Annotated in this window: 89 protein-coding genes, 5 tRNA genes, 1 pseudogene and 1 riboswitch (1 of these 96 only partly in view); of the genes and pseudogenes, 66 read left to right on the top strand and 29 right to left on the bottom strand. The window is 58.3% G+C overall.

Features of this window, described 5'->3' with window-relative positions:
- Positions 1–161: 161 nt before the first annotated feature.
- Both ACFO3S_RS04095 and ACFO3S_RS04090 read right to left on the bottom strand, forming a co-directional pair.
- Complete coding sequence (locus tag ACFO3S_RS04095) at positions 162–6299, bottom strand: VWA domain-containing protein (RefSeq protein ID WP_378092560.1); 6138 nt, start codon at positions 6297–6299, stop codon at positions 162–164.
- 23 nt (positions 6300–6322) lie between these two features.
- Positions 6323–6682, bottom strand: a complete 360-nt coding sequence (locus ACFO3S_RS04090) for a zinc ribbon domain-containing protein (RefSeq protein ID WP_378092558.1) — start codon at positions 6680–6682, stop codon at positions 6323–6325.
- A 332-nt stretch (positions 6683–7014) separates the two neighbouring features.
- On the opposite strand from ACFO3S_RS04090, the gene ACFO3S_RS04085 reads away from it, so the two are divergent.
- The 4 genes from ACFO3S_RS04085 to ACFO3S_RS04070 all read left to right on the top strand — a co-directional run bounded on the left by ACFO3S_RS04085 (position 7015) and on the right by ACFO3S_RS04070 (position 10556).
- Positions 7015–8280 carry a stalk domain-containing protein gene (locus tag ACFO3S_RS04085; protein ID WP_378092555.1) on the top strand — a complete coding sequence of 422 codons (1266 nt, stop codon included), beginning with the start codon at positions 7015–7017 and terminating at the stop codon, positions 8278–8280.
- 34 nt (positions 8281–8314) lie between these two features.
- Complete coding sequence (locus ACFO3S_RS04080; protein WP_378092553.1) at positions 8315–8803, top strand: hypothetical protein; 489 nt, start codon at positions 8315–8317, stop codon at positions 8801–8803.
- 43 nt (positions 8804–8846) lie between these two features.
- On the top strand, positions 8847–9188 hold the full coding sequence (locus tag ACFO3S_RS04075) for a DUF4870 domain-containing protein (RefSeq protein WP_378092551.1): 342 nt from the start codon (positions 8847–8849) through the stop codon (positions 9186–9188).
- A gap of 174 nt (positions 9189–9362) precedes the next feature.
- On the top strand, positions 9363–10556 hold the full coding sequence (locus ACFO3S_RS04070; RefSeq protein WP_378092549.1) for a sensor histidine kinase: 1194 nt from the start codon (positions 9363–9365) through the stop codon (positions 10554–10556).
- A gap of 16 nt (positions 10557–10572) precedes the next feature.
- Here the strand turns inward: ACFO3S_RS04070 and ACFO3S_RS04065 are convergent, their stop codons facing one another.
- The 9 genes and pseudogenes from ACFO3S_RS04065 to ACFO3S_RS04025 form a co-directional block, all read right to left on the bottom strand.
- The gene (locus tag ACFO3S_RS04065) at positions 10573–11244 is read right to left on the bottom strand and encodes a response regulator transcription factor (RefSeq protein ID WP_378092546.1); all 672 of its coding nucleotides are present in this window, start codon (positions 11242–11244) and stop codon (positions 10573–10575) included.
- The gene (locus ACFO3S_RS04060; RefSeq protein WP_378092544.1) at positions 11198–13321 is read right to left on the bottom strand and encodes a sensor histidine kinase; all 2124 of its coding nucleotides are present in this window, start codon (positions 13319–13321) and stop codon (positions 11198–11200) included. Before ACFO3S_RS04060 ends, ACFO3S_RS04065 begins: the two co-directional genes overlap by 47 nt.
- A gap of 157 nt (positions 13322–13478) precedes the next feature.
- On the bottom strand, positions 13479–14126 hold the full coding sequence (locus ACFO3S_RS04055; protein ID WP_378092542.1) for a response regulator: 648 nt from the start codon (positions 14124–14126) through the stop codon (positions 13479–13481).
- Positions 14092–16242 (bottom strand): sensor histidine kinase, encoded by a 2151-nt coding sequence (locus tag ACFO3S_RS04050; protein WP_378092540.1) that lies wholly within the window; start codon positions 16240–16242, stop codon positions 14092–14094. The genes ACFO3S_RS04055 and ACFO3S_RS04050 overlap by 35 nt, the downstream gene beginning before the upstream one ends.
- 190 nt (positions 16243–16432) lie before the next feature.
- Positions 16433–17266 (bottom strand): hypothetical protein, encoded by an 834-nt coding sequence (locus ACFO3S_RS04045; RefSeq protein ID WP_378092538.1) that lies wholly within the window; start codon positions 17264–17266, stop codon positions 16433–16435.
- Positions 17267–17596: 330 nt separating this feature from the next.
- Positions 17597–17779: an excalibur calcium-binding domain-containing protein gene (locus tag ACFO3S_RS04040; protein WP_378093158.1), complete on the bottom strand. Its 183-nt coding sequence runs from the start codon at positions 17777–17779 to the stop codon at positions 17597–17599.
- Positions 17774–18232 (bottom strand): annotated as a pseudogene (locus ACFO3S_RS04035) (NucA/NucB deoxyribonuclease domain-containing protein); the annotation flags it as partial. The pseudogene ACFO3S_RS04035 and the gene ACFO3S_RS04040, both read right to left, overlap by 6 nt.
- A gap of 25 nt (positions 18233–18257) precedes the next feature.
- The gene (locus ACFO3S_RS04030) at positions 18258–19991 is read right to left on the bottom strand and encodes a methyl-accepting chemotaxis protein (protein WP_378092536.1); all 1734 of its coding nucleotides are present in this window, start codon (positions 19989–19991) and stop codon (positions 18258–18260) included.
- Between the two features lie 147 nt (positions 19992–20138).
- Positions 20139–21305, bottom strand: coding sequence for a M20 family metallopeptidase (locus tag ACFO3S_RS04025; RefSeq protein ID WP_378092534.1), 1167 nt, complete (start codon positions 21303–21305; stop codon positions 20139–20141).
- Between the two features lie 206 nt (positions 21306–21511).
- Here ACFO3S_RS04025 and ACFO3S_RS04020 point away from each other — a divergent pair, with 206 nt between their 5' ends.
- From ACFO3S_RS04020 to ACFO3S_RS03990, 7 genes are all read left to right on the top strand, one after another.
- Positions 21512–22501 (top strand): Gfo/Idh/MocA family protein, encoded by a 990-nt coding sequence (locus ACFO3S_RS04020; RefSeq protein WP_378092532.1) that lies wholly within the window; start codon positions 21512–21514, stop codon positions 22499–22501.
- A gap of 30 nt (positions 22502–22531) precedes the next feature.
- Entirely contained in the window at positions 22532–23578 is a 1047-nt protein-coding gene (locus ACFO3S_RS04015) for an AraC family transcriptional regulator (protein WP_378092529.1), read from the top strand.
- Positions 23575–24660, top strand: a complete 1086-nt coding sequence (locus ACFO3S_RS04010) for a Gfo/Idh/MocA family protein (protein ID WP_378092527.1) — start codon at positions 23575–23577, stop codon at positions 24658–24660. Before ACFO3S_RS04015 ends, ACFO3S_RS04010 begins: the two co-directional genes overlap by 4 nt.
- Positions 24661–24938: 278 nt before the next feature.
- Positions 24939–25391 carry a MarR family winged helix-turn-helix transcriptional regulator gene (locus ACFO3S_RS04005; protein ID WP_378092523.1) on the top strand — a complete coding sequence of 151 codons (453 nt, stop codon included), beginning with the start codon at positions 24939–24941 and terminating at the stop codon, positions 25389–25391.
- Positions 25392–25400: 9 nt separating this feature from the next.
- Positions 25401–26684, top strand: coding sequence for an MFS transporter (locus ACFO3S_RS04000; RefSeq protein ID WP_378092521.1), 1284 nt, complete (start codon positions 25401–25403; stop codon positions 26682–26684).
- Positions 26618–27313: a M50 family metallopeptidase gene (locus ACFO3S_RS03995; protein ID WP_378093156.1), complete on the top strand. Its 696-nt coding sequence runs from the start codon at positions 26618–26620 to the stop codon at positions 27311–27313. The genes ACFO3S_RS04000 and ACFO3S_RS03995 overlap by 67 nt, the downstream gene beginning before the upstream one ends.
- Before the next feature lie 98 nt (positions 27314–27411).
- Positions 27412–29244, top strand: coding sequence for a UbiD family decarboxylase (locus tag ACFO3S_RS03990; RefSeq protein ID WP_378093154.1), 1833 nt, complete (start codon positions 27412–27414; stop codon positions 29242–29244).
- 28 nt (positions 29245–29272) lie between these two features.
- Here ACFO3S_RS03990 and ACFO3S_RS03985 read toward each other — a convergent pair whose 3' ends face one another.
- Positions 29273–31045 carry a sensor histidine kinase gene (locus tag ACFO3S_RS03985; protein ID WP_378092519.1) on the bottom strand — a complete coding sequence of 591 codons (1773 nt, stop codon included), beginning with the start codon at positions 31043–31045 and terminating at the stop codon, positions 29273–29275.
- On the bottom strand, positions 31035–31757 hold the full coding sequence (locus tag ACFO3S_RS03980) for a response regulator transcription factor (protein ID WP_378092517.1): 723 nt from the start codon (positions 31755–31757) through the stop codon (positions 31035–31037). Before ACFO3S_RS03980 ends, ACFO3S_RS03985 begins: the two co-directional genes overlap by 11 nt.
- Before the next feature lie 200 nt (positions 31758–31957).
- Here ACFO3S_RS03980 and ACFO3S_RS03975 point away from each other — a divergent pair, with 200 nt between their 5' ends.
- Positions 31958–32968 carry a M23 family metallopeptidase gene (locus tag ACFO3S_RS03975; RefSeq protein WP_378092515.1) on the top strand — a complete coding sequence of 337 codons (1011 nt, stop codon included), beginning with the start codon at positions 31958–31960 and terminating at the stop codon, positions 32966–32968.
- A gap of 770 nt (positions 32969–33738) precedes the next feature.
- On the opposite strand, the gene ACFO3S_RS03970 is transcribed toward ACFO3S_RS03975, so the two are convergent.
- Together ACFO3S_RS03970 and ACFO3S_RS03965 are read right to left on the bottom strand one after the other, a co-directional pair.
- Positions 33739–34278: a DUF1697 domain-containing protein gene (locus ACFO3S_RS03970; protein ID WP_378092513.1), complete on the bottom strand. Its 540-nt coding sequence runs from the start codon at positions 34276–34278 to the stop codon at positions 33739–33741.
- Positions 34279–34291: 13 nt separating this feature from the next.
- Entirely contained in the window at positions 34292–34840 is a 549-nt protein-coding gene (locus ACFO3S_RS03965) for a guanylate kinase (RefSeq protein WP_378092511.1), read from the bottom strand.
- Positions 34841–35206: 366 nt separating this feature from the next.
- Between ACFO3S_RS03965 and ACFO3S_RS03960 the strand changes: the two genes are divergently transcribed.
- From ACFO3S_RS03960 to ACFO3S_RS03890, 15 genes are all read left to right on the top strand, one after another.
- Positions 35207–36376 carry a LolA family protein gene (locus ACFO3S_RS03960; RefSeq protein ID WP_378092509.1) on the top strand — a complete coding sequence of 390 codons (1170 nt, stop codon included), beginning with the start codon at positions 35207–35209 and terminating at the stop codon, positions 36374–36376.
- Positions 36377–36573: 197 nt separating this feature from the next.
- A complete protein-coding gene (gene alr, locus ACFO3S_RS03955; protein ID WP_378092506.1) occupies positions 36574–37755 on the top strand; it encodes an alanine racemase in 1182 nt (393 codons plus the stop codon).
- Between the two features lie 126 nt (positions 37756–37881).
- The gene (locus tag ACFO3S_RS03950; protein WP_378092504.1) at positions 37882–38163 is read left to right on the top strand and encodes a CopG family ribbon-helix-helix protein; all 282 of its coding nucleotides are present in this window, start codon (positions 37882–37884) and stop codon (positions 38161–38163) included.
- A 3-nt stretch (positions 38164–38166) separates the two neighbouring features.
- Positions 38167–38517, top strand: coding sequence for a type II toxin-antitoxin system PemK/MazF family toxin (locus ACFO3S_RS03945; protein ID WP_378092502.1), 351 nt, complete (start codon positions 38167–38169; stop codon positions 38515–38517).
- Between the two features lie 91 nt (positions 38518–38608).
- Entirely contained in the window at positions 38609–39844 is a 1236-nt protein-coding gene (locus tag ACFO3S_RS03940; protein WP_378092500.1) for an aminopeptidase, read from the top strand.
- Positions 39845–40145: 301 nt separating this feature from the next.
- On the top strand, positions 40146–41762 hold the full coding sequence (locus tag ACFO3S_RS03935; RefSeq protein ID WP_378092497.1) for a response regulator: 1617 nt from the start codon (positions 40146–40148) through the stop codon (positions 41760–41762).
- A complete protein-coding gene (locus ACFO3S_RS03930; RefSeq protein ID WP_378092495.1) occupies positions 41759–43528 on the top strand; it encodes a sensor histidine kinase in 1770 nt (589 codons plus the stop codon). Before ACFO3S_RS03935 ends, ACFO3S_RS03930 begins: the two co-directional genes overlap by 4 nt.
- Positions 43528–44520: a substrate-binding domain-containing protein gene (locus ACFO3S_RS03925; protein ID WP_378092493.1), complete on the top strand. Its 993-nt coding sequence runs from the start codon at positions 43528–43530 to the stop codon at positions 44518–44520. Before ACFO3S_RS03930 ends, ACFO3S_RS03925 begins: the two co-directional genes overlap by 1 nt.
- Positions 44521–44766: 246 nt before the next feature.
- Entirely contained in the window at positions 44767–46269 is a 1503-nt protein-coding gene (locus ACFO3S_RS03920) for a sugar ABC transporter ATP-binding protein (RefSeq protein ID WP_378092491.1), read from the top strand.
- Between the two features lie 29 nt (positions 46270–46298).
- Positions 46299–47288 (top strand): ABC transporter permease, encoded by a 990-nt coding sequence (locus ACFO3S_RS03915; protein ID WP_378092487.1) that lies wholly within the window; start codon positions 46299–46301, stop codon positions 47286–47288.
- Between the two features lie 96 nt (positions 47289–47384).
- The gene (locus tag ACFO3S_RS03910; RefSeq protein WP_378092485.1) at positions 47385–48392 is read left to right on the top strand and encodes an ABC transporter substrate-binding protein; all 1008 of its coding nucleotides are present in this window, start codon (positions 47385–47387) and stop codon (positions 48390–48392) included.
- A 140-nt stretch (positions 48393–48532) separates the two neighbouring features.
- Positions 48533–49540 carry an alcohol dehydrogenase catalytic domain-containing protein gene (locus tag ACFO3S_RS03905; protein WP_378092483.1) on the top strand — a complete coding sequence of 336 codons (1008 nt, stop codon included), beginning with the start codon at positions 48533–48535 and terminating at the stop codon, positions 49538–49540.
- A complete protein-coding gene (locus tag ACFO3S_RS03900; RefSeq protein ID WP_378092481.1) occupies positions 49537–50547 on the top strand; it encodes a zinc-dependent alcohol dehydrogenase family protein in 1011 nt (336 codons plus the stop codon). Before ACFO3S_RS03905 ends, ACFO3S_RS03900 begins: the two co-directional genes overlap by 4 nt.
- Before the next feature lie 278 nt (positions 50548–50825).
- Entirely contained in the window at positions 50826–53006 is a 2181-nt protein-coding gene (locus ACFO3S_RS03895) for a Tex family protein (protein ID WP_378092479.1), read from the top strand.
- Between the two features lie 205 nt (positions 53007–53211).
- Positions 53212–53673, top strand: coding sequence for an RrF2 family transcriptional regulator (locus tag ACFO3S_RS03890; RefSeq protein ID WP_378092477.1), 462 nt, complete (start codon positions 53212–53214; stop codon positions 53671–53673).
- 413 nt (positions 53674–54086) lie between these two features.
- Here the strand turns inward: ACFO3S_RS03890 and ACFO3S_RS03885 are convergent, their stop codons facing one another.
- The gene (locus tag ACFO3S_RS03885; RefSeq protein WP_378092475.1) at positions 54087–56999 is read right to left on the bottom strand and encodes a glycoside hydrolase family 3 C-terminal domain-containing protein; all 2913 of its coding nucleotides are present in this window, start codon (positions 56997–56999) and stop codon (positions 54087–54089) included.
- 172 nt (positions 57000–57171) lie between these two features.
- Between ACFO3S_RS03885 and ACFO3S_RS03880 the strand changes: the two genes are divergently transcribed.
- From ACFO3S_RS03880 to ACFO3S_RS03855, 6 genes are all read left to right on the top strand, one after another.
- Positions 57172–58974, top strand: a complete 1803-nt coding sequence (locus ACFO3S_RS03880) for a sensor histidine kinase (RefSeq protein WP_378092472.1) — start codon at positions 57172–57174, stop codon at positions 58972–58974.
- Positions 58949–60496, top strand: a complete 1548-nt coding sequence (locus ACFO3S_RS03875; protein WP_378092470.1) for a response regulator — start codon at positions 58949–58951, stop codon at positions 60494–60496. Before ACFO3S_RS03880 ends, ACFO3S_RS03875 begins: the two co-directional genes overlap by 26 nt.
- A gap of 275 nt (positions 60497–60771) precedes the next feature.
- On the top strand, positions 60772–61737 hold the full coding sequence (locus tag ACFO3S_RS03870; RefSeq protein ID WP_378092467.1) for an ABC transporter permease: 966 nt from the start codon (positions 60772–60774) through the stop codon (positions 61735–61737).
- A gap of 12 nt (positions 61738–61749) precedes the next feature.
- On the top strand, positions 61750–62655 hold the full coding sequence (locus ACFO3S_RS03865) for a carbohydrate ABC transporter permease (protein WP_378092464.1): 906 nt from the start codon (positions 61750–61752) through the stop codon (positions 62653–62655).
- A gap of 104 nt (positions 62656–62759) precedes the next feature.
- Complete coding sequence (locus tag ACFO3S_RS03860; RefSeq protein WP_378092462.1) at positions 62760–64487, top strand: ABC transporter substrate-binding protein; 1728 nt, start codon at positions 62760–62762, stop codon at positions 64485–64487.
- A 370-nt stretch (positions 64488–64857) separates the two neighbouring features.
- Positions 64858–65514, top strand: a complete 657-nt coding sequence (locus ACFO3S_RS03855; protein ID WP_378092460.1) for a nitroreductase family protein — start codon at positions 64858–64860, stop codon at positions 65512–65514.
- Positions 65515–65584: 70 nt separating this feature from the next.
- Here the strand turns inward: ACFO3S_RS03855 and cmpA are convergent, their stop codons facing one another.
- Together cmpA and ACFO3S_RS03845 are read right to left on the bottom strand one after the other, a co-directional pair.
- A complete protein-coding gene (cmpA, locus tag ACFO3S_RS03850; protein WP_378092457.1) occupies positions 65585–65734 on the bottom strand; it encodes a cortex morphogenetic protein CmpA in 150 nt (49 codons plus the stop codon).
- A gap of 87 nt (positions 65735–65821) precedes the next feature.
- Entirely contained in the window at positions 65822–66178 is a 357-nt protein-coding gene (locus ACFO3S_RS03845; RefSeq protein ID WP_378092455.1) for a hydrolase/acyltransferase, read from the bottom strand.
- A gap of 122 nt (positions 66179–66300) precedes the next feature.
- On the opposite strand from ACFO3S_RS03845, the gene ACFO3S_RS03840 reads away from it, so the two are divergent.
- Entirely contained in the window at positions 66301–66792 is a 492-nt protein-coding gene (locus ACFO3S_RS03840; protein ID WP_378092453.1) for a SprT family protein, read from the top strand.
- A gap of 111 nt (positions 66793–66903) precedes the next feature.
- On the opposite strand, the gene ACFO3S_RS03835 is transcribed toward ACFO3S_RS03840, so the two are convergent.
- On the bottom strand, positions 66904–68310 hold the full coding sequence (locus ACFO3S_RS03835; RefSeq protein WP_378092450.1) for an MFS transporter: 1407 nt from the start codon (positions 68308–68310) through the stop codon (positions 66904–66906).
- A gap of 63 nt (positions 68311–68373) precedes the next feature.
- Complete coding sequence (locus ACFO3S_RS03830) at positions 68374–68901, bottom strand: TetR/AcrR family transcriptional regulator (RefSeq protein ID WP_378092447.1); 528 nt, start codon at positions 68899–68901, stop codon at positions 68374–68376.
- A 199-nt stretch (positions 68902–69100) separates the two neighbouring features.
- On the opposite strand from ACFO3S_RS03830, the gene ACFO3S_RS03825 reads away from it, so the two are divergent.
- From ACFO3S_RS03825 to ACFO3S_RS03800, 6 genes are all read left to right on the top strand, one after another.
- Positions 69101–69176 (top strand) — tRNA-Asn (locus ACFO3S_RS03825).
- Between the two features lies 1 nt (position 69177).
- Positions 69178–69268, top strand: a tRNA-Ser gene (locus tag ACFO3S_RS03820).
- Between the two features lie 1086 nt (positions 69269–70354).
- Positions 70355–70429, top strand: a tRNA-Glu gene (locus ACFO3S_RS03815).
- Positions 70430–70432: 3 nt separating this feature from the next.
- A tRNA-Lys gene (locus ACFO3S_RS03810) sits at positions 70433–70508 on the top strand.
- A gap of 27 nt (positions 70509–70535) precedes the next feature.
- Positions 70536–70621 (top strand) — tRNA-Leu (locus ACFO3S_RS03805).
- A gap of 270 nt (positions 70622–70891) precedes the next feature.
- Positions 70892–71269 carry a hypothetical protein gene (locus tag ACFO3S_RS03800; protein WP_378093182.1) on the top strand — a complete coding sequence of 126 codons (378 nt, stop codon included), beginning with the start codon at positions 70892–70894 and terminating at the stop codon, positions 71267–71269.
- Here the strand turns inward: ACFO3S_RS03800 and ACFO3S_RS03795 are convergent.
- The 4 genes from ACFO3S_RS03795 to ACFO3S_RS03780 all read right to left on the bottom strand — a co-directional run bounded on the left by ACFO3S_RS03795 (position 71183) and on the right by ACFO3S_RS03780 (position 75693).
- Entirely contained in the window at positions 71183–71542 is a 360-nt protein-coding gene (locus ACFO3S_RS03795) for a YjgN family protein (RefSeq protein ID WP_378092445.1), read from the bottom strand. The genes ACFO3S_RS03800 and ACFO3S_RS03795 overlap by 87 nt on opposite strands.
- A gap of 152 nt (positions 71543–71694) precedes the next feature.
- Entirely contained in the window at positions 71695–72408 is a 714-nt protein-coding gene (locus ACFO3S_RS03790; RefSeq protein ID WP_378092443.1) for an Ltp family lipoprotein, read from the bottom strand.
- 341 nt (positions 72409–72749) lie between these two features.
- Positions 72750–73958, bottom strand: coding sequence for an ROK family transcriptional regulator (locus ACFO3S_RS03785; protein WP_378092440.1), 1209 nt, complete (start codon positions 73956–73958; stop codon positions 72750–72752).
- A gap of 100 nt (positions 73959–74058) precedes the next feature.
- On the bottom strand, positions 74059–75693 hold the full coding sequence (locus ACFO3S_RS03780) for an amidohydrolase (RefSeq protein ID WP_378092437.1): 1635 nt from the start codon (positions 75691–75693) through the stop codon (positions 74059–74061).
- 215 nt (positions 75694–75908) lie between these two features.
- On the opposite strand from ACFO3S_RS03780, the gene ACFO3S_RS03775 reads away from it, so the two are divergent.
- The 7 genes from ACFO3S_RS03775 to ACFO3S_RS03745 are packed head-to-tail and all read left to right on the top strand — an operon-like array spanning position 75909 to position 83591.
- A complete protein-coding gene (locus tag ACFO3S_RS03775; protein WP_378092435.1) occupies positions 75909–76856 on the top strand; it encodes a sugar phosphate isomerase/epimerase family protein in 948 nt (315 codons plus the stop codon).
- Complete coding sequence (locus ACFO3S_RS03770; RefSeq protein ID WP_378092433.1) at positions 76853–77671, top strand: sugar phosphate isomerase/epimerase family protein; 819 nt, start codon at positions 76853–76855, stop codon at positions 77669–77671. Before ACFO3S_RS03775 ends, ACFO3S_RS03770 begins: the two co-directional genes overlap by 4 nt.
- Positions 77668–78699, top strand: coding sequence for a Gfo/Idh/MocA family protein (locus ACFO3S_RS03765; RefSeq protein ID WP_378092431.1), 1032 nt, complete (start codon positions 77668–77670; stop codon positions 78697–78699). Before ACFO3S_RS03770 ends, ACFO3S_RS03765 begins: the two co-directional genes overlap by 4 nt.
- A gap of 42 nt (positions 78700–78741) precedes the next feature.
- The gene (locus ACFO3S_RS03760; RefSeq protein WP_378092428.1) at positions 78742–79734 is read left to right on the top strand and encodes a hydroxyacid dehydrogenase; all 993 of its coding nucleotides are present in this window, start codon (positions 78742–78744) and stop codon (positions 79732–79734) included.
- Between the two features lie 44 nt (positions 79735–79778).
- Positions 79779–80681 carry a carbon-nitrogen hydrolase family protein gene (locus ACFO3S_RS03755; RefSeq protein WP_378092425.1) on the top strand — a complete coding sequence of 301 codons (903 nt, stop codon included), beginning with the start codon at positions 79779–79781 and terminating at the stop codon, positions 80679–80681.
- A gap of 21 nt (positions 80682–80702) precedes the next feature.
- Complete coding sequence (locus ACFO3S_RS03750; RefSeq protein ID WP_378092423.1) at positions 80703–81731, top strand: zinc-dependent alcohol dehydrogenase; 1029 nt, start codon at positions 80703–80705, stop codon at positions 81729–81731.
- Between the two features lie 57 nt (positions 81732–81788).
- The gene (locus ACFO3S_RS03745) at positions 81789–83591 is read left to right on the top strand and encodes a putative glycoside hydrolase (RefSeq protein ID WP_378092420.1); all 1803 of its coding nucleotides are present in this window, start codon (positions 81789–81791) and stop codon (positions 83589–83591) included.
- A gap of 65 nt (positions 83592–83656) precedes the next feature.
- On the opposite strand, the gene ACFO3S_RS03740 is transcribed toward ACFO3S_RS03745, so the two are convergent.
- Both ACFO3S_RS03740 and ACFO3S_RS03735 read right to left on the bottom strand, forming a co-directional pair.
- Positions 83657–85489: a cache domain-containing sensor histidine kinase gene (locus ACFO3S_RS03740; protein WP_378092417.1), complete on the bottom strand. Its 1833-nt coding sequence runs from the start codon at positions 85487–85489 to the stop codon at positions 83657–83659.
- On the bottom strand, positions 85486–87051 hold the full coding sequence (locus ACFO3S_RS03735) for a response regulator (RefSeq protein ID WP_378092415.1): 1566 nt from the start codon (positions 87049–87051) through the stop codon (positions 85486–85488). The genes ACFO3S_RS03740 and ACFO3S_RS03735 overlap by 4 nt, the downstream gene beginning before the upstream one ends.
- 199 nt (positions 87052–87250) lie before the next feature.
- On the opposite strand from ACFO3S_RS03735, the gene ACFO3S_RS03730 reads away from it, so the two are divergent.
- The 10 genes from ACFO3S_RS03730 (at position 87251) to ACFO3S_RS03685 (ending at position 99660) form a co-directional block, all read left to right on the top strand.
- Positions 87251–88165 carry an ABC transporter permease gene (locus tag ACFO3S_RS03730; protein ID WP_378092412.1) on the top strand — a complete coding sequence of 305 codons (915 nt, stop codon included), beginning with the start codon at positions 87251–87253 and terminating at the stop codon, positions 88163–88165.
- A gap of 64 nt (positions 88166–88229) precedes the next feature.
- On the top strand, positions 88230–89087 hold the full coding sequence (locus tag ACFO3S_RS03725) for a carbohydrate ABC transporter permease (RefSeq protein WP_378092409.1): 858 nt from the start codon (positions 88230–88232) through the stop codon (positions 89085–89087).
- Between the two features lie 57 nt (positions 89088–89144).
- Positions 89145–89429, top strand: a complete 285-nt coding sequence (locus ACFO3S_RS03720) for a hypothetical protein (RefSeq protein ID WP_378092407.1) — start codon at positions 89145–89147, stop codon at positions 89427–89429.
- Positions 89426–90742 (top strand): ABC transporter substrate-binding protein, encoded by a 1317-nt coding sequence (locus tag ACFO3S_RS03715; protein WP_378092404.1) that lies wholly within the window; start codon positions 89426–89428, stop codon positions 90740–90742. Before ACFO3S_RS03720 ends, ACFO3S_RS03715 begins: the two co-directional genes overlap by 4 nt.
- Before the next feature lie 108 nt (positions 90743–90850).
- Complete coding sequence (locus ACFO3S_RS03710) at positions 90851–93091, top strand: DUF4832 domain-containing protein (RefSeq protein ID WP_378092401.1); 2241 nt, start codon at positions 90851–90853, stop codon at positions 93089–93091.
- Positions 93092–93213: 122 nt separating this feature from the next.
- Entirely contained in the window at positions 93214–94689 is a 1476-nt protein-coding gene (locus tag ACFO3S_RS03705; protein ID WP_378092399.1) for an aldehyde dehydrogenase family protein, read from the top strand.
- Positions 94690–94704: 15 nt separating this feature from the next.
- On the top strand, positions 94705–96063 hold the full coding sequence (gene gabT, locus ACFO3S_RS03700; RefSeq protein ID WP_378092397.1) for a 4-aminobutyrate--2-oxoglutarate transaminase: 1359 nt from the start codon (positions 94705–94707) through the stop codon (positions 96061–96063).
- A gap of 33 nt (positions 96064–96096) precedes the next feature.
- The gene (locus ACFO3S_RS03695; RefSeq protein WP_378092395.1) at positions 96097–97533 is read left to right on the top strand and encodes an aldehyde dehydrogenase family protein; all 1437 of its coding nucleotides are present in this window, start codon (positions 96097–96099) and stop codon (positions 97531–97533) included.
- A 13-nt stretch (positions 97534–97546) separates the two neighbouring features.
- Positions 97547–98905 (top strand): aspartate aminotransferase family protein, encoded by a 1359-nt coding sequence (locus tag ACFO3S_RS03690; RefSeq protein WP_378092393.1) that lies wholly within the window; start codon positions 97547–97549, stop codon positions 98903–98905.
- 119 nt (positions 98906–99024) lie between these two features.
- Positions 99025–99660 (top strand): hypothetical protein, encoded by a 636-nt coding sequence (locus ACFO3S_RS03685; RefSeq protein WP_378092391.1) that lies wholly within the window; start codon positions 99025–99027, stop codon positions 99658–99660.
- A gap of 84 nt (positions 99661–99744) precedes the next feature.
- Positions 99745–99830, top strand: a riboswitch (cyclic di-GMP riboswitch).
- Positions 99831–100042: 212 nt separating this feature from the next.
- Here ACFO3S_RS03685 and ACFO3S_RS03680 read toward each other — a convergent pair.
- Together ACFO3S_RS03680 and ACFO3S_RS03675 are read right to left on the bottom strand one after the other, a co-directional pair.
- Positions 100043–101158 (bottom strand): HD-GYP domain-containing protein, encoded by a 1116-nt coding sequence (locus ACFO3S_RS03680; protein WP_378092388.1) that lies wholly within the window; start codon positions 101156–101158, stop codon positions 100043–100045.
- Between the two features lie 29 nt (positions 101159–101187).
- Positions 101188–101769, bottom strand: coding sequence for an HD-GYP domain-containing protein (locus ACFO3S_RS03675; protein WP_378092385.1), 582 nt, complete (start codon positions 101767–101769; stop codon positions 101188–101190).
- Positions 101770–101882: 113 nt separating this feature from the next.
- Here ACFO3S_RS03675 and ACFO3S_RS03670 point away from each other — a divergent pair, with 113 nt between their 5' ends.
- The 4 genes from ACFO3S_RS03670 to ACFO3S_RS03655 all read left to right on the top strand — a co-directional run bounded on the left by ACFO3S_RS03670 (position 101883) and on the right by ACFO3S_RS03655 (position 106784).
- Positions 101883–102833: a tyrosine-type recombinase/integrase gene (locus ACFO3S_RS03670; RefSeq protein WP_378092382.1), complete on the top strand. Its 951-nt coding sequence runs from the start codon at positions 101883–101885 to the stop codon at positions 102831–102833.
- A gap of 304 nt (positions 102834–103137) precedes the next feature.
- On the top strand, positions 103138–104628 hold the full coding sequence (locus ACFO3S_RS03665; protein WP_378092378.1) for a M81 family metallopeptidase: 1491 nt from the start codon (positions 103138–103140) through the stop codon (positions 104626–104628).
- Complete coding sequence (locus tag ACFO3S_RS03660) at positions 104618–105931, top strand: aspartate aminotransferase family protein (protein WP_378092376.1); 1314 nt, start codon at positions 104618–104620, stop codon at positions 105929–105931. Before ACFO3S_RS03665 ends, ACFO3S_RS03660 begins: the two co-directional genes overlap by 11 nt.
- 64 nt (positions 105932–105995) lie before the next feature.
- Positions 105996–106784, top strand: a complete 789-nt coding sequence (locus ACFO3S_RS03655; RefSeq protein ID WP_378092373.1) for an IclR family transcriptional regulator — start codon at positions 105996–105998, stop codon at positions 106782–106784.
- A 180-nt stretch (positions 106785–106964) separates the two neighbouring features.
- Here ACFO3S_RS03655 and ACFO3S_RS03650 read toward each other — a convergent pair whose 3' ends face one another.
- A complete protein-coding gene (locus tag ACFO3S_RS03650) occupies positions 106965–107759 on the bottom strand; it encodes a S1C family serine protease (RefSeq protein WP_378092370.1) in 795 nt (264 codons plus the stop codon).
- Positions 107760–107897: 138 nt separating this feature from the next.
- On the opposite strand from ACFO3S_RS03650, the gene ACFO3S_RS03645 reads away from it, so the two are divergent.
- The 5 genes from ACFO3S_RS03645 to ACFO3S_RS03625 form a co-directional block, all read left to right on the top strand.
- The gene (locus ACFO3S_RS03645) at positions 107898–110138 is read left to right on the top strand and encodes a helix-turn-helix domain-containing protein (protein ID WP_378092367.1); all 2241 of its coding nucleotides are present in this window, start codon (positions 107898–107900) and stop codon (positions 110136–110138) included.
- A gap of 293 nt (positions 110139–110431) precedes the next feature.
- Complete coding sequence (locus ACFO3S_RS03640) at positions 110432–111400, top strand: ABC transporter permease (RefSeq protein ID WP_378092363.1); 969 nt, start codon at positions 110432–110434, stop codon at positions 111398–111400.
- Positions 111401–111415: 15 nt separating this feature from the next.
- Entirely contained in the window at positions 111416–112315 is a 900-nt protein-coding gene (locus ACFO3S_RS03635) for a carbohydrate ABC transporter permease (protein WP_378092360.1), read from the top strand.
- Positions 112316–112427: 112 nt separating this feature from the next.
- Positions 112428–114149, top strand: coding sequence for an ABC transporter substrate-binding protein (locus ACFO3S_RS03630; RefSeq protein WP_378092357.1), 1722 nt, complete (start codon positions 112428–112430; stop codon positions 114147–114149).
- A gap of 12 nt (positions 114150–114161) precedes the next feature.
- A protein-coding gene (locus ACFO3S_RS03625) for an alpha-L-fucosidase (RefSeq protein WP_378092354.1) crosses the window boundary here: on the top strand, positions 114162–115343 show its 5' portion. It continues 198 nt past the right edge of the window; 1182 of the gene's 1380 nt are visible here — the first part of the coding sequence; the start codon lies at positions 114162–114164; the stop codon falls past the right edge of the window.

The following is a 115343-nucleotide window of genomic DNA, read 5'->3' as shown; positions in this document are numbered from 1 at the left end:
CGAAATGCGCCTGGACTCCCGCAACCTTTAAGCGAAGAGACCCTCCGGTACAACGATAATGCGGGTATTCAAAGCAAGCTGCCGGAGTTGGCTGGACAGCATGAACAGTAGAAAGGAACCGCCTAGCGGGGCGTAAGCTGCCGCTAGGCGGTTCCTTCGCTTTATTTGGCGCCGCCTCCGCTCGGAGGGCCGTTGTTCACGGCAGTCTTCTGAATGGAAGCCTCGGCTTGCTTGAAGTAGTGCGCGGCGCCGGTCTGGAATCCGTGGATGAAGTTGACGACGTCCTGGGACCAATCGCCTTTCTGTCCCATGTTGACCGGTTCGAAATACTTTTGCAGATAATCGTATTCCTTGTTCACCAATTTCAGCTTGATCGGAGTCCAGTTGTATTCCAGCTTGGCCAGATCCTTTCTGTCCAACATTCCGCTGAGCACCTCGCCCAATCCGTACGTGTAGGCTTTGGCCGCTCGAATGATTTGCTCGTAGTCGTCGAGCTTCAGCGCGAAGGAGCTCACGCTCCAGACGGAAGTGGTCACGCCCAGGAACGCTCCCGTCATGAAGACCTGGTAGTCCTCGCCTGTCGGAGAGACGCGCTCCGCCGACACCAGATACTCCGCGAACCCGCCGTGCTCGCCCGTGTCCGTGACGGAGATCGTCTCGAAGGTGTCCGGATCGATCTCCAGCCAAGCCCAGCGGCTCTCGCCGCGAATGCTCGTCGGTCGACTCGGAATCAGCATGGCGGCGGAAGAGGCTTTGGCCCGTTCGATGATCGAGCTCGGAAGCCCGTATTCCTCCATCACCTTCAGATCTTCGTTCCGACTGTTCTTAAGGCTCAGGAACAGCATCGTATCGTCCGGGCTGTTCATCCAGACGTCCATGAAATCCGTCTTGTCACCCGGCAGCGCGACGCCCTCGAGCCTGGATGCGAACAGGCCGTTCATGATATGAAAGCTCCGGACGGCTTCCTCCGATCCCCGGTGAATCCGATTGGCGATCTGCTGCAGATCGACGCTTGTTCTGAGCGCCGGCTGCGCCTGGTCGTTCCTGACGGTTACGAAGATGACCCGTTCCTTGTCGACGCGTCCCGCAGTGACGTCCAGCTGCTCGGCGAGCTCGTTTTCGTAGGCGGTCTGATTGGCGATAATCCGGTACAAAATGCTCCGGGTATACCAGACGAGCGCAGAATGATCGTCCGGCTTCGCCGCCGCCTTGTGAACCCGGTCGGCCGCCTGCTGCAGCTCTTCCGCCGCTTCGGCGGACAGATCGGGAAGATTGACCGCAACCGTATGGAAGACGTCGGCGATCCCTTCTCCGTCCTTCAGCCGGGTTTCATGCGTCAGCTTCTTGTTCGGCAGTTGAACTTCGATGCGCGCGCCGACGATCTTCTGCTCATTGGCGTCGATCAGACGCTTGCCGACGATCTGCATCGTCTGGCTTTCCAGCACGGCCGTATACTTGCCTTCCGAGCCGCCTGCGCGGATATCCACCGGCTCCCGGCTTAACTGCTCGAGGTCCAGCGCGGCTTCCAGAACGCGAACCTCCTCGATCAACGGCCCCTCGTCGCCTCCGCCTCCGCCGAGAGCGCCTCCGATGTCTCCGGTAATGCCGCCCACTCCCCGGTCCTCTTTGGCTTCGGCTATGAAATAGACGCTGATCGTGCTTTGCGCGGACGTCATCCGTCTGCTCTCCTGACCGCCGGGGAAGAAGACCAGTCCGTCCAGCTCCGACAAATCCTTCATGAACGGAACGACGAATATTTTCGTTTTGCCTTGCTCGTCGAAGTAGGTCCATGCGGGCAGATGCTTCAGAGTGACCGAATCAACGGCTCCGAGCTCCTCGAGCGCTTTCCTGCCGCGATCGGTGACCTGCACCATTCGCAGCGACGGGCTGTAACCGAGTCTGGAAAGCAGACCGCCGGTCAGGTTGGCCAAGTCGCCCTCCGTTCCCCAGCCTTGGGCCAGCACGGCTTCCGGTGAATACCGGTAAGTCGAATACGGGTCCGCAGAGGGCAGCCACCGTAGTTCGTCCACGAGCGCTTGGAAATCGGATTCCGTCTGGACCGAATCCAGCTGCATCATGCCGCGAACAGCGGGCAAGGGAGCCGGGACGCTCTCCTGGCGGCCTTGGCCGGCGTCGAAGTCGGCTGTTCGTGCGGCCCCGGCCGGCGACTTGGCGGCCTCCAGCGTGCGGTGGCGGCTAATCGCCTCCGCCAGCGCCACCTGGAGCTCGAGGTCGAATTTCTCGTCCAGAGGCGGCTCCACCCTCTTGACGAGCAGCCCTTCCTGCTTATAGGCATCGCTGCCGACAGGAAGGTTCAAGCCGGAGAACAAGTCGGATTGCAGCGTCCAGCTCAGATCCGCTTGATTGTGGGGGATCGAGAACACGAGCAAACCTCGTCGCGAAGCGCCGTCGAATACGGCCCAATCCTTACCGACGCCCAGGAGCAGCTCGTCGGTGATCGGGTCCGCCCGCAGGTCCGTTGCCTCTCGTCCTGCCGGCGCCTGAAACGGCGCAAGCTTAAACGTCTCGCGGAAGCCGGACGATCCGAAGCCGTCGCGCTCGTCGTCCACCGTCACGTCGACCACTACGAAGTTGCCGTTGCTGGACTCGATGTCGCGAACGCGGGACAGCGAGTTGACGGTCAGCGACACGCCTTTGCCCGGGATCGCCGCTGCGTCCGTCGCTTTCTTTTCCCCTGTCGTTCCGCCGCTCACCGGCAGCACCGTCGCTCCTCCGAACAGATCGACGTACAGGTCCGTCGGCATGGCCTCCAGCGCATTCGGCGTCTGGAAGGCCAGGCGGACTTTGTTGGAGGAGCCGGGGCCGAACGTCACGGGGCGCAGCAGGCCGTAAGGCAGCAGAGCGGTCGCCGTATGAACGGGAACGAGGAAAGGCCCTTCTGCGGTTTTGAAGTTCAAATAAAACCGTTCCTGCGGATTCAGCTTCAGATCGGCCTGAACGAGCGACTTCAATTCGGCTTCCACGATTTTGAATACGCTCGTTTTGCGGGTGAGCGCGACTTTCTCGATCCGGGTCGCGTCGCCGACCGCCTTCAGGTTCAGCTCGAACGTATCCGAGAGCTTGCCCGTGGCGCTTTTCGGCATGTTGGCCAGAACGGCGGGATCCTCCTTCGGGAGAGGGCCGACGAGGGCGAGCGAGATATGTCCGTGTTCCGCGTCGTAGTAATGGACGGAAGCCCGTTCAAGCTCCTCGTCGGGGACGATAAACACAAGCATGCCTTTGACGGTGTCGCCTCGCTTGACCGTGATATCTCCCTGCCCGGGAGGGGCCAGCGGCTGCTCTGTCAGCCAGGTGGCCGTCGAAGCCGGATAGGTGCCCGCGCCGTTGACGTTCATGAAGAAATGAGAGGCGAAGTCCGGAATCAAATAAGAGGCTCCGCCCGGATGCGCGTTCGTTAGCTCCATTTCAATAGCGGCAAAGCTGCGGTTCGCGGGCGCGTCCACGCCTTTCAGCTTTTTCAGGAAGAGGAGCTCGCGCGCCGTCCATTCGACCGCCTTGTTTTTCCCCTGGCTGTTCAGCGGAACGCGTTTGTAGATTTTGACCTCCTCGCTGGGCAGATCGCGTCCATAGACAAGCGATGCCGTCGCCTGCTCGTATTGCGCGATCCTTTTGCCCGTCTCGACGCCGATCGTCTGAAACTCGACCTTGTCGCCCGCGTCGAACAGGACGGGGAAATCGACCAGGCGGTCGTCCGAATAGATTCGGGCAGAACCGTCGTTCGATTCGCTGCGGACGGCGAGCGTCAGCGGGATTTGCTCGGAAGGGCGCTTCTGAACTTCGGCAAGCGCTTCTTGGAACGCCTGCGCCAACACGGCCGGTTCTTCGGAGATGACGTACTTGCCTCCCGATTTCTCCGCCGCCCACCGGAACGCTTCCTCGCTTTCGTTCGTTCCGAGGCCCACCCACAGCACCTGGATGCCTTCCTCTTTAATGCCGTTCAGCATTTCACCGAAAAAGGCCTTTTTGCTTTCCTCGACATCCAGCGCCGCATCGGTCACATAGACGATGACGCGCTTTTCGGAAGGGATCTGCTTTAACGAATGGTAGGTCTCGTAGACGGAATTCAAAATCTCGGTTCCTCCGACCGCCTTCAGATGGCCCAGCGCCTGCAGCAGCTCGGATTTGCGCGAGGTGAACACCTGGTCGAACTTCAGCTCCGCGGAGAAGCTGAGCAGCTGCATCAGGCTGTTCTCCGGAAGCTGACCGATAAAGTCGTGGAACAGATGCTTCACTTTGTCGATCCGGTAAGCGCCGTTGCCCGAAGCGGGATCGACGTCCATCGAGCCGCTCACGTCCAGCGTCATGGCGACGACCGGAACGTCGGACGGCGACTGCTCCTTCGGCCGCTCGTAGGTGAGCTCGAACCGGTTGCCCAGCCTGTCGTTAATCGCGGCGAACACATGGTTCAGCGCGGCTGCGTCCTGAGCGGAATAGTAGGTGCCCTCCGACATCGCCGCCAGCTCCAGCAGCGTCGAGTTGTCATGATCCGGACCGAAGCCGATCGAGTAGATCGGAATGCCGGACCCGACGACGGCCTGCTCGACTTCGCTCTTGCTCGCCTTGCTGCCGGTTCCGGCCTTCTCGGCGTTGCTGTCCACGCCGTCGGTGAACACGACGAGCGTCGGCCGCTGCTTTCCCTTCAGTAGGCTTAGCCCCTCGACGACCGAGTCGTACAGCTTCGTGTTTCCTTTCGCCTTGATCTGATCGAGATTCGCCAGAACTTCCTTCTTGCTCTCGCCCTTCAGCACCCGGATTTCGGAATCGAAGTCGATCACCTGAATATGGGCGTTGTCCGGAAGTCCCTGAATGAAGGTCCGGGCCGAGTCCAGCACCTGCTTCATCGATTTCGACATGGAGCCGGAGGAATCGAGGGCGAGGACGACGCTCGGCGGCGTCGCAACCCGGTTGAGCCGGACCGGGTTTCCGGTCCGTCCGCCTTCCACAATCTCGATGTCCTTCATCTCGGGCGTGAACTTGGGATTCTGGGAGTCGAGCAGCATAAAGGTGACGCGAGCCTGATCGCCCTGCAGGGAGGCTTCCTCGATCTTCAGCTTGCTCTCTTCGCCGCTGGAGTCGCCAATCCCGTCGTTCCGGTACGCGCCCTGCAGCAGCGGCTTGATCTCGAGCTCCGTCATTTCGCCCGTGCTGACGGGAACCAGTCTCGTATTCAGAGGAGTTCGATTCTCCGGTTGGACGACGACGTTCCAGAAGCCGGAGGGAAGCCAGAACAGCGTATCACCTTCCGGCGTCCTGTCGCCCTTCAGATGGAGCTCCGGATGCGTCAGCGTGACGCCGGGGGGCGCTTCGACCGTGACGAGACCCAGCGCGTCTCCTCGAACCTTGAGCGCGCCCAGCCGTTCTCCGTCCCGGACCGGTCGGATCGCTTCTCCTTCGTCAAGCGTGAGGACGATTTCCTTCGGATCGGTGTCCGGGCTCCAGGTCAGCTTCCACAGCAGAGGCGCGGACGTATCCTGCGGGATATCGTTCAGCGTATAGCGATTCGTCTTGTAGGCGTACAGCTCCTGATTGTAGGACAGATCTCTGCGGTACTGGCCTTGCGAATAGAAGCCTTTGCCCGACAGGCGAATCTGCCCATCTGCCAGATCGACTTGAAGACTCTGGTACCTATGCCGCTCGTTGTCGGTCATAAAGTAGATTTCCCGGTTCGGGTAAGCGGACGTCCGGAACGATACGGATTGGTTCTGCGGCAGTCGAAGCTCCTTGTACACCTTCAACAGATAGCCTTCGCCGCTTTTCGTCGCGACTCCCCACCAGACGTTCCCCTCCGGATCGTCCGCTCGCAGCACCCAGTTGTCTTCGGAGGCGCCCATATAGAACTGTCCGCCGAGCTCGGATACGTACAGGCTCAGATCCTCCCAGGGATCGGCGGCGGAGTCTTTCCACTGCACCTGCAGCTGCCATAGATCGCCTCCGGTAGGCCGGGACGTTTCCATGTTCTCTTCATTGACGTATTTCAATTCCTGAACTTGATTGGGGGTGTACTCGGCGGACTGGTAGTTGCCCTGGGAGCCGAACGGATTCAAGTAAGGGACGGGGATGTCCCACTTGCCGATCGGATAGCTTTTTCTGCGGGGCAGGTTTTTGACGGTCTTGGCGTTCTCGGCGTTCTCGGGTCCACCCGAAGCGATCGAATCGGCGGTTCCGCCGCGCGGGCCGCCGCCGCTGCTCCATACGGCAATAGCGCCGAACGCCAAGAGGCCGCCGACAACAAGGAGCAGGGCGATCTTGGCGTTCTTGTTCTTGAGCCAGCTTTTCATGAAATGGTGTTCCTCCGTTCCTCTCAATCGGTCGCCGCAAACGTATGCCCGCACGACGGGCAGAACCGGGCGTCCAGGGGAGCGGGTTTGCCGCAGACGCAGTCCTTCTCGTTCGAGAGCGTTTTGATTTGCTTTTTATTTTCCTCGATTTCATCTTCCAGCCGCACGATTTCCGTCACGCTCGATTGATAGTCGGACTCCGAAATGTCGGTCTGCCGGCCAACCGCATGGAGAAAAAATAACCGGCCGATGTTCTGATACTGCTTTTCGATCTCCTTCTGCTTGTTGCTGATCTGTAGCTTGAGCTTGTTCACTTCCATGACGATTTTCGCCTTGCTGCCCGCCTCCGAAAATCCGGATTTCACTTTGTCCATGAAACTCATGTCCATTCCTCCTAACAGTTAAAAAAGTTCATGCTTCACATTGTAAAAGAATGGCGGGGTCATCCCTAGTTACATGTTGTCATCTTTTTTGTCATTCATATTGACTTTTCGCAAACGGGCGCTTTCGTACAGGAGAAATGACAAAGACGTGACAATGAAAATGACAGCGTGTAACTAGCGCGTCACAGAGAGTCGGTATACGATGAAAACGAATTTCGTGTTCAGGCGCAGAGATCGTGCACGATGTTAAGACTCGTAAGCAAACGGAGCAAGGCACGGAATTTAAACGGAGACGCAGCGGTTGGAAAGAGGTTGAAAGAGGAGATGGGAGAATGCGAAAGGGTTCGACGAAGGCGTTTATCTGGTTAGCCGGCCTGCTTCTGATCTTCATGGGTACGACTTCGTTCGTGATGGCCAAGGACGACAAGGTGAAGATTTATGTGGAAGGAAAGCTGCTTCAGTTCGAGGGTCAGCAGCCGATCATTCGGAACGGCACGACGCTCGTGCCGTTCCGAACGACATTCGAGGCGTTGGGGTACAAGGTGACCTGGAACGGCGCCGAGCAGAAAGCAAGCGGAAAGAAGGAAGGGACGGAGATTGAGCTGACGATGGGCAGTCTGACCGCCAAAGTGAACGGCAAAGCCGTCAAGCTGTCCGTTCCGGCCCAGACGATCAACCGCAGCACGATGATTCCGCTTCGGTTCGTATCGGAGAATAGCGGATACACGGTCACGCCCTCGAAAGCGTCCGGGACCACGGTCATCCAGATCGGCAAGGGCGCGCCGGCCGGCCTGCCGCAGGGCGGCAGCTCCGAACAGGTCGAGCCGTATGTCGTGAAGGGCAGAGTCGTCAACCCGCAGGGAGAGCCGATTCAAGGCGCATTGATCACGATCGACAACCAGCTGTTGTACAACAGCAATTCGCAAGCCAAGACCGATGCGAACGGAAGATACCGAATTGAGCTGACGAAGCTGGCTGCGACCTATATGGCTTACGCCGAGTATTCGACCGAGTACGATGGCGCCACGCACAGCGTAGATCTGGCCCCCGACGACGACAGTCCGTTCGCGGGAAACCAGGGCGCGATCCGCAACTTTACCGTCAAGCTCGACAGCTCCACCGGTACGGGCGGAAGCGGAGAAGTTCTGTTCTACATGATGGACCTGATCCACCCTTTGAATCCGGTCCTCGAGCCGCCTAACCGGGATCACGTCACGCTGACGCTTCAGCCGGAGGGAAAGATGCTGGACGGAACCTCGGGCAAGCCGATCGTCAGCAAGGGCAGTCCGTCGAACAACGGCTACGGCGTTCATAACGTACCCATCGGCAAATACAAGGTCAGCGCCGTCTACGCCCCTCCGGGGGAGGAGCCCCAGCAGCTGCTGATCCGAGTCGTGAACCCGGGATATGACGATCCCTTCACGGATTCGGTCGTGGCCGGATTTAAGGGCGTTACGAGCAAGATCCATATGATGGAGCTCGAATTAAAGCTTAATGTTGTCAAGCCGCCGGCCGAGGATCCGGCGGAGTGGGACTGGGATGGCGTCTACGATCTCGACGGTAACCGGATAGACCTGGACGACGACTGGGAATGGTAATCCTTCATCATTAGAAGACAAGGGAGAAAGCAAAATGAAAAACAGGAAATGGGGCTTTGCAGTTCTGTCCGCCGTCCTGATGACGGTCTTGGTCTTCGCGACAGGCTGCTCGAAGGCGGAGAAGGCGGTCATCGAGGCAGAGGAACAGGGGACGATGACAATCACGAGAGATGATGGCGAGGAAATCAAGTTTTCCAGCAAATCAAGCATCCCGGACTTGTTCCCGTCCGACGTGCCGCTGCCGGACGAGATTCAAGTCACCTCGTCGATCAGCAGCAAGGACTCCGTCACGGTAACGATCGAGACGGAGATGCCCTACGAAGAGGTGCTCGAGCTGTATTACGACTATTCGCAGCAAGCCGGATACTCGGAGGTTCACAGGCTGGAGGGCGAGAACACGATTCACTATTCTTCGCAGAAAGGCACGGAGCATTTCGTATTCTCGCTGCAGCTCGATGAGGAGGACCATAAAACCGTTACCGGGGCGCTCGTCTATTCGATATCGTCCGAGACCGAACAGTAATTGAAATGGATATTAATTCTGGACACTGGAAAGGAAAATGGACATGAACGGACCCCATACGGAGCTGCAGCAAGCCGAACCGACGGATATCGCCGATAACAAAGGGATGGCCATTCTGGCGTACATTCTCTTCTTCGTCCCGCTGCTCGCTGTCAAACAATCAAAGTATGCGATGTACCACGCCAATCAGGGGCTGACGCTGTTTCTTACCTTGGTCGTCGTCAACATCGTCAGTTCAATCATCCCGATTATCGGCTGGCTGCTGATCGGCCCTCTCGCGAATTTGTGCGTCTTCATCCTCGCGATTCTCGGCATTCTGAATGCGGCCGGAGGAAAATGCAAGCCGCTGCCGCTGATCGGCGGCTTCCGAATTCTGAATAACTAGAGGAAACGCCCAACTGTTGAAAAGCCGCCTCTCCTTCAGGGAGGGGAGCGGCTTTTTCGCATGCGCGCGACTTCCCGGCCGGCTCCCGACAATTTCCCGGCTCAGTCGGGAACGGGACCCTTGTGATCGGGAAAGGACGGTCGGTATGATGGATGGTGTCGAGGTGATGAGTAGATGATTCACTCCGCTTCCGTAATCAAATGGACGGGAAGCTTGAAGCGCAGGCCGTTCATTCGCGTCGCAGGCGACCGGGCGGCTGCGATCGCGCTTGCGGCTCTTGCCGGGGCGATACTGCTGCCGCCGATGCTGCGCATGCCGGCCATGGACAGCCGCACGGCAACGGTCTATGCCGGGTTCGCGATCCTGATTTTCTCGCTGCAGTCGGTTCAAGTCCACGGCGGACTTCAGCCGCCGGATCGCCGCCGCGAGCTTGCCTGGCTGGCGGTTGCGTGCACGGCTTACCCGCTCGGGGCGGCGGGACGCACGGATCTGTACTCGCTGCAGAGTCTCTTGTTCCAAGCGATCGGCCAAGGTCTAGATCGATCCGCGGGGCTTGCCGGCAGCTTGCCTGTGATCGGTTTGTTCTTTCTTTTTCTTTCCTTATGCGGGATTGCCGGCGTCCTGCGCGTCAAAAACCGGGAGCTGGAGCGGCTTCAGCGCCAAGCGGAACGGACCGCGGAACTGGAGGAGGATAACCGTTCTCTGGCGACGACGATCCGCGAGAAGGCGGAGATGCTGGCGCAGATGTCGGTGCTGGAGGAGCGCCAGCGCATCGCTCACGAAATCCATGACGTAGTCGGGCATACGCTGACCGCCGCGATCGTTCAGCTGGAGGCGACGAAAAGAATCGCCAAACAGCAGGATTGCGTTCCGTGGGAGAAGCTGGACTTGTTGAGCGGACTCGTGCGTCAAGGATTGGACGATATTCGCGGCGCCGTCAGGCTGATCCGGTCGGACGAGGCGCATGCGCTGACGCTGGACGCGGCGTTCCGGAGGCTGATTCGGCATACGGAAGAAACGATGGAGATCGCCGTTGATGCGGAGATTTCGCTTCCCCCGGAGCTGCAGCTGGGCCGGGTGGCGGAACAGGTGCTGTATCATGCGCTGCAGGAGGGTCTGACCAACAGCATCCGCCACGGCCGCTGCGCGAAGGCCCGATTCTCACTGCGTCCCTCCGGCGGCAAGCTGCGGTTTCGGCTGATCAGCGACGGCAAGCCGTACGGCTCGGCCGTTCCCGGCTTCGGACTATCGGCCATGATCGAACGGGTAAGGCTGCTGGGCGGAGAAGTGGATATCCGTTCCTCCGCCGATGCCGACGGAGCTCCGATCGGCTGCGAGCTGTCGATCGACCTGCCTCTGATCGATTGAATCTTCCGCCGCATTCTTATTCTTTCTCCCGGCCCAGTCCGGCTTCCCGGGCGATCAGGATCGCTTGCGCTCTGTCCGCGGCTTGCAGCTTGCTCAGAATGTTGGATACGTGATTGCGCACAGTCTTCAGCGACAGTCCCAACCTTCGGGCAATATTCACATTGCTGAGATCGCTTGCGATCCACTGAAGCACCTCTCGTTCCCTTGCGGTGAGCTGAGGGAACTGAACGCTTTCCGTCTTGTTCACGATCGCATCGAAGTAAAACATCATTTTGCGAGCGATCGCCGCGCTGAAGATCGCTTCTCCGCCGCCGACCGCATGAATAGCCCGGACGATTTCCTCTTTTTGCGCGCCTTTGAGCAGGTAGCCTCGAGCTCCCGACCTCATCGCGGAAAAAACGGACGAATCGTCATCGAACATCGTGAGCATCAGGATGCCGATATGCGGAGACGTCCGAATGATCTCTCGGGTCGCCTCGATCCCGTTTTTGCCCGGCATGCTCACATCCATTAAAATCACATCGGGCTGCAGCAGCTCGGCCAGCTTGACGGCCTCGTCCCCGCTAGCGGCCTGTCCCACGACCTCGATCCCGTCTTCATTCTGCAGGTTTGACGCCAGTCCTTCCAAGAACATCGGGTGATCATCCGCCAGCAAAATTCGCAGCCGTTCCGTCTCCGTTCCATTCATCCTTCATTCTCCTCTCTTCGATTGGCAAGCGTACATGGATTCTCGTCCCGTGGCCCGGCGCGGAATCCAGCTCGAAGGTTCCCCCCAGCTCTTCCGCGCGCTCTCTGATCGAGCGCATGCCGATGCCGGGCTTGACGTGAGCAGGCAGTCCTCTTCCATTATCCGCGATCCGGATATGGAGAGTGCCGCTCTCCGTCTCCAGCTGAATATGGCATTTGCTCGCATTCGCGTGGCGCACGACATTCGTGAGCGCTTCCTGCACGATCCGGTAAACGGCCGCTTCGGCCGCAGCGGAAAGCGCAAGCTCCCGGTCGGCTCCTTCCAGGGCCACCTGCAGAGAAGAAGTCTGTACTTGCGCAGACAGCTCCTGCAGAGCGAAGGCCAGCCCGAATTCGTCCAAGGCGGGCGGTCTCAGCGAATAGACGAGTCTGCGGATGTCGGCGATGGACTCCCGCATCTGCTGCTGAACGCTTTCAAGCGCCTTCTTCGACTGTTGGGGATCGTCCTGGTGGTGGCGCAAGGCTTCGTTGAGCTGCAGCGTCATGCTGGCCAGGGAGGAGCCGAGGCCGTCGTGCAGATCCCGGCGAATCCGTCTGCGTTCCTCTTCCCGAGCGGTGACAAGCCGTTCCCGGGATCGATGCAGATCGTCCGCGAGACTGTAGGTTTGCACGGCAATGCTGACCTGGCGAACGAGATCCTCGATCATGTGGCGAGTACCGGGCGGCAGCGCTTCTTCCAGCCGATGAACGCCTAGAATGAGCCGTCCGACGGCTATTCCCTTGACCTCCAGCTCGATCGAGACGGCGTCTTCGCCGGGCGCGCCGTACACCGCAAATTGCTCGACTCCGCCATGCGAATAGGTTTCAATCGCGACGTAAGGAATCTGCAAGGCGTTCGCGACCTTCTCCGCCACCGAGGACAGCAGCGACTGGTGCGTTAACGAAGATTCCAGCTGCTCCGTCAGCTTCGAGAGAATGCGGTACGGATCGTCGCGCTTGCCGTAGACCAGCTGATTGACCGCCCTCTGCACTCCCGACCTTAAAGGCTGGAACATGACCGCAAGCAAACCGGTCGCCAGCATGGTGACGACGGCGTGCGCCTTTCCTTGAATGAGATAGCCGATCGAGCCGACCAGCAAAGCGTAGGCGCTGACGATAAAGACGCTAAGCACCATATAAACCATCGTCCGATTGAAGGCGTGCGGCAAATGCTTCGCGCGACGCTCCAGGACGATGACGCCGACGGAGAAAGGGACGAACATCAAACCGGCATAAACCGCGATCTGAACGAGCATTCTGGCGAAGCCGTGACCGTCCTCTCCGAACATCGGAACGACATTCGCAAGAATCCCGGCGCCCACGTAGGCACATATGCTCGCCATCAACCATCGCAGCTGCCGGCGGGTTCCGGCCGAGGGCTCCCGAGAATAGCGGTAGACGAGCACGATGAAGGTCAAGACGTGGGCGATGGCGATGAAGCCGTACATCCACCCGGAAGGAATCGCAAAGAGCGGCTTGCCGAATACGTAGGGCGGGATCAGGTTGACGGCAAGATGGGCGAGCCACAGAGTCGCGAGCAAGGAGGTCCAGCGCGGCGTAAATCGCCCATCGGGAAATAGCAGCAGGAAGACGAGGTAGGACGTTCCCAGAGTGTTGAGCCCCTCGAACAGGTCGATAAGAAGGGGGAAGTCCTTGAACTGCTCCTCGCTCGCGCTGAAGATCGTTCCGGTTACGATGAGCACGATGGATGCCGTTACGCAATATAAATCCTTCCAGCCGTAGCGGTACAGCAGAAAGCCGACGACCCAGAAGGATAAGTTCTGGAGCGCCAGCAGAGTAAAAGTCAGGCTTCCGTAGAGATCGGGACTGATGCCGACCGCCGCCAGCTGGTCGAGCTGGCTCGCCTTCATCTGCAGATAATAGCAGGGGGCATTTTCGCAAGCGGTACTGTAGATGCTGAATCCGAATCCGTGGCTGGCGACGGAGACGACGAAGGAGGCCGCGAAGAGCGTCCACCAGAGCGCGTGAAGTCCCGTGCGCAGGACGAGGCCTGTTGCCCGAGCCGATTGAGTTCCCATTGACCGATTTCCCCTCATCAAGTTGTCCATCTATCCCTATAGGGCTAGTGTAACACAGGGGAATCGCCCGGTCTCGGGGAAAGCCCGCAATTCCCGGGTCGCTCGGGAATCTTTCTTCGGCGGCTCGATTCTCGTTCCGCGTTCGTCCCCCGGCGCCTTACGGATGGCTCTGACGGGACTGCCGGACGAGGTGAATCGCGCTGGCCCGGTCGGGCGCCTGCAGCTTGTTTAGAATGGCGGAGACGTAGTTGGATACGGTTTTCGAGCTGAGCTTCAGCTTGCCGGATATCTCCGCATTGCTGCAGCCATCGACCATCAGACGCAGCACTTCCTTCTCGCGGTCGGTCAATTCCGGATACTGATCCATTCGGGAGGCCGGATGCACGGCGTAAGCGATCAGCCGGCTCGCAATATCCCCCCCGAAGATCGCTTCTCCGGCTGCGACGACCCGGATTGCCCGGACGATATCCTCCTTGTCCGCGTCCTTGAGAATGTAGCCGCTGGCGCCGGCCTTCATCCCGAAAATGACCGAGTCGTCGTCCTTGAACATCGTCAGCATGAGCACGCGAACGCTGTCGTCAGCCGAACGGATTCGGGCCGTCGCTTCGATTCCGTTCAAGCCGGGCATTCGAATATCCATCAGAATGACGTCGGGGCGCAGTTCAAGCGCCAGCTTGACCGCCTCTTCCCCCGAGGCGGCTTCTCCGACGACCGTCATGCCTTCCGTGCTGTCCACGACGTTCCGGACGCCTTCCCGGAACAGCGGGTGGTCATCCGCCACCAAGATTCGAAGCTGTGTTTCCATTGTGATCTCCCTTCCCGGTCTGGGTTTTGACAGGCAGCGCGGCCGCAATCACCGTCCCGCCCTCCGGGGGCGAATGAAATCGGCAGACGCCTCCCAATTCTTCGGTCCGTTCCCGTATCGACGTCAGTCCCAGGCCGCCGCGATGCCCCGGCTTTGACGGCCGATCCGTCAGGCCGACGCCGTTATCGGCGATCTCAAGCTGCAGCTCGCTCGTCTCGGCGCGGAATTCGATCCGTACCCGGCAGAGATCGGCTTGAGAATGCTTGACGACGTTGACGAGCGCTTCGGTGACGATGCGGTAAGCTCCGACCTCGACCGCAGCAGGCAGCGCCGGCCAAGATCCGGCGGCCTCGATCTCGATCCGAAGCTGCGGATCCTTGGATGCGGCCCGGACGTCCTGCAGCTGCTCGGCCCGCTGTCGGAGCGCTCCGACGAGTCCCAGCTCGTCCAGCGCCGGAGGCCGAAGATCGTAGACGATGCCCCGGATTTCCTCCACCGTCTTGCCGATTTCGTCCCGGAAGCGATTCATGAACAGAATCGCTTTCGGGGGATCGTCGCGGATCCAATCCTCCACCAGCGAGGCGGTCAGTTTCATGGAAGCGAGTCTCGGAGCGATCTCGTCGTGCAAGTTGTTGCGCATCGCTCTGCGCTCTTCCTCGCGGGCCATAATCAGCTGTTCCCTGGACTGCTGAAGCTCGCCGATCAGCAGCCCGATGTCCATCGTCTGTTTGACGCTTTGGAGCACGGTGCCGGCATGCCGGGCCAGAAAGCCGAGCATGCGTTGGTCGGCTTCGTTGAACGTCTCGCCCGGCGAACGGACGGCAACGATCAGGCTGCCGATCTCTTCCCCTCCGCCGACCAGCGGAAGGCTGATCGTATCCGGAGGAAGGTCGCCTACGGATGCGACCAGCAGCGGCCGATCGTTCCGAAGGAGCTTGATCCCCGCATAGGGGAGCCGCAGCGCTTCCTTAACCGTTCTCGCCACGGTCTCCAATGCCGCCTCGGGAGCGAGCGGCTCCTTCAGGCGGTTGCCGAGCTCGAGCAGGACGGTGTAAGGATCGTGCTGTTCCCCGTACATCATCCGGTTGACGGCCTTCTGAAGTCTTTCTTTCAGCGGCGCGAGCAGGAACGCGACAACCCCGGTAGCGATCAGGGAGAAGAGCATGTTCTGACCGACCTTAAACAGAAACGACAGATACGATACCGTAAGCGAGTAGACGGCGATAATGAGCGCGCTCAGCCCGGCGTAGACGAGCGTACGGTTCACGATGGGATCGATGTCCCACAACCGCTTGCGCAGCATCGACATCGTAATCGTGACCGGGATCGGCATCATCAGCAGAATGACCGTCATGTCCAGAACGAGGAGCCAGAGAGGAGAGGGCTGCGAATAGAAGTCCGGCTGCAACAAAACCGGGAGGACGCTGACGGTCAGAATGCCCGTCAGCGACAGCAGCAGCCCGTAGACGAACCATTTTGTTTGCTGCCGTTCGACGGCGTTCGCTTCGTATCGGTATCGCACGTACTGGCTGTACATTATCGAGCCGTACAGCAAAACCATCGACATCAGATTGACGGCGATCGGCCAGTTCTGCAGTCCCCACGGCTCGTTCTCGAAGATCCCCGCGCTCAGGCGAACGAGCGCCACTCCGATGCAGATCCAGAACACCCGCCGCCGAACGATTTTGCCATTGGGAAACAGCAGCAAAAACAGGACGAACAGAACGGAGAACGCGTGGGCGACGATCGACGCCAGCTCGCCAAGCTCCCGCCACATCAACGGCAGATAGCTGGAAGCGGGAAACGAGATAAACGCCGCTCCGGCAATATACGAAATCGGTTCGTTCGGCCGTTTGACGAAGACGAGCAGAGCCCCGACGAAAAAGACGGCGAAGTTGAGCAGCGCCACGCTCGTGTACAGAACGGCGAGATCGCCGTACGACCAAGCGATACGCTCCATTACCGACGGGGGCAAGGGCGTTAATCTGGCGTATTCGCAGGCCGTAGAAGGACAGGTCTCCCGGATGTACAGAAAGTACGAGGGGATCTTGTAAAGAAAGAGGAAGGTGACGATTCCGCTGAGTGCGAGGGCCGCGCTTCTCGCGGCGAGCGCCATCCGGCCGGTCCGGGCTCCGCTCTCCGGTTCTCTCGTCCGTTGCGGTACAGATGCCTTGTCGATCGAAAACAACTCCCTCGCACTAGCTTAAGTTTGTTCGTGATTCGGAAAGTATAAAATTCGTTATCCTTATCTGAATCACCTCCGACATCAACGTGATCTCGCCGGTCCCAAGGACGGCGTAAGCCGTTTATGCTTGCTGGTCAAGCTCTTGAGCAAGCTCCCGAGCGGCTGGAACGGCGCCGGATTTGCGCATCAGTCGCAGAGCGAAGACCGCGTATACGCATCCGTACACGATGGCGGCGCTTCCTCCCCCTATTCCCCAGCTGGCTTCGTGGTCGGGAAGCGCCAGCGCGGCCGCTCCCATGTACATGTAGGTGAACGAGAGCAGCAGTCCGAGCGCTCCGGCTCCCTTCCGGGCGGTCGAAACCATGAAGCTTCCGTAGATCAGCGTTAACGCGAGAGCCGTTCCTTCGCCCCAGCGGAACTGTTCCTCCGTTTCTTGAAACTGCTGGACCGCCCCGTTAATCAAGAAAGGCAGCAGTCCGAGCAAGGCGACAATCGAGAGAACGAGCATCGGCCGATCGAGATTCGCCGGCTCTGTCGGACGGAGAATTTCCCGGCGATTCCCGTAAGCGAAATAAAGCACGGCCAAAAGGATTCCGAAGAGGACGAAAATGGGAAAGCGGGTCAGCGCGAAGGCCGGGCCGGTGGCCGCAAGCGTCCCCAGAAAGATCAGATGGCCGACGAAATAGAAGCGAACGAGCAGAGGCTTCGCGAGCGGTCTCCACAGCAGGATGAACAGACTGCCGCTGAGCAAGACGCCGATCAGCGCGCCGTGCACGGCGCCGTGGAACCGCAGCTCTTCGGGATGCGGATCGAAGGCGAGCGCGGACCGGATCCACGGCTCCAGTCCTTCCGTTAGCCCTTCAAGCATGATCAAGCCCGCGAGCGCGAATAGGACGGCGAAAAATCGAAACCAAATCGACTTTTCAGATTTTGTAGATAATGGCTTTTTATCCATTGTACCTTCCTCCCTCGGATTTGAACAGAACTCCATCTCAGCATACGAGACGCTTCTTCCCATCCGATAGAGGACGATTCCCGAAACGCCGGGAAGTTGATTGGGAGAATCGCGAAGGACAAGGATACGCGAGCGTTCGGGAGGGACCGGGGTCTGCTCCGCGCTCGGCGCGAAGCAAAGAAATGGGAGGCGGTCGAGATCGAGGGGGGGCTATGCGAGCGCCGGCATCCCGAGATCGGGCTTGACCGAACGATTGCCGGACGGGGCCGAAGCCGGCGCACGCCGCTTCGCAGGCGATCGGCCTTTTCGAAGCGGGTGCGCGTTGATCTTTTATTCGCAAGCGATGCCGTCGCCGTCCCGATCCAGACGGGCGGAGTAGCCGGGTTCTCCTTTGCGAATAGGCGCTTTGCCGGCTTCGCGCACGGCGGCGCAGTTCGGGTAAAGAGCATCTCCGGCGTCTTTCGGCGAGGCGGTCGCCGGCTGATTCGGAAACAGCTTCTTGGGCTTCTCCACAATAAATAAAATTCTCGTTCCGTCCTCATAGGCCGACAGCTGGTGTCCGACCCAGCTGCCGGCTCCGCGGTTGTCGCTGGAGTCGATATACGCGACGCTTGCTCCGGCGCCGCCTTCCTCGCACATCGCCATCGGCCACTCGTCGCGGTCGTAGCCTTCGCGCGTCTCGATTCCGGCCAGCGATTGCTTGCGATTGTCGTCCGCTCCGGCGCGGTCGATCGTGCAGACGTCGGAATAACCTTGCTCGATCGCCCCGAGTATATGCAGCGCCGTTTCCGGATAATCGTCGCTCGGGAAGATCAGCTCGTAATCGTAGTCGTCATGCTCCGTCTGCCGCGGCGCGTCGGCAAGCGGCTTCTGAACCGGCGCGCAGCCGGTCAAGGCCAGGAGCAGAACCAGAAGGAATAAGATCGGTTTACGTTTCAATGAAGTCGCTCCTTCTACAGTAGTCATGGGGTCTGGGCAAGCCGATTTTCAATCACAGCCTGAAGTAGCGGACCGACCGGTCCAGCTCGTTCACAATGGACTGCAGCCGCTCGGAAGCCGAGGAGATATTCTCGACGAGCGCAAGCTGCTCCTCCGTAGCGGCCGATACGTTCTGGGCTTTGCCCGCGATCTCCCGGGCGGAGGAAGAGGACTGCTCCATGCTCGCCGACACCTCCTCGGAGCTTGCCGACATCTGCTCGGTCACCGCCGAAGTGTCGTGAAGCTGCTGCCCGACCTGCTTGATCGATTCGACGATTACAGCGTAGCCGTGCGCCATCTCCTCCAACGCCGACGCGCCCTGCTCGCTGCCGGCGACCGTCGCTTGCATATACGCAGAGACGAGCGCGATTTCCCGGCGGGTATCCTCGGTCAGCTCGCCGATGCTTTGCGCCGATTCGAGGGAGACGGCGGCCAGCTTCCGGATTTCCTGGGCGACGACGGCGAAGCCTCGGCCGTGCTCGCCCGCGCGGGACGCTTCGATCGAAGCGTTAAGCGACAGAATGCCGGTCTGGTTGGCGATGGCCGTCATTTTCTCGGTGAACTCGCCGATCCTGTCCGACTTGGCGCTGAGAACGGCGACGCTGCGGCTCAGGTGGCCGATCGTCTCCGCCACCTGTTCCATCTGTCCTTTGAGCGCGGCCAGCAGCTCTGTCCCTTCGTCGGCCCGCTCGTTCGTCTGCCGGGAATGGTCGGAGATGACGTTCGTGCTTTCGGCGATTCGGTGGACGCCGACCGCCATTTCCTCCATCGCCACGTTCGCTTCCCGCGCCATTTCCGACTGGCTCTCGACGAGAGCGGTCACCTCCTGAATGTTCTCCGCCACATGGGCCGAGACGTCGGCCGACTCCCTGGCGCTCCGGGCCAAGTCGTCCGACGCCGCGGCGACTTGGCGGCTGTTGTCGGCAATGGCGCCGATAAGCTCCCGCATTTTGCCGATCATGCCGTCGACCGAGAACAGAATTTGCCCCAGCTCGTCCTTGGCGTATCGGGCTTGCGGGGAATAGCTCAAGTCTCCGTCCGCGACCTGTTTCGTCCTGGTATGGACAAGGGCGACCGTTCGACTGAGCTGGCGAATGACGAACAGTCCGAGAGCGATCAGCACGACCCACTGCACGACTAGAACGATCGAAGTGAACAGAGTGGTCCGGCTGTTCTCCTCGGTGACGGATTCGATGACCTGAAGGGCGTAGGCTTCGAGAATTTCCCCGAAATCGTTGATGTTGGCGCGGGCCTCGTCGAACTCCCGCAGCAGCTCCGTCTCCTTCTCTACCGTATATTCTCCGGTCTGAAACTGGGATTCCGCCAGACCGGCCCATTCGTTAAAAAGCCGATCCATCTCCGCGATCGTCTCGCTGATCGACCTGCCGCTGTCCGGATGGGTCAGATGGGCGACCTCCTGCTCCGTTACGATCTGCAGCGCTTGGGAGATCCGTTCGTTGGTCTGCTCCACGTTTTCTGCGAAGTCGGCCTTCGCCTTTTCCTTGTCGGCGGGGGAGACGAACGGAGAGCTGAGCTGATGGTAGGCCGCCAAAGTCTGGTACATGTCCCTGTCGGCGTTAAGGACGAGCGCGGTCGCCCGATTGGTGACCGAATAGAGCGACTCCTTCAGTTTTTGAGTGTTCGAAGAATTCATCTCCATTAAATAAACCGCGGTGGCCGCGAACAGCACCAATGGCGTAAACAGCAGGACCAGCAGCTTAGTTTTTACCGAGACGCTATTCAGCATATCTTCAGTCTCCTTGTTGTAGCGGATATGTCATATATCGGCGTAACGATAAAAAAATGTAGCTGGAAATGATCGCTTATCCGCACAGTAAAAATGCCTCCCTCGAACGGATCCGAAGAAGGAGGCGATATCGCGGGAGGGGAAGGGTCAGGACCGAAACTCTTCCTTGATCCGCTGCAGCAGCGCAGCGTCCGTCAGCACGTCGCAAGCGGTATAAGCGAGCATCGTCGCTCCGAAGACCATCGCTTGGTACGCCTTGCCGGTCTGGGCGGCGTCTCTGAATTCCGTCGTATGCAGCTCGAAGGGCTCGTCGACGATCTTCACGTAGGGATGGGCGGCGGGACAGCGCAGACTGACGTTGCCGAGATCGAGGGAGCCGTTGTCGTGGCCGCGGCGGATGTCCTCCTCCGGGATTCCGCTCGCGACCAGGTTGGCCGTAAACGCGTCCGACAACGCTTCGTTCGTCCGCAGCTCATCGTAGGAATACTCGTAATTGCGGACCGTTAGCGCGCAGCCCGTCGCCAGGCCGGCCGCCTCGGCGCAAGCTTTGACCTTGCGGGACAACTCGTCGGTATAGCTGCGCGCGGCCGACCGGACGTAGAAGCGGGCCTCGGCGTAATCCGGAATCAGGTTCGGGGCTTGCCCGCCGTGCGAGATAATGCCGTGGATGCGGGCGTCGCTTCGCGTTTGCTGGCGCAGGGCGTTGACCGAATTGAACAGCTGGAGGACAGCGTCGAGCGCGTTGACGCCCTGCTCCGGATGGGCGGCCGCATGGGCGGATTTGCCGCGGTACTCGAACTGCAGCGCGTCCATGGCCAGAGAGGAGCCGGAGCGTTCGTAGCTGTGATACGGATGCGCCATGATCGCGATGTCGCAGTCGTCGAACAGCCCGGCGGCGGCCATATCGACTTTGGCGCCTTTCGTTTCTTCCGCCGGCGTGCCGTAGACGCGAATCGTGCCGCCGGTTCGATCGGCGACGGCTCTAAGCCCGGCGGCCGCTCCGAGCGCCATCGTGCAGATGAGATGATGGCCGCAGGCGTGTCCAATCTCCGGCAGGGCGTCATATTCGGCGAGAAATCCGACGACCGGTCCGGGCCGGCCCGAATCGTGTTCGGCGACGAACGCGGTCGCCAGTCCGAGAACCTCGCGCTCGACGCGGAAGCCGAGCTTCTCCAGCTCGGAGGAGAGCAGCGCCGAGGCCTGCTTCTCCTCGTGCCCCAGCTCGGGGTTCGCCCCGATGAAGGCGGCGATCTCCGTCAGCCGGTTCGAATAAGCTTGTATATGATCGCGAATGATCGCTTTCAGCTCGGACATGGGCAGTCTCCTTTGCGGGTTTCGATTAGCGTTGCTCTTCTAATCGTATCCCTTCGGGCGGAGACAATCAAGCGAGGCATAACTCTGCAGCCGGTGTCGCTATTTTATAGTTTAAATGGCACGAAAACTCATTATAAAGGGTTAAAAAGTTGTGTAATCTGTCATTGTTGTCGTATATTTTAAGTCAGTGGCCAAGGAGGCTTATTATGATTCGGATCGGCAAAATCAGTTACTGGCACGTTCATGCGGACGATTACACCAAGCAGGCGCTGGAGCATCCCCAGACGGAGCTGGCCGCCATATGGGACGAGATTCCCGAACGCGGACAAGCCAAAGCGGCTCAATACGGCGTTCCGTATTTCGCGTCGCTCGACGAGATGCTCGCTCAAGACGGCATCGACGCGGTCATCGTCGACGCGCCGACGAATCTCCATCGCGACGTGATGGTGAAGGCGGCCAAGGCGGGCAAGCATATTTTTACGGAGAAGGTCATTGCGCCTACGGCCAAGGAAGTGTCGGAGATCGTCGGCGCGGTTCGGGAAGCGGGGGTGAAGCTGACGGTTTCCCTTCCGCGGCTTTACGACGGCTATACGCAAACGATCGATCGCGTTCTGCGCGGCGGGAAGCTCGGCAAGCTGACCTTGGCGCGCGTGCGGCTGTCGCATAACGGAGCGACGGCGAACTGGCTGCCCGCTCATTTCTATTCGAAGGAGCAATGCGGCGGCGGCGCTCTCATCGACCTGGGGTGCCATCCGATGTATCTCGTTCGGCATTTCCTTGGCATGCCGGAGAGCGTGAGCGCCAGCTTCGGCTACGTCACCGGCAAGGAAGTCGAAGATAATGCGGTCGCCGTGCTTCGTTACGCGGAAGGCGCTCTTGGCATCGTGGAGGCGGGCTTCGTGAACAGTCACTCCCCGTTCTCCATTGAGCTGCACGGAACGGAAGGCACGCTGCTCTACGGATTCCCGGAGGAAGTTCCGGTCGTCCGCTATAACGGCGGGAGCGGGGAGTGGGAGAAGCTGCCGCTGGAGGATCGGCTGCCTCAGGCGTTCAGCCAGTGGGCGGATCATGTGATTCGCGGTACGGAGGCGGCCGACAACATCGCGGCGGCCGTCGATCTGACCCGGCTGATGGAAGCGTCGACGCGCTCCGTGTCGGAAGGACGTCCGGTTCGGCTCGACGAGCTGGCGGAATAAAAAGGCTTCGGCGGAAAAGAGGGACGAAGGATGCAGGCGGACGATCGGGTCAAGCGAGAGCCGGACAGAAGAAAGCTGCCGGAGCGCAAATCGGCGGGGAACCCCGGACCTTTCCCCTACGCCCGGATGGCGGAAAGGCAGGACGCCCTCGACCGGCTGGAGCTGCAGTTTCGCTGGGGCGGGTACGGAATTCGCGTGCTCCGCTGTCATCTCGCCTTTTTTCCGCCGGGCCATATTATTAATTTCCACAAGCACTCGGAATACGAGTTCCACTATATACCGAAGGGCAAGGGCAGGGTGATCCTCGTCGATCAGACGTACGATCTCCACGAAGGGCTGTTCTATCTGACCGGGCCCGATCTCGTGCATTACCAGGAGTCGGATCTGGAGGATCCGATGTACGAGCTGTGTCTTCATCTGGATATCGTTCCCCTTGAGGCGGACGTCGAGCCGATCGGCTGGGGGGACGAGCTGGAGGCGGCGGAGGCGAAGGCGTGCATCGCCTCGCTCGAGCGCTTGCCGATTGCGCCGGCTGTAGACCGGTTCCACGCCATGAACGGCTTTCTGGAGGCGTACCGGATTCTGGAGGAACAGCCGATCGGCTTTTATACGCTGCTGAAGCAGGCGATCGTGCAGATTCTGCTTCGCACGGCTCGCGTTCTGGACGGATCGGACGGAAGAACGGGAATTCCGGAACGGGACATGAGCTTTCATCGGTACCAGTTAGCCACGCAGTACATTCAGGACAACGAGAGCTTGCCGCTCTCGTTGGAGCAAGTCGCGGAATCGATCGGGATCAGCCCTCGGCAGCTGCAGCGCATCTTCCGCAGCGAAGGCCGCACGACGTTCCGGGACTATCTGGAGCATACGCGGCTGACGGCGATCTGTGCCGATCTGATCCGGACGGACAAGGCGATCGAGGAGATCGCCATCGCTCACGGCTATGCCAATCCGAACTATTTATATCCGGTGTTCAAGAACAAATATGAAGTGACGCCGAGCGCTTATCGCAAAATGCACGCCGCCGAGCGCTCGGCGGCGCCCTACTCCAAACGAAAGAAGGAATCGAGCATATGAGCAAACATCTGCGCATTGGCATTATCGGAAGCGGCGGAATCGCCAGAGCCCACGTATCGGCTTATCGGAAGCTGCCGTTCGTGGAGATCGTGGCGGTCGCCGACGTCATTCCCGGCAAGGCGGCGGAATTCGTAAAGTCGCTGCAATTGGACGGAGCGGCGGCGTACGACGGCCATGAGAAGCTGCTGGAGCAGGAACTGGACGGCGTCAGCATCTGTACGCCGAACGTCTCGCATCACCGTACGACAGTCGATTCGCTCAAGGCGGGCAAGCAGGTGCTGCTGGAGAAGCCGATGTCCGTCACGCTGGCCGAAGCGCTGGAGATGACGCAGGTCGCCCGCGAGACGGGCAACATGCTGACGATCGGATTCCAGCCGCGCTATGATCCGAACATGAAGCTGCTGCAGGACATCGTGCAATCCGGACGGCTCGGCAAAGTGTATTACGCCGAGACGGGCGGAGGACGCCGCCGCGGCATGCCGGGCGGCACGTTCATCAGCAAGATGCTGGCGGGCGCCGGCGCGATGGCCGATATCGGCTGCTACTCGCTGGATATGGCGTTGAACACGATGGGCTATCCTCGCCCGCTGACCGTCTCCGCGTTCACCTCGAACCATTTTGGCCGCAATCCGGTCTATCACCCGGAGGCTTCCAAGTTCGAGGTGGAAGATTTCGGCGTGGCGATGGTTCGCTTCGAGAACGATCTTGTGCTGCAGTTCAAAATCTCCTGGGCGATGCACATGGACACGCTCGGCGCGACGATGTTCCTCGGCACCGACGCGGGGCTCAAGATCACGTCGGCGGGCAGCGGCCCGTGGTCCGGCGTATGGGACGGCTCGGTCGGCTCGATTACGCTCTATCACGACGAATACGGCGGCCACACTCAGACGCCGATTCCGCTCATCGAGCATAAGCTGAACCTGTTCGACGAGAAGGTCCGGGATTTCGCCGAAGCGGTGCGCGACGGCCGCCCTGCTCCGATTCCGGGCGAGCAGATCCTGATCCAGCAGGCGATCATCGACGGCGTTCTGCGCTCCGCCGAATCCGGCCGGGAAGTGTCCGTCGAGCTGCCCCGCAACTGATTCGCTAGCTTCTGAACGAACGGCCTCTGCCTACCGCGGCAGGGCCGTTTTTTTTAAAGTGATTCAGGAAGTAAAAATTCGCTATCCTTTTCTGAATCCCCTCCGGCAAAAAACGCGATTCGGCATCTAGAGGACGCCGAAGGCGTTTTTGCTTTGTTATAGAGGGGTTGGAGAAAAAGACAGGGGTTTACCGATTTAGTTGTTGGCATTATAATTGCTTAAGCAACTATTTAGACGGCCGGAAGGATATGAAGGTGAGAGGAGGAGCGAACAACGCCATGAAGCACGACGGATACGACTTGAACCGTTCGGTCGGTTTTAGGATGGGTTTGACTTACCGCAAGCTAACGGCGCTGTTCCATAATCGGCTCAAGCCGTTCGAGCTGACTCCGGAGCAATGGTCGGTCCTGTACCAGATCGATCGGGAGGAAGGGCTCATTCAGAAGGACATTGCGGAGCGCACAGGCAGAGACAGGCCGACGACGACGAGAATACTCGACCATCTGGAGCATAAAGGGCTTGCCCACCGGCGCGCGGACGAGCGGGACCGGCGATCGTACAGAGTTTACGCTACGGACCGGGGCAGAGAGCTGATTCGGGATACGCTGCGGCTCGAGCTGCAGGGCAACGAGGACGTTCGGGCCTGCATGACGGAAGAGGAATTCGAGACGCTGATGCGCCTGCTCGGCAACATCGAACATCATGTGAAAAACATCCTGGACAGAGAGTAGGAGTTGGAGATGCAGCACCGGCAACCGAAGACGAAATTATGGACGAGAGCTTTTATCGCGCTGACGATAAGCTCTCTATTGTTGTTTCTGAACCTGCAGATGATGCTGTCCGCGTTCCCGACTTACGTCAAAAACGATTATGGGGCGGACGATCTTATCGTCAGCCTCGTGACCAGCCTGTTCGCGCTGTCGGCGATCGCGGCCCGGTTTCTGACTGCGTCGCTGATGAGGAGGTTCGGCCGAGGCTCCCTGCTCTATACGGGGCTGGCGATCGCGGCGGCTGTTACAGGCCTATACGTGGCGGCAGACTCGATCGAATCGCTGCTGCTGCTGCGCATCGGTTACGGCGTCGGCTTCGGCATGGCGAGCACGATTCTTCCGACGCTTGTCTCGCAGATGATCCCGTCCGGCAGAATGGGTGAAGGAATCGGCTACTTCGGGCTGTCCACCAGTCTGGCGATGTCCATCGGTCCGATGATCGGGCTGAACGTGTTCCGGGAAGCGGGATTTGCCCCGCTCTCCTTCCTGTCGGCGGCGGCGCTGCTGCTCGTCTTCCCGCTGCTCGCTTTGACCCGTTCCGTGCCGAAGACGACCTTGGAGGAGCGGGAGAAGAGGCGCCCCTCGCCTGCGGCCGACAAGCCGGATTTCGAGCCGGAGAACGGCAGCCGGAACCGGCCGAACAGGGGACTGCTCTTTCCGGCGGCGCTGAACGTTCTGCTGGCGATTACCTACGGAGGAGTGCTCAGCTTTATCGCTCTATATGGAGAATCGGCGGGGCTTGAACAGGTCGGGCTGTTCTTCCTGTTCAACGCGTTTACGATCATTATCGTGCGCCCCGTTTCGGGCCGGCTTTTCGACCGCAGAGGGCATGCTGCGGTGCTCATTCCGGCCGCCGTCTGCGTGATCGCCAGTCTGACCGTCCTGTCCCTGGCGACGTCGATGCCGCTGCTGATCGTCTCCGCCTTGCTGTACGGACTGGGCTTCGGGGCGATTCAGCCGACGCTGCAGGCGTGGATGCTGCGCTCCTCTTCTCCGGAGCGGTACGGAACGGCCAACAGCCTGTTCTATAACGCGACGGATCTGGGCGTCGCTTCGGGCGCCTTCGTCCTGGGCGCGATCTCGTCGGCGACAGGATACGCCGTCATGTATCGCTACGCCGCCGGATTTATGGTCTTCTTCCTCGTCGTCTATGGTATAATGCGGGTAATCGAACCGAAAGATGGCGAATCGCGGAAGCGAAAGAGGGGATTGCAATCAAAATCTGGCTCAAAGTCGCCCTATTTCTCGGAATAGCGGCGTTTCTAACGCGATTAATCCCGTTCTCGGACTTTTTCCGCAACGTTGACACGCTTATTCATGAAATGTTCCATGCGCTGGCAACCTTGCTTCTGTCCGGAGATGTTCAATACATTCACCTGTATTCCGACCAGAGCGGCCTGACGTATTCCGCGTATGCGGGCCAGTGGAAGTCCATCCCGATCTCGCTGGCCGGCTACGTCGGCTCCGCCCTGTTCGCTCTTCTGCTCTTTTACTTGCATTCCCGCCGGCGGGAACGGGCCGGGCTAATCGCCATTGCGGCGATCGCCGTGCTCGGCCTCGTGCTGTTCGTCCGCAACGGCTTCGGCGCGGCATGGTGCGCCGGCTTCGCAGCGCTGACGATACTGGTCGTCGTTCTGTCCCGTCCCGGACTGATTAAAGGTTACTACCTGCTCGTTGCGTTCATCTGCCTCGTAGAGTCTGTCATCAGCGCTCTGATTATTCTGGCCATGTCGCTGCAGAATCCGGCGGCTGCCGGGGACGCCACTCTTCTGGACAGGGCGACTCATATCCCGGCGCTATTCTGGGGCTTGTTGTTTGCGGTTTTCTCGCTGCTGTGCGCGAGGGGCTCGATCAAGCTGTTCGACAAGCGGGGCTTCGATTAACGGAAGGGCTTCCGGCGTGAAGTTGTAGCCGGCCGGACATCCCGATACAATGAAGAAGCAGACGAAAAATGTTGACCCAGGGCGGTGAAGCTATTTTGATATACCAGAGCTTGGAAGAATGCTTGGCAGATCTGGAGAGGCACGGGCATCTCGTTCGCATCCGCGAGGAAGTCGACCCTTATCTGGAGATGGCCACCGTCCATAGACGGGTGTACGACGCGGGCGGCCCCGCATTGCTGTTCGAGAACGTCAAAGGCTCGAGATTCCGGGCCGTCTCCAATCTGTTCGGCACGATCGAGCGAAGCCGTTTTATTTTCCGGAGCACCTGGGAAGCCGTTCAGAAAGTGATGGACGTGCGCAACGATCCGATGAAGGCTCTGAAGAGCCCGTTCCAGAACGTCGGAGCAGGCCTTACCGCTTGGAAAGCGTTGCCGCAAAAGACGCCCGGAGCTCTCGCCGCGCCTGCCAACGAGGTGCGGATTTCCGACCTTCCGCTCATTCAGAGCTGGCCGATGGACGGCGGCGCTTTCGTGACTTTGCCGCAAGTGTATACGGAGGACCCGGACAAGCCGGGCATTATGAATTCGAACCTGGGCATGTACCGCATTCAGTTAAACGGAAACGAGTTCGAGATGGACCAGGAAATCGGCGTTCATTATCAGATCCATCGGGGCATCGGCATTCATCAGGCGAAGACGAACAAGCTCGGCGTTCCGCTGAAGGTCAGCTGCTTCGTCGGCGGTCCGCCGGCGCATACGCTTGCGGCTGTCATGCCTTTGCCGGAAGGCCTCAGCGAGATGACCGTAGCCGGCATGCTGGCGGGCCGCCGGTTTCGGTACAGCTATTCGGACGGCTTCTGCATCAGCAACGACGCCGACTTCGTCATCACAGGGGAAATCCATCCGGGAGAGACGAAGCCGGAGGGGCCGTTCGGCGACCATCTGGGCTATTACAGTCTGACTCATCCATTTCCCGTCATGAAGGTGCATAAAGTGTACGCCAAGCCGGGAGCGATCTGGCCGTTCACCGTCGTCGGCCGTCCGCCGCAGGAGGACACCTCGTTCGGCCAGCTTATTCACGAGCTGACCGGGGACGCGATTCGGCAGGAAATTCCCGGGGTGCAGGAAGTTCACGCCGTCGACGCCGCAGGGGTCCATCCGCTGTTGTTCGCGATCGGAAGCGAGCGCTACACGCCTTACAGCCCGGTCAAGCAGCCGGCCGAGCTGCTGACGCTCGCCAACCGCATTCTCGGGACGGGACAGCTGAGCCTGGCGAAATATTTGTTCATCACCGCGGAGGACGGGAAGCCTCTGAGCACGCATCGCGAAGAGGAATTTCTAACCTCGATTCTGGAACGGATCGATCTGCGCCGGGACATTCATTTTCACACGAATACAACGATCGATACGCTCGATTACTCGGGCACCGGACTGAACACCGGAAGCAAGGTCGTGTTCGCCGCTTACGGGGACAAGCTGCGGGAGCTGTGCCGGGACGTCCCGGAGGAGCTGCGGCAGCTGCGGGATTTCGGGGGAGCGAAGCTGGTCATGCCGGGAATCGTCGCGCTCCAAGGCCCGGCGTTCTCCAGCTATGCCGCGGCGGAACGGGAGATCGGCGATCTGTGCGCAGCCATTCGCGACAGAGGGCCGCTGTCTTCCTGCCCCCTGATCGTCATCGCGGACGACAGCGCGTTTCTGAGCGAGACGCTGGCCAACTTCCTGTGGGCGACGTTTACGCGAAGCAACCCTTCCCACGATATTTACGGCGTTAACAGCGGCTTTGAGTTCAAGCATTGGGCTTGCGACAACGTCGTCATCGACGCCCGAATCAAGCCTCACCAGGCCCCGCCGCTCGTTGCCGATCCGACGGTCGAGCGGAACATCGAGCGACTGTTCGTTCAAGGCGCCAGCCTTGGCGGGCTGAAGCTATAGCAAGCGGTTCCTTATAAACGGCCGCCGGTCAGGACGATTCCTGCATCGGCGGCTTTTTTGCCGGCCAACGGATCACGATAGTCGTCCCTCGTCCTTCAGCGGTATCTACCCGGATCGTGCCGCCAAGCCCCTCGGCCAGCGCCCTCGTGATCGCCATGCCAAGCCCGCTGCCCTCCGGATGCGCTTCGGTGTCGGTTCCCCTGTAATAACGCTCGAACAGCCGCGCCGCCGTCTCCTCGTCCATTCCTTTGCCATTGTCGGATACGATCAAGCTTGCCGAATCGTCCTCGTTGCGGCGAACGGCAACCGTCACGACGGTTCCGGGTTCGTTGTGCAGCAGGGCGTTGGCGATCAGGTTATCCACGATGCGCTGAAACCACGGTCTATACGTCTCGACGTGAACCGGCTTGTCCGAAGCCGAGAAGCGTACGCTGCCCGCGGGGTAGCGCGGATGATTGGCCGCCTCCCCGATGGCGGCGGCCGCGCATTCGTTCAGATCCGCCAGCTCCGAGGCAGGAGCTCCGGCCCCGTTCTTAAGCCGATAAGTGAGCGCAAGATCGCTGATCAGCTCGTCCAGGTAGGCGGACTTTTCCATAATGACGCGGGCGAATTCGCGAACCTCGTCAGCGCTCCATTCATAATCGCCGTTCTCCAGAATATGAGCGTAACCCTTGATCGAAGAGAGCGGGGTTTTCAGGTCATGCGACACTCCCGCGATCCACTCGTTTCTCATCCGCTCCGTGTCTTCGGCCAGCTTTTTATTTTTTTGCAGTGTTCGCGACAGCAGCTCCATCGATTCGAGCACGTCCCGATAGACGCGGTATTTGCGCCTTCTTCTCCCTTTGCGGTTGCGGCTGCGGGGCTTGCCGCGGGTGTCCGTCGGCTCCTCGTACCGGCCTTCGCCTAATTGCCGCAACCATTTCAGCACGTGCACGATCGGAGCACCGAAGCGTTGGCCGAAGGCGAAGGATACGATGGAGAACAGCGCGATCGCCCCCAGCAGCAGCGCTCCGATCCCGATCATCAGCACGCGGTTTTCGGGAGCCAGGGTCGGTTGTTGCCCCGGAGCCGTTCCGGGAAGCGGCTGGCTGACGACCCACGTTTGCCCTGAGGAAGGGTCGTAATGCGAAGCGATTCTCGCTCCGTAGCGGTCGGGATAGACGGAGCGCAGGGCGAACTCCTGCAGCGTGTAATCGGCGATCGCTCCGTCGGGCTTGTTGAAGGAGGCGAGCTCATCGCCGGCCGCGTCCAGCAATTGAACCCAGAAGCCATCGCGGAGCATGGAGTTCCCGAGCGCTTCGGGAACGACGATCCGGTCGTCCCATACGGCCGCCTCGGCAACGACCTGCCGCAGCAGCTCGTCGCTGCGGTTGCTCATGCCGTAAAGCAGCGTATACTGAACGCCGTCCTTTTCCTGAATCCACAAGTAGAGCGGATAGGGAAACGATAGCTTGCCGAGCCAGTAGGCGGTTAATTGTCCGGGGCCGTACTCGGTCGGCACATCGTCCGGCGCGAAATAGGAATCCGTTACGCGTCCCTGCTCGTCGAGGGTCTGCAGCCATCCTCCGTGCTCGCGGACGAGCTCCAGCAGCTTCGGATCGAACTCCGGCCGCGTCCCGTCGCGCTGGAGAGTTCGAATCAGCTCGTGAAGACCCGCGCTTTCGAATTGTCGAGCAGCTTCGATGCGGGAGAACTGGTTGCTGATCCAGTTCAGCGTGACGGCGGCCAGCGCGAGCAGCACAAAACCGGCAAACGCCAGCCAACCGACCAGCCGGAGGGCAAGCCTGCTTTTAACGCTCAACGGAAGTCACCTTCTTGACCATTTTGTAGCCGAGCCCTCTGACGTTCACCAGATATACGGGGTTCCCGGGATCCGGCTCGATCCGCTCCCGAATGCGATGGATATGAACCATGATCGTATTGTCGTCGCTCAGACTGTTCACGCCCCACACTCTTTCGTACAGCTCGCTTTTCGTAAATATGCGGTTCGGATTTTTGCAGAAAAACAGCAGCAGCTGGTAGACGAGAGTCGGGCAGGGGACGGGCGTTCCGTCGACCAGCAGTTCGGCGGCGTCCTCGTCGATCCGGAAGCGGCCGAAGTCGAGCTGCGACGCAGCGGAAGCCAGAGCCGACGGCGCGGCTTTGCCGGACCGGCGCAGCAGCGAACGGGCCCGCGCGACGATCTCCAGAGGGTTGAACGGCTTGGTCACGTAATCGTCGCCGCCGACGGCGAATCCGGTCAGCTTATCGAAATCCGTCGTTCTCGCGCTCAGGAACAGAATGGGCGCGTCGGTCGTGCGGCGGATGAACGGACAAGCCTCGATTCCGCTCATGCCCGGAAGGGCGACGTCCAGCACGATGAGATCGTAGGCCTGACGCTCGCAGAGGGTCAGCGCTTCTTCGGCCGAGCGGGCGTTGTCGACGTTCCGGAAGCTCTCCTTGCGAAGGACGGTCTCCAACAGCTGAAGAATCGCTTGCTCGTCGTCCACGAGAAGAATAAAGGCGTTGTTCATGGTGCTTTCGCTCCTTTTAATGATGCAAGCCGAGTTTTCTCCTATTCTATCACGGTCGGGAGCGAGAGGGCCGGAGCTTTGCCTTAACGCCGTCTTAATTTTCGCCGCCCGGATTTAAGACGGTCTTAAGCCGACGTTTTTCGGTACATAAGGTCGGTTGTGTAGGATGAAGCTAATCATAGAGAAGAGGAGTGGAAGGCATGATGAGAAACGTGGCGTTGATCGCCGGATTCGCGATGCTGCTATCGGCCTGCGGAGGCGGCGAGCAAGGAAACGGGGGCGCTTCGCAGGAGAAGACGCCTTCGCCGGAGGCTGCGTGGACTCCGGAAGCGGGGGAAGAGTCCCGGGGCGAGCCGCTGAAGCCCGAAAAAGTTGCCCAGGCGCTGCAAGAACGACGGTTTGGCCAAGTCCATGCGCAGACGAGCGAGCACTTCCGGAACAACATTTCGGAGGAGCAAATGCGCTCCGCATATGAAACATTCGCGGAAGGCGTGAGCGAGTGGAAGCATGCTTCGCTTATGCAGCTTAACGACGGACAATACCGCGCCTGGACGGACCGGGAAGGAGAAAGAGGCATAGTCGCCACCTTCGACGCCGGGGACGTCATCACGAGCCTTCGGCTGGTGCCGCTGCAGAGGTTCACGGATACGGACGACAAACGGACCGGTCTTGCTTACGGCCTGCCGTTCGAAGGGGAATGGTACGTGTTCTGGGGAGGCCGCAACGTGCTGGCGAATTACCATTACGAATATGAGGGGCAGCGGTACGCATACGATTTCGTTCGCGTCGAAGACGGCTACTCCTATCGAGGGGACGAGACGAAGAACGAGAGCTACTATGCCTTCGGGCAGCCGGTGCTTGCACCGCAGGAAGGCGAAGTCGTCCATGTCGTGAACGACATTGCCGACAACGTTCCGGTGGGGGCGATGAACGAGGAGCAGCCGGCAGGCAACGTCGTCGTCATCGACCACGGCAACGGGGAGTTCAGCTTCTTGGCCCATCTTCAGGCAGGCTCCGTCAAGGTAGAGGTCGGCGATCGGGTGGAGAAGGGCGAAGTCGTCGGCCTATGCGGCAATTCCGGTAATTCGAGCGAGCCGCATCTGCATTATCAAGTGTCCGATAAGCCGGACCTGTTCGAGGGGAAGTCCATTCGCGTCCAATGGGAAAACGAACTTGATCCGCTGCAAGGCGAATTCGTCGGTGGGAAGTAGTAGGAGATGCATGAAGGAACACCGCGTTCCACCTGGTCTTAGCCGAGGCACATTCCTAGCCTTAGCCTCGCGGTCGAGGTATGCCGAGGCACATTCCTGACCTTAGCCTCGCAGTCGAGGTATGCCGAGGCACATTCCTGGCCTTAGCCTCGCAGTCGAGGTATGCCGAGGCACATTCCTAGCCTTAGCCTCGCGGTCTCGGTCCCGCCAAAGCTCAACCCATTCGCCAGGGTCGAGAAGCGACAAGTTTTAACCTACAACATCCCTCGTATGTAAAGGTGGGATAGCCAATGTTGTCAGGCTAAGCCGTTGTCGTATGCGATCGACGATATGCGATCGGCGGCGTGCGATCGGCGGCATGCGATCGACGGTGTGCATCCTGCCTGGCAACGTCTAACGGTTACAGTGGCGCTTAATCAATCGTTTTCTCGAAAAAGGAAAAGCTAACGGTTGCCACTGCGCTTATTTTGGGGTTATCGAGCGAAACGGCGCCTTTTCAGTTGAAATAGCGGCTGCTGCAACCGTTACAATCTCGATATTGCGAAAACGGCACGATTAGCGGCTCTGGCAACCGTTACGTTAGCGGGCTGGCGTAGGTGGGTTCAACTATGGGGAAGATAGCCGCCCCTGCGCCGCCGTTTTTTTACTATGGGGGACAGCCGATGGACAGCCGCCTCCACGCCGCGGTTTTTCAACTGTGCCCCGTAATACGCCGTTTTTTTCTCAAGCGAGCTAAAGCTTAATTAGGGGATAGCCGCTTTCCTCTTTTATCAGGTTACCGTCCGGCACAGATCGGCCAGCTTGTTGACTGTGTTCCAATTTCTCAGGGTCATCGATCGTCCAACCCTCTGAAGGCTGTTCGCCAGCTTGGAATCCAGCATGCTCTGCCGGAACAGGAAATAGATTTCCGATCCGGCAACGGCGTATTCGTCGCGTCCGTCCTTGCTTGCTTCCAGGACGTCCAGCGCTTTTGCGGACAGCGGCTCCGTCAAGAAGGCGACCTGGATCGTTTGCTTGTCCTGAAGCGCCAGCGCGTCGTAAGGACACCTTGCGATCACCTCGTCTACTTCCGCGGCGGTACGGACCGCAACGGCGGCCGATATGCCGAAGCGATCGAAGATCGCCTTCTCCAGCAGAGGGCGCAATTGTGCGGAGGTCTCGTCCGACTTGAACACGACGTTGCCGCTTTGAATATACGTTTTGACCTGCAGAAGTCCGATTTTCTCGCAGGCGTCTCTCAGCTCGGCCATCGGCACTTTGTTGTGCCCGCCTACGTTAATGCCTCTGATCAGCGCAATATAGATCGTCAATTCGCCTCTCCTCTCACCGGGCAACGGCCGCGCGTATGAGCTCCGCCGTCCGGTCCGCATTCACGTTCTCGAACGTATACTCGCACTTGCCGCGATAGGTGACTTCCTCGGAATAGCTGTCCAGGTAGCGCTGTACGGTCTCGAAGGGGGCGCCCTTGCTCTCGAGGCGCTCGCGCACCGTGATTTTGTCGACGTAGATAAAGATTCTGACCGCACGTTCTCCGTATTGCCGTACGATGGCGTCGGCCCCTTCCCGGTTCAGCACGAGATAGACGCTCTGAGTTCCGCCCTCCCAAGCCGCTTCCAGATCGTCGCGCAAAATCCCGTAGCTGTGCCCGCCGATATCGACCGTCTGGGCGAACCTCCCCTCGTCCTTCCATGCGTCGAAGAGCTGCCGCCCGACGTAATGGTAATCCCCGTCTGGACAAGACGGATTTCTCGGCGCGCGGGTCGTGCAGGAGCGAACCGCTTTCCAGCCCAGCTGTTGACCGACTTTGCGGGCGATCGTCTTGCGCCCGGAGCCGCTTGTTCCCGTGAAAATATAAATGGATGGCTTCGACACGTGAACCCCTCCTCGCAGCGGTTATACCTAATATATCGGTTTTCTACCCCGCTTGCGATTAGCCCGTCGCCCCGAAACCTTCGCGCAATCCGCCCGCTCCTCTCCGAAGGCTGCGTTAGCGGCTCGCGTCCGCGGCGATCCGGTCCCGAAGGGGACGGAACCTGCGTATTCGATCGACGGGGTCGCGGTTCTTTATCGGATCTCCAAGCTCGTCGGCCGTCAGATGTCTTGCTGGACGATAGGTGAACCTGCCGGTTCGCATCCGCAAACTTGTCTTTCGTCCAAGCTGAGCTTGCCCGCATAATTGGTCAAGTCCCCTCATAGACATGAAGCATGGATTGATTAATGTGCTGAGGGGTGGATCGCATGCATCGTCGAATTTCATGGATCGCTGCCGTTGCCGTCGCCATGGTCGTTATTCTGGCCGGGTGCGGCAGCAAGAACGCGGATTCGATCGTGAAAGACTTGGACAAAGTCGTGGACAAAATGGAAAGCTACGAGGGCAGCGGCGAGATGATCCTATATACAGGTCAGCAGCCGCTGGAGTACAAGGTGGAAGTGTGGTACCAGAAGCCGGATATGTATCGGATTGCGCTGACGAACGCGAAGCGGGACATTACGCAGATCGTTCTCCGCAACGAGGACGGCGTATTCGTGCTTACGCCGCAGCTGAACAAGAGCTATCGCTTCCAGAGCGATTGGCCGAACAACCAGGGGCAGGTGTACCTGTACCAGACGCTGGCGCACAGCATCATCACGGACAACTCGAGGCAGTTCGCCACGGACAAGGACAGCTACGTGTTCGACGTCATGGCCGGCAACTATCAGAACGGCTCGTTCGCCCGGCAGAAAATATGGCTGTCCCAGGACGATTACTCGCCCAAGCACGTCGAAGTCTCGGACGCCAACGGCAACAAGATGGTCGAGGTCATCTTCAACTCGTTCGAATTCGGCAAGAAGTTCGACAAGTCCGCGTTCGATATGGATAAGAACATGGGCGTCTCCCCGAATTCGAGCGCCAAGCCTTCGGACGGCGCGACGGAAGGCAGCCCGAGCCCGGGCGCCTCGGACTCCCCGGACGGAAGCGCGGCTCCCGACGCGACCGCTTCGCCGGAATCCACCGACGCTCCGGACGCGATGACCGATCCGGAGCATCCGGAAGGAGAAGGGGAGCCTTCGCCGACGCAGGACGCTTCCTTCTCGCTGATCGAGCCGGATATCGAAGCGCTGCCGGCCGGCGTGGAATTGCTCGACCAGATCGATCTGCAGCTGGTCGACAAGCCGGGCTACATGCTGCGGTACACGGGAACCTACGACTTTACGATTACGCAGAGCCCGGCCAAGGTTCAGGCCGTTACCTTGAGCGAGGGAGAGTCGCTCGATCTGGGCTTCACGCTCGGCCACTTGACCGGAGGCGCTGTCAACACGCTGACCTGGACGTACGACGGAATCGAATTCCGGCTGAGCAGCGAAGACCTGACTTACCCGGATATGGTGCGCATCGCGCAATCGATGGTCGATTCTTCGGGCAAATAGCATGAGCAGGACGGGCTGCGCCGCCGGTGATCGAGAGATGACCGCGGGCAGCCCGATTTTAATCCGACGCGCCGGACACCAGGTTCGGAGGAACAGGATGGCAAAGGTTGCCTGCCCGAATAGCGTTGACAGTCCTTCATCCGCCCGGTAACATTGATTTATTGCAGTTTTTGCGCAGCAGGGTAGGTGAACGGTCAGTGGACTGTTATTATCGGCCGACCGTGGCCGAGATTTCCCTCGACGCTCTCGACCATAACATCGGAGCGTTCCGCCGGCTCCTGGCCCCCGGCACGAAGCTGCTGGCCTCGGTCAAGGCGAACGCTTACGGTCACGGGGCGGCGGAGATCGCCAGAAGAGCGGTCGAGTCGGGCGTCGATTATTTGGGCGTCGCTTTCCTGGACGAAGCCTTGCAGCTTAGGGAGGCGGGGATTTCCGCGCCGATTCTGGTGCTGGGCTATACGCCGCCTTCGGGATACTCCAAGGCCAGGGAGCAAGACATTACGTTAACGCTATATCGCCAGGAGATGCTGGATGCGGCAGAGCATCTACCGGCTTCCGGCGTCAAGCTGAAAATCCATGTCAAGATCGATTCGGGCATGGGGCGGCTCGGCCTGCCTCCGGGACGGGAAGCGGAAGCCTTTCTGGAACGCGCATTCGCGCTGTCCCAGGTGAAGGTGGAAGGGCTTTACACCCATTTCGCCCGCGCCGACGAGAAGGATAAAGCGTATTCGATGATGCAGGTCGAGCGCTTCTCCGCCGTCACCGAGTATGCGCGGCGGGCGGGCATGCCGGTCGCCGTCGTCCATACGGGCAACAGCGCGGCGGGTATCGATCTGCCCGAGCATACGGGCGCCATGCTTCGGCTCGGTATTAGCATGTACGGCTTGTACCCTAGCGAGGAAGTGAACAAGGAGGCCGTCTCTCTGAAGCCGGTCTTGTCGTTGAAGACGTCGCTCGTGCACGTCAAGGAGCTGGCCGCCGGGGAGGGGATCAGCTACGGAACCCGCTATTTCACCCGGGGACGGGAGACGATCGGCACGCTGCCGATCGGCTATGCCGACGGCTTCAGCCGAATGCTGAGCGGCAAGGCGGAGGCGCTCGTACGCGGCCGCAGAGTGTCGGTCGTCGGAACGATCTGTATGGATCAGTGCATGGTTCGGCTGGACGACGCATTCGAGCCGGGAGAGCCGCCGTTCGAGCCGGGGGAGGAAGCCGTGCTGATCGGCAGGCAGGGAGATCAGACGATCACCGCCGAGGAGGTCGCGGATAAGCTGGGGACGATCCCGTACGAGCTTGTCTGCATGCTGGCCGCGCGGGTTCCGAGAGTATATCTGAGCGGCGGCAGCGTCGCGGCGGCCGTCAATCCGCTGCTTGGTTAATATTGGATGCGATTTTTGGCCGGGTTTGGCAGGAATGTCGGCTTCCAATCTCGAATAATTCTTACCAGACTCATGCATACTGGAAATTAGGGTGCTTGTTGGAAAATCTTTGGGGGTGTCCGTTCGGTGGCCAATTTACACAATACGAAACGCATTATGATCAGTCTTCCGGATCATTTGCTGCGCGAAGTCGATTTTGTCGTCGCCAAGGAAAACACCAACCGCAGCGAGATCATTCGGCAGGCGATGAAGCATTACCTGGTCGATCGCAAAAAACGGTTGATACGCGACGCGATGCAGCGCGGGTATTTGGAAATGGCTAAAATCAATCTTCACATGGCTTCGGAAGCGTTCTACGCGGAAGAAGATGCGGACAACATACTGGGTCGCCTCGTAAGCGGGGTGTAGACTTTGATCGTTAAACGCGGGGATGTTTTTTATGCGGATTTGTCGCCCGTCGTCGGCTCGGAGCAGGGCGGAGTGCGCCCGGTTCTGATCATCCAGAACGATATCGGGAACCGGTTCAGCCCGACGGTGATTATCGCGGCCATAACGGCCCAAATCCAGAAGGCGAAGCTGCCGACCCACGTTGAAATCGAAGCGAAAACCCATGGCATGGAGCGGGATTCCGTCATTCTGCTCGAACAAATCCGAACGATCGACAAGCAGCGGTTGACGGATAAAATTACGCACCTGGACGACGAGACGATGAACAAGGTGGACGATGCCTTGCAGATCAGCGTCGGCCTTATCGACTTTTAAAACGAAAACCCGGACAGGGCCGCTCGTCAGGACGGGACGGCGCCTGTCGTTTTTGTGATCGTATTTCCGAACAGGATGGAGTGTGACGAAGATGGAGAATCGGGCAAAGCAATTGGATCAATACGCGGAGCTGATCGTTCGCGTAGGGGTGAACGTGCAGCAGGGGCAGGAGGTATTCATCGTCGGCTCGATCGAGATCGCCGAGCTGGTGCGCCGCGTAGCGGCCCAAGCCTATGAGGCCGGCGCGAGCAACGTTCATGTGGACTGGTCGGACGAAGCGCTGACCCGTCTGAAATACGAGAAGGCGGCGGACGACGTGTTCACCCGATTCCCCGAATGGGAGACGGCCAAGAGAAACGACTTTGTCGCACGCAGAGCGGCCTTCATCTCCTTCTCCTCGCCGAACCCGGATCTGCTGAAGGGGATCGATCCTGCGCGAATCGGCAATTACCAGAAGGCGGCGGGCCAGGGGCTGACCGAATTCAGAAGAGCGATCCAATCCGATAAAGTAAGCTGGACGGTCGTCGCTGCCGCGACGAAGGATTGGGCGGCGAAGGTTTTTCCGGACAGCGCTTCGGAGCAGGAAGCGGTCGATCTGCTGTGGGAGGCGATCTTCCGGTCGGTGCGTCTGAACGCGGCCGATCCGGTGAAGGCCTGGGAGGAGCACAACGCCAATCTGCACAAGAAGAGCGATTGGCTGAACGAGAACCGGTTTGCGAAGCTGCACTATCGCGCTCCGGGCACGGACTTGACGATCGAGCTCCCGGAGAAGCATCTGTGGGTGGCGGCCAGCAGCATTAACGAGAACGGCGTGCCGTTCATGGCGAACATGCCGACGGAGGAAGTGTTCACCGTGCCGCTGAAGACGGGCGTGAACGGATACGTCTCCAGCACGAAGCCGCTCAGCTACGGAGGGAATCTGATCGACGGCTTCAAGCTGGCGTTCGAGAACGGCCGCATCGTCTCGGTGGAGGCCCGGCAAGGGGAGGAGCATCTGCGGCAGCTCGTCGAATCCGACGAGGGCTCCCGCTACCTGGGCGAAGTGGCGCTCGTTCCGCACGAGTCTCCGATCTCGCAGTCGAACGTGCTGTTTCTGAATACGCTGTTCGACGAGAATGCCTCGAACCATCTGGCGATCGGCAGCGGATACGCCTTTAACGTGGAGGGCGGCAAGAAAATGACGCCCGAGGAGCTGGCCGCGGCCGGCGTGAACTCGAGCATCGTGCACGTCGACTTCATGATCGGCTCCGCCAACATGGACATCGACGGCGTGCGGGCCGACGGCTCGGTCGTGCCGGTCTTCCGCAAGGGCAACTGGGCACTCTGAGCAACGCTCGGCGGGCGGGAAGCCGCCGTCCGAATGCCGGCGGGCCGGCCGGCTTCGGCTTCCGGCGCAATCGAATATTCGCGTTCTTTCGCTGATGGCGGACAGGAGGGAAGCGGCTCCTGTACCGCCATTTGCGATTCTGGCGACAGTCGCGCCGCGCGGCTCGGTCTCCCATATTGGCCCTGCCGCGCCGTGCCGGCCTGCAGGTCTTTCAGCTTGCCTATCTCTGCAATCCTCGACATAATGAGGGTAGACGCAAGGCGGAACAGCAACTATTTTCTCGAAATCAGGAGGGACGGCCATGTACAAGATCATGCTAGTGGACGACGAAGCGGGTGTCCGGGAAGGCATCCGGGAACGCATCGCCTGGCATGAACACGGCTTCGAATGCGTCGGCGATTGCGAGAACGGAATGGACGCGATCGAAGCGGCGGAGCTTCTCAAGCCCGACGTGGTGCTGACCGATATCAATATGCCTTTTATGGACGGGCTGGAGCTGACGCGGCAGCTGGCCGAGCGGATGCCGTGGACGAAGGTCGTCATCCTGACCGGCTACGACGACTTCGATTACGCTCAGCAGGCAGTGAAGCTGCAAGTCAAGGACTTCATCTTGAAACCGATTACAGCGTCGGAGCTGATCGCCGTTCTCGAGAGCCTGAAGCAGGAGCTGGACGAGGCGAAGGATCGGCGCGAGAATCTCGTCCGGCTGGAGCGGCAGCTCCGCGAAAGCCTGCCGGCGCTGAAGGAGCGCTTCCTGGAACGGATGGTCAGCACTTCGATCGGACTGGGCGAGATGACGCAGCGGATGGCTTACTTCGGTCTGAACCTTCCCGGACCCGAGTATGTGGTGCTGGCGGCCGATGCCGATCACTTCGGCGGAGCTGCTCCGGACGCCGACCGCGAGCTTCTCCGCTTCGCGCTGCACAATATCGTGCAGGAGATCGCCGACCGCGAGACGGCATCGGCCGTCTTCCGCAGCCGGGAAGAGAAGACGGTGTGCATTCTGTCCGGCGGCCCGGACGATCGGCTGTTCGATCGGGCTCAGGCGGTGGCGGAGGAAATCCGCCGGTCGGTGGAGACCTATTTGCGCTTCACGGTGACGATCGGCATCGGGCTGCCCGTCGCCGGTCTGGCCGACGTGCGGCAATCCTACCGTTCCGCCGTCGCCGCCCTCGACTACCGGATTCTGCTGGGGACCAACCGCGTCATCAGCATTTCGGATCTCGAAGGAAGACGCCATCGCTCGGCCGAGATGACGGGGGACTGGGAGAAGAGGCTGGTCGTCGGCGTCAAGACCGGCTCCCGGGAGGAGACGGAGCAGGCGATAAAGGCGATCGTAGAGGAGCTGAAGCAGGCGACCCCTTCCATCGAGCAGGTCTATATCCGCATCCAGAAGCTGATCGTCTCCCTGCTCCATGCGCTGGAAGAGTCGGGCGGCGGCGATCCGTTCGGGGACGCCGTCAACCCGATCACCGAGGTTTACCGCTTCAAGACGCTCGACGAGATCGAGCGCTGGCTTAAGGAGCTGTGCGAGAATTCCATCCGGCTGCTGGCCGAGAAGCGGAGCGACATGACTCGCAACTTGATGGCGAAGGCCGAAGCGTATATTCGGGAGCACTTCCCGGATCCGAGCCTGAGCTTGAAGACGGTATGCGAGATCGTCCATATGAGCAACAGCTACTTCAGCGCGATGTTCAAGGCGAGGACGGGGAAAACGTTCGTCGAATATTTGACCTCGCAGCGGGTCGAGAAGGCGAAGGAGCTGCTGGCGACCACCGATATGAAAAGCTACGAAATCGCCTCCGAGGTCGGATACGCCGATCCCCACTATTTCAGCGTGCTCTTCAAGAAAGCGACCGGGGACACGCCGACCGAATACCGTCAGAGGGCGGCGGCGGAACGGGAGAGAAACGTATGAACCTGTTTCGGTTCCGGACGATTCAATCGAATATCGCCGCTGCGCTTGCCTTTCTGATCGTCATTTTGACGGTCGTCATGGGCTTCATCTCCTACGGCTTGTCCGCCTCGGCCGTCCAGCGGACTGCGCAGGACTTTACGGCCGAGCTGATCAAGCAGGTGAGCAGCAACATCCAGTCTTACGTCAACAATATGGAAAATATTTCGCTGCTCGCGCTTAACCATCGCGGAGTGAGCGGCTACCTGAGCGGGGACAGCGACGACGAGTCGGTGGCGGATTTTCTGAAGACGATCATGCTCTCGAGAAAGGATATCGCCTCCATCGGCGTATTCGGCTACAACGGGCGATTCGTCTCCGACGGAGGCAGCGGGAACCTGAATCCCTACGTCAGCGTTCCGGATCAGAGCTGGTATCGCGAAGCGAAGGAAGGACAGGGCAGGGTGTTCATCTCCTCGTCGCACGTCCAGCCCGTATTCAAGGAGGATTACAAGTGGGTCGTCTCTCTCAGCCGGGAGGTCCGCAGCGTGGACAACAAGCGGGGGCTCGGCGTGCTGCTGGTCGATCTCAACTTTAACGTCATCAACGACATTCTGAACGGAATCGAGCTGGGCAAGCGCGGGTACGTCTACATTATCGACGAGAGCGGACGCGTCGTCTATCATCCGCAGCAGCAGCTGCTGTACAGCAATCTGAAGACGGAGAAGATCGATGAGGCGCTGGCACTCGGGAACGGCAGCTTCATTACGGACGAAGGCGGGCAGAGCCGCATCTACACCGTGCAGGATTCCGGGTTCGGCTGGAAGATCGTCGGCGTATCGTATGTCAGCGAGCTGGTCAACAATCAGGGGCGGATGCAGACGTCGTTCTTCATGCTCGGGGGAATCAGTCTGATCGTGGCGCTGCTCATTTCCTTCCTTCTGTCTCGCAACCTGACCCGTCCGATCCATCAGATGCAGCGGCATATGAGCGAAGTCGAGAAGGGCAACTTCGATATTCAGGTGCCGCTCGACTCGACGCGGGAGATCGGCATGCTGGCCCGCGCCTTTAACCTGATGGTTGTGCGCATTCGAGAGCTGATGGCCCAGGTGGTCAAGGAGCAGGAGTTCAAGCGGAAGAGCGAGCTGAACGCGCTTCAGGCGCAGATCAATCCGCATTTTCTGTACAATACGCTCGATTCGATCGTCTGGATGGCCGAGAACCAGAAGTCGGCCGAGGTCGTCCGCATGACGTCGGCGCTGGCCCGGCTGTTCCGGGCTTCGATCAGCAAGGGCTCGGAGCTGGTGCCTATCCGCAACGAAATCGAGCATATTAGCAACTACTTGACGATTCAGAAGATGCGCTACCGGGACAAGCTCGATTTTCGCATCGAAGTCGACGATGCGATCAAGAGCAGCCTGACCTTGAAGGTGCTGCTGCAGCCGCTCGTCGAGAACGCCATCTACCACGGCATCAAGAACAAGTACGGCACGGGCACGATCCGGATTACGGGCGAGAGGCTGGGAGAGACGATCGTGCTGCGGGTCAGCGACAACGGGGTAGGCATGGACGAAGCGACCCGCAAGTCGCTGCTGTCTCCGCTCGCCAGCCGGGAGCAAGGCAAGGGCGTCGGGCTGTCGAACGTTCATGAGCGCATTCGTCTGTATTTCGGCAAGTCGTACGGACTGTCGATTGAGAGCGCGCCGGACGAAGGAACGACGGTGACGGTGACGCTGCCGATCGTCGACAAGCCGGTCGCGGAGCCGCCCGGAAAGGAGGGGGATGCGTAATGGCCAGACGAAGCGATACGAAGAGGCTGCTGACGTTCGTCCTTGCGGTGATCGCCGTGACGCTGGCGGGAAGCTTCGGCCTCGCCGAGCTGAGAGGCGACGGAGACGCGAAGACGCCCAACGTCACCGTCGTCATCAAGTCGGTGTCCAAGGAGATGGAGTTCTGGGGGGTGCTGACCGAAGGCGTCCATGCCGCCGCCAAGGAGTTCGGCGTGAACGCCAGCGTCGTCGGCCCGCAGCGGGAGACGGATATCGACGTTCAGATCGACATGCTGCATCAGGTCGTGCAGCAGAAGCCGGACGTCGTTCTGATGGCGGCCGCCGATTACAACCGGCTGGTTCCGCTGGTCGAGGAGATCGACAAGGCGGGCATTCCCCTCATTACGATCGACTCGGGGGTGAACAGCCGAATTCCGAAAAGCTTTATCGCAACGGATAACGTCGAAGCCGGAAAAAAGGCGGGGCGAAAATTGGCCGAACTGCTGGAGGGCAGCGCCCGCGTCGCCGTGATCAGCTACGTGAAGGAGACGGCGACGCAGATCGAACGGGAGCGAGGCGTCCGGGAGGTGCTGGAGGCGGAAGGCCGCTTCGAGATCGTCGGGACGTATTACAGCAACGGGGACGAGCAGATCGCCTACGAAACGACGAAGAAGCTGCTGAGCGAATATCCCGATCTGAAAGGCGTGGTCGGCTTGAACGAACCGTCCTCCGTAGGAGCGGGGCGGGCGATTAAGGATATGGGGCGGGGCGGCGAGGTGATGCTGGTCGGCTTCGACAGCTCGATCGACGAAGTTCGCCTGCTGGAGGAGGGCGTCATTCAGGCCGCCGTCGTCCAGCGTCCCTTCAACATGGGCTATCTCGGCATCAAAACGGCGGTCGACCTGCTGGCCGGCCGGAAGGTGCCGGCATCCATCGACACCGGCTCGATTGTCATTACGAAAGCGAACATGTACGAGGAAGAGAACCAGCAGCTCGTCTTCCCGTTTAACTGAACAAGAGTTTTGCCCAACCGTTCTTCGAACCGCGTCGGCGCCCGGCCGACGCAAGTCCGGGGAACGGTTTTTTGCTGCGGCTGCGAGCCGCCGTCCGGCCGAGGCGGCGGGGTTGAAAATCTCCTTTACCGAACATCAGAGATTTTTCAACCATACCAAGAGATTATTCTATTTCTCCTGAAAACGTTTCAAATTACAATTCGGGTAGACATCAAAGCCGCCGCAAGGAGGCAAAGGGGTGAGACGATGAGCGAACCAGTCATCCGCATGGAGGGAATCGATAAGGCGTTCCCGGGCGTGCAGGCGCTGCAGCAGGCCCGATTCGAGCTGCTGGCCGGCGAGGTGCATGCGCTGATGGGAGAGAACGGCGCCGGAAAGTCGACGCTGATGAAGGTGCTTACCGGGGTCTATTCGAAGGACGCCGGAACCGTCCGCTACTTGGGAAAGGAAGTGGCGTTCGCCAGCACCAAGGCGGCTCAGGACGCCGGCATCAGCATCATCCATCAGGAGCTGAATTTGGCGCCCGATCTGACGGTGGCGCAGAACATTTATATCGGCCGGGAGCCGAGAATCAAAGGCTTTCCGCTGTTTATCGACGAGAAGAAGCTGAACGAGCAGGTTCGCGCGCTGCTGAGCAAAATCAACCTGAATCTGGAACCGGAAACTCCGGTTGCGGATTTGACGGTGGCGAAGCAGCAGATGGTGGAAATCGCCAAGGCGCTTTCGTTCAACGCCAAGGTGCTCGTCATGGACGAGCCGACAGCGGCGCTCAGCGACAGCGAGATCGCCGATCTGTTTCGCATCATCGAGGAACTGAAGGCAAGCGGCGTCGGAATCGTCTACATCTCCCATCGAATGGACGAGATCAAGCGGATTACCGACCGCGTGACGGTCATGCGCGACGGCGCGTATATCGACACGGTTCGGACGGACGAGGTGACGATCGACCGCATCATCGCGATGATGGTCGGACGCACGGTCTATCTGGAGTCCCGCCCTCAGTCGGCGGCGTTGGGAGAGACCGCTCTCGAGGTGAAGCGGCTGAATCGGGGCCAAGCGCTGAAAGACATCAGTTTCGCGGTTCGCAAGGGCGAGATTCTCGGGTTCGCCGGCTTGGTCGGCGCGGGAAGGACCGAGCTGGCCAGGGCGATCTTCGGGGCGGACCCGATCGACTCGGGCGAGGTGTACGTCCACGGACGCAAGACCCGCATTCAAAGCCCGCACGATGCGGTTCGCAGCGGGATCGGCTACCTGTCCGAGGACCGCAAGAGGTTCGGACTGCTCGTCGACATGGACGTGAAGTCGAACGTCGCGATCGCCAACCTGCATCGCTTCACTCGTCTCGGAGGCTGGATGAAGTCCGGAGAGATCGTCGAAGTCGCGAAGTCGGCGGTCGATAAGCTGAAGGTCAAAACGCCGAGCATCGATCAGGAAGTCAAATTTCTGTCCGGCGGCAATCAGCAGAAGGTCGTCATCGGCAAATGGCTGACCCGCGATTGCGACATCCTCATCTTCGACGAACCGACCAGGGGCATCGACGTGGGCGCCAAAAGCGAAATCTACAAGCTGCTCGAAGAGCTGGCCGAGCAAGGAAAAGCGATCATCATGATCTCGTCCGAGCTTCCGGAGATTTTGCGAATGAGCCATCGCATCGTCGTCATGTGCGAGGGGCGCATTACCGGCGAGCTGGCCCGCGAGGACGCGACGCAGGAGAACATCATGAGCCTGGCCACCGCGAGATTGGCCTGATTCAAGCAAGAGAAGGGGGAGAGCTTCCTATGCAACCCGCAGAAGCCAAAAAAACGCTTAAACTGGGCTCGGGCATGCTGCAGCAGCTGCTGGCTTTTACGAGTCTCATCGTTCTGATTCTAGTCTTTTCGTTCGCATCCGAAAACTTCTTTCAATTTTCCAACATCGTCGGCATTCTCCTCTCTACGGCGGTCATCGGCGTCCTGGCGCTCGGTTCGACCTTCGTCATCATTACCGGAGGCATCGATCTGTCCGTCGGCACCGTGATGACGCTTAGCGCCGTTATGACGGGCGTATTCATTACCTTCTGGGGCTTCCCCGTATGGCTGGGCGTGCTGGGCGGCGTTCTGACCGGAGCGCTGTGCGGCTTCCTATCCGGGACGCTCGTGGCGAAGCTGAAGATCATGCCTTTTATCGCGACGCTGGCGGTCATGATGATCGCCAAGGGGCTGGCGCTGGTCATCTCCGGAACGAAGCCGATCTACTTCAACGAAGATCCGGGGTTCCGCAAAATCGCGCAGGGCTCGCTGCTCGGCGACCTGATTCCCGGCTTCACGATTCCGAACGCGGTGCTGATCTTCTTCGGAGCGGCGATTGTCGCGGGAATCATCCTGTCCCGCACCATCATCGGCCGTTACAATTTCGCGCTGGGAAGCAACGAGGAAGCGACGCGGCTGTCCGGCGTCAACGTGAACTTCTGGAAAATCGTCATCTACACGATTACAGGCTTGTTCACCGGACTTGCGGGCGTTCTCATCGCATCCCGCCTCAACTCCGCCCAACCGGCGCTCGGAGCGGGCTATGAGCTCGAAGCGATTGCGGCGGTCGTCATCGGCGGCACCTCGCTGAGCGGCGGCAAAGGAACGATCGTCGGCACGGTCATCGGCGCGCTGATCATGAGCGTGCTCACGAACGGCTTGCGAATTTTGTCCGTGCCCCAGGAGTGGCAGACCGTCGTCGTCGGCTTGGTCATCCTGCTGGCCGTCTACACGGATATGCTTCGCAGGCGGAAAAAATAAACCGCAAGCGGGCTTTCAAATCGGTAGGTTCTCCGCGGCTCCGGCCCGGAGTTTCCATACAACCATCATATGAAGAAAAAGGGGAGAACTTCGGTTATGAAAAAATGGACCATGCTTCTCGTAACGACATTGCTTGTCGCTCTCACGTTGAGCGCTTGCGGCGGCAAGAAGGAGTCGGGCGGTGAGCCGGCGGCGTCGAATCCCGGCAGCAGCGCTCCTGCGGAAAGCGCCGGCAAGCTGTATATTCCGATCGTCTCCAAAGGCTTCCAGCACCAATTCTGGCAAGCGGTTAAAGCGGGCGCCGAGAAAGCGGCGACGGAGCTGGGCGTAGACATTACGTTCGAGGGTCCGGAGACGGAGGCGCAGGTCGACAAGCAGATTGAGATGCTGCAGGCCGCGCTCGATAAGAAGCCGTCTGCAATCGGCTTCGCAGCGCTGGACAGCCAGGCGTCGGTGCCGTATCTGGAGCAAGCCCAAGCGGCCGGCATTCCGATCGTCGCCTTCGACTCGGGCGTAGAAAGCACGATCCCGGTGACGACCGCGGCGACGAACAACGTGGCGGCTTCCGCACTGGCCGCCAAGAAGATGGCTGAACTGATCGGCGACGAAGGCGAGATCGCCATGATCGTCCACGACCAGACGAGCCGCACCGGCGTCGATCGCCGCGACGGCTTCAAGAATGAGATCGAGACGAATCACCCGAACATCAAGATCGTCGATATCCAGTACGGCGGCGGCGACCATCTGAAGTCGACCGACCTTGCGAAGGCGATCATTCAAGCTCATCCGAATCTGAAAGGTATTTTCGGCTCCAACGAAGGCTCCGCCATCGGCGTATTCAACGCCGTGACGGAACTGGGACTCGAAGGCAAGATTACCGTCATCGGCTTCGACTCCGGCAAGCAGCAGATCGATGCGATCAAGTCCGGCAAGATGGCCGGCGCGATCACGCAAAACCCGGTCGGCATCGGGTACGAGACGGTTAAAGCGGCCGTCGCCGCAGTGAAGGGCGAGAAGATCGAGCCGATTATCGACACCGGCTTCTTCTGGTACGACCAGTCCAACATCGACACCGAGGAAATTCAAGCCGCGCTTTACGAGTAAGCGCATCCGGATGCACGAGCCGGCGGCTTGATCGGATCGCATGAGCAGCAGTCCGGGCGCCTTGCGCCCGGGCTGCTGTCGTATCGGAGCCGGTTGCGGCAAACCGGGGCCGATCATTCAAGTCAACAGGAGGAGAGAAAATGAAAGCACTGGTCTACAAGAAGCCGGGGGACGTACGCGTCGAGGAGCGGGCAATTCCCGTTCCGAAGCCGGGCGAAGCGCGAATCCGGGTGGCCGCCGCCGGACTGTGCGGCACGGATCGGCATATTGCGGACGGCAGCTACAACGGCGCCTCCGACATCGTGCTCGGGCACGAGCTGGCCGGATTCGTGGACGAGGTCGGACCGGGCGTGGCGAATCTGGCCGTCGGGACGGCGGTCTGCGTCGATCCGAACCTGGCCTGCCGCTCCTGCGCGCGATGCCGCGCAGGCATGCCCCATCTGTGCGCCAACTCCCAGGCGGTCGGCGTCACCCGCGACGGCGGGCTGGCCCCGTACGCGTGCGTGCCGGCAGAGCTGCTCTCCCCGCTTCCCGAGGGGCTTTCTCCCGTTCATGCGATATTGGGAGAGCCGCTGTCATGCGTCGTTCACGCCCTTGACCGGGCGGAGGCGAAGCCGGGCGGACGCGCTGCCGTATGGGGGCTCGGCACGGCCGGCATCATGATGATTCAGCTGTTGAAGGCGCTTGGCCAATCGCATATCGTCGGCGTCAGCCATCACGAGGATCACCGCAGGCTGGCGATGCGGGCCGGAGCGACGGCGGTCATGACGCAGGACGAAGCGAGGAGCGGCCTGGAGGTGGATCTGGCGGTGGAAGCGTCCGGCTCGCCCTCCGCTTTCGGTCCGGCCTTCGACGCTCTGGCGCCGGGGGGGACGCTGCTGATTTACGGCGTAATGAACCCGGAGGACGAGGTGCCGCTCAGGCCGGAAGCGATGTTTCGCAAGGAGCTGCGCATCGTCGCCAGCTATGTCGGGCCGTCGACGCTCGACCGTGCGCTGTCGCTGCTGCAGGCCGGAACGGTTGACGCCGGGCTGCTGCTGGGCGACCGGCTGTCGCTGGAGGAGGCACGCGACTGGGTGCTGAAGCAGGGACCGAGGAAAAAAGCGAAAGCCCATGTGATTTTCGATCGGGAGGAGGAATCGGTATGAAAGCGCTGGTGATGGAGGCGGCCCGTCAAGCCGTCGTCAAGGAGGTGCCTTATCCGGCGCCGGGCCCGGGCGAACTGACCGTTCGCGTGATGGCCTGCGGTATCTGCGGCACGGATCTGCACATCTTCCAAGGGACGTTCCTGCCGGCTTATCCGCTCATCCCCGGGCACGAGTTCGCGGGGACTGTGCACGAGGTTGGGGAAGGCGTCTCCCGTTTTCGGCCGGGAGACCGGGTAGCCGTCGATCCTTCCCTGTTCTGCGGAAAATGCGACTACTGCCTGAGCGGGCGGGGCAATCATTGCGTTCGCTGGCAGGCGACGGGCGACACGGTTAACGGGGCGATGGCGGAATTCGTGCGGATTCCGGAGGAGACGGCGTTCGCGATGCCGGACGGCATGTCGTTCTCCGAGGGCGCCTTTATCGAGCCGATCGCGTGCGTCGTGCACGGCATGAACCAGCTGGAGCTCAAGGTCGGACAGAGCGTGCTGCTGTTCGGAGCCGGAAGCATGGGACAGCTGCTGATCCAGGCGCTGTCCCATGCGGGGGCGGGGGAGCTTGCCGTGGTCGACGTCGACCCGGGCAAGCTGGACATGGCTTTGCGCAACGGAGCGACTCACGCCTACTTCAGCCGCGAGCTCGAAACGGCGCTGGCCGACCGCAAGCGGCATCGCGGCTTCGACGCCGTCGTCGACGCCACCGGCATCCCGGCCGTCATCGAGTCGCAGTTTTCCTATTTGGCGCCTAAGGGGACGCATCTGCAGTTCGGCGTCGCTCCCCGGGACGCCGCCATCCAAATTCGGCCTTTCGATATCTACCATAACGACTGGAAGCTGGTCGGATCGATGGCCGTCAACCATACGTTCAAGCCGGCGATGGATTGGATCGCCGCCGGACGCTTCGACACCGCTCCTCTCGTCTCCAAGGTGATTCGACTGGAGGACGTTCCGGCCTTCTTCGAGGCGGGGAAAGCGGCCGATCTGATGAAGGTTCAGATCAGCTTCGAGTAGGCAACGAGGGCGGCCGGTTCCAGACCCTTGCAGCCGCAGAACGGGAACCGGCGGATCGATAGCGGGAGAAAGCGAGTCAACAAGCGAAAACGGCCGGTCAGGGATAAGGCGCCGATAAGGCATCCCGACCGGTCGTTTTGCATGATCAATCAAGCGATTTTTACGATCTCGCCCCCATTTCTTGACCTTGCGAGACCGTCCCTTTTGGTCGTGCTTGCCTATTGGCGAGAGGAACGACATAATAAAAAGGATGCAATTAGGTAACGGGGGGCACGAGCATGAGCGTGGGGAATGAAAACGCCGTACAAGACGCGCAGGAGAGGATGATCCGGCAGATCGCCGGCGAGCTGGGACTTGGGCTTGGCCAGGTCAGGACGGTAGCCGCCTTGCTGGACGACGGGAATACGATTCCTTTTATCGCCAGATACCGCAAAGAAATGACCGGCGAGCTCGACGAGGTGCAGCTGCGCGCGATCGACGATCGGCGCACCTATTTGAAAGGGCTGGAGGACCGCAAGAGCGAGGTCGTCCGGCTGATCGAGGAGCAGGGCAAGCTGACTTCGGAGCTGCAAGCGGCTATCGAGAAGGCGGCGAAGCTTCAGGAGGTCGAGGATCTCTACCGTCCGTATCGGCAGAAGCGCAAGACGCGGGCGAGCGTGGCCAAGGAGCGCGGCCTGGAGCCGCTCGCCCAGTGGCTGCTCGCGCAGCCGAGGCAGGGCGACCTGCTCGCCGAAGCGGCGAAGTACATAGATGCGGACAAAGGCGTAGGCACTGCGGAGGAAGCGATTCAGGGTGCATCGGACATCGTGGCGGAAGGGCTGGCCGACGATGCCGGCATCCGGCGCTGGGTGCGCAAATTCACCTGGGAGCAGGGCGTTCTCGTCAGCAAGGCGAAGAACCCGGAAGCGGAGTCGGTCTACGAAATGTATTACCAATATACCGAGCCGGTCCGCCGACTGCCTCCGCATCGCGTGCTGGCCATAAACCGGGGAGAGCGCGAAGAGTTTCTGTCCGTCTCGATCGACGTGCCGGCCGACCGGATCGTCAGCGAGATCAACCGCAGAACGATTCGGGGCCCGTCAGCGGCAGGAGACGTTCTGGCCGCAGCCGCGGAGGACGCCTACAAGCGGCTGATCGCGCCTTCGATCGAGCGGGAGCTGCGGGGCGAATTGACGGAGAAGGCGGAGGAGCATGCCATCGGCATTTTCTCGGAAAATCTGCGCAACCTGCTGCTGCAGCCTCCCGTTAAAGGAAGAGTCGTGCTCGGCGTCGACCCGGCGTATCGGACCGGGTGCAAGCTGGCCGTCGTCGACGATACGGGCAAGCTGCTGGAGGTGGCGGTGACGTATCCGACGCCGCCGCACAACAAAAAAGCGGAAGCGGAGGCCGTGTTCCGCCGGCTGATCGACCAATACGGCATCGGGCTGATCGTCATCGGCAACGGCACCGGCTCCCGCGAGACGGAGCAGTTCGTCGCCGCGATCATTCGCGCGATGCCGGAGCGCGGGCTGCAGTATTTGATCGTGAACGAGGCCGGGGCGAGCGTCTATTCGGCTTCCAAGCTCGCTGCGGAGGAGTTCCCGGATCTGGACGTGTCGGAGCGCAGCGCCGTCTCCATTGCCCGGCGGCTGCAGGACCCGCTCGCTGAGCTGGTCAAGATCGAGCCGAAAGCGATCGGCGTCGGGCAGTACCAGCACGACGTTACGCAGAAGAGGCTGGACGAGAGCCTGGCCGGAGTCGTCGAATCGGCGGTGAACCATGTCGGCGTGGACGTCAACACCGCCTCTCCCTCGCTGCTGTCTTACGTATCGGGCATCAACGCGACGATGGCCCGCAACATCGTGAAGGTGCGCGAGGAGAAGGGCAAGTTTACGGACCGGTCGCAGATTCAGAAGGTGCCTCGGCTTGGCGCGAAAACGTTCGAGCAGTGCGCGGGTTTTCTGCGCATCTCGGACGGAGCGAATCCGCTGGACCGGACGCCGATTCATCCCGAGTCGTACGGCGTCGTCGGCAAGCTGTTCGACGATCTCGGCCTGGAGCGGACGGATATCGGCACGGAGAAGCTGAAGGCGAAGCTGGCGGATCTGCGTCTGGAGGACGCGGCCGCCCGGCTCGGCGTCGGCATTCCGACGCTGCGCGATATCGTGGACAGCCTGCAGCGTCCGGGGAGAGATCCTCGGGACGAGCTTCCGCCGCCGATCTTCCATACGGACGTGCTCGATATCGAGGATCTGAAGCCGGGCATGGAGCTAAAGGGGACGGTGCGCAACGTCGTCGACTTCGGCGCTTTCGTCGACATCGGCATCAAGAACGACGGACTTGTGCACATCTCCCAAATCAGCAACAAATTCGTCAAGCATCCGACCGAAGCGGTCGCCGTCGGAGATACGGTCACCGTATGGGTGCTCGGCGTCGATCTGAAGAAGGGGCGCGTCAGCTTGACGATGCGTCAGCCTTAAGCCAAAGGACCGGCCGGACGGCCGGTTCCGTGATTCAGAAAGGATAAAATTCGCTATCCTTCTCTGAATCACCTCCGACAAAAACGCGATTCTGCGTCTAGAGGACGCCGAAGGCGTTTTTGCTTGATTTAGGGGGACGGCTTGAATTTGCCTCTTGCCCGGAAGCGAGCATTCCGGTACAATTCAAGCAATTGGAGGCGATTGCATGAATCCGGAGAAGTGCGTCGGATCCTACCATCCCAAGTGGTTCGGGCTGGCGCTGCAGGCGCTTGTCGTTCTGTCGCGAGACGGCATCGGCACCTGTCCGAGCGCGGAGCTCGCCAAGATGCTGCAGTCGGAGGCGACGTTGTTAAGACGCATTCTGTCTCTTCTGGCGAAGGGCGGCATTCTGGAAACCCGGGAAGGCCGGGACGGCGGGTATCGACTGAGAAGAGAGCCGAATTCGATCACGCTGGCCGAGGTATTCTCGGTTCTTCAGGTTACCGATCCTCTATGCTCGGGCATTCGGGAGACCGCGGGCAATCATGCCTTCGGCCAGGAGATGAACGCGGTATTCCGCGAGGTGACGGGCGAGATGGACCGTGCCATATTGCAGGTGCTGGAGGGCTATACGATCGGACAGATCGCCGGCCGGGCCGGCTGCTTCGTAAGTGTGGGCGACAGATAAAACGGGAATAAGTCGGGGCACCCTGCGGGGATGCCCCTTTTTTGGCTTCAGAAAGGATCAAATTCGCAATCCCTATCTGAAATCGTCTCCGACATAAACGTTATCCCGCCGTTCCCAAGGACGGCGTAAGCCGTTATGCTTGGTGCTTCAGAAAGGATCAAATTCGCTATCCTAATCTGAATCCCCTCCGACAAAAACGCGATGCTGCGTCTGGAGGACGCCGAAGGCGTTTTGGCTTGGTGATTCAGAAAGTATAAAATTCGTTATCCTTATCTGAATCACCTCCGACATAAACGTTATCCCGCCGATCCTAAGGACGGCGTAAGCCGTTTATGCTTGCGTGCGCGCAGGGCCGGCATTTACAATCTTGATCCGGCGTTTCCGGGGGCGCGTCGAACGGGCCTCAGTCGCGATCAGGCCGACGGGACGAAACGGAACCAGCGGATGGCGGCTCCTTCGCTCAGCGCGATCGTGACGGCGAAGCGTCCAGGGGGCGCCGGGACGGCGACCGATACTGTGCGCCAGCGCGGTCGGTCCGGCTCTTCCGCCGTCTCGCGCACACCCGTAACGTCCGCTTCGAAGAGGACCGTCCCGTCCGCTGCTTCCAGCCGCAGCCCGATGCGGGCTTCCGGACCGCCGGCGATGCGCGCCTCGAAGGCGGCTGCGCCGCGCGGAAAATCCGCGTCCGCATAATGCAGCCGAGCGCCGCCGGTTCGGGCGGTCACGGCGGTTCCGCCCTCCGCGCACTCTTCCAGGCCAGCGGCGGCGCAGTCGTCAAAGTTGACCGCAAGCGTGCGCCGGGTCAAGTCTCGCGGAGGCACGGCTTCTCCGACGACCTCGAGCGTCGTCTCCAGCCTGCGGTCGGCCGAGGAGGGACCGGCCGCCAGCGTCCATGCCGCGGACTCGACGCACCAGCGCTCCCTCGTCACGTCCCAGAACGCCAGCTCCGACGCCTCGATGCGGAAGGCGACGGTTACCGTCTCCCCTGCCGGAATTCGCACCCGCTTGAACGCCAGCAGCTGGCGGATCGGCCGCTTGACCCGAGACGAACGGGCCGAGCCGTAGAGCTGGACGACCTCGTCGCTGTCGCTCGTTCCTTCGTTGCGCACCTCGATTTCGACGCCGACCGATTCCCCTTCCCGCAAAACTGCCGACTCCAGACGCAGCCCGGCATAACGGAACGTCGTATACGTCAGCCCGTGCCCGAACGGGAATTCAGGCTCGCCCTCGAAGTAGCGGTAGGTGCGGCGTCCGCGGATCAGATCGTACTCCATGATGTCGGGGAGCTGTTCGGCCGATCCGTGCCAGGTCATGTTGAGCCGGCCGGCGGGAGAGACGGCGCCGAACAATACGTCGGCGATCGCGCGGCCCAGCTCCGGACCGGCATGGGAGGTATACAGAACGGCTTTCGCCAATCCGGCGATTTCGCCGAGGGCGAACGGGTAGCTTCCGACGAGGACGACAATCGTGTTCGGATTGGCCTCGGCCGTCGCGCGGATCAGCTTGCGCTGCGCCTCCGGCAGCTCCAGTCCGGGCCGGTCTACCGTTTCCTTGCCGTTAACGAGCGGGTGGTTGCCGACGAACACGACGGCGACTTCCGAGCCGAGGGCGGCGGCCCTCGCTGCCTGCAGTCCGTCCGACGCAAGCTCCGCATCGAACAGCGCCGGCCTTAGCGGCTGTCGGCCGGCCGGTCCGGGCTTCGGCGAGCCGTGCTCCTCCGGCGAGCCCAGCGTCGACCGCTCTTCCGCTTCGGTGCGGTCGACGGTCAACAGGCCGCCGCTGCCGACTCCGACAGGAGCGCCGTTCCACGTCCGCAGGCGCCAGCGTCGCCCGTCGGAAGGGTGGTCGATAAGGAACGCCTCCTTCGTGAACCAGCCGAATATCTCCTTCGAATCGGCGGTCAGATGAGTGTCGTCGGTCGTCAGATACCGCCCGGTGCCGGCGGCGACGAACGTATGGGCTCCCCAGCCCCAGTCCGTGGCGGCGAACGTCTCCGCCTGATCGGCCGGGCTGTCGGCGGCCAGCCTGCCGTCCTCGCGAATGCGCACGTAGCGGCCGCCTTCGGACAGCCGCACGCGGTCAATCCCCTCGGCGAACGCCACCGGCTCTGCCCTTCCGCCGCCGCCCAAGCGGGCGCGGATCTCCTGCAGCGGCGTGATCGCATACGGCAGCGTTCCGCTGTACCAGTCGCGGTAGACGATGTCGGCGAGCGGCCCGATGACGGCTATGCGGCCGATCGAGTCTGTCCGAAGCGGAAGCGCGCCCTCGTTTTTCAGCAGGACGATGTTTTTGCGTGCGGCCTCCAGCGACACGGCGCGATGCTCCGGCGCGAGAATGGCCGATTCGCCGATCGAGGCGTAAGGGTTGCGCTCCGGGGGATCGAACTCCCCGAGCCGCATTCTGACCCGGAATACGCGGCGAAGCGCGGCGTCAAGATCGCTCTCCTGCAGCAGCCCATCCTTCAGCGCGTCGCGAATCGCCTTCCGGACGACTTCGCTGTCGTCGGTGATGCTGTCGATGCCGCTGCGAATCGACGCCGCGACCGCCTGCTTGTAGTCGGGCATGTACCGGTGATCGTTGACCGTGCCGAGCACGTCCCCTGCGTCGCTGACGACGAAGCCGTCCATTCCCCATTCTTCCCGAACGATGCCGTTAATGTCCGGATTCAGGTTGGCCGGCACACCGTTTATCGAGTTGTAGGAGGTCATCATCGACTGGGCTCCGCCTTCGCGGAACGGGATTTCGAACGCTTTCAGATAGGACTCGCGCATATTGCGGGGATCGATGTCGACGGATCGCTCTCCCCGTCCGGCCTCGTTGTTGTTGCCGATAAAATGCTTCGGAGAGGCGACGGCTCGCAAATAAAAAGGGTGGTCTCCCTGTATGCCGCGTACGAGCGCCGCCGCCATTTTCCCGGCATGGACCGGGTCTTCGCCGTAGCCCTCGTCGGTGCGGCCCCAGCGCGGGTCGCGCAGCAGGTCGACCGTCGGCGCCCACAGCGTCAGCCCGTTCAGAGCGGGGTTGCGCGCGTAGAAGCCGCGAGCCTCGGTGCCGATCACGCGCCCGACTTCGCGGATCAGCTCCTCGTCCCAAGTGCAGGCCAGTCCGAACGGCTGAGGGAAGACGGTCGCCTCTCCGAGCCAGGCGATTCCGTGAGCAGCTTCCGTGCCATGCTTGTACGGCGGAATGCCCAGACGCGGAACGGCGTCCTGATACTGGCACATCAGGCCGATTTTCTCTTCCGTCGTCAGACGGCTTACGAGATCCTCGACGCGGGCGTCCAGCGGGAGATCGGGATGACGGAACGGTACGTCTAGCGAGAACATGGCAGCGCCTCCATGGGGGCAGGTCCCCCTACCTTTATCATTCGTTCATTCTAGCATTCCGGACCTACCCGCAATACCCGAAACATTCGACATAAAATCATATAAACATCTGGAAACCGCTTGCATTGAGAGGAAGGCTCGCCTATAACTAGTAATGAAAGGGGGAGCGGGGATGAGGCGGTACGCCAGAAGCTTTAACGACATGAAGCTGCGCAACAAGATGGTGTGGTCGTATATGCTGTTCTTCATTCTGCCCTTCATGATCGTGGGCCTCTTCGTCGTGCACGAGTTCCGGCAGACCGCCCTGACGCGGGCGACCGAACAGTCGGAAAGCACGGTGGAGCGCGTGAAAAGCCGGGTGCAGGAGGTTCTGTCCGTGCCGATGCTGCTCTCCAGCCAGCTTTCGCTGGATTCCGATCTGGAGGACGTCGCGACCACGCGCTATAAAGACGTATTTCAGGTGGTGGACGCCTACTGGGGCTATCAGAAGTTCAAGCTGTTTCTCGATTTCAATTCGGAGATTACCCGGGTAAAAGTCTATGTGGACAATCCGACGCTGATCGATAACTGGGAGTTCACGCCGCTCGACGCCAAGACGAGGCATTCGTTCTGGTATCAATCGGCGATCGGCCAGACCGGAAGGATCGGCTGGTACTATTTTCCGACCGACTCCCGCTCCTCGTCGAGCATGCTCAGCCTCGTTCGAAGCGTTTACTTTCAGGAAACAAAGACGGTCGGACTGCTGCAGATCGACGTCAATACGGAGGAGCTGGACAGCATTCTGCGACAGGAGGAGCCGGAGATGGCCATTGCCGACGAACGCGGAGTCGTCGTCGCTTCCAACCGCTCGGGCATGAAGGGAAGGCAGCTGCACGAGCTGGATTGGGGCGAGCAGATCGCCGCGCTGGAGCCGGGCCATTACGAGCTGGCTGCGGGCGGAACGAGCGCCAAGGTGATCGTCGATACGCTGCGGCCGGACAACAGCTATACCGGGCTCCAGATCGTCTCCGTGTTTCCCGTGGAAAGCATTATGAAGGAGGCGAACCGAATCAGCGCGATCGGGTTCCAGATCATTGTGGTCGTGTTCGTCGTCGCGCTGATTCTGATCTATTCGATCTGCACCGTGCTCTCCAACCGGCTGCTCAAGTTCAGCAAGCAGATCAACAAAGTCTCGATGGGCAACTTCAACACGGAGCTGACTGTGGACGGCAGCGACGAGATCGGCCAGATCAAGCGGCAGTTCAACCAAATGGTCGGCAGCATCCGCGAGCTGATGGACGAGGTTCGATCCTCGCACGAGTTGACCCGCAATCTGGAGCGCAAGCAGAACGAGATCAAGCTGAAGATGCTGGCCAGCCAGATCAATCCGCACTTTCTGTACAACGCCCTGGAGTCGATCCGGATGAAGGCGCACCTGAAGGGAGAGAAGGAAATCTCCCAGACGGTGAAGATGCTCGGCAGACTGATGCGGAAAAACCTGGAGCTGACGGGCAAGGAAATTCCTCTGTCCGAGGAGTTCGACATTTTGCGCTGTTATTTGGAAATTCAGAAATTCCGCCACGAGGATCGGCTCGACTACGAGCTCTATCTCGATCCGTCTGCGGAGAAGGCGCTCGTGCTGCCTCTGCTGATTCAGCCGCTTGTGGAAAATTCCGTCGTGCACGGACTGGAGAAAGACGTAGAGGGAGGCGTGGTCGTCGTCAGAGCGTACCGGGAAGGCGACAACCTGCGGGTGACCGTGGAGGACAACGGCGTCGGAATGTCCGACGAGAAGCGGGAGGCCGTGCTTCGATCGCTCACGAATCAGGAGACGGATCGGATTGGGCTGCACAACATTCAGCAGAGGCTGCTCATGACATACGGGGAAGGATTCGGTCTGGAGATCGAGAGCGAGGAGCACAAGGGGACGCGCGTCAGCTTCAGCATTCCAATGAAAGGGGCAACCGAGCATGTATCGAGTGATGATCGTAGATGACGAGCCGTTGATTCGGGAAGGGCTTCGGACGATTATCGATTGGGAGGCGCACGGCTTCCTAGTCGCGGACGCGGTTGCCGGCGCGGCGGAAGCGCTTCGCCGATTTCCCGAAGCGGAGCCGCGGCTGATGATCGTGGACATCCGCATGCCCGGCATGGACGGTCTGGAACTGCTCCGCGTCGTGCAGGAGCGGTTCCGGCCTTGCCCGCGTTTCCTCATTCTCAGCGGCCATGCCGACTTCGAATACGCTCGCACGGCGATGCAGTTGAAGGTGGACGGCTATCTGCTTAAGCCGATCGACGAAGAGGAGCTGGCCAAATACTTAAAGCACGTCCGGGAGACGCTGGACGCGGATCGGACGGAGACTTCGAAGGCAGAGGGCCGGGAGGACGCCATTGAGAAGCTGCTGTCCGGGGAAAGCGGCGTATCGCCCGAAGCTGTCGGTCTGAGCTGGTCTTCCTACGAAGTCGTGCTGATCAAGCTGCTCGGCCGCAACGAGCTCGACGCGGCGGTCGTCGCCCAGGCCAAGCGGCGGCTGGCCGAGCGGCTTGGCCGCGCGGGCGAGGGAACGGTATTCCCGGCGGAGCCGTATATCGGCGTTCTGCTCAAGGATTCGGCCGGCAGGCCGTCCGCCCTGAGCCGAATCCATCGCCTGATCGCCGGCGTATGCGAAGAGGCGGGAACGGACTTCGACGCGGCATCGGGAGGGGCGGTCGCGCATCCGACAGAGCTGCAGCGGTCGTTCCAGAAGGCTCGCGAGCTGATGAAGCTCCGGTTTCTGTTCGCCGGAGGCGAGGTGTACACGTCGGCCCCGGAGCTGCCGCGGGGCGCGGCAGAGGACGAAGCGAACGGAGCGGACGCGACCGAGCTGGAGGAGAAGCTCTTCCTTGCGCTCGACGCCGCCAATGCCGACGTCGCCGAAGCCGCGCTGCGCCGGCTCGGCGCGATCTGGCTCGCCGCGGGCGCTCCCGAGCAGGAGATCAAGACCGGCTTCGCCGCGCGGATGTCGGCCGCTCTGTCCAAGCTGTCGCTGTCCCGTCCGGAGCTACGCGAGTTCGTCCAATCGTTCGACTCCGAGCTGGTATCGCTTTATGCGGAATATCGGTACGGTCAGCTGATCGATCGGCTGGTTTCCGTCGTCGCCCGGGTGACCGGGAAGCTAAGCGTTGCGGGCGCCGGTCCGGACAAGCAGGTGCAGCGAATGATCGAGCTGATTCGCCGCAACAGCTCCGAGAACCTGAAGCTGGAGTCGCTGGCCGAGGTGCTGGGCTACAACAGCTCGTATCTCGGCAAGCTGTTCAAGAACGTGACGGGCGATCCGTTCAACACTTATCTCGACAAGGTTAGAATCGAGAAAGCGAAGGAACTGCTCCGCCAAGGCATGAAAGTGTACCAGGTCGCGGAGAAGGTCGGCTATGCGAACGTCGACTATTTTCATGCGAAATTTCGCAAATACGTAGGCATGTCCCCTATCGCCTATCGCAAGAACGCCTCCGACTCCCGCTGCGGTCCGGCGGAATGAGAGGCGATCGGGGCGAGGCCGACTCGCCGGTTGCTATCGGAACCGGAGAGCCGGCCTCTTTATGATTCAAAAGTATAAAATTCGCTAACCTGATCCGTACCGCCTCCGACATAAACGTGATCCCGCAGATGCTAAGGCCGGCGAATGCCGTTTGTGCTTGGCCGCTTGCCGTTTTCCCGACCTCTAATTTTCATATGATTATTCGACGAATCCGTCCTGTATCAGGAAGAATGCGTTTTCATTATGATGAATTTATACAGCAGGGAGGGGAACTCATGAAAGCGATGCCTGAAAATCGTCCGGACGTCCGAGCGCTCGGGCAGCCCCGCAAGGGCGGAGCGCTCCTTCGCGCGTTCCGGAACCGGTACTTGTACTTGATGTCGCTGCCCTTCGTCGCCTGGGCGTTCGTCTTTACGTACTTGCCTCTGTGGGGATGGCTGATGGCGTTCCAGAAGTACAATCCGAAGCTTTCGGTCTGGGAGCGGGATTGGGTCGGGTTCGACAATTTTCGGATGCTATTTCAGGACGAGACGTTCTACCTGGTTATGCGCAATACGCTTGCGATGAGCCTTATGTCGCTGGTTGCGGGATTCACGATTCCGATTCTGTTCGCGCTGCTTCTGAACGAAGTGAAGAATATGGCGTTCAAGAGAACGGCGCAGACGATCTCTTATTTGCCCCACTTCGTCTCCTGGGCGGTCGTCGCCGGCATCGTCTCGAAGATGCTGTCCACCGACAACGGCGCGGTCAACGACTTCCTGATGGGGATCGGCGTACTGAGCGAGCCCGTCCAGTGGCTGGGGAAGGGAGAATACTTCTGGGGCATCGTCACGCTGTCCGACGTCTGGAAGGAGACCGGCTGGAACGCGATTATCTACTTGGCGGCGATGGCCGGCATCGCGCCGGAGCTGTATGAGGCGGCCAAGGTCGACGGCGCGAGCCGGCTGCGGCAGATGTGGCATATTACGCTGCCCGGCATCCGACCGACGATTATTATTCTGATGATTTTGTCGATCGGCAACTTGATCAACATCGGGTTCGAGAAGCAATTTCTGCTCGGGAACAATCTCGTCGTCGATTACTCGAAGGTGCTCGATCTGTACGCATTGGAATACGGCATCAAGATCAACCGGATTTCTTTCGCGACGGCGATCAATATGTTTAACTCGGTCGTCGCAGTCTTTCTGCTGTTCTCGGCGAACGGGCTATTCAAGAGATTTACGAAAGAAAGCGTATTTTAGGAGGGGTACCGCATGTCGGCTCGCACTATTCGCAGAGGCGCCCCCTGGTCCGACCGGGCCGTCGACGTTCTCATCTACGCGATTCTGATCGTCACGTCCATCGTTACGCTGTATCCTTTCCTCAACGTGCTGGCCATCTCGCTGAACGATTCCACGGACAGCGTGCGCGGCGGGATTACGATCTTCCCGCGCTCGTTCACGCTGGAAAACTATAAAGCGATCTTCACGTACGACACGCTGTCGACCGGCTTCCGCAATTCGCTGCTGCGCACCGTCGTGGGCACCGTTCTGGGGCTGATCAGCGCCTCGATGATTGCGTATACGCTGGCGAGGCGGGATTTTCAGGGTCGCAGATTCGTGTCCGCCTATCTGGCCGTTACGATGTACGTCACCGCCGGGCTGATCCCGTTCTACATCCTGATCAAGGATCTGAACATGATGAACACGTTCGCCGTGTACGTTCTCCCCGGCATCGTCAGCGCGTTTAACGTATTCGTCGTCCGCTCCTTTATGGACGGCATTCCGTACGAGGTGCAGGAATCGGCGAAAATGGACGGCGCCAACGACTTTACGATCTATTGGCGAATTATCCTTCCGATGACGAAGCCGGCTCTGGCGACGATCGGCCTGTTCCTGGCGGTTGCCCAATGGAACGCCTGGTTCGACACTTATCTGTACAACGGCTCGAGCGAGCACTTGACGACTCTGCAGTACGAGCTAGTCAAAGTGCTCCAGAGCACGACGAACAATTCAGGAGACTATCGGTCGCAGCAGATACAGCAAAACATGACGACCGTCTCCCCGGACTCCGTGAAGATGGCGATTACGATCTTCGTCTCGGTGCCGATCCTGCTCGTCTATCCGTTCCTGCAGCGATACTTCGTCAAAGGCTTGACGCTCGGCTCGGTCAAAGGCTGATCGCCTGGGGCGACTCCTTACCCGAAGCCGGGATGGCAACCGGTATCAGCGGGCTTGCCCGTTATACGCATATATCAGTCGTACATTATGGAGGAGGGTATAACATGGCAACAAAGAGAAAATGGCCGAGTCTGGCGCTTAGCGCCGCGCTGATTGCCGGCCTGCTGGCCGCCTGCGGCAACAACGACAGCGGCTCGTCCAGCCCAAGCGCGTCCCCAAGCGCGTCGAGTTCGAGCACGACGACCGCTTCGCCGTCTCAGGAAGCGCTCGAGCCCCTTACGCTAACCTACTATAGCGAGGACGTCAATCCGAACTGGGCGAACATGCAGGACGACATCGGCAAGGCGCTTACGGAGAAGACGGGAATTACGCTGAATGCGGAGTTCGCCGTCGGCGACGCCGTGCAGAAGTCCGCGCTCATCGCCTCCAGCGGCGACTATCCCGATCTCATCAGCGCCAAGACGAGCATCAGCAAATTCGTCGACGCGGGAGCCGTCCTCGATCTGACCGATCTGATCGAGCAGCATGCGCCGAACCTTAAGAAGCTGTTCGAAGGCCAGATGAACCGCTTGAAATACAGCGAAGCGGATCAGGCGATCTATGTCATTCCGTCTTATGACGGCATCAATCAACAATATTTTGAAGCCGGCGGAGGTTTTCAGCTGCAGCACCGCGTCGTCAAGGAGCTCGGGTATCCGAAGATCCGTACGGTTAAGGATTTTGAAAACGCCATCAAAGCCTATCTGGAAAAATACCCGAAGGACGAGAATGGCAATCCGAATATTGGCCTGTCGCTGATCGCCGAAGACTGGCGGATGTATATCGGCGTCACGAACCCGGCGTTCGCGGTTACCGGCGGCTCCGACGATGGAGAATATTACGTGGATATCGATACGCACGAGGTGACGTACCATTTCCGTCGGCCGGTCGAGAAGGAGTACTTCCGCTGGTTGAACCATATGAATGCCGAAGGGCTGCTCGACAGAGAGTCTTTCGTGCAGAAATACGACCAATACAAGGCGAAGATCGCAACAGGGCGCGTGCTCGGCCTGATCGATCAGAAATGGAGCTTCGACGACGGTCAAAAAGCGCTGAAGGCCGAAGGCAAGTTCGACCAGGCGTACGGCCATTATCCGGTCACGCTAACGGAGGAGTATAAGCATACGGCGTTCTGGCCGACGGGCTTCACGGGGGGCTCTGGCGTCGCGATCTCGGTCGACAACCCGGATCCGGTTCGTACGATCAAGTTTCTGGATTACCTCGCCTCCGACGAAGGCCAAGTGCTCGTAAACTGGGGCATCGAAGGCAAGCACTACAACGTCGAGAACGGCAAACGCGTCATTCCGGACGAGGTCAACGACCGCAAGGTGAACGACGCGATCAACTTCCAGAAAGAGTCTGGAATCGGCAACTATGTTCTGCTCAGCGCCCACTACGGCGACGGCGTTCAAGATCCGTCGGGGAACTACTATACGACAAGATTCCCGGAGCAGCTGATCAACGACTACAGCGATGTGGAGAAGGAAGTTCTTGCCGCCTACGGAGCCACGATCTGGAAGGACCTGTTCCCGAAGGAGGAAGAGTTCAAAATAAAGCCGTGGGGCGCGCTCTGGAATATTCCGATTCCGAGCGAGAGCGATCTCGTCGTCCTGGAGGAAAAGCTCAAGAACATTACGTGGAAACGGATTCCCGAAGCGATTCTGGCCAAACCGGATCAGTTCGACGCGCTATGGGACAAATATATGAAGGAAATCGAAGCCGCAGGCGTGGAGAAGGCCGAACAGCTGCGCCAGGAGCTTCTCAACGAACGACTGGCCTTGTGGGGCTCCTGATCCGATTGCCCCATACGCCTTACTCTCGCGTATATACGCCTCGCAAGGTTGCAGCCGGCATCAACCGCGCATCCGAATGCGCGATATCTCGCGTCTACACGCCTCGCACCGGTCGCCGCGACCGGGCTGCGGGGCGTTTTTCTATGCGGATCTACGGAAGACCGGAAGGCGAGGCCGAGGGATATTGACAACAAATAGAAAGAGGAATATACTGTGCATGAAATGAAACAGTTAGGAAGACGAACAAAGGCGAGTCGAATAGGAGCGCAGTTATTTTCAAAAGCTACAGCATGACATAGGAGAACGTTTTGAATTTATAACTGTGCTGTTATTCGCACAATTAATCGTTTTTTGAAATGGAGGAATAGCCATGTCAACCACGCAAGCGGTGCAAACCTCTTCGCCAAGCTATACCGATGTCGTCCGGGGTCGTCGTTCGGTGCGGCAATACGATCCGTCGTTCAAGATTTCCAGAGAAGAGCTGACTGAGCTGTTCGAAGAAGCGCTTCGGGCTCCGTCCTCTTCCAATCTCCAGCCTTGGCGGTTTCTCGTCATCGACTCGCAGGAGCTGAAGGAGAAGCTTCTGCCGATCGCGAACAACCAGCAGCAGGTCAAGGACGCTTCCGCCGTCATCGCGGTGCTCGGAGACGTGGAGAGCTACAAGCTGGCCGATACGATCTACAATCGCGCCTACGAAGCCGGATATATGCCGGAGGCGACGAAGGACGCGTTTATCGCCAAAACCACGAGAGTGTACAGCAGCCTGCCGCCGGAAACCGCCCGCAAAATCGTCTACATCGACGGCGGGCTTGTGTCCATGCAGCTGATGCTGTCGGCCAAGGCGAGAGGCTACGACACGGTTCCTATGGGCGGGTACGATGCGGAGAAGTTCGTGGAAGCGTTCGGAATCGGGGAACGCTACGTGCCGATTATGCTGATCGCCATCGGCAAAGCCGCGCAGGAAGGCCACCCGTCCGTTCGGCTTGCGGCGGACGAAGTCGTCAGATACAACGTTTTCGATTTCTAATGAAAAACCAAAAAGGATCTCTCCGTTGCGGCCGGAAAGCGGCTGCGGAGGATCCTTTTTTTCTGCGCGTTCAAGGGGTGGAGCCTGCGGAATCTTTCGCTTCCTTGGTTTTGTCGGGTTTGCCCCGGTAATAAAACCAGCAGTCGTTCAGCAGGCGAATCTGCCTGCGGTCTTTCTTGTGAAACGCGGACATCAGCTGGTTGCAAAGCCATTGAGGCATCGAAATCGTCCTCCTCCCATCTCATGCTGTATTCCTAGCATATGGGATTGGGCGGATGACCGTGCAGGTCCGAACCGGATTTACGCGTCAGAGCAACTCTTCTTCCTCGTACCACTGCTCCAATTGAGCTTGCAGAGCGCGAATCTCGGTCAGAAGCGCGATCAGCGGATAGGAGTCCTCGCGGATGGAGGCGAACGTCCGCTCCAATTCGTTCACGTAATGCAGGCCGCCGATCGGCGCCCGCTTCTCGTCCAGCAGCTCCAGGGAGCGGAATTCGGCGATCGCTTTCGGCAGCTTCGGCACGTTGTCGGCCGTCAGCTTGCTCAGTTCTTTATGAAGACGAAGATTCAAGGCGCTTAATTGATAAGCGTGGGATGCCGGCATCTCGACGAAATCGAGGCTGCCATGCTCGTGCTGCAGCAGAACGTATGACATATCAGGCATGTAACGCGGTCTCCCCTCGGCCATTTCTACTTGACAGTGTAGCCCAACTCAGGGCTACAATTCAAGTAGGTCGAGCCTGTCGGCGAAGGTCCGACGGCAGGCCGGGGAGGGATAAACGCAGGATGAACGATCAAGAGCTGCAGAGATGGGTCGAACGGGTGTCGCTGGCCTATTTCGACCGGCCGTTCCGGCATAAGGCAACTTTTAACTCGCGGCTGCGCGCCACTGGCGGCCGTTATTTTACGAAAAGCCACGATATCGAAATCAGTCCGCATCAGCTTGAAGCGTTCGGCGTCGAGGAGACGGAAGCGATTATTAAGCACGAGCTTTGCCATTATCATTTGCATTTGCAGCGCAAAGGATTCCAGCATCGCGATGCGGACTTCAAAGAGCTGCTGGCCAAGGTGGGCGCCACACGGCACTGCCGGCCTCTGCCCGGAGCGGCTAGGCGTCAGCTTCCGGTCAAATATTGGCTGCTGTGCCGCGACTGCGGCATGAGCTATCCCCGAAAGCGCCGCACGGACCCACGGAAATACGTCTGCGGAAGGTGCAAGGGGAAGCTCAAGCTGCTGGAGGCCGCTCCCGCGCCGGACGAGCGGCGCTCGGCAGACTAGCAGGCCGAAGGCTTCGGTTCGTGATTCAGAAAGGATCAAATTCGCTATCCTTCCTTGAATCCCCTCCGATATAAACGTTATCCCGCTGGCCCCAAGGACGGCGTAAGCCGTTTAGGCTTGGGCGGCTCCGGGAGCGGCGTTAACCCTCGTCTGGCCGCGCACGAACAGCGCGATGCCCGCCAGAGCGAGCGCCATCATGAGGGAGCCGGCGCCGAGGCTGGGCACGATATGGTCGGCGAAGTCCTGCGGCGTGCGGATAGCCGGTCCGGCCCGGAAGATCAGCCCGCCGATCGCGATGCCGAATACGCCTCCGAGCTCTCTGGTGGCGTTCCCGACGCCGCTGGCTTCGCCTGCGGCATCCTCCGGCGCCGAAGAGATCAGGCCGTGGGACAGCGGCGTAAAGCTAAGCCCCATCCCGGTGCCGGCAAGCATCATCGGGCCCAGCATCTCGAGAAACGGGAATTCGAAGCCCCTTGCCCGGATCAGCAGAGCGAACCAGGCCAGTGCGGCAGTCTGGAGCAGCAGCCCTGCGAGAAGCACGTTACGGTTGCCGAGACGGGCGATCGCGATGCCGGCCAGCGGCGCTGCGATCATCGTCATCGTCGTCCACGCCATCTCCCGAACGCCCGCCTGAAGCGGCGTAAAGCCCTGTGCCTGCTGCAGGAACAAGGTAAGCAGGAAGATCGCCCCGAACACGCCCGCATTCATCCAGAAGCCTGCGAACGTATAGAAGAAGTAGGCGCGGCTGCGGAACAGCTCGAAGCGAACGAACGGATTACGCCGTGTCCTCTCCCAGAAATAGAACAGAACGAGCAGCAGCGCGCCGACCGCCAGAGAACCGAGGACGACCGGCGATCCCCAGCCCTCGGAGTTCCCCCGTTCCATTCCGAAGATTAAGCCGAACAGCCCGGCCACGAGCAGCAGCACGCCCGCTGGATCGAGCGGCTTGCGGACGCCCTTTGACTCGCTGAGCCATTTTAAGCCGAATAAGAAGGCGAGCACGCCGATCGGAACGTTAACGAAGAATATCGTCTGCCAGGGAGCGCCCTCCATGATCAGGCCTCCGACAAGCGGTCCGACGCTGAGGCCCAGTCCGGATATGCCGGACCACAGCCCGATGGCCGCCGGCCTGTACCGGGGCGGGAAGGCGGTGTTGACGAGCGTCAAGCTCAGCGGGACGATGGCGGCTCCGCCGATTCCCTGCAGCGCCCGGGACAGAATAAGCGCAAGCGACGACTCGCTCAATCCGCACAGCAGCGACCCGAGCGAGAATACGACGACACCGGCCAGAAACACCTTTTTCCTACCGATCGATTCGCCCAGCACGCTGAAGGGAATAAGCAGCACGGCAAAAGCCAGCGTATAAGCGTTCATGAACCATTCGAGATCGGACAGGGAGGCGTTCAAGTCCTGCTGAATGGAGGGCAAGGCGACGCCGATAACGAGATTGTCGAGCATGGCCATGAACAGAGCAATGCAGGTGACGATTAACAAACGGACTCTAGAGGCGGTAAACATGAAATGGGATCCTCTCCTTTTTATTTATTGATAAATAAATGAACGGCGAAAGAAAAACCCCGATTATTCGGAGTCGCACCACGGAGCGAGCTTCGGAAGCTCCAACACTTCGGCAAGCGTTCCGATCAGCCCGCAGGCGATAAATTGACTGGCCTGCCACTGCGGATCGGCAGCGCGGACTGCGGTGAAGCGATCCACCAGGCGATCGTAGATCAGCGAATACTTCTCCTTCGTAAACTGTCGGACGGCCGGCTCCGGCGTTGTGAAGCTTTGCATGAGAAGCAGCATTTCATTGCGGTGCGTTCGAAGCAGCAGATCGAATTGCTTGCCCATCTCCTCGCTGAGCCGGTCGGCCGGGGCGCTAACGGAGAAAAACTGGGACATCATCCGGTCGAACGCTTTCTCCAGTACGGCGAGGTAGAGCTGTTCTTTCGATTTGAAGAAATGAAATACGTAAGGCTGGGTGACGCCTACCGCTTCCGCGACATGCGCGGTCGTTGTTTTGTAATAGCCCTGGGAAGCGAACAAGGCTGCTGCGCTGATCAGGATCTGCTCTTTACGGCTGGCGGCGACTTCCTCATGTGGGCTCAACGGATCATCGTCTCCTTTTTGCTCGTATTTATTAATCAATAAATATCATGAAAAAGGGCGTGAAGTCAACTTTTTTCGAAGAAAGGAGCCCTCCGTCCTCAACAACCCGAGGCGTCTGCAGAAGGCACAAAAAAATTCTCTGAAGAACTTGACTTAATGCCAGGGTCATGATAAATTATTAATTGTCGCTTTTGAACTTTCCCTGATAGCTCAGTTGGTAGAGCACTCGGCTGTTAACCGAGTTGTCACAGGTTCGAGTCCTGTTCGGGGAGCCATGGGGAGATACCCAAGTGGCTATAAGGGGCTCCTCTGCTAAGGGAGTAGACGTGTCATGCGTGCGAGGGTTCGAATCCCTCTCTCCCCGCCACCATGGAATTCATAAGACGACTTGGGAAGAGTCTGCAGGCTGGCGCTTGCAGGCTCTTTTTGAATATTTCGGCAGGTGGTCGGCCCCTGTCATCCGCATGACCTTGTGCATACGGAGACAGACGACCCTATTTTGTCGAACCCCCCTGATTTGGCAGTCGATCCGGACGGTCGATCCGGACGGTCGATCCGTTATCTCCATTCGTAGGGGGCGAAGTGGCCATCAGCGGAGCAGATAACGGATTCTGTGTCCGTACGGTCTGGGCGATGGGGCAAAGATGGATAGGGGTCATGGGTCTATAGAACAACTGTGCGGCAACGAGCAGTCGCCACGAAATAGACGGAACTGCGGCGGAAAGCGGGGGGATGGCGGTTTGCGCGAACAGATAAGACGCCGGCATAACGCTATCTGCGCTCGAATCTGAATAAAGCCGGGACATAAGACGGTGGCATCGCGTTATTTTTCCGAAAATGGTGCCTGGTCAACCGTTCTAGAGCAAATAAGACGATGCCGCTTCCTTATCCAGTCACGGAAGGGTGAACTTGGGTGGAATAAGACGGTGGCATCGCGTTATTTTTCCGAAAATGGTGCCTGGTCAACCGTTCTAGAGCAAATAAGACGATGCCGCTTCCTTATCCAGTCACGGAAGGGTGAACTTGGGTGGAATAAGACGATGACATCGCGTTATTTTTCCGAAAATGGTGCCTGGTCAACCGTTCTAGAGCAAATAAGACGATGCCGCTTCCTTATCCAGTCACGGTAGGGTGAACTTGGGTGGAATAAGACGATGGCATCGCGTTATTTTTCCGAAAATGGTGCCTGGTCAACCGTTCTAGAGCAAATAAGACGATGCCGCTTCCTTATCCAGCCACGGAAGGGTGAACTTGAGTGGAATAAGACGATGGCATTGCGTTAAGGTGGCGGATGAAACATGAGCAGCGTTGCGAAAAAAAGCGGTCCAAAAGTTGAATAAAAAATGTGCGAATGTCTGTAAAAAGTGCTTGCCATCATTCATCGGTTCAGATATAATCATATTTGTCGTCTGAAACGGGTATCATGGAAACACGGTGAAAAATGGCCGAAGATGGCCCCTTGGTCAAGTGGTTAAGACACCTCCCTTTCACGGAGGTAACAGGGGTTCGAATCCCCTAGGGGTCACCACGAGAGCCATTAGCTCAGTTGGTAGAGCACCTGACTTTTAATCAGGGTGTCGTAGGTTCGAGTCCTACATGGCTCACCAGTTTCTCGGACGACATCCTCACCATATGCGGTCGTGGCGGAATGGCAGACGCACCAGCTTGAGGGGCTGGCGGTAGCAATACCGTGGAGGTTCGAGTCCTCTCGACCGCACCATACTTCAGAAGATGAAATCCCTTGTGTGGCGGGGGATTTTTTTGTTTTCATTAAAGCGGGATGGATTCGATTGGTGGGGAATGTTCGTTCGTGTTTTAGCTCGCGCATATAGATCGGCGGTCGTAGAATATTGGGGTGGCGCAGACGAGTCTGAATAGTCTTCAAGTCTGTTTCATTCTCGAGCGGCAGCGTCGCCGTCGTGTGGCGTAGATCGTGCAGACGAATATGTTTCATTCCATGACGCGCAAGGAACGGAAGGAGGACGAACCGATGACAGCAGCAGAGCAAAAGGCATTTGCCGCACTGGAGAATCAGGTGAAGGAATTGACGAGCGCCGTCACCGCGCTCACAATGGCCGTTAAGGATGTATCGAAACAGATCGATGCGCCGAAATGGTTTGTGACGGAGTTCGGCAGCGCCGATGTAGGCGGTCTGATTAATACGCCGCAGATGACCTTTGAGGGATGGCATTCTACGACGATCGGGCTGAGGACACAAGGTCTCGTAAAGGAAAGGAATGAAAAAATCCCCGCTCAGCCTGTTGGCCGGGCGGGGCGAATCTTATCTGAAAGATGTATGCTTCACTTTCCATTTCTCCAACGCGATGAAGAGCCAGAAAGAATAAATACCGATTGTAACAATGCATAGCAGCCACCATTTTATCCAGTTCCCGAATAGGCCGATCGCAGTTCCGTCAAACTTCAGCCTCCGGCCTTCGATAACCGTATGCTCGATCTTCCAACGGTAAATCATAGTAAAACTCCATGGATAGCAAATGCCAAGAGTGCAAACTGTGACAAGGATGCCAAGGATTTTCCATCCTATGTACTGCAACAATCCTCCATCAAAAAACGATTGTACTTCCACTCTGTGGACTGGTTCATTCGTTCCTGCAGCTACATTGACAGAAGCTGTACTCATGAAAATAACTCCTCGAAATAGTCCCCATCGGCTAGGGTATTTGCTAGGACTTCCAGACGACATCATTTTACACGAAAAGTCCTAGTTTGGCGATATGTGGAAGTAAAGCGATAAGCCCGGGGCTTAAGTTCCCGGGCTTTTTTTGTCTACTATCATTCTAAATGATCTATCGCGTACTGCGCTTCCTCTTTGGTAAATTTTTCCCCGTATTCTGAGATCAACTGATCGTAAATGGCTGAATTTGACATGTCCATAGAATCTGCGTAGGACTTAGCCTTTTTTAACGCGTTCTCATTCCAATCAAATTCAATGTTATCAATAGCGTATTGCGCTTCCTCTTTGGTAAACTTCTCCCCGTGTTCTGAAACCAGTTGATCGTAAATAGCAGCTTTTGACATGCTCATAGATTCCGCATAGGCTTTGGCCTTTTCTAATGCATTCTCATTCCAATCAAATTCGATGTTATCAATAGCATATTGAGCGGCTTCTTCAGGGAAATTTTCCCCATATTCCGATGTCAATTGGTCATAAATAGCAGCTTTTGACATGTTCATAGAATCCGCATAGGTTTTAGCCTTGTTGGATGCCGCCGTATATTCTCTTGGCACACTCTTCTCCGAAGCAGCCGGCGTCGCCGACTCTTTAGCCACTTCCGAAGAAGTTGGCTTTTCATTTGTGGTCGCTTCTGCGCTCGGAGATTCAGATGCGGGGGTGCCAGAAGGTGGAGAAGAAGCAGGAGACGTATCTTTGGGCGCGGTGGTCGGTTTTTCTGCGGGATTCAAAATCCCAATAATGATGAAAAATGCGATAACAGCGACTACCCAGAACCACCAACGTTTGTATACAGGCTTATTGATCTTGCTCATAATGACTCCCTTTGTTTATTCCCCGTCGGCTGGGGTATTGGCTAGGTCATCCGGTCGACACTATTTTACACCATAAGCCATCAGATGGCGATATGTGGAAGATCCAGATGGGAAATTCCACAAACTCCTGGCTCTGCAGCATCTCTGCTCGTACCCGTTTCTAATCCTTGACCGAGACCTCAACCCCCGCCTTAAAGTAACAAATTCCATCATCCAGTCAAGATGAAAAGAGCATCTCCGGAGCGATCTGATCGCTCTGGGAGATGCTCTTGTTTACCGTGCGCAATAGTCCTGTCAGTTACAGCTTAATGTGCCTGTTGCAGCTTCACTAAAACTGCGTTTCAAGGTTTTGAGACAGTAAAGAGAGAATAGGAAATAAGTTTATCCAGCGCGAAGTTGGCGGCTCCTAGGGCGCCGCCCCTTTCATTATAAGAAGAAGCATGCACCTCCGTTTTATTCGAAAGCGGACGGATGGCACGTTGCTGCATGACCCTTGCGGCAGTCTCGACGAAGAGCCGGCTGCTCGAAGGGACGGCCCCGCCGAGTATGATGGCATCGGGGTTATAGAGATTGACGATGTTCGCCATGCCGATTCCCAAATAGGTCGCAGCCTTGCGGATGGCGGACGCGGCGATGGCATCCCCCTCTTCCGCCGCCTTGCAAATGTCCGGCGCTTTGAGAAGCTGGATATCGAATCCGGGATCGGAAAATATCGAATCGGTGTTCCCCATGCGGATCAATCTCCGCGCTTCCTGCTCAATGGCGGGCTCTGCGGAATACAGCTGCAAGCAGCCCGTATTGCCGCATGGACAAGGCAGTCCATCCGGTTCCATGGTCATATGACCGACTTCGCCGGCACCGCCTACGGATCCCGAGAACAACTGGCCGTTCATGAACACGCCGGCGGCGATTCCCGTGCCGATCCCGATATACACCATATTTTGATAGTTTCCCTTCATGCCGTATCGGCATTCCGATAAGCCCCGTGCTCGGTGTCGATTAAGCACGACGGTCGGCCAGCCGATCTCGCCGCTCATGATCGATCCGATATCGACATTGTTCCATCCCAAATCGGAGGCGCTTAGAATCGTTCCGCGTTCGGAGTCGACAAGCCCCGGGGTGCCCAATCCGAGGAACGGAAGCGGGTCGACGTCGAGACGATTCACGAAATCGGGAAATTCTCGCGCCAGTTGCTTGGCCGCGGCTTCCGGAGACGATTCGCTGACCGGAATATTAGCCGTCTTCAGCGTATTCCCCGTCAGATCGAATGCGCCAAGCGTCCAAGCGTTTCGATGCAGGTCGGCACCCAAAATGGCGCGTGTATGAGAGACAAGCTCCAAAGACGTCGCCGGCCGGCCTACGGTAAATTCACGATTAGGGATTTCGCGGACAAGGCCGGCATCAATCAATTCGGAGATGGAAATCGATACGGTTGCACGGCTTAGTCCCGTGGTCTGCGTCAGCGCGATTCGCGAAATGGATCCGTATATTCGCAGCACTTGCAGAATGGCGGCCTTGCTCCCTTTTTGATCCGAAAGTTTCATGCCCATAAATCTTGCTCCTTGTTCCATGCATTCGTACAGATTTCAATTATATTGTAAACAAGAGGAAATGTCTAAGCATGAACAAGCGATCGGATTAGGAAAGACGCTACGCTTCGTAAACGATTTTGCCGTCCATCATCGTCATCAGAACTTTGGTTTCTCTGATTTCTTCCACGGGCGTCTCTATAATATTCCGATCCAATACGATGATATCGGCCAGCTTGCCCACTTCCAGCGTGCCCGTGTCGCGCTCCGTGAACATGCCGTAAGCCGAACCTGAAGTATAAGCCCGCAACGCATCCGCGACGCCAAGCCGTTCCTTCGGGTTCCACCCGCCTTCGGGCTGGCCGTCATTATGAAGCCTGGTCGCTGCGCGATAGATTCCGAGCATCGGATCGAGTTCCACCACCGGGTAATCGCTGCCGAATGCCAAATGCGCGCGGTTGTTCATTAAGGTTCGGATCGGCCATGTCAAAGGCTCGCGTTCCTTGCCTAACCGGACAAGGTAAGGATTATCCTTGAACGATTGCGTTGCGGCGATGTGCTCCGGCTGCATGGAAGCGACAACGCCGAGTTCGGCGAAGCGGCGGAGGTCGCTGCGGCAGATCACCTCGACATGCTCGATCGTATGACGGGAATCCCTTGCTCCGTTGCGGAGCCGGGCTGCTTCGAAACAATCCAGGCCCAACCGGACGGCTCCGTCTCCGCAAGCATGCAGACGCACCCGGAACCCTTCTTTGTCGGCTTGCAAAATCCATTCCGTCACGAGATCCGGTGGAATAAGCGTGTCTCCCTTCGTTTCCGGCCGGTCCGAATACGGATCCAGCAGCAAAGCCGTGTATAGGGTAGGTACGCCATCCAGATATTGTTTCAAGCCCGAAAATCTTAACTTATCGGACGAGCAGGTCTCCCGCAGCTTCCGAGGATACGCCAGGTCCCCGTTCAGCGCGGTCTGGAAATGAATTCGGGCGGTCAACTCGCCGTTGGCCTCGTATTCCCGATAGATATCCAAGTTATCGAGCTGCAGGCCAGGCATGGGGAACATGTCGCTGACGGAAGTAATGCCCAGTTTCGCCGCTTTCTCGAGGAAGCTCCGCAACAGCTTGTGTTTGCGGGCATGAGGCAAGCAAAAGGCGCTTTGCGCGAGGCTCATCGCGGTTTCATATAGAAATCCGGTCGGAACCCCCGATTCGTCCTTATGAATTTGTCCATATGGCGGATTGGGGGAATCGCTCGTGATGCCGAGCTCCATCAGCGCTCTGCTGTTCAACCAGGCTCCATGGCCTTCCGCGTTCAACAAGAAGACGGGGCGATCGGATAGGTAACGGTCCAGTGTTGACCGATGAGGAAGCGTTTTGGTTTCCCAAAAGGCATGATGCCAGCTAAAGCCGAAAATCCAGGGGTCGTCCGGCCTCGCGTCTGCGAAAGCTTTCGTCATTCGGGCGGCTTCTTCTTCGGATGCGGCGCTCAGAAGGTTGACGCTGTCATGAAACAGGCTTCCCAACAGCACGTGAAGATGAAAATCCTGAAATCCCGCCATGATCAAATGGTTCCCGTACCTGAGTATTCTGGTGCGTGGACCGATGAGTCCCTCCAGTTCCGCTTCCGTATCGCCGAGCGCGACGATCCGGTTTCCCGCAATTGCGATCGCGCCGGGCTTGGTACTGTTCCCTATGCCGGTAAAGACGGCCCTCCCGGATATCATGAGATCGGCCTTTCCTGCGGTGAAGCCAATAACCATACCTGTCTCCTCCAATTCAATCGAATAATTAAGAAAAGATTTGAATAAATTAAACCGAAAACACTGCTAATTTAACGAATAATTTTCTAAAATACCGGGTCTAAACAAAATTATCCGCAAATATAGTTTACATCTTGACTAAATTAAATGCAAAGCATATGATTTTAAGTAAATAAAGGAAATCCCTAATCGCAATCCACAATCGGAGGGTACGAATGAAGATCGTATTGGGCGGCAACATGTACGACGATGCTACGATGGAACAGTTTATTCAGGACGCGGGGGACATCGGCTATGAAGGTGTCGAGCTTCGGGGAGTGGGCGAATGGAGAGAGGCCAAATATGCTCTTTCCAAAGCGCATGAGGTAAAAAAACTTTTGCAGGAGAACCGCGTGGCTGCCACGAATTTGTCCTTGTTTGTCGGCAATTTCTGCTGCAATTCCGAGCAGGAGAACGAAGCGGAATATGCCAAGTGGCTGGACTATCTGGCGTTCGCCGAAGTGATCGGCTGCGGCATGATGCGGTTGAATCCGGGCTTTCAGCATTCCGACGAAGCAGATCGTTCGGATTTTAACAGAAGCGTAAAGTGGTTTCAAAAGTGCGCCGAAGCCGCAGATGAGCTTCAAATCAAAACAGTCGTGGAAATGCATCACGGCACTTTGTGCGACAGCGCGGAATCTTCGATCCGGTTCATGGAAGCGGTCGCCAGAAGCAATGTCGGACTCATCCTGGACCCGGTCAATCTGTACCAGGTGCCGGCGGAATACGGAATGGAAGCGATCCGGCTCATCCGGCCTTACTTGTTGAACGTGCACGTCAAGGATATCGTGGAGCTCTGGGGACCGCGGTACCCGTGGGCTTTCGAATACGGCGACTATGTCGCGCACATCGGCCAGTACCACAGGGTCATCCCGCGCAAGTTCGAAGGGCCGAGCAAATATTATTGTCATCGCTTGATGAATCAAGGCGGGATCGATTGGCATGAAGTCATCGGCGCTCTGGCGGAAGTCGGCTATTCGGGTCCGCTCACCGTTGAAAGCGTCAGCAAGAAAGGCTCAGAGCTTCCGCAATACCGGGAGTTGGCGGCATACAGCTACCGCGAACTCATGGAAACCTTGGCGCGAACCGGGGTCAAGCCCGGCAGTGGGGAGAGGATAAGATGAAGGAAAAAGCGATTGCTTATTCCGTGTTTACGAAGCCATGGAAGACGTTATCTGCGGCGCGACTGGCGGAGAAAGTTCGCTCGCTCGGCTTTGACGGAATCGAATTTCCGCTAAGAGACGGTTATCAGGTGCAGCCGGAGGATGCGGTGAAAGGGCTTCCGAAATTGGCAGCCCGGCTTGCGGCCGACGGATTGCGCATCTTCAGCGTGGCAAGCTCGCTCGATGAGAACGTTTTCGCCGCATGCGCCGAAGCCGGCGTGCCGATGATTCGGATCATGGCGGAAATCGATCCGAAGGAAGGCTACATGGCGTCCGAGCGGGCCGTCCGATCCAAGATCGAACAATGCCAGTTTTTTGGCGAAAAGTATGGAGTCAAAATCGGCGTTCAACCGCACTGCGGGAATTACGTCTCCAGCGCGATCGGGTTATACCGCATCCTGGACGGATTGGATCCGCGGCATGTCGGAGCCGTATGGGACGCCGGTCACGACGGCCTTCAGGGCGAAGGTCCCGGCGCGGGATTGGACATTCTGTGGTCCCGGCTGTGCATGGTGAATTTGAAAAACGCACGGTACCGCAAGGCGGAATTCCTGGACCGGGGGAGCGCCAAATGGCAAGTGGAATACACGACGGGGAAAGAAGGCTTTGCATCATGGCCGGTTGTGGCGGATGAGCTCCAACGAAGACAATATCGGGGCGTCGTATGTTTATCGGCGGAATACTCCGATCACCACAGGGTCGATGCCTATATTGCGGAGGATATCGCTTACGCGAAAACGTTGTTTGGCGTATCCGTCGAGGAGATGATACCTTGAGCCGAAGATTGAGAGTCGGCGTCGTCGGTCTCGGGAGGGTTTCCAAGTCTCATTTGCCCGCTTTTCGGGAGCTGAGGGACATAATCGAGCTGACGGCGCTCGTTTCCCGCGATCGGGAGAAGCTGCTTGAAGAGGCGGTCAAGTGGGAAGCGCTGAAGCAGTATGTTGCATTCGAGGACGCGCTGGCGGATCCGGACATTGACGCGTTCCTCTTATTGCTTCCGCATCATTTGCACGCCTCTTATACGATTAAGGCGCTGCGAGCGGGAAAGCACGTTTTGGTCGAGAAGCCGATGGCCTTGAACGAAGAGGAAGCCGCATCGATGGTGGAAGCCGCCGAACAAGGCGGCGTTACGCTGATGGTCGGACAGAGCAGGCGTTTCTTCGAGCCGGTGATAGAATCCATCCGGCTCCTCCGGCAAAAACAAATCGGCGATCTGATCAGCATCAATGGACTGCTTCTGGCCCATATGGACAAACCGGCGGTGTCCTGGTGGCAGGATAAGGCGAAGATCGGCGGATTCATGATCCCGCTGTGGGGCAGCCACCTTCTCGACTACGTCGTATGGGCTTTCGGTGAAATGCCCGTCAGCGTGTATGCCCAAGGGTACTCGAACAATCCGAATTGGGAAGGAGAAGACGAGGTTTCCATTTCCCTGAAGTTTGCCCGAGGCCGGATGGCCAACTTGCTCCTGTCTTTCAATGCGGGAGCGAGGCCGACCGACGAGGACGGGCTGACGGGCAAACGGATCTGGTCGACCTCCGACAGCATCTATGAGCGGTATTTGATCGGATCGAACGGGATGATGCGCCTGCAGGACGAGTATCAGTTGTATCTGAACTCCGAATCCGTTACGCGCATTGACAAGGACGGCCGCAACTTCGTGACGCAGCTGCGGGAGTTCGCGGAAGCGATTATGGCCGGACGCCAGCCGCTCGCTTCGGGCCGGGACGTGCTCGGCGTGACGAAGATCATGGATGCCTGTTTTGTATCCATGAAGGAGAACCGGGTCGTGCATCTTTCCTGAATGCAATTGGATTGATCAACATCGAAGGAGGCGTTAGATCCGATGAAATGGAACGCTCTCATCTTGCCCCCGGAATCGATGCTGGAGACCGTCTGTTCGGCGGAGTGCCGCAAGCTGCTGGAGGAGCATTTTCATCCCGTTTGGAACACGGCGTCACGGGATTACACGCAGGATCAGTTAATGGAAAGAATTGGCGACGCGGATGTGGTGCTGACCAGTTGGGGCTCGCCTATTCTTACGGAGGATCATTTGCGAGAGGCGAAACGGTTGAAGATGATCGGACATGCGGCGGGGTCGCTCAAAGGCAAAGTTCCTGACACCGTTTTCCAGGGGAGGAATATCCGGCTTTTTTCCGCGGCTCCCCGAATCGCCCTCTCGGTCGGTGAATATTGTTTGGCCGTTTTGCTGAACGGACTATGGAGATTTCCGCAGCTTCATGGACAAGTCGGCAGCGGAATATGGAGAAACGGCGCCTTCGGGAGAGAGCTTCGCGGACAGACGGTAGGCATCGTCTCTGCCAGCGCCACCGCCAAAGCATTCATCCGGCTATTGGAACCGTTTCAGGTTCAGATTCGAATTTACGATCCTTATTTAACCCGGGAATCTGCCGAACGGCTGGGCGCAGTCCAGTGCGGCCTGGAGGAAATTATGCGGTGTCCGATCATCTCCGTGCACGCTCCGTCCATTCCCGAAACGAAGAACCTGCTGTCCGCCGAATATATCCGAATGATTCCGGACGGGGCTATCTTCATCAACTCATCTCGGGGGGCTGTGCTGGACGAGAAGGCGCTGGTCGAACAACTGCGGACCGGAAGATTTTTCGCCGCGCTTGATGTCTTGGAGGAGGAACCGCCTTCGCCCGACCATCCTCTGCTTGGCCTGGATAACGTGCTGCTTACTCCGCATGTGGCAGGCATGACCGTGGAAGGCTGCCGAACGTTGATGTTCGAAATCGTGCAAGACATGATTCGGGCTTCTGAAGGAAAGCCAACCCGGTATGAGATCGGCGAGACCGCGTGGTCACTTATGGCATAAGGCGTTAGCCTTACATTCGATTAAGATCCGAAGGGGGGGTGGGTATGAAAAACGCCGATAAGAGGACGGTGAAAATCGGGCTCATTCAAGTGCAGGCGAATTATGGACCCGACGTAACCGTAACAGACCGATTAAACGAGCTGTTGCATCTGGCGGAATGCTGCTTGAAGGATGGCGCCGACCTTGTGCTTATGCCCGAAGCCTATCAGTATTCGGTTCCGTCCGCCCGTAACAGCTCCGCCGAGTCGCTCGCCCGAACGTACGCCGGCGGCTACAAGGAAGCCTGCGCCGAGCTGGCCCGCAAGTACGCCGCCTACCTTGTCCCCTGGGACAATGAAGTGGATGAGAACGGGATGTTGTATAACACTTCCTATATATTGGATAGAAACGGAATCGAGATCGGCAGGTACCGCAAAGTTCACCTGACGCATGACGAAATGAAAGAACCATACGCGAGGGGCTCCGAATTTCCCGTGTTCGAGCTGGATTTCGGCAAAGTCGGAATCATGATCTGCTATGACAATTATTATCCCGAATCCGCCGCCTTGCTGGCTCTGAACGGGGCGGAACTTATCCTGTACCCGCTGTTCGGCGATACGCTGAAATCGCAATGGGAAATCAAGCTCAAGGCCAGAGCCATCGACAACACCGTATTCGTCGCGTCCTGCCACATCCATTCCGCTCCGCGGGAGGAGAAGTTCACTTATACGGGGATCGTCTCTCCGACCGGAGACGTATTATGCAGGCTGCATGATGAGGGGACGTACGCAGTCTGCGAAATCGACCTTGCCCAGAGATACTTTACGAACACTTCGGCGGCTCCGGGGAAATACGAGGATATCAAGCATTATGTTCGGAAGCTTCGGAATCCCGAGGCCTATCGGCTTTTGGCGGAGGAGCATCCCGGTCGGGATTGGGAAGATATCGAGTTCGAAGAGAAGTCTTGAAACGATGAAAGGATGAAGGGCATGGTTAGAAAAATGTCGGTTCCCCCGATGGAGTTGACCGATCGGACGGGCGAGGGAACCCAGATGTGCGCGATCGTGGAGGACGTCGGTCAGATCAAGGTAAAACGCGCGTTGATCCCGGAGCCGGGCGAAGGAGAAGTCAGGATCAAGGTAAAATGGGTCGGCATTTGCGGCAGCGATATCGAAGTATTCCGCGGAGCCCGGGAACCTGAATTTGTCACCTATCCTACGCGGCTAGGCCATGAAGTCGCCGGGGTGATCGACAAGCTTGGACCCGGAGTGATCGGTTTGCAGGAAGGCGATCATGTCGCCCTTCGCTATGTCTGGGGGGCGTTCGCGGAGTATGTTTGCTGCCAGCCGTTCTCCGTCAAAGTGTTGCCGAAAACCCTCCCATTGCTGGAAGGCTCACTCATTGAGGTGCTTCCAGGCGTGCTGCATGCGGCCGAGCTTGGGGAGATCGGCCCGCACAAGAATGTGCTCATTATGGGGCAAGGAGTCAGCGGGCTTGTCATGACGCAAGTGGTCAATTTGTTTAGTCCCCGGAATCTCGTGGTGACGGATATATTCGAAGACAAGCTTCGCCTTGCCCGAAAATACGGCGCGACCCATACTTACAAGATGCCCGGCGAACGTGCCAGGACGATGGAGGTTGTAGGACAGGAGTTTCCCGACGGCTTCGATGTCGTGATTCCTTGCCTTCTGGAAGGGGATGGAATGGCGGATGCGATCGATGCGGCGTCGCAGAACGGCACAATCGTCATGTACGGATGCATCGGCACTTCGCGCACGCCGATCGATTTTTTTAAAGTTCACAAAAAGCGATTGGATATATTGTCAACCGAGCCCAAACGGGATATCGACAATCGCCGCTTCTTCGAGGAAGGTCTCCGGCTTGTCGCGGACGGCCTCGTCAATACGAAGGAAATGATAACGCATATCGTTCCTCTATCGGAGGTCGAACGCGCGTTTCAGCTTCGGAACGAACATTCGGCGCAGACGATTCATGTCATGATCGATTGCGGACCATGAAAGGAGGTGGCCTCTCAATAGCTTGCCGCATTTCCAAATTAAGGAGGAGGAAGCTGTATGGGGAAAAAGAAGCTGTTGTGGATCGTCATGCTTGTCGTCTTTACGATGCTGTCCGTTAACACGAGCTTTGCAGCCGTCAACTTATCGGAGAATTTCGAATGCGGCCAGGCGAAAGGCTGGTCAACGGTCAGCGGGAAGTGGTGCGTAAACGGCGGGACTTTCGAAAGCCAATCGAATATCCCGAACGCGATCGCCGTTTACGAGAACGGCGCCTGGCATTCCGACTACACATACCATGTCAAAATGTATGCCGGGTCCGCTCAGGCAAGCAGCGGATTGGGCGCCATTTACAGCTATCAGGACATCCATAACTATTATGAGCTCTGGTTCAGCCCTGCCGGCACCACCAAACTCAACAAGGTAATCGACGGTACAAAAACGACCGTGGCAACCCGTTCCTATGCCGGAGGGGGGCATCAATCGTGGTTCGATGTCCAGATCATCCGCAGCGGCGCCAAAACCACCGTTAAGGTGAACGGAACGAAAGTATTCAACAACGTTCAGCAAAGCGAGTTGGGCCGGGGGAAAACGGGGCTGTTTTCCAGTTTGAACACGGCCGCTTTCGACGACATCACGATCGTTCCCCGCTATAAAGACACCTATCCCAAGATCGGCGGGATGAATATCGGCGGGCCGCACAACTTCGACGATCCGGGTTATCAAGCCGATCTGGCGAAACTCGATATGGTCGTGCTCGGATTTTATGAATCATGGGTCGGCGATAACGGCGAAACCAAGCGGGACATCGTGAACAACATCAAAGCGATGAATCCCGATATCCTGATCGGGCAATATACGATTCCGAACGAAACCGTAACCGATCCGGCCGACATATCCAAGAAAGACAAGTATGACAAGTTGAGTACGGAGATGGGTCCCAACGGCATCGGGGATTGGTGGGCGAGGGACAATGCCGGCAATCAGCTGAGTTCCTATCCCGGAGCCGCCTTGGTCAATCTTACGGATTTCGTAACGCCGGATCATGTGGGAGACCGTTATCCGGAATGGCTGGCCAAGCGGTACAACGCCATCTATTTCGATCCGATTCCGGAGTTTGATTTTTGGTACTCCGACAATGCGCACTATAAGCCCAGGGTGGACGCGGATTGGGACCGAGACGGCGTCAACGACTCTCAAGACGATCCGGCCGTGAGATCTTACTACCGCAACGGCATGGCCCGTTATTGGGAACAGATTCGAGAGCTCCAGCCCAATCTGCCCATTATCGTCAATGCCGACGGACACGGAGTAAACGGCGAAGGCTATTTACGCGAGGTCGAGTATAAGAACAAGTTGGAAGGCGCCTATTTCGAGATGGCTATGGGGCAGGACTGGTCCGAGGAAACTTGGGCGCCGTGGGAAACGATGATGGATTCATACCGCAATCTGATAGACAACACGACGGATCCCCATCTGGTCATGTTCAACGTTTCGGGCGGCGCCACGGATTATGCCTTTATGCGTTATGCGCTCGGTTCGGCGCTGATGGAGAACGGCTATTTCTCTTACTCCATCGACGGAGAGTACCATGGCGTAGCCTGGTTTGACGAATTTGACGTCAACCTGGGCAAAGCCGAGGACGGTCCGCAGAGAACGCCGTGGAGCAACGGCGTTTACATGCGGCGTTTCGAGAACGGAATGGCGCTCGTCAATCCGAAAGGGAACGGCACTCAAACCGTCAATATACCGGCAGGGTACGCAAGGCTCTCCGGGACCCAGGATCCTACGGTGAATAACGGACAGCCGGCAAGCACAGTGACCCTAGCTGAAAGAGACGGCATTATCTTGGTTAAACTGTAAGCCGCGAGCCTAATAATGGGGCCGCAGCGGAGATCCGCTGCGGCCCCTATTGCGTGGTTACGGCTTTACCCGACGATGTCGTCCGAATCCGGCACTCTTCTGGCGGGAATCCTTATGACGACGGATGTTCCGTGCCCCGGCTCGCTTCGATATTCCACACCGCACGTTTCTTCCCCGAAGTACAATCGCAGGCGCTCGTTGACATTTTTAACGCCGTATCCACTCCCGGAGGTTTCCCGGTCGGACAATCTTCTGCGCATGCCGTCGATATGTTCCGGCGACATGCCGATCCCGTCGTCTTGAATTTCAATCGTGATAGCTTGATTCTTCATCTTTCCGATGATCCGGATTTCCCCTTCCTTTTTCGGCTTTCCCAATATGCCATGAATGATCGAATTCTCCACGATCGGCTGCAAGGTGATTTTCGGTATCTCATAAGGATAGATCGCCTCGTCCACATCCACGGTCAAACGAATTTGATGATAAAACCGGGTGTTTTGGATTTGAACGTATAAGGAAATTTGCTCCAGCTCGTCGCGGATCGGAACGATGTCCCTTCCGTTGCTCAAAGTCAGACGGTAAAACCTGGCGAGCGCTTTGACCGTCTTTTCGATGTCGGACGTTCTGTTTTGCTGCGCCATCCAGTTCAGCAAATCCAGCGTGTTATACAAGAAGTGAGGATTAATTTGCGATTGCAGCGCTTTAAGCTCCGTATTCTTCATTTCCAGACCCAATTCATATTGCTCTTGGTGCATGATCGTGATTTTGGAGAGCATGTAGTTATAGGTTTCGCTCAGCTTGCCGATTTCGTCTTTTCCTTGAAACTTGGCGATGGTGTCAAGGCTTCCGTTTTGTATGTAATTCATCAGATCGTTCAAGTTGGAGAGGCGCCGGGTTATCGTGTTGGACAGCAAATAAGCCGCCGAATATGCGATCATGCTGATGCCGATGACCAAGAGCAGGAGCTCGACTTGCAGTTTATTTTTCTCGTCATGAATTCGGGTAAGCGGAATGGTCGTCATGATGGTCCAATCCGAGTTGTCGATGGGTTTGCTCAGCACGAGATGGCTATGGGAGAGCGAATCCAACGACTCCTTCATTTGCAGGGAACCGTCGGGCCGGGCCGTCCACATCGGCATTTCGATGAGCCTGGTCATGTCGGAAGCCGACAATAAAATATTCTCTTTATTCAGGAGGAAGGTTTGACTATCGCGAATCGTATTGGCGCGCGACAGGATGCTCTGAATCAGGTGTTCCTCCAGGTCGAATCGCAATATCCCGATGATCTTGGAATAGTCCTCCGGGTTGCGGATCAATCGGGCAAGCGAAAGGATAGGGGTCTTGTTGTTCTCGGAAGCGAAATAGATGGGAGGACACCAGAGCAATTTGCCGTCTTCCGCGACCAGCCGTTTATACCATGGCGTATCGAGCGCATCCTGGAAGGAGAACAGATTTACGTTTTGCTGTGCGTACAAAAAAGACTTCTGCACGTATAGACGGGCTCTGGAAACGTCCAGGCCATCCTGGAAGCTGTTGAGATATTGGGTTAAATAATTCATGTCCTCCAATTGCTCATTGATTTCATAGTCATTGGCGCTGCGCAGGAGAATTTCGTAGACGTTTTTATCGGATTTGCTGACGTACGCCGCCATAATAACATCCGACAGATTGACGATCCTTGTCATTTTGTAGGAGAGGAACGAATAGGTCTGATCGAACCCTTGCTCCGCGGAAAATTCAATATGCCGGGTTATAATCTGGCTGATTTTTCCGGCGGTCAGAAATTGAAACAGCGCAAGCGGCAGCGTGGTCAGGAGCAGAAAAGCGAGCAGCAGTTTGTATTTCATCTTCATGTTGTAGAAGAAATAGCGAAAGAACCGTTGCAAAGTAAGCCTCATGAAAACGTCCTCTCCCGAAATTCCGAAGGGGTTAATCCGGTATGTTTGCGGAATACTTTGGCGAAGTAACGGCTATTCGAATAACCGACGCGGGCGGCGATATCGCCTATTTTGGTCTGGGGGTCTTTCAGCAAATCCTTCGATTTTTCGATACGGTATTCCGTCATATATTGGAGAATCGTTTTTTTGGTTTGTTCTTTGAATACGACGCAAATGTGCGTTGTGCTGAGGTAAAGATGACGGCTTATGGCGGTCACGGTCATCTCGTCGTCGTCATAATGCCGGTGAATGTACTTCATGACTTGCGCAACGATGATGCTTGAGCTTTTTTCCTGCGTTTGCGACAGCAGCGCCCTAATTTTCAATAAAAGAAATTGCTCGATCTCATCCAGCGTCTGGCAGTGGAAGATCAGCTCCCATAAATACTGCTCTTCCTTAGTTTGATCGAACAGGGAGAATCCCCGCTCTTCGGCGAATTTGTTCATAACGAGCAGAAGCTTAAAGAAGTAATCTTTCGTATGGTTGACCGGCGTATGCTCATGCCGCTTGACGCCGCGAACGAGACTGCGAATCAGCGACTCGGCGTTCTGCTGCATGTCTTGGGTCAGATAGGTCTGCAGTTCGCCTAGCGCCTGTTCGGGAAATTCGTAGGAAGGGGAGTTCTGCTGTACGGTATTCGCCGATAAAACGGTTTCATAAACGTCCCGGTAAAAAGCGATTTGCAGCGATTGAACTGCGGTTGCATAGGAATCGAAAACCCCGGAAATGGAGGGCGATTCGCGGCCGACCCCGATGAGAAAACGAAAATCGGCGCGTAGGGTTTCCGTGAACAAATGACAAAAGGAAGAGACGATGTCATCGTTATTCGGGTGGTTGTCGTTTGTAGAACGATATAGGTGCACTATGAGGTGAAACTCGTCCTTGAATGCCATAATGCCCTGCGAGCCAACTGCCGTCAACGTGTCTTCGAGCGCTTGATAGACCGGTTCGAATTTCTCGACAGGGTGCAAAAATTTAACGATCAGCGTTACGAAAGGATAGGGCGCCCCTTTCAATTGGCTTGCAAGATCGGACCATTCCGGCACGGCCGCCTCGCTATGGCCGGCTTGAATGAGCTGCAACGCCAGATCGGTCTTAATGGCCGACGTCCCTGTGCGTAACAACTCCCGCCAATGATGAAGGATGGCCTGCTGTTTGCACCGGTCGACAGCATGCTCGATCCCTTGCCTCATCTCCGCCAGCTCGAAAGGCTTGTCTACGAAATTCACCGCGCCTAAATGTATAGCCGACTTCAAGTACTCCCGGTCGGAATATCCGCTCATGAAAATTATCTGGCAATCGGGAAATTGCTTCCGCATGTGCCGGGACATCTCGATGCCGTCCATGCGGGGCATTCGTACGTCCGTTACGATGACGTCGGGCCGGAAGCCGGATATCTTCTCAAGCGCATGAACGCCGTCCTCGGCTTGCTCGATCCGCTCGATTCCCATGACGTCCCAAGGGAAGGCTTCGACAATCCCCTTGCGGGTAAAATATTCGTCGTCTACCACCAAAAGATTCATCTCTGGATCCCCCAGCATGACATGATTTTATTAGCTTCCATTATATCACAACGCCCTGCGGCGCTAACGGAAATGCCTGAAGTTCTATAATTTGAACCTCAAATTTAAATTTTGGTATATTACTTGATCGGCCGCGCCCTTGTAATATGGAAATCAGATAGTGAAAGTGCTTACAATCAACCGGAATAGGAGCAATCGGATGAAGGCCAGACTTTTTCATAAGATTAAGCAATACCGAACCTTGCTGCTGATGTTGTCTCCCACCTTGATCTACTTCTTCGTTTTCAGTTACTTGCCTATGGCGGGAAATGTGATGGCGTTTAAGAACTACCAATACGACTTGGGCATTTTCGGTTCGAAGTGGGTCGGTTTTGAAAATTTCCGTTTCTTTTTCATTTCGGGCGACGGTCTTAGAGTGACGATGAACACCATTCTTTACAACCTGGCTTTTATAGCGGTGAATACGGTGCTTCAGGTTTTTGCGGCGGTCCTGTTGGCGGAGATTGCCGGCAGATGGTTCAAAAAAATTACTCAAACCGTCATGTTCCTTCCCTATTTTATTTCCTGGGTGGTAGTGGGGGCGATAGCGTACAACCTGTTCAATTATGAACATGGAACTCTAAACAACATGTTGACAGCATTAGGATGGAATCCGATCGACATCTATAACACTCCGTCCCTGTGGAAGTACTTGCTTGTGATCGTTGCCGCATGGAAGGTGATCGGTTATGGCACCGTGTTTTATTTGTCCGCCATCATGGGGATTGACAAGGAGCTTTATGAAGCGGCGGACATCGACGGGGCCAACGTGTTTCAACAAATCAGGCGGATTACCATTCCTTGCTTGAAGCCGACGATCATGATTCTGATCCTGCTTGGCATCGGCAACGTGTTTCGAGGGGATTTCGGCATGTTCTACCAGTTGGCCAACAACCCCATTTTGTACAATGCGACGGACGTTATCGATACCTATGTGTTTCGATCCTTGATTTCCAACGGCGATGTGGGGATGTCGGCCGCAATCGGCTTCTATCAGTCGGTCCTATGCTTCGTCACGATCCTCGCCGCTAACTATCTGGTGCGGTCCGCCAATAAGGATTATGCGATATTCTAATAAGCCAGGAGCGTCGGCACATATGACAACAACTTCCCGAGTTATTAAACGCAGAGATCGATTAGTGCTCTCGATCGTGGGCTACCTCGTCATCGGCGCCATCGCCGTTGCCTGTCTGCTGCCGTTTCTATTGATCATCAGCGGTTCTATTACCAGCGAAGAGGAGATCACCCGCGACGGATTCAGCTTCTTCCCGGAGAGCTACTCGCTCGAATCGTACCGGATCGCCTTAAAAGTGCCGGAACAAATAATCCGAGCGTACGCGGTAACGAGTTCTCTTACGGTCGTTGGAACCGTCATCGGGACATTCCTGTCCGCAATGGCAGCTTATGTATTGCAGAGGCAGGATTTCTCGTGGCGGAACGGGTTTTCTTTCTACATCTATTTCACTGTGCTGTTTAACGGCGGGTTGGTCCCGTGGTATATCCTGATGGTCAATTACCTTAACCTCAAGGACCACTATTTGGCGCTTCTGCTTCCGCCGCTGCTCAACGTGTTTTTCATCATCGTGATGAAAAGCTTCCTTCGAAGCATTCCCGATGCGATCACGGAATCGGCAAAAATCGACGGGGCCGGCGATTTTACGATCTTTCTTCGCCTCATCCTGCCCTTGTCCAAGCCGGCGCTAGCCACGATCGGATTGTTTACGGCGATGAATTACTGGAACGATTGGTACAACGCCATGCTGTTCGTCAACAATCAAGACCTGTACTCGCTGCAGTATTATTTATACCGAATGTTAGCCAATATCGACCAGATCAAAACGCTGATGGCGAAGTCGGGCATGGCTCTGCAAGTGTTGCCGTCCGAAGGTCTGAAGATGGCGCTCACCGTCATCGTTACCGGACCGGTCATGCTTTTATATCCATTCGTTCAACGGTTTTTTATCCAAGGCTTAACGGTAGGCGCGGTCAAAGGATAATGCCGGGAAACCGGTTTATCATAGGCAATCCAATCCGATTGAGGGGGAGTAAAACAAATGAAGCGTTCTTTTCGCAAATTCCATGCTTCGCTCATCATGCTGCTTGCCGTCATCCTGATGGCAGCCGGATGCGGGACCGGCAATTCAGGGGGCAAGGAGACGTCTTCCGCGTCACCGGCAGGGTCCGACGCGCCGTCCACGGCGACGGCTTCCGGGGCGAATTCGGCGCCGACCGCTTGGAACGGCATCGACATTTCGCAGGAAGTGAAATTGAAGATGGTGCTGTTAGGCGAAAAACCGGCGGATTTCGACCTCGTATACGAAGAGGTCAACAAATTGTGAAGCAGCGGGTCAATGCCACATTGCAGGTCAGCTTTATCAATTGGGGAGATATCGAACAGAAGTATCCTTTGATGTTCGCGGCCAACGAAGATTTCGATCTCGTGTTCACCTCATCCTGGGCCAAATACAATGAAACCGCTAACAAAAACGGTTTCTACGAACTGACGCCGGAGCTGCTCCAGAAGTATGCCCCCGTTACCTACGAGAGGCAGCCGAAGGTCGCTTGGGAACAAGCGAAGATCAACGGAAAAATCTACATGGTTCCCAACGACAACTTTGAAGTCGTGGATTACTTGTCCTTAATCCGCGGGGATTTGCGCGAAAAGTACAATATACCGCCTGTTCAAACGATCGACGACTTAGGAAATTACTTAAAAACGGTCGCGAAGAACGAAAAGGGGCTGAACGCCTATTCCGCCGCCGAATCTTTCGCGCTTGACAGCATCGCGCTTTATCAGGCGAATGAATGGTATGAAGTCACCACCGGATTGTTAGGACTGGCCTATAAAATGACGGATCCGAGCGGGACCATCTTTAGCGTCTACGATACGCCGGAAATGGAAGCGCATTTGAAACGGGTGAAAGATTGGGCGGACAGCGGGATTTGGTCGAGAAACGCCGTTGTCGCGCAAGAAGATCCGCTTACCGTATTCCAAAGCGGAAAATCGGCCATGATGGCCCACAATCTGGGTACGCTCAGCAATGCCGCCTCGCAAGTCATCAAAGACCATCCGGAATGGAAGCCGGAAATCATTGACGTTAATCCGGAAGCCAAGCGGTTCTTGAGGGACTATCTCGGCAACGGGATGGCGATTCATGCCACCTCGAAAAATCCGGAGCGCGCTTTGATGGTGATCGATCTGCTCCGTTACGACAAGGAAATTCACGATCTTACCAATCTCGGAATCGAAGGCAAGCATTGGGAGGCGGTCGGAGAAGATCAATTCAAGAGCCTGCCGGATTCCCAGAACTTCCTCCCGGGAAGCGCATGCCCGTGGGGCTGGAATTCGCTGACGGAACGCCAGAGCGCGGATACGCCTCCGATCAAGGAGGAAATTCTCGCCAAATGGAAAAGCGGGAACATCGTGGAGCATGAGCTGCAAATGTTCTTCTACGACCAGAATAAGATGAAGACGGAACTCGCGGCGATTGAAAATGTATTGAAGACTTATTATCTCCCGCTGCAATACGGCATGGTCGACCCGGTCAAAGGCTTGGCCACATTGAAACAAAAATTGAATGAAGCCGGTTTCGAGAAAGTGAAAGAAGATTTGCAGCGTCAATTGGATGAGTTCCGGCAAGCGAATCCGTAACGCGGCGGATCGCAAGATTAGCATCCAAGCCGCTGACGGCGGCTTGGATGCCATTCTTCGTCATGAGCGAGCGCCTGGCAAATGTTAATCCATGAGGAGGAAAACATGATGGGGATCAGGTTAAGCAAAAAAGGATTTTTACTGCTTCTCGTGTTCGTCATGGCCTTTTTATCGCTGATGCTCCATTTTTCGATGCGCCCCGTTCAAGCGGCCGGCCCTATGGTTACGGTTCAATACACGGAAAGCTCCGATATCATCGCCAATCCTGAGCGCGGTTTATACCGCCAGGGCGGACCCTGCAGCGAATATGCCTTTAATCAGGTCACCCTGCAAAACTATCGCATCAACGACAACATCACGCACGTTACCTGCATGTATTGGCTGAAAGACTTTACGAGCTCGCTGATTAGCCAGGCGGCGCTGGATTTCTTCCAGCAGCAAATGGATACGGTGCGCGATGCTGGTTTGAAGGTCATCGTCCGCTTCGGCTACAGCGAGGATACGTCCGGCACCGACGCCAGCATCAGCTGGATCAGCCAGCACTTGGATCAACTCGAACCGTATTTGATCGCGAACAAAGATATCATTGAACTGGTGCAAGCCGGATTTATCGGCGGTTGGGGCGAATGGGCCTACAGCAACCATTTTGGCGATACGAACAACCTGACCCAGCAAAATTGGAACGACCGCAAAACGGTGGCCGACATGGTGCTGCAGACGGTGCCGGCAGACCGGTTCGTGCAGTTGCGCCTTCCTAAGTATAAGAGAACGCTCTACAGCTCTTCCGCGCTTACGAGCGGCGAAGCTTACTCGGGAACGGCCAAGGCGCGGCTGGGCCATCATAACGATTGCTTCCTGGCGTCCGATGACGATTGGGGCACATGGATCGATCCGGCGGTTGAATATCCATATGTAGCCGCCGACACCGCCTATGTGCCGATGGGCGGAGAAACCTGCCATTTGGAGACGGACGAGAACGACAACCCGACGGACAGGTCGAGCTGTACGACTGCATTGAACGAATTGGCCCTGTTCCGCTATTCGTTCCTGAATGACAGTTATCATGGAGACGTCATCAACCGTTTTAAATCGGAAGGCTGCTATGAGGAGATTCAGAAGAAGCTGGGTTATCGACTCGTATTGCAAGAGGGGTCTTATTCCGCCAGCGCCGCCCCGGGCGGCGAGTTCACGGCGAATATCACGCTGGAGAATCAAGGGTGGGCGGCGCCGTTCAACGAACGGAACGCAGAGTTGGTCTTGCGCCATGCGACCGACGGCACGACGCATCGCATCCAGCTGGCCGCCGATCCGCGCTACTGGCTGGCGGGACAGACGGTCAACATTAACGAGACGGTGACGTTGCCTCCCGGCATGTCTCCGGGGGACTATGAAGTGCTGCTTAATCTGCCGGATTCATCGGCTTCCTTGTACAATCGTCCGGAATACGCCATCCGGATGGCCAACACGAACTTATGGGAGTCCAATACCGGGTTCAACAAACTGAACCATACCGTCAGCATATCGGGTTCGCCGTCCAACACTTCCTATAGGGAAGCGGAAAGCTTCGATGCCAAGTCCGGCAACGTGATCGCGCTGACGGACTCGACGGTAGGAGCAAGCGGCAACGGGTATGCAGGCTGGACGGCGGCGGGCGATTACCTGGTGTTTAACGGGATGGATTTGACGGGAAAAACCGCCGTTGAAGTCAGAACCGCATCGCCGCACAGCGACGCCCAGATCGAGTTCAGGCTGGGAAGCGCGACGGGAACCTTGTTAACGACCGTAGATGTTCCGAATACGGGCGGTTGGGCCGCGCCGAACGGTTGGGCCACAACTGCGAAGACTTTCACGGCGGTGTCGGGGACCTACGATGTCTACGCGGTATTTAAACGGGCAAGCGGAACCGAAGTGTCGGACTTGGACTGGATTCAATTTACGAACAGCGCCTCCCTCTTCCGAGAAGCGGAAAGCTTCGATGCCAAATCCGGCAACGTAATCGCGCTGACGGACTCGACGGTAGGAGCAAGCGGCAACGGGTACGCGGGCTGGACGGCGGCGGGCGATTACCTGGTGTTTAACGGGATGGATTTGACGGGAAAAACCGCCGTTGAAGTCAGAACGGCGTCGCCGCACAGCGACGCCCAGATCGAGTTCAGGCTGGGAAGCGCGACGGGAACCTTGTTAACGACCGTAGATGTTCCGAATACGGGCGGTTGGGCCGCGCCGAACGATTGGGCCACGACCGCGAAGACTTTCACGGCGGTGTCGGGGACCTACGATGTCTACGCGGTATTTAAACGGGCAAGCGGAACCGAAGTGTCGGACTTGGACTGGATCGAATTCAATTAGCGCAAACTTCAGAATCGGATCGGGAGCTTGCCCTCTAAACCGGGCAAGCTCCTTAAGCTGGGAGGAACGCCGGGGGCTGGACCGGATGCCGCTTGATGATCATCGACAAAGGAGGAATGGAAATGACCGAGCGGTTGAACATGTATATCAATGGAGAATGGGTGAAAGCCCGATCGGGGGAAACGAGGGAGATTTTCAACCCGGCGAACGGAAAAGCGATCGCGGTAGCTGCGGAAGGCGGCGCAGCCGATGCGAACGCGGCGGTGGCTGCGGCGAAGGCGGCATTCTACGAGGGAGGATGGTGGGGAACGCCTGCTGCGGAACGCGCGCGTCTGCTGTTCAAAGTCGCCGACCTGCTGGAAATCCGAAAAGACGACTTTGTGAAAATGGAAACCCTCAACAATGGCAAACCGCTGCGGGAAGCCGAATTTGACGTGAACGACGCGATCGCCTGCTTCCGTTACTACGCGGGAATCGCGACCAAACCGCACGGGCAGTCCTACGAGGTTTCCGATCCGGTGCAAGCGTTCGTGGTCCGCGAACCGATCGGGGTATGCGCCCAAATCATTCCCTGGAATTATCCTTTGCTGATGGCGGCATGGAAGCTGGCTCCGGCTCTCGCCGCGGGCAATGCCGTCGTGTTTAAGCCCGCCGAGCTGACGCCGCTGTCCGCCGTTCATCTGTTCCGCGCGTTCCATGACGCGGGCTTCCCGGCAGGGGCGGCCAATCTCGTGCTGGGTCCGGGAGCGACGGTCGGCCAGACGCTCGCGGCGCACGGAGACGTGGACAAAATCGCCTTCACCGGCGGAACGGCGACCGGCCGCCAAATCATGCAGGCAGCAGCAGGCAACCTGAAGAAAATCTCGCTCGAGCTCGGCGGAAAAAATCCGAACATCGTGTTCGCGGACGCCGATTTCGAAGCCGCCGTGGAATACGCGTTGTTCGGGATCTTCGCGAATTCCGGCCAGGTATGCGCTGCGGGCTCCCGCCTGCTGCTGGAAGAAACCATCTACGACAAGTTTATCAACCGCTTGGCGGAACGCACGAAATCCATCGTCGTCGGGGACGGCATGGCGGAAGGAACCGAGATGGGGCCGCTGATTTCGGAAGCCCATCTGAACAAGGTGCTGAACTACGTCGAGATCGGCAAAGCCGAAGGGGCGACTCTGCTTTGCGGCGGCGCCCGGTTGACCGGGGACAAATATGCAGGAGGGTACTTCATGGAACCGACGATTTTCACGGACGCGACTTCGGATATGCGGATCGTAAAGGAGGAAATTTTCGGGCCCGTTCTCGTCGTGCAGACGTTCAAGGATGAAGAGGAAGCGGTCCGGATGGCGAACGATACGATATACGGCCTGGCGGGCGCCGTGTTCACGACCGACGGGGCCAAGGCTCAGCGCGTCATCCGCAAGCTGAGGGCGGGGATCACTTGGATCAACACATATCATCCGACTTACAACGAAGCGCCGTGGGGCGGTTATAAGCAGAGCGGCATCGGGCGGGAGCTGGGCACGTTCGGCTTCGAGGAATACACCGAGGTTAAGCAGGTCAACACGAACCTCCAGGTGAGCCCGCTTGGCTGGTACGGTTCCTGACGAGGAGAATCCATGATGGACAAACAACGAAAATTCGCGAACGTATCCTCCGCCATGCCGGGGCCCAAAACCCGGGAACTTCTGGACAGAAGGCGGCAATACGTGGCCCAAGGCGTCGGCAACAATCATCCGTTGTTCGTCGAGAAAGCGGAGGGCGCGCTGGTTACGGACGTAGACGGCAACGTGTTTCTGGATTTCGCGGGGGCGATCGGAACGCTGAACGCCGGCCATTGCCCTCCCGAGGTCGTCGAAGCGGTCAAGAAGCAGCTGGATCGATATATCCATCCCTGTTTTCACGTCGGCATGTACGAACCTTACGTCGCGTTGGCGGAAAAGCTTGCGCAGATCACGCCGGGGAGCTTTCCCAAGAAAGCCATGTTCATGAATAGCGGAGCGGAGGCTGTAGAGAACGCAGTCAAAATCGCCCGCAAATACACGGGGAGGACGGGCATCGTCTCGTTCGCGCGCGGTTTCCACGGGAGAACTTTGCTCGGCATGTCTCTGACCAGCAAGGTGAAGCCCTATAAGTTTCAAATGGGGCCTTTCGCTCCGGCTACGTACAAAGCGCCATATCCGTATCCTTATCAGAGGCCGTCCGCGATGTCGGAAGAGCAGTATGCGGAGTTCTGCGTCGGGCAATTCAGGGATTTCCTGTTGACGGAGGCGGCGCCCGAGGAGATCGCGGCGGTTATCATGGAACCGGTGCAGGGAGAAGGCGGCTTCATCGTGCCGCCGAAATCGTTCGTCCAAGGGGTCTGGAGAATCTGCCGGGAGAACGGCATCCTTTTCATCGCGGACGAGGTCCAGACCGGGTTCGGAAGGACGGGCGCCATGTTCGCCAGCACCCTGTTCGACATCGAACCGGACCTGATCACGCTGTCGAAATCGCTTGCGGCCGGCTTGCCGATCAGTGCCGTAGTGGGCAGGGCGGACATCATGGATGCGCCGAATCCCGGCGAAATCGGGGGAACTTACGGCGGAAGTCCGCTTGGCTGCGCCGCCGCTCTGGCCGTGATCGGGAAGATGGAGAGGGAAGACTGGCCGGGTAGGGCCCAGCGAATCGGGAAGACGATCCGGGGTTATTTCGCGGAGCTGGCAAAGCGGTACCCGGCGATCGGGGAAGTGCGGGGCTTGGGCGCAATGTGCGCGATTGAATTGACCGATCCGCTAACGGGCGAACCGGGCAAGGAGCTTGCGGCGCAGGTCGTCCGCTCCAGTTACGCGAAAGGCGTGGTGCTGCTCAGCGCCGGGGTTCACAGTCATGTCATCCGTTTCTTGACTCCGCTCGTCATTACGGAGGAGCAGCTGCGGGAAGGGCTGGACATCATCGGCGAAGCGATCGCCGAGCATCAGGAGGAAGCCGTTCGCGGCTGAGGACAGAGAACGACGGAGGGGGGACTGACCGGCATGAAGAAGCAGAAGCTGTTCATAGGAGGAGAATGGGTCGCGGCGGAACGATACGCCACCCTCTATTCACCCTACTCCGGGGAAGCGATCGCCGAGGTTCCCTCGGCCACCGAGCGCGAGGTGAATTTGGCCATTGAAGCCGCGGCCGGGGCCAAGGCAACCATGAGGCGGATGCCTGCCCATCAAAGAGCGGCCATCCTGGAGGAGCTTGCGTTCAAGCTGATCGAACGAAGGGAAGAAGCGGCCAGGCTGATCGCGTCCGAGGCGGCCAAGCCGTACCGGACCGCGCTCGCGGAAGTCGACCGAACCGTGCAGACTTACAAATTTGCGGCTGAAGAAGCGAAGCGGATTCACGGCGAAACCGTTCCGGTGGACGCGGCGCCCGGCGGGGACAACCGTTTGGCGTATACCGTGCGCGAACCGGTCGGCGTAGTCGGCGCGATCACGCCGTTCAATTTTCCGATGAACCTGGTCGCCCATAAAGTCGGACCGGCAATCGCGGCGGGCAACCCCGTCGTGCTGAAGCCCGCTAACCAGACGCCGCTCTCGGCTTATTTCATCGGGGAGCTGCTGGCTGAATCGGGGCTGCCCGCCGGCGCCTTGAACATCGTGACCGGAAGCGGGAAGACGATCGGCGATTGGATCGTGACCGACCCCCGGATCGCCAAGATTACGTTCACCGGAAGCCCGGAAGTCGGCATCTCGATCCGCGCCAAGGCAGGTCTGAAACGCGTGACTCTGGAGCTTGGTTCGAATTCGGCCGTTATCGTAGACCGGGACTCCCGGATCGATACGATGATCTCAAGGTGCGTCACCGGCGCATTCGCTTTCCAGGGCCAAGTGTGCATCTCGCTCCAGAGGATTTACGTGGTCGGGGAGAAGTTCGAGGAATTTACCCGCAAGTTCGTCGAAGAAACCGGAAAATTGAGGCTTGGCGATCCGCTCGATCCCGGCACGGACATCTCCGCGATGATCACGGTCAAAGACGTGCAGCGCTCGCTCGACTGGATTGAGGAAGCCAAGCGGCACGGAGGAGTCGTCGCCGCGGGCGGCAAGGCCGAAGGCGGCGTGCTGCAGCCGACGGTTCTGCTGAATGTCGGACCGCGGGCGCAAATATCCTGCAAGGAAGCATTTGCCCCAATCGTCCTGATCCATCGGGTGGATTCGGTAGACGAAGCGATCGATTTCGTGAACGATTCCGATTTCGGCCTTCAGGCCGGCATCTATACCGACAACTTGCGAACCGCGCTCGACGCCGCGGACCGGCTTCATGTCGGGGGCGTCATGATCAACGATATCCCGACTTTCCGGGTCGACAACATGCCGTACGGCGGAGTCAAGCATAGCGGAATAGGCAGGGAAGGCGTGAAGTACGCAATCGAGGAAATGACGGAATTGAAGCTTGTCGTCATTAACCGCAACGAATACAACCGATGAAGGATGGATGCCCATGAACGGCAAGCAGGTCAACCGAGATCGCCTGCGGCGATTGCTATCGGAGGAGCTCGAAAGGTTCGAGCGGGACCACCCGAAATCCAGGACGCTGTTCGAACGCGCGAAAGCCAGCATGATCGACGGCGTTCCGATGAATTGGATGGTCAAGTGGGCCGGAAGCTTTCCCGTCTTCGCGACGGAAGGCTCCGGCGCGTATATTCATGATGTCGACGGACACCGTTACATCGACTTTTGCTTGGGGGACACGGGGTCCATGACGGGACACGCTCCCGAAGGGGCGATGCCCGCCATTGTGGACCGGGTGAGGCGCGGGGTTACCTTCATGCTGCCAACCGAGGATGCGGTCTGGGTCGGGGAAGAGCTGTCCCGGAGATTCGGCCTGCCTTACTGGCAGGTTGCCGTCTCGGCCACCGACGCGAACCGTTTCGCGCTGCGTTTGGCCCGCCATATCACCAAGAGGAAATACGTGCTTGTCTTCAATTATTGCTATCATGGGACGGTGGACGAGTCGTTCGCCACATTGAAGGACGGGCGGACGGTTTCCCGTTACGGGAATATCGGTCCCCAAACCGACCCGGCCGGCACGACCAAGGTCGTCGAATTCAACGATATCGCCGCACTGGAAGAAGCGCTCGCTCCCGGCGACGTGGCCTGCGTGCTCGCGGAACCCGTCATGACCAACATCGGCATCATTCATCCCGAGCCGGGATATTTGGACGCATTGCGCGAAATCACCCGCCGGACCGGCACGCTGCTGATTTACGACGAAACGCATACGATGTCCGCCGGTCCCGGAGGATACACCGGCGCCCATGGTTTGAAGCCTGACATGCTGACAGTCGGCAAAGCGATCGGCAGCGGCATCCCGACGGCCGTTTACGGATTCAGCGAAGAAGTGGCGCGGCGCATCCGCGGCTCGATCGACAAAGAAGGCGCCGATGTCGGCGGAATCGGCGGCACGCTCGCCGGCAATGCCCTGTCGATGGCAGCCATGCGGGCAACGCTCGAGCATGTTCTGACCCGGGAGTCGTTCGATCGGAATATCGCCCTGGCTGCCCGATTTGCCGAAGGAGTCGAATCGGTCATCCGGGAGTACGGTCTGCCGTGGATCGTGAAGAGTCTCGGTTGCCGGACGGAATACTGGTTCCGCGACACGCCGCCGAAGAACGGAGGGGAAGCCGCCGCCGCCGTCGATTACGAGCTGGACCGGTATATGCACCTGGCAGCCCTGAACCGCGGCATTCTCATGACGCCGTTCCATAACATGGCGCTGATCTCTTTCAAGACGGCTCCGGAAGATATCGACTATCACACGACAATATTCCGCGAGTCCGTGGCGGCGCTGTTCGAATGAATCGGCGATCCAGCAGCGATACGCGTGACAGACGCTACCCGTTCGCCGCCGTTTACAAACCCTCGGATGTCCGGGCCATGGCACGATAGCACAATCTGATGCGTCGGACGGGGATTCAGTTGAATCGGCGTTGCTTGCAGCAGCGTCAACGTTCCGGAAGTTTTGCGGTAAAGCTTAACCCGGTTCTCGTTTCAATTCAATTGAATGAAAATAGAAGTGAACCCCGTCCACGTATCTGCCGAGCAGATCGATCGTCCGTTCTCACCCTGACCAGACTCGTGAAATCGGCATTGTCGTACAGCTCTTCCTTCAGTCCCGACTCCCGGTTCGCCTATACGAATTCGCCGTCTGTCTCGGAATTCGCCATATCGTCGTACAACCGCGCCCCCGTTATCCTCCGTACCGTTCCAGTTCCACCGCTTGCCGCCCGCCGTATAGTAACCGTTCCGTTTCCCGGTGTCGTCGACAATTACAATTTTGCTTGGGTATTCGTTATCCAGCAGAAGCAAATATTCCTGGACTTTTTCCTCCGTTATCGCCCGAAGCAGAGCCGGATCCGAAAAATCGAAGAAATCGGACACCCCTTCCAGGGAGGAAAAGATGCGCTCGGTCTTGGCGTTCACCAGGTATACCGCGCGAATAAAAGGCTCGACCGCCAAAATGTCGAAAAAGAAGACTTTTTCTCTATCGATGTCATCTGTTGGCCAACGGCGTTTCGTTCAGGAACCTTGCGAAAGTTCGACGAACAGCGGTGAAGTCGATCCTACAAAAGTCTTCCTACTATAGTATTGAATAGGAAGTCGTTTGTAGGTATAATGTTCGTGAGTTCGACAAGGACATAACGATAAGGGCAAACCCGCTCGAAAGACGGGGACGCAAAGCTTCAGGCCTAAAGGATAAATCCCAAGGCAGCTGAGCCGCCGAAAATGACCGGATCTCTCTAGCAGCCAGTATGTCAACAGCATGATTAAGTAGACCGTTCCTGATTTCGGAACGGTCTTTTTTTGGGTAAAAGACGGCGCGAGCCGTTTAGGCTTGGTGATTCAGAAAGGGTAAAATTCGCTATCCTTATCTGAATCACCTCGGACAAAAACGCGATTTTGCGTCTAGAGGAGGCCGACGGCGTTATGGCTTGGATTACAGGGCGGTGTCGACGATGACCAGATCGTACTGCACTCTCAGATCGATCTCGTAAGGGGAAGCGACATAACTGCCGTCTTTCTCGCGGATGATTTTGACGACGGGACGTTGGACGAGGGAGGCGTCGACCGAGGTGATGACAGCCGTCTGCCCGCTGTTAAGAGTAACGCGGCTTCCGATCGGATAGATGGAGATGTGCTTGATAAACAGCTTGACGAGCGACAGATCGAACATCCGATCGCCGGAGCCGAGCAGAAACTCGACTGCGTCCCGTCGCGTATAGGAGCTTCGGTGGTGCCGCCGGGAGACGAGGGCGTCGTAGGTGTCGGCCAGGGCGATGATCTGGGCGAACTCGTGAATCTGGGAACGGCCGAGTCCCGACGGATAACCGGAGCCGTCGTATCGTTCATGATGCTGAAGGGCGCAGATCGCGGCTGCACCGGGCAAGTCGGATCGATGGACAAGCATCTGATAGCCTTCGACCGTGTGGCGTTCGATGAGCCTGCGATCGTAGTCTGTCAAAGCTCCTTTCTTGGTCAGCAATTCGTCGGGAAGACGGATCATGCCGATGTCGAACAGAAGAGCCGAGACGATCAGATCGTGAAGGGGCTCGATCGAGTATTGCTTGGCGGCACCGATAATCGCCGATAAGGTCGCGACGTTCAGCGTATGCTCGAACAGCAGGGGATCCTTCAGATGAAGCTGGGCCAGCTGCTCTTTAATGAAGCGATGATCGGATATTTCCGCCAGCAGGCTCCGGTACATGTAGAGGAAGCGGTCTCCGAGCATCGGTACGGATAATTGCTGGCGGATCAACGGCTCTCGGATCAGCTCCTCGAGCGCTTCGTCGACCGCTTTGCCGGAGGCGGACGCGCTTCTCTTGCGCGCCGACTTGTCCGCGGAGGCTGCCGGGGGACTGTGCTCGATTGGCTGAGGTCGGCGCGGGGTGTCATCTTCGACATAGATGTCCGTAATGCCGAGCGTTCGCAATCTTTCGATATACTTGTCGGTGAGCTGCGTTCCGGCGCCCAGCATAACCATTCCATTCTTGTTCAACACCGGCTTAGCCAGCGTTTGTCCCGGACGGAGAGTGTAGGTGGCTGTTGGTTTCATAGTTCTCATCCTGCCTTCAGTCGCGTTACTCAACGATAACGCCGTATTTTTTCTACTTTAATTTCCGGAATGGAGAGAAACAGCTCGACGCAGGCTTTGTCAAAATGAGTTCCGCTTTGCCTTCTAAGCTCGTCCGATGCTTCCGCAACCGTCTTGACCCGGTTGTAGGGGCGGGGCTGAATCATGGCGTCGAAAGAATCGAAGACGGCGCACATGCGGGCCCATTGCGGAATGAGCTCGCCGCGAAGTTTGTCCGGATACCCCGTTCCGTCCCAGCGTTCGTGATGAGAGCGTACGGTTGCAATCATTCGAGGGTCCTGCCAGCCCAGCTGACGAATCAGCCGCACTCCGAGAAGGGGATGCTCCCGTATCCGCGCCTGTTCCGCGTCGTCGAGAGCAATGGGTTTGGCGAGCAGAGAGTGAGGGATGAGCAGTTTTCCGATATCGTGAAAGCTGCAGGCAATCGTGAACATCCGTCTATCGTCCTCGGGCATCCCTAGCTCCCTGGCCGCCGCTTGCGCCAACATTCCTACCCGTACACTGTGCGAGAAAGTGATAGGATCCTTCCGCAGCCCGGTGGCTTTCAGCTCCGAACGGATCGAGTTCGGCACCTGCGAAGCCCTCCTTCCTTAAATACATTCATCGTGCAGAGCCGCTTGAACAAGCGAGGTCGAACAATAGTGATTGTTCGAAGTTGATTAAGTAGAAAGGAGTCGACAAATTCATGAACGCGGAACGCAAGCCTCTGGACGAAGCGGTCGGCATGGACGAGGAACGGATGATCCACAGCTTCCTCGCCGGGTACCACCGCCCGAATACGATTCGCAATTACGAACGGGCGCTTCGCCTTTTTCGCTCGTTCATCGGGACAACCCCATTGAGCGAAGCGACTTGGCATGACATGGAGCGATACAAGACGGCCCTTCTGCGCGGGACGTTCACGAGCAAGCCGCTTACCGCTTCGACGATCGCCAGCTTGATCGCTCCGCTGCGCTCTTTTTACAGATGGGGAAGCAACGCCAATATCGCCTTGTTCGCGCATAATCCCGCCTCGTCCATCCGACTGCCTAAAGTTCAGGTAACTAGCGGTCATCATTTTCTGACTCAACGAGAGCTTGTCAGGCTGCTCACCCACTTGAGCTCCAAAAACGTCAGGGAGTGGATGATGGTTCTTTATATGGTCATACTGGGACTGAGGGTTTCGGAGCTGGTACAGATGAAATGGAGCGATTTTGTGTCCGATCCGCTGGAAAGCGGCGCATGGCTGACGGTCGCGAATGGCAAGGGGGGCAAGACCAGACAGGTGAAAATGCCGGAGGCGCTATGGAAGCTGCATAACGATCCGTCCGTCCAGCGCAGTCTGCAAGGGGATTCGTATGTGGACCGCCACAGCCGGATTTTTCCGATTACGATTCGTCAGGTGGAACGCATCGTCAGCCGGGCGAGCAAGGAATGCGGAATCGCCAAACCGGTAACCCCTCATTGGCTCCGTCATACGAACGCCACTATGGCGCTCCTGAACGGCGCGTCGCTCCAGCAAGTGCAGCAGACGCTGGGCCACGTACAGATCAACACGACGCAGCGTTACCTGCATACGGTCGAGCTGATGAAGAAAACGGCGCCCGATTTCGTAGCCGAAAGCATGCATAATGTGCTGAAAAATGTATTGTTATGAAGAGTTTGGTCGTTTATAATGAGTAACAAAGCAGGGATAATTAAACAGAAAATGTCGAACAATCACTATTGTTCGACATGATTATCATACCCTATTCGCCGTTATACATACATGGATTGATCCGGGCAAGCCCGGATTTTGCAACCGCCTCCGTAGGTTATCTTACGGGGCGTTTTTTTTCGCAGTGGAAGGATTTACAAGCAAAAAGAGGTGTGATATGTTCGCTATATTAAAACATAGGTTTTGAACAATGAAACCAAATGGGAATGACATGGTTGCGAAACGGAATCGAGGGGTGGGCGGAATGGCTCTCACAATTGCCGTTGCAGGGATTTTCCATGAAACGAACACGTTCGCTCCGGGAAAGACGGGCGAGGCGGATTTCCAGGGTGAGCGGGTTGTCGGGGAGGAAGCGTTCCGTCTTCGTTACGAAGGGACGCGAACCTCGATGGGCGGCGTCGTCGACGCCGCTCGGGCGCACGGAGCGCGGCTTGCGCCGGGCCTGTATGCGGCGGCTACGCCGAGCGGAATGATCGAACAAACGGCTGCGGAATCGCTGATCGAGGAAGTGGCGGCATCTGTCGACCCGGATGCGGACGGATTGGTGCTCATCATGCACGGAGCGATGGTTTCCGAGCGCAGCGAAGACCTCGAGGGCGCATGTCTGGCCCGGCTGAGGGCCCGGCTCGGCCGCGAATTTCCGATCGCGATGACGATCGATCTTCACGGCAACGTCAGCCGGGAGATGGTTCGGCTTGCGGATATTCTCGTCGGCTACGACACATATCCGCATGTCGATATGTACGAACGGGCCGTAGAGGCGTTCGGGCTTCTCGTCCGGCTCGTGAGCGGCGAGATCGCTCCCGTTCGCGCCTATGCGCATACGGGCATGCTCGTCGTTCCGCAGGCGATGAGGACCGATGAAGGCGGCATGAAGAAATTGATGAGCAAGGCGCTTGAGATGGAGAACGCTCCCGGTGTTCTGAACGTGACGGTGGCCGGAGGGTTTCCGTACAGCGACGTTCCGGACGCGGGAATGGCCTTCGTCGTCACGACGGACGGAAATCCCGGTCTGGCCGAGCGGTGTGCGGCGGAACTGGCTGCGTCTGCCGTCCGTTTAAGACGCGAATTCGGCCTGGGCGCGCTGCCTCCGCAGGAAGCGGTCGAGACCGCCCTGGCCGAGCGGGAGGGGCCGGTTATTCTGGCGGAGGGCTCGGACAATGTAGGCGGCGGAGCGCCCGGAGACGCCACCTATCTGCTGTCTCGGCTGACGAATGTCCCGCGAACGGCGCTCATCGTGATCCGCGACGAGAGGGCGGTCGCCCGGGCCTGCGAGCTGGGGGTGGGCGCCGAGTTCCGGGGCCCGGTCGGCGGAGCGAGCGGGGAGCTCCACGGGAAGCCTGTGGCGGTGAGAGGGACGGTGCGCCTTCTGTTCAACGGCCGGTACCGCCACATCGGCCCTTACATGACCGGCCATCAGGCGGATATGGGCCGTACTGCCGTTCTGGAATGCGGCAGGCTGACGATCGTGCTGACGGAGCGGCGGGTCGCGCCTTGGGATCCGGGGCATATTGCCAGCGTCGGTCTGAATCCGGAGCATTATCATATCCTCGTCGTCAAATCGGCGATCGCCTGGCAGACCGCTTTCGGACCGCTGGCCAAGCGGGTCGTCCATGTAGATTCGCCCGGGTGCTGCAGCGCGAATCTCGGACATTTCGAGTATCGCAGCGCCGCCGCCATCCCGGCGGGGGCGTTGACGGCAGAAGAATGGGGAGGAACGGTACATGTCTATTAGAACGGACCGGTCCAGGCAGCTGCTCGCCGAGTCGAAGCGGCATTTGGCCGGCGGCGTCGCGTCGACGCTGAGGGCCGCGATGAAGCCGACGCCTCTGTTCGCCGTATCGGGCAGCGGTCCTTACGTGAGGGATGTGGACGGCAACGAGTACATCGATTATTTGCTCGCATACGGCCCGCTCGTTCTCGGTCATGCTCACCCGTCGCTGGCGGCGGCGGTGGGCGAGGCGCTTCGGCGCGGCGTCGCGTTTGGGCTGCAGCACACCGGGGAGATCGAGCTGGCGAGGCTGATCAACGAGCTTCTGCCTTGCTCCGAGCGGGTGGCGTTAAGCGGCTCCGGCACGGAGGCGGTCATGCTGGCGCTGCGCCTGGCGCGCGCGTATACAGGCAGGTCGAAGATCGTCCGCTTTCACGGCCACTATCACGGGTGGTCGGACGCGATCTTCACTTCTTTTCCAAGCCCGGATATGAAGCAGGCGGCGACAGTCCGGGCGGAGAATGTGACGCCGGGGACGGGAGGCCAGTCCGAGCTCGGCCTGCAGGACATCGTGCTGCTGCCGTGGAACGACTCCGGCGCGCTGGAACGGACGCTGCGCGAGCAGAAGGACGCGATCGCCGCGGTCATCTCCGAACCGATCATGTGCAACAACGGCTGCATTCCGCCAAAGCCGGGTTACTTGGAGAAGCTTCGCGAGCTGACCCGGGAGCTGGGCATCGTCATGATTCTGGACGAGGTCATTACCGGCTTCAGGCTGGGTCTCGGCGGAGCGCACGGCAAGCTTGGAGTGATGCCCGATCTGGTCACGATCGGCAAGGCGCTGGGCGGTGGCGCAGCGATCAGCGGCGTGGCGGGGAAGGCCGAGATGATGGCGCTCATCGAGAGCGGAGAGGTCGCCCATCTGGGAACGCTGAACGGCAACACGGCGGCGACTTCGGCGGCGCTTGCGACGCTGCGCGAGCTGATCAAGGACGGAGGCAGCGCCTTCGTCCGGATGGAGCGGACGGCCGACCGGCTCGTCGAAGGCATCCGTTCGCTTCTCGCGAAGCATCGTATTCCCGGGCTGGTCAACCAAGCCGGGCCGGTCTTCCATATGATGTTTATCAGGGAGGAGAAGGTGGAGGATTTCGACGCGTTTAACAAAAGGGATGCGGCCAAATACGCCCGGTTCGCGGAAGCGATGCTGGCGGAAGGGGTATTGATTCGGCCCAGCGGATTATGGTATGTGTCGGCCGTGCACGGAGAAGACGAGACGCGGGCGACGCTGGCCGCCATCGACCGAGTATTGGCCGGACTGCATGGATAGGGAGTCATGGCTTCACAGGGGTCATATATAGGAGACAGGGGTCGTATATGAGGAGGCAATCGTCTTGAACCAGAACATCACGGATAAAACGGAACGCTACACGATCCAGTCGATCGACAAGGCGCTCGATCTGATCGAGCTGCTTGCCGAGCACGGCACGCTCAGTCTGATCGAGCTGACGGAGCTGCTGGAGCAGCCGAAGTCGTCGACGTACCGGATCGTGCTGACGCTGGAGAACCGCGGGTTCATCAGCCGCAGCGACGAGGACGGCAAATATTGCCTCGGCTACAAGCAGTTGATGCTGACGCGCAACCTGCTGGAGCGCAGTTCGCTGCGCTCGGCAGCGCTGCCGGAGATGAAGAAGCTGTCCGAGCGTTACGGCGATACGGTGAATCTCGGCGTGCTGCTCGACGGCCAGGTGCTGTATGTGGAAATTATCGAGAGCACGCATCCGCTGCGGATGACCGATTCGATCGGCTCGCGGTCGCCCTTCCACGCGACGGCGATCGGCAAGGCGATCGCGGCCAAGCTTCCCGCCGACGAGGCTCACAGACTGGTCGGCAGATACGGACTCAACCCGCTCACCCCGAATACGATCCGGGCGCCGGAGCGCTTCGCGGAAGAACTGCAGCGAATCCGCGATCAGGGTTACGCGCTGGACGACGAGGAGATCGTCGAAGGCGCGCGCTGCGTCGCCGCCGCGGTGCTGGACCCGGAGGGCAGGCCGGTCGGCGCGATCAGCCTGTCCGGGGCCATGCATCGCTTCAAGGCCGAGCGGCTCCCGGAAATTTCCGCGCAAGTTCGCGAGGCGGCCATGCACGTTTCGCGCAAGCTCGGCTACGCCCCTCAGTAGCCGAGCGTATCGCCCAAGCACAACCACCGGACCACTATCCGAACGAACGACGCATCACTTAATGTCCAAGCACAATCACGCCCCGTTAGCCGAACGAACCGCGCATTGCGTAACGCCCCATGCACAACCGCACGCTCTATGGGCCGATCAAGCCGCGAATCGCGCAAGCTCGGTCACAATTCAATAGCCGATCGTATTCAGCAGCCCGCCCAAGTCGGCGAGCGGTACGGCCAGCCCGACGGTTCGGCCTGCGCCGTCCTCCCCGGCCAGCTCCGTCGTCGCGTAGACGACGGCGATCGCGTTGCCTTCCCCGTTGATGACCGGGCTTCCGCTGTTGCCCTTGAACACCGGCGCGTCGATCGCCAGCGCGGGCTTGTCCCGGCCCTGAATCGGCAACAGGTTCTGTACGGTGCCTTCCTGGACGATTTGCGTGAAATAGAGCGGGTTGCCAATGATATAGACATGCTCTCCCGGTTTCCACTCGCGCTCGACAGAGATCGAGGGCAGCTCGTATTCGCCCGCATCCACCTTCAGCACCGCAATGTCCAACTCGGGATCGGAGCCGGCGAGCTCGGCCTCGAACGCCCGATCATTTCCCGGGAATTTAACCGCGGTATACGCTCCCCCTTCGATCACGTGATGATTGGTCACGATGTAGCCGCCATCCACGTGAAAGCCGGTTCCCTTTCCTTTATCCGTGCTGACGAGCACAACCGCCTCTTTATAGCTTTGCACGTTTTCGCGGGTCGACAGCTCTTTCGATTTGAACAGGAAGGGGAGCGTCGCGCTGTTGTAGATTTGCGGCCAGAACGCCAGCACGTTGCCGATCAGGGCGAGCACGAGCAGGGAGACGACGACGTTTCTGATTTTCCTGCGCCGGGCGGCCGCCGCCTGCTGCGCTTCCGCGGATTCCTCCTCATCCTCCTCCCATTCCCAATCTTCCGTCTCGGGATCGTCATAAGGTTTTTTATCCATGAGCTTCCCCTCCTCGTTTTCTCCGCTCTTGTCCAGTTATTGTAACATACGGCGTCGTAGGAAAAAGCGGCAGCCATGCCGAATAAACATAACAACATTAATTTGAAGCGCTTACATCTCAATGAGAGTGGGGTGCCTATGCGGAAAACCTGGTTTGTCCGGCTGCTGCTGTCTTACATGCCGATTTTTCTGATCGTCGTGACGTTCTCGTTCTTCGTGTTTTTTCAATTGCTCAGCGAACAGAACCGCAAGCAGGCGGCCCAGGCGAACAATCAGCTTTCGATCCAGGCGATGCGCTCGATCGACGCGGCGCTGAAGGCGATCGACAGCGCGATCATGCTGGAGATCATTTACAACAAGCAGTTAACCGGCTTTTTCGACGGGGGGGCGGACAGCAACGCGTATTTGAACATCAGCGCGGTCGATCAGATGAAAGGAATTATTTTGTCGTATCCGATCATCGATTCGATCTATCTGTACCGCTTCGAGGACGAGTTCGTGCTGAGCACGTCGACGAGCGACAAGCTGGACGGCTACGCGGATCGTCCGTTCATCATCCGGCATCGGGGCACGTTGGCGAAGAAATGGACGGGGCCGCGGGAATTCAAGGAGTTTTCCCTTCTCGACGGCAAGCCGGTCGTCAGCTTGGTCAGAGGCGTGCCGTTCATCGCCAGCGACAAGGGGATGATCGTCGTCAACGTATCGACGAGCGCGCTGCGCAGCATGGTGGCGAGCCTGTACGATCCGGAATCGAGCTTCATTCGCATTCGCGACGCCGAGGGCAATCGTCTGTTCCCCGACCTGGAGCCGGAAGCGAAGACGGCCAAAGTGTTCGCCGACCACGTATCGAGCTATACGGACTGGTCGTACGAGAGCGGGCTGATCAACGGGAGGCTCGTGCAGCTGGTCTCGTCCCTGTATAACGTCTGGTTTGTCGTCGGGCTGCTGATGATCGCGCTGAGCTTTATTTGGCTCGTCTACGTGACGAGGCGCAACTCCAGGCCGCTGGAGCAGATCGCTTCGCGAGTCCGCGGCTATGCGGCCTCGGTATCCGGCGGTTCCTCGAGGGAGGGCCGAGGCGACGAGTTTACATTTATCGAGACGGCCTTGGAAAATATCATCGAGCAGTCCAACCAGTATCGGCGCAAGCACAACGAAGACCGTCATTTGCACACGAGCAACCTGTTCCACAGGCTCATCGAAGGCCATCCCGAGCTGACGCTCGACGTCTGGCGGGGCGAAGCCGACCGTCTGCAGCTTCCGGCGCCGTCCGGTGAGCAGCTCGTGTTCGTCGTGGAGATGGACGACTATGCGGAGTTTTGCCGCAAATATTCGCACCGGGACCAGAACCTGCTGAAGTTCTCCTTGCGCAGCATGATCCAGGAGATGGCTTCCAAGCATGATTGCGAGCTGTGGACGGAATGGACGTCGGCGATTCAGCTCAGCGTGATGGCGTTCCTGAAGCAAGGGGATGACGAGGAGCGGCGGCGGGCGATGCTCGACTTCCTCGACCATGTCCGAAGCTGGACGGAGCAGCATCTCAAGTTCACGGTGACGATCGGCATCGGCGCGCCGGCCAGGCAGCTCTCCGACATCCCTCCATCGTTCAAGAGCGCGCTCGAAGCGTTGAAGTACAAAATTTCATTGGGCCAGAACCGGCTCATCGATTACGGACAGACGGCCGCCCAAGGCCAGGTTGAGGTGTTTGCGCATCTGAACGCGATCCGTTCCATCGCGCAATCGTACCGGATGCTGGAGGGCGATTGGAAGGGGCGGTTCGACGCGTGGTTCGACGAGATGAAGCAAGGGATGCTGACGAAGGACGAGATCGTTAATCTGATGAACTACTTCCTCTACTATATGAGGCGAGAGATGGCGACGACGCCGCGGGAGTTCCAGGACATCTGGGAGACGGACGGCCTGCCCGGGCTTAACGAAATCGTCGGCGCCTGTCATTCGCTGGAGCGAATGAAGGAGGAAGGCGGGCGCATTCTGACCGGGCTGGCCGTCAAGCTTCAGGAGGAGCAGGACAAGCGTCAGCATGCCGCGATCATTCGGGAGATGCGCAAGTATATCGAGAAGCATTATCACGATCCGAACCTGTCGCTCGAATATTTGGGAGAGAAGTTCGGCATCGGTCCGAAATACGTCAGCAAGCTGTTCAAGGAACAGTCCGGCGGCAAATTCGTCGATTTCCTCATCGACGTCCGCATGGGACACGCCCGCCGCTTGCTGGAGGAGACGACCCTCTCGGTTCAGGAGATCGCCGACCGGGTCGGCTACTTGAACGCGATTTCGTTCAGCCGCGTCTTCCGCCGGATTGCCGGCTGTTCGCCGAGCGAATACCGCGAGGACTTCGCCAGACGGAGGGCGGAGTGAAAATCGTATGTCGGTGGAAAACGGTTTGGCGGACCAGCCTTCATACTGGGCAGCCCGGGCGACGGCCCGGGCTGCCTTTTGCATGCACGATTCAGAAAGGACTAAATCCGCTTCCTTATCTGAACCGTCTCCGACAAACCGCCTTCACCGTCCCGGGGACGCCGAAGGCTTTTTGGCTTGCGGCGCGGCGAAAATCGTTCGGCCCTCGATTATTGTTGCTTGCCGCTCTCGCCGGCAGCCGCCTAGAATGGCACTAAGCAACCGCCGACTCGACAGGGGAAGGAGCAACGTGCATGACCAGCCTAACGGAGCAATCGATCGCAGCCTCCCGGCTTCCGGGGAGAGGAAGACCCGCCCGCAAATCCGCATACAAAAAAATCAGGCGTCACTGGCAGCTGTACGCGGTCATCGCGCTGCCGATGATTTATTTGATCACGTTCAAGTACGTTCCGATGGCCGGCATTTTGATCGCCTTTAAGGATTACAACGTCGTTCAAGGCATCTGGGGCAGTCCTTGGGCGGGATTCAAATACTTCAACCAGTTTTTCGAATCCCCCAACTTCTGGCTGTACATCAACAATACGCTCGGGATCAGCCTGTACGGTCTGGCCGTCGGGTTCCCGGCGCCGATTCTGCTCGCTCTGGCGCTGAACGAGGTGCGCAACGGCCTGTTCAAGAAAAGCGTGCAGCTCGTCACCTACGCGCCGTACTTCATCTCGACCGTCATCATGGTGTCGATCCTCATCCTGACGCTGTCCCCGAACGTGGGCATCGTCAGCAAGCTTTTTCAATGGATGGGCGTCGAAAACACGAACTTCATGGGCATGCCGGGCCTGTTCAAGTCGATCTACGTCTGGTCCGACGTGTGGCAGTATACGGGCTACGGGGCGATTATCTACATCGCGGCGCTGGCGGGCGTCAATCCCGAGCTCTACGAATCGGCCAAGGTCGACGGCGCGTCGCGGATTCAGAAAATCGTCAACATCGACATCCCGAGCCTCATTCCCGTAACGACGATTCTGCTCATTCTGAACCTCGGCAACGTCATGAAGCTCGGCTTCGAGAAGGTGTACCTTATGCAGAACCCGCTGAACCTGCAGACGTCCGAAGTCATCTCGACCTACGTGTACAAGGTGGGGCTGCTCAGCTCCAGCTTCAGCTTCTCGACGGCGATCGGCTTTTTCAATTCGGTCATCAATCTGATCCTGCTCGTATCCGTCAACTATTTGGCAAGAAGGCTATCGAGCACCAGTCTATGGTAACGGGGAGGGAGAACGGTGTTCAGATCATCCCGGATTCGCGAATCGCAGGGCGACCGTTTGTTCGTGTTCGGAATTTATGCGCTGCTGACGCTTGTGCTGCTCGTTATTTTGCTGCCGCTCCTGTACATCGTCAGCTCTTCCTTCAGCTCGCCCCAGGCCGTCGTCTCCGGAAAGGTGTGGCTGTTCCCGGTCGAGTTCACGCTGGACGGCTATACGGCCGTGTTCCGCAATCCGCAGATCGGCACAGGGTATATGAACTCGCTGATCTATGCGGTCGCCGGCACGTCGATCAACGTCGCCATGACGGTCATGCTGGCTTACCCGCTGGCTCGAAAAACGTTCTACGGACGAAATGTCATCATGGTGCTGCTGATCATCACGATGATTTTCGAGGGCGGGCTCATTCCGTACTACTTGCTCGTCAAAAATCTGCATCTGCTCGATACGAGATGGGCGATGCTATTGCCGGGGGCGCTGGCGGTGTTTCAGGTCATCGTGGCCCGAACCTTCTTCCAGACGACGATTCCGGACGAGCTGGCGGAAGCGGCCGAGCTGGACGGGTGCAACGATATCCGCTTCATTCTCCGCATCGTCCTGCCGCTGTCGAAGCCGATTCTCGCCGTCATGTCGCTGATGTACGCCGTCGGACACTGGAACGCCTACTTCGATGCGCTCATTTTTCTCCGCTCGGCCGACTTGTTTCCGCTGCAAATCGTCCTGCGCAACATCCTCATTCTGAATACGATCGATCCGTCGATGGTGTCGAACGTGGACATTTTGCTGGCGCAGCAGGGGCTGAAGGATTTGCTGAAATATTCGCTGATCGTCGTGGCCAGCCTGCCCGTATTGATCATCTACCCGTTCGTGCAAAAATATTTCGTCAAAGGCGTCATGATCGGTTCGCTCAAAGGCTGACGGACCCGGCGCCGCAAAGGAGGTGAGGCCGGAACAGAGGGCTGCGGCTTGTTGGCGTCGCAAGTGCGTTAGAGCACGACCATTAAGTAGAGGTAGAGGAGGAGTCATCCGCATGAACGGAGTCCATCGTCGAATCGCTTACGTAACGGCATTCCTGCTTTTTTGCACGTTTATTCTAGGCGCATGCAGCAGCAAGTCGGGCAATCCCTCCGCGCCGGCCGGCAGTTCGAGCCCATCTCCGCAAGCGAGCGCGTCCGAGCCGTCGGCCCAAGACGAGCTGTTCACGCCGGTCGGGACGTATCCGATCGTGACCAAGCCGATGACGCTAAAGATGTTCGCGCCGCAGTATGCCAGCATTGAGAATATGGACACGAACACGTATACGAAGTATGTCGAAGAGAAAACGAACATCAACATCGAGTGGGATCTGGTGCCGGACAACGCGCTGAACGACCGGAAGCAGCTCATGCTGGCGAGCGGCGACTATCCGGAGGTCATTCTGCACGGCAACCTGACGAAAGACGAGCAGATGAAATACGGCAAGCAGGGCGTATTCCTGCCCTTGAACGATCTGATCGAGCAGTACGCCCCGAACATCAAGAAGGCGATCGAGGACCTGCCGTACCTGAAAGGCTCGATCACCGCGCCGGACGGCAACATCTACGCGCTGCCGCAGATCAACGAATGCTACCACTGCAACTACGCGATGAAGCTGTGGATCAACAAGGCGTGGCTGGATCAGCTCGGACTGCAGATGCCGACGACGACGGACGAATTTTACGAAGTGCTTAAGGCGTTTAAGGAGCGCGACCCGAACAACAACGGCAAGAAGGACGAAATTCCGCTCACCGGCTCCGACGAGATGTGGGCCGGCAACATCGCGGCGTTTCTGATGAACGCGTTCATCACCGACGACTACGTGGACAAGGACAGCGGCAGCTTCCTCTTCGTGCGGGACGGCAAGGTCGACCTGGCCGCCAACAAGGAGGAATGGAAGCAAGGGCTTCAGTACCTCAACAAGCTGTACAAGGAAGGGCTGATCGATCCCGCCGCCTTCACGCAGAACGCCGACGCGATTCAGCAGGTCGGCAACCGCGAGCCGGACAACATTTTGGGCGCGATCACGACCGCCCTGATCAGCTACGCCATATCGCCGGACGACAAGCATCCGCGGCATAAGGACTACGTCACGCTGCCGCCGCTGAAAGGGCCGAACGGCCTGCAGCAGTCGCTTAACTTCGCGGGCGTCAGCCGGTCGCAGTTCGCGCTGACGAACAAGGCGACGCAGGAGCAGCAGATTGCCGCCATTCGGCTGGTCGACTTCCTGTTCACCGAGGAGGCGATCGTCCTGCAGGAGCACGGGCCGGAAGGCAATAGCTGGCGCAAGGCGGAGGAAGGCGAGCTGGGCATGGACGGCAAGCAGGCGAAGTACGCCTTTATTCCGAAGGCTGCCGAGAAGACGACGCACAACGACGGCTGGGAGCAGATCGGTCCGTCGCTGCGCACGTACCCGTACCGGGATTCGTGGATGGCCCCCCAGGATCCGCTCGCCGAGGGCGCATACGAGGTCAGGCTGAAGCGGGAGTCGGAGAAATACGAGCCGTACGCCACCGACGAGCTGTATCCGAGCAGCGTGTTCATCGCGCTGGAGGATACGGAGATCGCCGCACAGCTCAGGACGACGATTCGCGACTACATCAAGAGCAACATGGCCCAGTTCATTACGGGCAGCAAGGACATCGACAAAGATTGGGACGCTTATGTCAAAGGGTTCGACGGCTTGCAGATCGAGAAGTATATCGAAATCCATCAGAACGCGATTGCCGTTCGCTAGGAGACGATGAGGATGGCCGGCGAAGAGCAGGTTGCAGAGGCGGGAGTCCATCATTTCAGCAAGGAAGAGGAGTGGGTGAAGCCGGAAGACCCGCTGCTGCTCGAGAGGCTGGAATGGTTCAAGGATCAGAAGCTCGGCTTGATGATGCATTGGGGACCTTATTCGCAGCTCGGCATTGTCGAATCTTGGGCGCTCAGCGACGAAGACGCCGACTGGTCGAGGGAAAGGATCGATTGGGTGACGGACGGGGAGCAGTTCAAGCGCGAATATTTCGGGCTGAACCGGACGTTTAATCCGATTCGGCTTCAGCCCCGGGCTTGGGCGAAGCTGGCGGCGGATTCGGGCTTTAAGTATTTGCTGTTCACGACGAAGCATCACGACGGGTTCTGCATGTGGGATACGCATACGACCGACTACCGCGTCACGGGGCCGGACTGCCCGTTCCATACGCACAAGCATGCCGACATTTGCCGGGAGCTGTTCGACGCCTTCCGCGACGAGGGGCTGGCCATTGCCGCCTACTTCTCGAAGGCGGACTGGCACACGCCGTATTATTGGACTCCGGACCATGCCCGCGGGCGGACGATGTGGCGCGGACCGTCGTACGATCCGGCCGAATATCCGTGGCTGTGGGAGCGGTTCGTGAAGTTTACCCACGATCAATTGGAAGAACTGCTCACCCGCTACGGCCGCATCGACGTGCTGTGGCTGGACGCCGGATGGGTTCGCTCCGGCGGGCGAGTGAATCAAGACATTCGCCTGGGCGAACTCGTGGACCGCGCTCGGCGGGCGCAGCCTTGGCTGCTGGCCGCCGACCGCACGGTGGGCGGGCCTTACGAGAACATCGTCACGCCGGAGCAGTCGATTCCGGATTGTCCGATGAACATTCCGTGGGAGAGCTGCATCACGATGGGCACGTCGTTCTCCTTCCGCTACGAGGACGAATACAAATCGACCCGGCGGCTGGTCCATATGCTGCTGGAGATCGTCGCCAAGGGCGGCAATCTTGCCCTTAACGTCGGCCCGCAGCCGGACGGACGGCTCCCGGAAGGGGCGATCCGGCGGATGAGGGAGCTGGGCGCATGGCTGGAGAAGTACGGCGAAGGCATATACGGCACGCGGATGTGCGAGCCTTATTTCACAGGGGAGTGGGCGTTTACGAGCAAGGGCGACAACGTCTATGCCTACAGGCTT

Source organism: Cohnella hongkongensis, assembly GCF_042654645.1.
GTDB classification, from domain to species: domain Bacteria; phylum Bacillota; class Bacilli; order Paenibacillales; family Paenibacillaceae; genus Cohnella; species Cohnella hongkongensis.
The sequence above is the reverse complement of the archived record's forward strand: the minus strand, read 5'-3'. Positions and strand labels throughout refer to the sequence as shown.

Excerpts from the sequence above, each read along its gene's own strand:
- ACFO3S_RS04095 (WP_378092560.1), bottom strand. The coding sequence starts at position 6,299 with ATGAAAAGCTGGCTCAAGAACAAGAACGCCAAGATCGCCCTGCTCCTT.
- ACFO3S_RS04090 (WP_378092558.1), bottom strand. The coding sequence starts at position 6,682 with ATGAGTTTCATGGACAAAGTGAAATCCGGATTTTCGGAGGCGGGCAGC.
- ACFO3S_RS04085 (WP_378092555.1), top strand. The coding sequence starts at position 7,015 with ATGCGAAAGGGTTCGACGAAGGCGTTTATCTGGTTAGCCGGCCTGCTT.
- ACFO3S_RS04080 (WP_378092553.1), top strand. The coding sequence starts at position 8,315 with ATGAAAAACAGGAAATGGGGCTTTGCAGTTCTGTCCGCCGTCCTGATG.
- ACFO3S_RS04075 (WP_378092551.1), top strand. The coding sequence starts at position 8,847 with ATGAACGGACCCCATACGGAGCTGCAGCAAGCCGAACCGACGGATATC.
- ACFO3S_RS04070 (WP_378092549.1), top strand. The coding sequence starts at position 9,363 with ATGATTCACTCCGCTTCCGTAATCAAATGGACGGGAAGCTTGAAGCGC.
- ACFO3S_RS04065 (WP_378092546.1), bottom strand. The coding sequence starts at position 11,244 with ATGAATGGAACGGAGACGGAACGGCTGCGAATTTTGCTGGCGGATGAT.
- ACFO3S_RS04060 (WP_378092544.1), bottom strand. The coding sequence starts at position 13,321 with ATGGGAACTCAATCGGCTCGGGCAACAGGCCTCGTCCTGCGCACGGGA.
- ACFO3S_RS04055 (WP_378092542.1), bottom strand. The coding sequence starts at position 14,126 with ATGGAAACACAGCTTCGAATCTTGGTGGCGGATGACCACCCGCTGTTC.
- ACFO3S_RS04050 (WP_378092540.1), bottom strand. The coding sequence starts at position 16,242 with ATGGCGCTCGCCGCGAGAAGCGCGGCCCTCGCACTCAGCGGAATCGTC.
- ACFO3S_RS04045 (WP_378092538.1), bottom strand. The coding sequence starts at position 17,266 with ATGGATAAAAAGCCATTATCTACAAAATCTGAAAAGTCGATTTGGTTT.
- ACFO3S_RS04030 (WP_378092536.1), bottom strand. The coding sequence starts at position 19,991 with ATGCTGAATAGCGTCTCGGTAAAAACTAAGCTGCTGGTCCTGCTGTTT.
- ACFO3S_RS04025 (WP_378092534.1), bottom strand. The coding sequence starts at position 21,305 with ATGTCCGAGCTGAAAGCGATCATTCGCGATCATATACAAGCTTATTCG.
- ACFO3S_RS04020 (WP_378092532.1), top strand. The coding sequence starts at position 21,512 with ATGATTCGGATCGGCAAAATCAGTTACTGGCACGTTCATGCGGACGAT.
- ACFO3S_RS04015 (WP_378092529.1), top strand. The coding sequence starts at position 22,532 with ATGCAGGCGGACGATCGGGTCAAGCGAGAGCCGGACAGAAGAAAGCTG.
- ACFO3S_RS04010 (WP_378092527.1), top strand. The coding sequence starts at position 23,575 with ATGAGCAAACATCTGCGCATTGGCATTATCGGAAGCGGCGGAATCGCC.
- ACFO3S_RS04005 (WP_378092523.1), top strand. The coding sequence starts at position 24,939 with ATGAAGCACGACGGATACGACTTGAACCGTTCGGTCGGTTTTAGGATG.
- ACFO3S_RS04000 (WP_378092521.1), top strand. The coding sequence starts at position 25,401 with ATGCAGCACCGGCAACCGAAGACGAAATTATGGACGAGAGCTTTTATC.
- ACFO3S_RS03980 (WP_378092517.1), bottom strand. The coding sequence starts at position 31,757 with ATGAACAACGCCTTTATTCTTCTCGTGGACGACGAGCAAGCGATTCTT.
- ACFO3S_RS03975 (WP_378092515.1), top strand. The coding sequence starts at position 31,958 with ATGATGAGAAACGTGGCGTTGATCGCCGGATTCGCGATGCTGCTATCG.
- ACFO3S_RS03960 (WP_378092509.1), top strand. The coding sequence starts at position 35,207 with ATGCATCGTCGAATTTCATGGATCGCTGCCGTTGCCGTCGCCATGGTC.
- ACFO3S_RS03940 (WP_378092500.1), top strand. The coding sequence starts at position 38,609 with ATGGAGAATCGGGCAAAGCAATTGGATCAATACGCGGAGCTGATCGTT.
- ACFO3S_RS03935 (WP_378092497.1), top strand. The coding sequence starts at position 40,146 with ATGTACAAGATCATGCTAGTGGACGACGAAGCGGGTGTCCGGGAAGGC.
- ACFO3S_RS03930 (WP_378092495.1), top strand. The coding sequence starts at position 41,759 with ATGAACCTGTTTCGGTTCCGGACGATTCAATCGAATATCGCCGCTGCG.
- ACFO3S_RS03925 (WP_378092493.1), top strand. The coding sequence starts at position 43,528 with ATGGCCAGACGAAGCGATACGAAGAGGCTGCTGACGTTCGTCCTTGCG.
- ACFO3S_RS03920 (WP_378092491.1), top strand. The coding sequence starts at position 44,767 with ATGAGCGAACCAGTCATCCGCATGGAGGGAATCGATAAGGCGTTCCCG.
- ACFO3S_RS03915 (WP_378092487.1), top strand. The coding sequence starts at position 46,299 with ATGCAACCCGCAGAAGCCAAAAAAACGCTTAAACTGGGCTCGGGCATG.
- ACFO3S_RS03910 (WP_378092485.1), top strand. The coding sequence starts at position 47,385 with ATGAAAAAATGGACCATGCTTCTCGTAACGACATTGCTTGTCGCTCTC.
- ACFO3S_RS03905 (WP_378092483.1), top strand. The coding sequence starts at position 48,533 with ATGAAAGCACTGGTCTACAAGAAGCCGGGGGACGTACGCGTCGAGGAG.
- ACFO3S_RS03900 (WP_378092481.1), top strand. The coding sequence starts at position 49,537 with ATGAAAGCGCTGGTGATGGAGGCGGCCCGTCAAGCCGTCGTCAAGGAG.
- ACFO3S_RS03895 (WP_378092479.1), top strand. The coding sequence starts at position 50,826 with ATGAGCGTGGGGAATGAAAACGCCGTACAAGACGCGCAGGAGAGGATG.
- ACFO3S_RS03890 (WP_378092477.1), top strand. The coding sequence starts at position 53,212 with ATGAATCCGGAGAAGTGCGTCGGATCCTACCATCCCAAGTGGTTCGGG.
- ACFO3S_RS03885 (WP_378092475.1), bottom strand. The coding sequence starts at position 56,999 with ATGTTCTCGCTAGACGTACCGTTCCGTCATCCCGATCTCCCGCTGGAC.
- ACFO3S_RS03880 (WP_378092472.1), top strand. The coding sequence starts at position 57,172 with ATGAGGCGGTACGCCAGAAGCTTTAACGACATGAAGCTGCGCAACAAG.
- ACFO3S_RS03875 (WP_378092470.1), top strand. The coding sequence starts at position 58,949 with ATGTATCGAGTGATGATCGTAGATGACGAGCCGTTGATTCGGGAAGGG.
- ACFO3S_RS03870 (WP_378092467.1), top strand. The coding sequence starts at position 60,772 with ATGAAAGCGATGCCTGAAAATCGTCCGGACGTCCGAGCGCTCGGGCAG.
- ACFO3S_RS03865 (WP_378092464.1), top strand. The coding sequence starts at position 61,750 with ATGTCGGCTCGCACTATTCGCAGAGGCGCCCCCTGGTCCGACCGGGCC.
- ACFO3S_RS03860 (WP_378092462.1), top strand. The coding sequence starts at position 62,760 with ATGGCAACAAAGAGAAAATGGCCGAGTCTGGCGCTTAGCGCCGCGCTG.
- ACFO3S_RS03855 (WP_378092460.1), top strand. The coding sequence starts at position 64,858 with ATGTCAACCACGCAAGCGGTGCAAACCTCTTCGCCAAGCTATACCGAT.
- cmpA (WP_378092457.1), bottom strand. The coding sequence starts at position 65,734 with ATGCCTCAATGGCTTTGCAACCAGCTGATGTCCGCGTTTCACAAGAAA.
- ACFO3S_RS03845 (WP_378092455.1), bottom strand. The coding sequence starts at position 66,178 with ATGCCTGATATGTCATACGTTCTGCTGCAGCACGAGCATGGCAGCCTC.
- ACFO3S_RS03840 (WP_378092453.1), top strand. The coding sequence starts at position 66,301 with ATGAACGATCAAGAGCTGCAGAGATGGGTCGAACGGGTGTCGCTGGCC.
- ACFO3S_RS03835 (WP_378092450.1), bottom strand. The coding sequence starts at position 68,310 with ATGTTTACCGCCTCTAGAGTCCGTTTGTTAATCGTCACCTGCATTGCT.
- ACFO3S_RS03800 (WP_378093182.1), top strand. The coding sequence starts at position 70,892 with ATGACAGCAGCAGAGCAAAAGGCATTTGCCGCACTGGAGAATCAGGTG.
- ACFO3S_RS03795 (WP_378092445.1), bottom strand. The coding sequence starts at position 71,542 with ATGAGTACAGCTTCTGTCAATGTAGCTGCAGGAACGAATGAACCAGTC.
- ACFO3S_RS03790 (WP_378092443.1), bottom strand. The coding sequence starts at position 72,408 with ATGAGCAAGATCAATAAGCCTGTATACAAACGTTGGTGGTTCTGGGTA.
- ACFO3S_RS03785 (WP_378092440.1), bottom strand. The coding sequence starts at position 73,958 with ATGGGCATGAAACTTTCGGATCAAAAAGGGAGCAAGGCCGCCATTCTG.
- ACFO3S_RS03780 (WP_378092437.1), bottom strand. The coding sequence starts at position 75,693 with ATGGTTATTGGCTTCACCGCAGGAAAGGCCGATCTCATGATATCCGGG.
- ACFO3S_RS03775 (WP_378092435.1), top strand. The coding sequence starts at position 75,909 with ATGAAGATCGTATTGGGCGGCAACATGTACGACGATGCTACGATGGAA.
- ACFO3S_RS03770 (WP_378092433.1), top strand. The coding sequence starts at position 76,853 with ATGAAGGAAAAAGCGATTGCTTATTCCGTGTTTACGAAGCCATGGAAG.
- ACFO3S_RS03760 (WP_378092428.1), top strand. The coding sequence starts at position 78,742 with ATGAAATGGAACGCTCTCATCTTGCCCCCGGAATCGATGCTGGAGACC.
- ACFO3S_RS03755 (WP_378092425.1), top strand. The coding sequence starts at position 79,779 with ATGAAAAACGCCGATAAGAGGACGGTGAAAATCGGGCTCATTCAAGTG.
- ACFO3S_RS03750 (WP_378092423.1), top strand. The coding sequence starts at position 80,703 with ATGGTTAGAAAAATGTCGGTTCCCCCGATGGAGTTGACCGATCGGACG.
- ACFO3S_RS03745 (WP_378092420.1), top strand. The coding sequence starts at position 81,789 with ATGGGGAAAAAGAAGCTGTTGTGGATCGTCATGCTTGTCGTCTTTACG.
- ACFO3S_RS03740 (WP_378092417.1), bottom strand. The coding sequence starts at position 85,489 with ATGAGGCTTACTTTGCAACGGTTCTTTCGCTATTTCTTCTACAACATG.
- ACFO3S_RS03735 (WP_378092415.1), bottom strand. The coding sequence starts at position 87,051 with ATGAATCTTTTGGTGGTAGACGACGAATATTTTACCCGCAAGGGGATT.
- ACFO3S_RS03730 (WP_378092412.1), top strand. The coding sequence starts at position 87,251 with ATGAAGGCCAGACTTTTTCATAAGATTAAGCAATACCGAACCTTGCTG.
- ACFO3S_RS03720 (WP_378092407.1), top strand. The coding sequence starts at position 89,145 with ATGAAGCGTTCTTTTCGCAAATTCCATGCTTCGCTCATCATGCTGCTT.
- ACFO3S_RS03710 (WP_378092401.1), top strand. The coding sequence starts at position 90,851 with ATGGGGATCAGGTTAAGCAAAAAAGGATTTTTACTGCTTCTCGTGTTC.
- ACFO3S_RS03705 (WP_378092399.1), top strand. The coding sequence starts at position 93,214 with ATGACCGAGCGGTTGAACATGTATATCAATGGAGAATGGGTGAAAGCC.
- gabT (WP_378092397.1), top strand. The coding sequence starts at position 94,705 with ATGGACAAACAACGAAAATTCGCGAACGTATCCTCCGCCATGCCGGGG.
- ACFO3S_RS03695 (WP_378092395.1), top strand. The coding sequence starts at position 96,097 with ATGAAGAAGCAGAAGCTGTTCATAGGAGGAGAATGGGTCGCGGCGGAA.
- ACFO3S_RS03690 (WP_378092393.1), top strand. The coding sequence starts at position 97,547 with ATGAACGGCAAGCAGGTCAACCGAGATCGCCTGCGGCGATTGCTATCG.
- ACFO3S_RS03680 (WP_378092388.1), bottom strand. The coding sequence starts at position 101,158 with ATGAAACCAACAGCCACCTACACTCTCCGTCCGGGACAAACGCTGGCT.
- ACFO3S_RS03670 (WP_378092382.1), top strand. The coding sequence starts at position 101,883 with ATGAACGCGGAACGCAAGCCTCTGGACGAAGCGGTCGGCATGGACGAG.
- ACFO3S_RS03665 (WP_378092378.1), top strand. The coding sequence starts at position 103,138 with ATGGCTCTCACAATTGCCGTTGCAGGGATTTTCCATGAAACGAACACG.
- ACFO3S_RS03660 (WP_378092376.1), top strand. The coding sequence starts at position 104,618 with ATGTCTATTAGAACGGACCGGTCCAGGCAGCTGCTCGCCGAGTCGAAG.
- ACFO3S_RS03650 (WP_378092370.1), bottom strand. The coding sequence starts at position 107,759 with ATGGATAAAAAACCTTATGACGATCCCGAGACGGAAGATTGGGAATGG.
- ACFO3S_RS03645 (WP_378092367.1), top strand. The coding sequence starts at position 107,898 with ATGCGGAAAACCTGGTTTGTCCGGCTGCTGCTGTCTTACATGCCGATT.
- ACFO3S_RS03640 (WP_378092363.1), top strand. The coding sequence starts at position 110,432 with ATGACCAGCCTAACGGAGCAATCGATCGCAGCCTCCCGGCTTCCGGGG.
- ACFO3S_RS03630 (WP_378092357.1), top strand. The coding sequence starts at position 112,428 with ATGAACGGAGTCCATCGTCGAATCGCTTACGTAACGGCATTCCTGCTT.